The organism is Myxococcaceae bacterium JPH2 (assembly GCA_016458225.1).
GTDB lineage: Bacteria > Myxococcota > Myxococcia > Myxococcales > Myxococcaceae > Citreicoccus.
In genome coordinates, this window is the sequence record JAEMGR010000022.1 from 1 (window position 1) to 105,494 (window position 105,494).

Consider the following 105,494-nt stretch of genomic DNA (forward strand, 5'->3'; position numbering starts at 1 on the left):
GGGGGCTCCGTGAGGACCTGCTCTCCGTGACGGTGGACGGCGCGAGCGTGCCGTACCAAGGGCGGCGCTATCACTGGGCTCCGCCCCGTGAGACGGACTTCCTGCGCTTGGAGCCGGGCGAGCAGGTGTCGAACGCCGTGGATGTCGGCGCGGTCTATGACCTGTCCCGCTCGGGCCGCTACCGCCTGCGCTACCAGGCCCAGGCCGCCATGTCCGCGGAGGTCGCGGCCCTTCGCTCCGAGGACCTGGAGGTGGACATCGCGGGACGTCCCTTCGTGCCGCCCTGGCGTGAGGCTCCTGGCATCGTCTCCTCTCAGGCGCTCACCACCAGCCGCTGCGTGGAGCCGACGCATCCCGCGGCCACGCTCAACGCGGCGTTCTCCGCGGCGCGCGACATGGCGGCGGACAGCGTTCAGTACTTCACGGCCTTCATTCCCCCCTCGCGCTACACGACCTGGTTCGGAACCAGCACGTCCGCTCGGATCGCGACGGTGAAGAGCCACTTCGTGGCCATCTCGAATGCCTTGGCGACGCAGTCCGTGGTCATCGACTGCAGTTGCACCGACCCGGACACTTATAGCTACGTCTATCCGGACAACCCGTATCGCATCTTCGTGTGCGGCCTCTTCTGGTCCGCGCCGACGACTGGCACGGATTCCAAGGGGGGATTGCTCATCCACGAGATGAGCCACTTCACCATCCTCGGAGGGACCGACGATTGGGCATTCGGACAGGCCGCATGCAAGGCCTTGGCGGCGTCCAACCCCGCCAAGGCCATCGACAACGCGGACTGCCACGAGTACTTCGCGGAGGCCCGCTCTCAGTAGCGCCGCGCGGTGATGGGCGCGCTCACGGGTCGAATCGGAACGTGGTCTCGGTGATGGAGGCCCGCGTTCCGAAGCGCTGACAGAACGCGGTCAGCGCCGCATAGGGCGCCGTGGACAGGACACTGCGGAACTCCAGATGCATCACCAGACAGTAGAGCGAGACCTCCAGGAAGCTCAGGTCTCGCTCGGGTGGCAGCGCGGCGAGCGCCGCGGGCGTGTGCTCCTCCAGCCACGCCATCATGTTGAGCAGGGATTGGCGCTGCTTGGCGGGATGGGTTCCGCCCTCGGTCGCGCCTCCGGCCTTGGCCATCACCAGCGACACCTCGGTGGACATGGCCTGGAGGACCAGCTCCTGCGCGTTGGCGAGCACGGGCTCAGAGAGGTCCTCGGGCCAGACCACGCGCGGCGGCGTGCTCGCGCGGCGGCACAACTCACGGCAGATGTTGAGCGCGCCAAACCAGGTGCCGTGCGAAGTCTTCAGCGTGGGGATGCGCAGGGCGGGATTGCCGCCGTAGTCATTCACGTCCGAGGACATCAGGTCTCGCACCACATGGAGGGTGTGCGCGGTGCGTGTCTCCGCGGCGAAGATGCGAACGATGCGCGTGAAGTGGGAGCTGGAGCGGCCCATGAGGGTGGGCACCGCGGTGTCCGGGGATTGGAGCGTCATGGCGTGTCGGTCCTGAGGTTCAGCGAGCGGAAGGGCGGGGAGGGGGCAGACACTCGCCGGTGGTGTAGGGCCGCGTGCGGACGCACCAGGCCGGGCGGCCTTCGTCGGTCCATGAGACCTCGATGTCCGCGGCGTCGCCATCGGGCAGGGCTCCCGGCCAGTCCTCCACCCGCTGGAGTCCCCGGGCCTCGCTCCAGTGGTACAGCCCCACCGGGGCCCCTGGCTTCGCGCTGGCCAGCACGAGCGCGAGCGTGTGCTGGGGGCCGCAGGAGAGCTTCGCCACGTTGCGCTCGCCCGCGTAGACGATGGTGGAGCGCAGGGCCTCGCCGTGCTCCAGCCAGTAGAACTCCAGCTCGGAGTTCGAGTCCTCGGTGAGGGGGGTACGGAGCAGGAACGCGGTCTCGTCGCACCAGGGCTCCATCCAGCGGCGGCCGGGCAGGGACTGCGCGGCGCCCGTGCGCGTGTCCACGAGGAGCAGCTCCCCGGTCCGCTTCTGCACGCGCACGCGCTCGGCGCGAGGGCTGGCGGAAATCTCGCGGATGCCCGTGATGCGCGCGGAGCCCGCGACCAACGTTCCGTCCTCGCCGCAGGAGGTGTTCTCCCAGTCAGCCCAGTCGCATGTGCGCTGAGAGAGATAGGTCGCGGGACCGACGACGATGGTTCGTTGGGATTCGTGGCGGCGGCATCCTCCCACCGCGAGGACTCCGCACGACGCGAGGGCCACGAGCCTCAAGGACGAACGCCATCGCTCGGTGAGATGCATGCGCGGCAGTCTAGGGGGGAGGCGGCGTGAAAGTCAGGGCCGGGTCATCTCGACCCGCGTCCAGGCCCGGGCTCATCGCATGGGCGAGACACGAAGCGTGGCGCGGGTGCGGCGTGCCCGAGGCGTCTCGCCGGTCTCTCGGCGGAAGACGCGGCGGAAGGCCGCAGGGTCCGCGTAGCCGACCTGGGCCGCGACGTCGTCCACCGCGCGCTGCGTGGTCTCCAGCAGGTGCACTGCCTGGGCGATGCGCAGGCGCTGCGCGAAGTGCTGGGGCGTGGTGCCCAGCGCGGAGCTGATCCTCCGCGCGAGCGTGCGCGGAGACGTGGCCGTGGCCCGCGCCATGTCGTGGACCGTCACCTGTCGCGCCAGGTTGGACGTGACGAAGGACTCGAGCTGGCGCACCACCGGGTCCGCGCTGCGCAGGTGCTCCAGCACCATGTAATGCGACTGCGACGCGCGCTCGTCCAGGACGAGGTATCGGGCCACCATGTGCGCGAGCGAGGGGCTCACCCGTCGAGCCAGGAGCGCGAGCAGGAGGTCGGAGTGCGCGAACGCCGAGCCCGCGGTGTGCACGCCGCCGGACTCGACCACCATGCGGTCCGTGCGCAGCGTCACGTGAGGGAAGCGCTGGGTGAACGTGGAGCCCAGCCACCACGTCGTCGTCGCCTGCTGTCCATCGAGCACGCCCGCGGCGCCCAGGACGAAGGTCGCCGAGCAGGACGCCGCGACGCGCACCCCTTTCGCCGCGGCGCGCGCGACGGACTCGACTCCGCGCACGATGTCGGGCCGCTCCAGCGCGGCGGTGATGGCCCGTGGGGTCGCCATCCCCAAGCCCGGCAGCACGAGCACGTCATCCGAGTCCAGCGTGCGCGGACCGAGCGCGCCATCCACCTCCAGCACTCGCTTCGTCGCCGTTCGGACCGGCTTGCCATCCACGGACACCAGCCGATGCCGGGGCGCCTGTCGGCCCTTGGGCAAGGCCACGAGCCCCGCGCGGGTGATGCGCGCCGCGGCGTCGAGGATGTCGAGCGCGACGCCCACCGGACCATCGGCGACGCCGTCGAAGACGAGCTGCGTGAGGGTTCCGCCCATGTGGCAAGAATAGACCGAACAATGGCATTCCCGCCACTTGGCCAGATTGCGCCGTATGGCCACCATGGCGTGCATGACCGACGCGATGCGAGATGATCCACTCGATGACTTCGAGCGCCGTTCCATCACCCTGGAGGGCGCGACCCGGAATGTCTACGTCATGGGGACCGGGCCCGCGGTGATTGTCATGGCCGAGATGCCCGGCATCAGCCCCCATGTCGCGCGCTTCAGCCGCTGGGTGCGGGACGCGGGCTTCACCGTGTACATGCCGTCACTCTTCGGAAAGGACGGGGCCTATCCCCAGGCGGAGGAGGGCCTGGCGGTGATGCAGCGCGCCTGTGTCAGCGCCGAGTTCCGCGCCCTCGCGTCGAACGTGTCGAGCCCGGTGACGAAGTGGCTCCGCGCGCTCGCGGCCCACGCGCATGCGGAGTGCGGCGGGCCGGGCGTGGGGGCCATCGGGATGTGCTTCACCGGCAACTTCGCGCTCACCATGATGCTCGATGCCTCGATGCTCGCCCCAGTGTTGTGTCAGCCCGCGCTGCCGATGAATGACCCGGGCGCGCTGGAGATTTCGCCCGAGGACCTGGCGACGGTGCGCTCGCGGCTCGAGCGCGAGAACCTGACGGTCCTCGGCTATCGCTTCGCGGGAGATCGCTTCTGCACGGCGCAGCGGTTCGCGGCGTACTCCGAGGCGCTCGGTGAGCGCTTCGTCGCGCGAGTGCTCCCGGATGAGGCCGCCCATCCCGAGCCGCCGCCCTTCTTCGCGCGGGTCGTGAAGAGTCCCCACAGCGTCGTCACCGCTCACCTGGTGGATGCGGCCGGTCAGCCCACCGTCGCCGCGCGGGATGAAATCCTCGCGTTCTTCGCCTCTCGGCTGAATCCCTGAGCGCCCGTCACCCATCGGCGCTGCGCGAGCCCCCAACGGATTCCCAGGCGCCTGCTCAAGCCGCCTGCCCGGAGCCCGTTGCGGGGCACCTGATGACTACCTTCAGGAGCGGGTTGAGCCCGTACGGTCCTTGAGCGCTGGGCGCGAGCGCCGTCTGGGTAAGAAGGGGGCGCGGATGCGTGGGCGACACCTGGGGTCTTCCCTGCTGGGGGCCGTCGCGGTGCTGGTCCTGGGGGCGGGATGCGGTGGCCCGTCGTCGGGTCAGCGAAGGGAAGAGCAAGAGGTGGCCGCGATGTACACGCTGCCGGAGCCACTGGGTGAGCACGAGGGAACGTGGCTGGCCTGGCCTCACTCCTTCGAGTTCGGGGTGGACTATCGCGATGGGCTCGACCCGAGCTGGGTGGCCATGACGCGCGCCTTGGTGACCAGCGAGAACGTCCATGTGCTCGCCCATGACGCGGGGGAGGTCCGTCGCATCCAGTCGCTCCTGACCGCCCAGGGGGTGCCGCTCGAGCGGGTCGATTTCACGACCCATGGTTTCGAGGATGTGTGGATCCGGGACTTCGGCCCCATCTATGTGCGTGACGCCGCGGGCAAGCCCACCATCGAGGGCTGGGGCTTCAACGGCTGGGGCGAGAAGCAGCCCTTCGCGCGCAGCGCCGAGGTGCCGAAGGCGATTGCCGAGAAGCAGGCGTTGCCCTACGTCGACTTGCAGCGCGACATCGTGAATGAGGGCGGGGCCGTCGAGGTTGACGCGCACGGAACCCTCATGGCGACCCGGAGCTCGACGCTGAATGCGAACCGCAACCCGGGAATGACCCAGGAGCAGATGGAGGGCTTCTTCCGGAAGTACCTCGGCGTGACGCGCTTCATCTGGCTGGATGGCGTCGCGGGGCTCGACATCACGGACATGCACATCGACGGGTTCGCCGTCTTCGCTCGCGACAACACCCTCGTCACGATGAGCGATGACGACCTCGCGGAGTGGGGCGTGCCAGACCAGGACATCGACACCCTTCATGCCGCGACGAGCGCCTCGGGCCAGCCGTACACGCTCGTGACGCTGCCCCTCACCGCGAAGGACGTGACGACCACGTGGGGAAAGCAGCTCGGGTACAAAGGGTCCTACGTGAACTACTACGTGGCCAACTCGGTGGTGTTGGTGCCGAACTACGCGGACGCCAATGACGGTGTCGCCAATGCCATCATCCAGAAGCTGTTCCCGGACAAGAAGGTCGTCGGCATCGACGTGCGAAACCTCTATGCCGAGGGCGGCATGGTGCATTGCGTGACGCAGCCTCAGCCTCGGTAGCGCTTCGCGCGTTCAACCGACGCTGAGCGGTGTGCCTTGTCTCGGTCGGTGTAGGCTGGCGGGCTGGCACGGGCCGAAGGTGGCTCGGGTCCATCTCCCCAGCAGTTCATCCGAGTCGAGGCATCCGTGACGACCGAGCAGGTGCGCAAGGCACGCCAGAAGTTGGTCCTGGACCACTTTCGTGACGAGGTGAGGCAGAACTGGGACGACGTCCTGTCCACCTTTCCGCATCCCCACTACGAGCTGGTCGCGACCCTGACCGTCCATGACGGGCATGAGAAGGTTCGGGACTACTACCGCGCCACCCGCGTGGCGTTCCCGGATCAGCACCACGAAATCATCGCGCTCCGGCACAGCGACGACGCGGTCATCGTGGAGTTCTGGCTGATGGGTACGCACCTGGGCCCGCTGGGCGCCATCCCTCCCACCGGCAGCACGTTCCGGGTGCGGATGACCGCGTACTTCATCTTCGACGCGGCGGAGACCCTGGTCTGCGAGCGCGTCTATTTCGACTCGCTCAGCATGCTCAAGCAGCTCGTGGGGGGACTCGACATGAAGAACCCCAAGAACTGGGTCCTCGCGGCCCGGTGCCTCAAGGGGCTCTTGTCCATGTCTGGCGAAGGCCCCGCCGAGTCGCTGCTGCGAACGAGCCCGCCCACGTTCGAGGACTGAGCGGGGGCGCGGCGACAGGCGGGGCGCTCGTCACTTGGGATACGACTCCGACGCGGCCTCCTTGCGCGCGCGCTCCGTATCCGCTCGCTGCTTTCGTTCATGGTCCCACCGCGCGCGGTCGTCGATGTCCTGCTGCTGCTGCGCGGGAAACTCCGTGATGATCAGCGGAGCGAGCTGCTCGAGCGTCTGCTTGAGCTGCGGGAACGACACCTCGTCCTTCACCACGAGGACCTTCCACGGGTCCGACGTGCTGCTGCGTTTCAGGTCGAACGCGATGTGGCCCGAGGGCCGCATCTCGGGCGGGACGCGGACGTAGACCGACCTGCGTGTCGTGTCGAACCCGCAGGGAGTGACTGTCACGCTCGTGTAGGAATACTGGCTGTGGCGTCGGCTGTGCGGCCCATACTCGAGCTCACACGCATTCAACGGCCGGAGCTGCTCCTGGAACGACGCCAGCTCCGCCAGGTCTCCCACGTTCGTGGTGCGCAAGAAGCCCATCGGCGAGAGCCCGATCGCCAGGCCGAGGGTGATTGCCCCGGTCGCGCTGATGACTCCGAAGCCAATCAGGGCGCGCAGGAGCCCGGAGACGCGGGGCGGGGGAGGAGTCGGTGATGACATGGTGCGCCGACCCTAGTGGAGCTGCTCCCACCCGAACAATCCGCTCGTTTTCGAGGGTGGGTGAATTCCAGTTTTATATGGTAATTTTGACTTAGTGGACTTTTCTTGTTTTCTGTTCTAAGGATTCGAGAGTCCACTTTGGCGATCCCGCGCCGAAGGGACTGGATCCGCTTCAGGACAAGAGGAAGACACGCATGTTCAAGAGAGCAGCGGTGCTCGCGGTGAGCTGTGGTGCGCTTTTGGCCGGTTGTGGCACGGACGTGGCGCAGGAGAACCAGGAGATTGTTGCGAACCTGGCCAAGGCTGGCTTCCCGTCGGACGACATCACGGTGGTGGATGGCGCGGTCTACGTGGGTGGTGACGCGCATGTGACGCTCGAGGCGTCTCGCGAGATGCTGCAGGCCGGCACGGACAGCCAGGAGCAGTATCGGACCACCAACCTGGTGAGCAGCTCCAAGACGAAGATCTGCGTCAACCCCACGACCGCGTTCGCGAACATCGGTCTGTTCAGCACCGGCCTCAATCAAGCCATCAGCAAGTACAACGCGCTGGGGCTCACGTTCCAGTTGGCGCGCGGCCCCACCACGGGTTGCAGCGCGAACATCACGGCCCAGACCACGACGGGCGTGGGCGGCTCCTCCGGCTTCCCGTCCGGTGGCAACCCCTACGGCGCCATCAACATCGGCACCGGCCTGACGAGCTACAGCCAGGGCGTGAGCACGCACGTCATCATGCACGAGATTGGCCACACCATCGGCTTCCGCCACTCGGACTACTACAACCGCGCCATCAGCTGTGGCGGCACGGCGACCAACGAGGGCACCGCGGGCGTGGGCGCCGTCCTCATCAATGGCACGCCGGCCACCGCCACGGTGGGCGGCTCGGTGATGAACTCCTGCTTCCGGAGCAGCGAGACGGGGAATTGGACCGGCACGGACGTCACCGCGCTGACCACCCTGTACTGAGTCATGGTTGCCTGGCCCCCCAGTTCCCTGTTGGCACTGAGGGGGCCTCTCCTCGTGGGCGTCGCGTGTCTGGGCATCCTGGCCTGTGGTCACGCGGAGCCCGAGGAGCCCGCCGTCTGTTCGGAGGAGCCGCGCGCCGAAGTGAGCAGTCAATGGCAGTGCGGCCCCACCCTCGACTTCACGCCCGTCAATCATTACGAGGGCGAGTTCGCGGACGTGGTGCAGGAGCGCGAGGACGCGGTCGTCTTGATTGATGGCCGCTGTACCGGGACGCTCATCGCCGCCGAGGCGGGTCCCGTGGTGTTGACCGCGGGGCACTGCGCGGGGCTCGGAGACACGACGTTTCTGGTCTTCAACTTCGAGGATGACCCCGACGGCGACGCGTTGATGACGAATGGAACCGTCATCGAGCAATCGTCCGAGCCGGACTACGCGCTCATCCTGCCGGACACGCTGCCCGCGGCCATTCCGACTCCCCTGACGACGCGCATCACCGAAGCGCTGGCCATCATCCAGCACCCGCGCGGCATGAAGAAGGTCATCGCCGAGGGCCGATTCCTCGGCGCGTGTCATCGCCAGCTCTATTACGGGGACCTGGACACGTTGGTCGGCAGCTCGGGCGCGAGCGTCCTCAACCGGCAGGGGTATGTGCTGGGCGTCCACACCGACGGCGACTGCGACGAGAAGGGCCATGGCTCCAATCGGGGCTGGAGCGCGGAGTCCATCGTCGAGGCCTCGCCCTACCTCGTGCCCGGCGACCTCGCCGATCGCTGACGTCTCCCTGGCTTCATGATGAATCAGGCAACACATGCATTTGGTTGAATCGCGGTGAAATTGACTTTCAAGTCAACGCCTGGATAGCGTGCGCGCGCCCCCCTTGCTGGAGGAGTGCATGTCCACGTTGCGAGCCTTTGCCGCATGTGTCGCTGTGTCGTTGTGGGCCCTGGCCACCCCCGCCTCGGCCGCCTCGTCCTTCCGAACCCTGTCTGTCACCACCCGGGATGGCGTGGCGTTGCAAGGAAATGTCTTCACGCCGGACACGGCGGGACTGCATCCGGTCATCCTGTTCGTGACGAGTTGGGCGGTGCCCAACCTGGAGTACCTGGCGCAGGCGCAGCAGCTCGCGGACGCGGGCTACGTGGTGGCGTCGTATACGCCGCGCGGTTTCTACACGTCCGGTGGCTCCATCGACACGGCGGGCCCCAAAGACATCGCTGACTTGTCGGAGGTCATTGACTGGGTGGTCGCCAACACGCCCGCGGATGCTACGCGCATCGGCGCGGCGGGCGTCTCGTATGGCGCGGGGCTGACCTTGATTGGCTCCGCGTTCGACTCGCGCATCCGCGCCGTGGCCGCGCTGAGCGCTTGGACGGACCTCACGTATTCGCTGTTCGCGAACCAGACGCGCCATCTGCAGAGCGCCGGGTTGTTGTGGCTGTCGGCGGAGCTGACGGGACGGCCCTCGGCGGAGATGCGCCAGGTGCTGACGGACTTCTTCGCCAACGAGAACCTGGATGGAGTCGTCGCGTATGCCCAGGTGCGTGGCGCCGCGACCTATCTGCCGCGCATCAATGCCAACCGTCCCGCCATCCTCATCGAGAATGCGTACGGCGACAGCTTCTTCGCGCCGAACCAGCTCGGTGACTTCTTCACCCAGCTCACCGGCCCGAAGCGGCTGGAGCTGCGCCCGGGGGACCACGCCATCCCCGAGCTGACCGGCATCCTGGGGCTGCCCAATGACGCGTGGCTGAGCCTGCGCCGCTGGTTCGACCAGTACCTGCGCGGCGTGAACACGGGCATCGCCACGGAGGCGCCCGTGCAGCTTCTGGTGCGCGGGCAGGGCACGTACGAGGGCTCCGCGTCGTGGAGCGCCATCGCGTCCAGTGCCGCGCGCTATCACCTGAGCGAGGTCCACTGGTGGAACCGCGAGGGAGACTTGCAGTCGGGGGCGCAGACGGGCTGGAGCGCGACCATCGTGGGCGGCGGTGACACCGTGGCCAACGGCGGCGTGGTGCTGCTGACCAACGGCGCCGAGGCCCTCACGGGCGAGCCGCCCAGCGCGTGGATTCCCGCGGTGGACCGCACGAGCGCGGGCGTGTGGCAGTCGGATTGGCTGTCGAGCGCACGCCGGGTTCGCGGCGCGGCCCACCTGCACCTGACCGTGACGCCGGGTCGCTCCGGGCAGACGACGGTGGTGGCCTATCTCTACGACACGAACTGGGCGGGCACCGGCAGCCTCGTCACGCACGTGGCCGTCACGCTGCGCAACGTGGTGGCGGGCCAGCCGTACACCGTGGACGCGGACTTCCCGGCCACGGCTTATGACGTGCCGAGCGGGGACCGGCTGTCGCTCGTCCTCGACACGGTGGATCCGCTCTACGCGGACAAGGCGCCGGCGCTCACCTCGGTGAAGTTCTCGTCGCCCGCGGGCAATCCGTCCTACGTGTCCGTGCCGCTGAAGTAGCGCGCGGTCTCAAGCGTGGGTGACCCTGCGGATGAAGGCGAGCATCTGGTCGCACGTCGTCCGCAGGTCCATCCGCTCCTCCGCCATGCGCCGGGCCGCTTGCCCCATCTCGCGCAGCGTGTCCGGCTGGGCCACCAGCGCGTCCAATGCGCTGGCGAGCGCGGCGTAGTCACCCACGGGCACGAGCCGTCCGTCCACGCCATCGCGCACCAGCTCGCCCACGCCTCCCGTGGACGTGGTGACGACGGCGAGGCCCGCGGCCTTCGCCTCGGCGATGGCCCAGGAGGACATGTCCGCCAGGGTCGGGAGCACGAAGAGGTCCGCGGCCTGGGCCAGCTCGATGAGTTCCGGTGAGTTCGGCCGCACGCCCACGTGAAGGTGAACGCCAGGGGGCGCTGCGAGGTCCGAGGATGTCACCAGGTCCAGGCGCCACCCGCGTTGACGCGTCTCTCGGGCCCAGCGCAAGAGCAGCTGCCCGCCCTTGCGTCCCAGGTCTCCTCCCACGAAGAGCAGCCGCACCACGCCGTCGCGAGGCTTGCGCTCCGGCGCGGGTTTCCACAGCGTGGTGTCGACGCTGGGCCAGAGGACATGGACGCGCGTGTCGGGCACGCCGTACTCCTCCACCAGCGAGCGCTTGGTGAACGAGGAGAACGACAGCATGCCCTTGGCCACGGAGTAGGTGCGGCGGTGCAGCGCGTTCTTCGCCACCCCCAGCCATCCGCCGTGCTGGGAGCGCATCCCGTAGTACCGGAGGTAGTCCTCCAGGCCGCTCGGCGTGGCGTCCGTGGAGATGACACTTGGCACCCGGCTCATGAAGTCATGGGCCAGGTGCGCCATCCGCTGCGTGTGGACGACGGCGGCCCACACGGGCTCCTCCGCCTCGGTCCGGCGGAGCGCCGCGCGGGCGCGCAGTCCACCTCTCAACGACAGACGGGAGCGCACGAGGGGCAAGTGCTCCCACACGTCATCGGCGTGCTCGTCGATGGGCAGCCACACCGGGGTGATGTCGGTGCGTTCCGCCAAGGCGCGCTGGAGGTTCTGGAGGAAGACCGCGTTGCCAAGCGTCGTCTCAATGGCGAACACGATGCGCGGGGGCGATGTCGTCATCTGTCCGAGCCCTCCCTGGGTGGCATGGCGTGATGAGGGCCCGCGGGGGCGCGGGCGGCGAGCGGAACGGTGGCCACGGGGCGCGGTGACACCGGGGTGGCCGTATGGCTGGTACCGCGCGTGTGCGACAGGGGTGAGGGCGCGGTGGGACGAAGATAGGGATGCTTCGTCCGGTCCGCCGCCGAGGGCCTCAAGGACCCAGCGCGCGGAACGTGCGGCGCTGTCCTGGGCACGACGCTCCTGCCTTCAGGGATGAAGGGGCGCGCTGCATCCACCGGTGGACATCGACCTGTCTTCGAGGCCCTGCTGGTTACGCCTTCTTCTCACAGCGCAGGGCGACCGCGTGGGGATTGTCCAGATAGTCCTGCCAGAAGGCCTGTCCCCGCGCGCGCACTCCGGCGGGCGAGCACTCGGGGCGCGTCCAGGTGATGGCGTGGAAGCCCGCCTCGCGCAGCACCTGCTCGTGCGTCGCGCGGCTCCAATAGGAGAAGTGGATGGTGAAGGGCGTCTTCGTGTGCAGCACCGCGCTGATGGGGTGCCCGTCCCGAGGCTCCAGCGGGAAGTCCAGCATCGTGATGCCAAAGCGCGTGCTGTTGGGCCCCCGCGCGCTGAACTCGGGGTTGAAGGCATACGTGACGAAGCTGCCCCCGGGCTTCAGGTGGGCATGGATGTTCCGGCACATGCGCAACATGTGCTCGGGCGAGTTCGCGTAGTGCAAGAGATAGACAGCCGTCACGCGGTCGAAGTGGCCCAGGGGCGCCATGTCCGCCACATCGGCCACGTGGTACGCGATGCCGGCGTGCTCGGCCTCCTCGACGCGCCTGGCGCCGCGAATCATCTCCTCCGAGATGTCCACGCCCACCACCCGCTGTGCCCCGCGCGCCTTGAGTTGCCGCGTGTAGAGTCCATCGCCACACGCGAGGTCGAGGACATCCAGGCCCTTCACGGAGCCGAGCGCGTTGAAGAAGGTATGGCCTTCGAGGACATCCGAGCGCACCGGCAAGACATCCCAGTCCGCGACCTTCTCCCCAATCTGGTCATATTGCGCCGACATCTCTCACGCCCCTTCCAGGTGAGGCCGGGCGCGCGCTCGCGTGCGTCGCGCGTCAGGCGAAGGCGGAAGGCATACCGCACTCATTTGCGAGAGGCGTGTCCGATGCTCGGGCAGAGGTGTCTCGGCAGGTGTCGCTCGCGACCGCCCACGGGAGCAGGAGCGCCCGGGTTGCGCAGGCCGGCCTTGGGTGACGCGGCGGAGCGCCTCGTTCGAGCGCCCTCCGCCGCGTGCGGTGCCGCTCAGTACCTCTTCAAGTCATGGCCCGCGGTGGGGCGCCAATCAGAGTCCGCCGGGGCGGTGCGCGTGTCGGTGACCTTCACGGCGTAGACGCCCGGAGTCACGTTGATGGAGGTCCGCGCAGACCCTCGAGCTGATGCTCGTCAAGAGCGCGCCCAGCGTGCGGGTGGCGTCGTCATACGCATAGACGTCGAGGCGCAGCCTGGCGCCATTGCGGAGGTTGTAGGCCTCCACCGTCATGGGCATGTTGATGTTCGTGGCCCCCAGCACCCAGTCCACGTCACCGGCCCGGTGGAACGTGTGGCTGAGCTGCGGCGTGCCCACGTACGACGAAGCGGGGTGTGTGGGGTGTCGCTCTCGTAGGCGTCAGGCGGCGCCAGCATCCCAGGGCAGCGCAAGCTCGGTCATCCAGGAGGTGCCGCTGGAGGTCCCCACGCGCAGATAGGTCTCGCGCAGGGGGAGGGCGGGGACGCGCTCCTTCGCGTGGAGATGGGAAAACAGTCGCGCCCAGGAGGGCCCCACGGACTCGGGTGGCCCCGTGTGGACGAGCGTCGCGGCCTGGACCTCGGGCAGCTCCTCGACGTGGACTCCTGCTGGCGTGGCCCCAGGGACCAGGGGGACGCACCACGACAGGTCCGCGTCGTCCTCGCGGTACTCCGCTTCGTGGAGGAGGCAGAACGGCGCGCCCGCCACGTGGGGTCCGCACGCCGCGAACAGCCGAGGGAAGACCACCGAGGCATCCGAGTAGCGCCCTCGGGAGCGGTGCACCGCGACGCGGACGGCGGGGAGCCAGCGCTCGTCGAGCGGTGGGGGAGCCCGCAGGTAGGCCTCCGCCTGGGCTTGATGTCGCATCAGGGCGTCGAGCGCGAGCACGGAGCGCTGCGCGCTGGCTGCTTCCTCGGCGAGGCGGGCTCGGATGCGCGCCAGTTGCTGCGCGAACGGGGCGCCCTGGTCCAGCTCGGTGAGCACCCCGCGAATCTCTTCCAGCGACAGCTGCAGGTCGCGGAGCGCGCGCAGGGTGTGGGCCACGGAGATGTCTTGCTCGGTGTAGTAGCGATAACCCGAGGCGGGGTCCACGCGCGAGGGCTCGAGCAGTCCCTTCTCTTGATAGAGCCGCAGGGCCTTCACGCTCAGGCCGGTGATGCGCGACACCTCGCCAATGGCATACAGCAGTCGACTCACTGTCTCGTCTCCGCGAGGAAGTCTCGCACCGTGGTGGCGAAGGCCTCGGGTTGTTCCTCGAAAGGAAAGTGTCCGCTGCCTGGCAGCTCCACGAGCCGTGCGTGGGGCAGGGCTTCTACCATGCGTGCGGTGGCGGAGCGCGGCTGGAGGTCCTTGGCGCCGTGGATGACGAGCGTGGGGGCTCGGACCCGGCGCAGCCAGGTGCTCCAGTCGTGGTGGCGTCCCAGGCTCAGGTAGAGGCCCAGGGAGAGGAATCCGCCCGCAGCGCCGGAGTCGGGGAGCTGCGCCTCGGGACGCTCGCGATGCACGGCCTGCGCATACAGCGGTCCGAAGTTCGCGAAGTGTTGGGCGAGGTGGGGCTCGTCATCCTTCAGGCGCGCGGGGAACTCGAAGGTGTGGCGCAGCCATTCCGCCAGGGATTGCTGGCCTGTTGGATCCAACCGCGCTTGGACCTGGGTGAAGAGGTCGTCCTCTCCAACGGGCATCGTCACCAGGGGCGCGGGCGCCACCAGGACCAGGGCCTCCACATGCTCTGGCCACTCCGCGGCATAGAGCGCGGCCACCAGCGCGCCGAAGGAGTGGCCCACCAGGGTGAGGCGCTCCTTTCCGAGCAGGCGTCGGATGCGCTCCAGGTCCGCGAGCTGCGCGGCGAGACCCAGGCGCGCCTCCACCGCTTGCATGCGCTGCCAGGTGCCACCGGTCGGTGCCTCGAGGAAAGGACGGGTGGAGTCGCCGCAGCCGCGCTGCGCATAGAAGTGCCAGCGCAGGGCGCTGTCCGGCCGCGTCGCCGCGCGCCAGGGCTTCGCGGGAGGCAGCCCCGGGCCGCCATGCACGACGATGACGTCTCGGCCCTCGCCCACGACTTCGTGATGGAGCCGCACGTCCGAGGTCACCTGCCAGAAGGGTGCATCCGCCTGTTGCCCTGGGGGCACGTCGAGCGATTCGCCCCGCGCGGCCAGGGTCTGCTCCACCGTGCCGGGTTCGAACATCGCGCGTCCCATCCACCACCAGCCGAGGCCCGCTGCGATGAGTGCCAGCAGCGTGAGGGCTCCCAGGACCGCGGCCATGCGCTTTCTCCACGTCGTGTTTCGGGATGACATGGGCGGACGTTGGCGGTCTCCCCCAGGGAGAGAGTCAAGCGGGGCGGCGCGCGGCGGCGCGCGCGCTGGCCCGATTGCTCGGGGGCGCCGAGGCGCCAGCGGGCTCGGGTCCGACCTCGAGGGTTGCTCGCGAGAGGTCAGGTCCTGGGACCTTGCGCGAGGTGGGGGCTGTTCTTATGTTCAGTCTCATGCCTGGGCTCAGCTCGATTCAGCTCGATGCGGCGCACGAGATCCTGGTGGGCGCGTTGCCGCGCGAGCTGGTGCCGGACGTCGCGGGATTCGAAGCCCTGTGGGCGCTGCATCCCGCCGAGTTCCATGAGATCAAGATTCATGGTCGGCAGGTGCGCACGCCGCGGTGGCAGCAGGCGTACGGCGCGGACTACCACTACACGGGGCGAGTCAACCGGGCGTTGCCCTTGGTTCCGCCGATGGATGCGTGGCTGGCGTGGGCGCGAGAGGGCTTCGACGCGCGCCTCAATGGGCTCCTCTTGAACTGGTACGACGGCACGGTGGGCCACTACATCGGCAAACACCGAGACAGCGACGTCAACCGCATCGACGGGACGCCCATCGTGACGCTCTCGTTCGGGGAGCAGCGCTCGTTTCGGATGCGGCCGTGGCGGGGCGAGGGCTTCATCGACATCCCCGCGGTGCACGGCGGCGTCATCGTGGTGCCGTGGTCGACGAACCGCGCCTTCACGCACGAGGTCCCGCCGTCCGCGCAGGCTCGCGGTCGGCGGGTCTCGGTGACGCTGCGCGCGTTCAGCGCCTGAGTCCGGGTTGCTCCCCGCGTGGGCTATGGCGCGGGAGTCTTCGCGCTGGCCGCGGGCGGTGCGAAGGAAGGCACGGCGAAGCTGGGCAGCGGCAACGTCACTTCGTGCGGGAGACCGGCCGTCTTGCCCGTCTTGAGGAACTCATAGACCGCGCTCTTCGCGGCAGGCTCGTTCCGGAGCAGATAGAACGTGCCGTCGTGGCCACCGCGGTGGACGAGGATGGCGTGGCCATTGGGGAAGTACGGCAGCAGGCCGAGGGTGTTGTCGATGGGCGTCGAGGTGTCCCAGTCCCCGTGCACGAACACGACAGGAATTGAGTTGGGGACAGGCTTTCGCACCGCGTCTCCCACGTCGCGGGTGGGCCAGTCGGGCGCCGAGGCGATGTTCGCCTCGAAGTTCCAGGTCCCCAGCATCTCGATGGCGGAGTCGGTGCGCAGCAGGTGCTCACGCTCGGCGGTGACCCCGAGGCTGCTGTCCACCAATGGGCCGATGAGCTTGGTTTTTCCGGCCACGCGTCCGGCGATGACCTCGCGCGCCCAGTCCTCATAGTGCCCGTGGTAGAGCGAGAGGATGAAGGCCGGCCATTGCTCGGCCTCCTGGGTGTGTGAGTCGAGCGAGAGCTGGAGGTCCTCGGCGCCCAGGACGACGGTCTGGGTCTGTCCCGCGTCGTCGCGGACCTGGACGCGCACGGGGCCCGAGGCGAAGCGGCGGTGTAGCACGCGCACGGCCTCCATCATCCCGCCCTTGGGCAGATACGGGGCGAGGCCGGGGTCGCGGTCGGCATCGAAGGCGATGCGCTGGAGTGACGCGAAGACGTGCGAAGGCATGTCGTAGCCATTGTTCAGCGGCTCCACGCCCGACAGCACCGCGCGCGCGACAATCTCCGGGTGCAGCCGCATCACGGCGAGGCTCCACTGCGACCCGAAGCTGCCACCGAACAGGCTGATCTTCGGATAGCCGAGTGCGCGTCGCACGGCGTCCACGTCGGCGACGAACTCGGTGATGTCGTAGCCGGACAGGTCCTTCCCTGGGTTCTCCGCGACGGCCCGCTTGGCCAGGGCGCGCATGGCCTCGGCCTCGGCTTGAGCGGAGGCGGGACGGTCCAGGGGCATGGCGTCGTTGGGGGACTCGAGCATCTCGCCCCGTCGGGTGAAGCCGCGCTGCTCGACGACGACCAGGTCACCCACGGCACCGAAGGTCAGCCAGGAGCGCAGTCGGCCCTTTCCGGCCGCGTCATTGTCGATGAGCGAGCCGAGGACGCTCAGGCCCGGACCGCCCGGGAGCCAGAACACCGGCGGCGCGCCGGTGGGCCGAGGCGCTTTGAGGCGAGCGAATCCCACGCCGATGAGGCGGCTCTCCGGCTTCTGCCGGTTCTCGGGCACGTAGAGGGTGCCCAGCTCATAGGCCACGCGGGTTCCAGGTTCGAGTTCGACGGTGCCGCGCTCGATGACCACGTCCCCTGGTTTGTGCTGGGCCCAGCTTCGCGCAGGCGCCGCGAGCAGGAGACACCCCAAGGCACACCACGACCACGACCACGACGACATCAACGAGCGCACGCGCATAGGTTGGATCAGTCCCGGAGATGGCACATCGCTTCATGCTGCCGGCGGCAGAAATCGCCAGCTCCGAGATTATTCCGAACCCACCGGGTCCATGCGAGCGGAGAGCGGCGCCCGCGAACTGGGCCCGATGGATCCACGCGCGCAGGCTGCGTGTCCGAAGGGGCTCATCGGTGATTGGGCAGGTGTTGCGGTTGGGTGTCGTGATTCGTTTGAGGGAGAGTCGTTGCGGGAGGGATGTCCGTGCGCTTGCTCATGACCTCGCGCCGCCAGCGCTTCTGCGACACGGCACGGGTCAGAGCAACTGGCGCGCGCGTGTGCCCAGGGTGCTCATCTGGATGAGGGGCATGTGCGCGCTGCCGCCGTGCTCGTTTCCCTGGTTCCACTGGACCTCTCCGGAGGCCGCCGCGAAGGCCACGAGCACGTCGTTGTAGGCCACGATGACCTGGCCGCCCTCTACGAGCATGGCGCCTCCCGCGAACACCGGCGTGGGGCTGCCCTCCACGCGCTGGGCCCACCTCAGTCGTCCGCTCGAGGCGTCGAGCGCGTACACCTCGACGAAGGCTCGCTTCTTCCAGCTTCCCTCCGAGGCACCCGCGAGCACGAACACTCCGTCGTCGTGCACCTCGGCAAGCGTCGGGCGAGGACGAACACCGGGGACGGATTGGCTTGGCACGGTGAACGTCCACTGGCGGGTGCCATCGGTGCGGTCGTGGGCCACGACCAAGCCATTGAACGCCGTGATGAGCAGAGGACTCGCGGGTGAGGGTGCGTGCATGGTCCCGCGAGTGAACTCTTCCGGCGCCTGGAATGGAAGCTCGCGCAAGGAAGAGTGCACAGGGGCTCTCGCGACGTGCGAGGGCCCCGGTGGTCGCCGTGGATGCGGCGCCCTGCTTCACGGGAGCGCGCTACGGGCCCTGGTCCGGAGCGAACATCGGACGCACTTCCGATTCACCCGCGAAGCCCGGCCAGTGCTTGCGGTGCAGCTCCATGAACTCGACCGAGATTCGGACGGCCTCTTCCTTGGTCTTGCACTCGAGGATGGCCCAGCCGCCGATGATCTCCTTGCTCTCGGTGAAGGGGCCGTCGGTCACGGTCAGCTGGCCGTCGGAGAGCCGAATGCGCAGCCCCTCCTTGCTCGGCAGAAGACCGCCCGTGTCCACGAGGGTCCCGTCCTGGACCGACTTGGCGATGAATTGGCCCATCGCCTCCATCAGGGCGGGGGGCGGGGTGACGTTGTTCAACTCGGCGCTGCGGATGAAGGTCAGAAAACGCATGGGGCTCCTTGGGTTCTGCCCAGGCAACGAATGAGGCCATCGCGGATCGACACGCCATTTAATTTTTCTTTCGCGGCACCCGAGTCACTCCCGCAGTGCTGGTGCTTCAAGGGGGTGGCGCCACGTCCGCACTCCTGGTCCGTTCGACCTCGGCGACAATTTCCCGGCCTGGAGGAACGCCGAGGCGGGGCCGCGGGCGGATGGAGCCATGGGAGCGGAGTTGGTACCTTGGCCGTCCCCCCGCGCAACGCGCCTCCCTCCTGACACTGTTCCCGCAGGAGTCACATGATGGAGCCCCGTCGCTGTTCCGCGTTCATTCGCCTGCGTCGTCCTCTGTCCGTTGCCTGGGCACTGGCCGCCACGCTCGTCGGCTGTGGTGCCCCCGAGTCCTCCGAGGCTCCCGAGCCCCAGGCGCCGTCTCAAACCCAATCCGTCCAGACCGCGTATGACGAGTACTACCGGGTGGCGCTCGCCCCCGGAAACGTCACGGGCGACTTGGAACTCAGTCGAGGCACGGTCCACGTGCCCGCGCTCCAGGAAGTCACCCACGAGCCGCTGTGGGGCCGGGACGGCACGCAGCTTCGCTACACCTGTGGCGTCACCTTCATCTCGCCGACACGCGCCATCACGGCGGCTCACTGCGTGGACGAGAAGGACATCCTCGATCCGGTGAACCAGGAGGTCGAGGTTCGCATGTACCGGCCAATGAAGGAGTCCTCGGTGAACTGGCAGAACACCGCCACCAGCCTGAAGGGCACCTTCCCGTATTACACCCGCACGCCGCTCGGCTCGGGCTACCGCACGCGTTCCTACCAGTGCAAGGTGATTGCCAAATGCGGGCAGTACGGCACGTACAACTGTCCTGAGGGCATAGGTCTCGCGGACATCGCGCTGCTGTCCTGCCCGCAGCGGCCGGGCTGTCAGTTCGGCACCGTCTCGGTGGCCGCCGATGAGACCGTGGGCGCTTCGGTCGCCATGGCCTGGGCTCACGAGGTCTATGCCATCCCGTCCGACCCGACCACGGACCTCTGGCAGCACTACACGCAATATCAATCCCAGACAGAGAACTATCACTACTACGGCGCCAGCCAGTTGCTCCCGCTGGCTTCCAAGCGCTGGGCCACGATTCCTCCCGTCGAGCACAAGGTCCTCAGTGAGATGTCCACCTTCCAGGATATTCGCTACACGGACCTGCACGGCTGCCATGGCACCTCGGGCTCTGGCATTGCCCAGTTCACGCCCTTCTGGGGGACGCATTCGCTTCTGGGCCCCGCGGCGCAATTCCATTCCTCGGTGGGACAGTCTTATGACTATCCCATCCTGTGCGAGGACCCCATCGGGGGCCGCTTCGCGCCGGGACACCCAGGGATCGGCTTCACCCGAGCGGTCTACACGAAGCAGCTCTCCACTGTGGGGCGTACCAGCCAGGATACCTGTCTGAGCATCGTCTCGCCCGCTCCCTTCAACCCGTTCCGCTTCTGGCTCGACCTGGATCGCTGGCTCGTGCGCAGCACCGGTCGCTGGCCGCCCCTCCCGTCGCCCTGGCCGTGTCTGTCCTGCCCGACGTGGGACCGCCTGCGCTTTCCGAACGAGCCGGTGCTGGAGCTCTTCGCGGGAGAGACCCTCAGCCTGCCGCCCATCGCGCTCACGGCGGGGGCGAGCTATCGCCTCTCCATGCGGGTGCGGACCGAGGAGTTCACCCTGGCGGGCGCGAAAGCGGAGTCGGCTGTCGCGCTTCCGGCTCCGGCCAGCATCTCGGTGTCGCTGGGCGGGCAGGTGCTCGTGTCGAAGGTGAGTCCGGTCCGCACGGGGCAGGAGTCCGCGGGGCTCGTCGTCACCCGATTCGTCGCTCAGAGCGGCTCGGCCTTGCCCTTGCGAATCACCGCGGGGTTCGGGACCTACAACGTCTCCGAGCTGGTGCTCATCCCGGACCTGGTCCCCAATGACTTCGAGCTGGATCCGCGGCGCGCGGGAATAGGAATCCTCGAGCCCGGCGCGGGCAACCCTGTCCCGGCGACGTGGACGGAAGGCCGTGACTCGGACTTCGCGGCGCTCATCACCGCGGGACAGCGCCTCGTCGCGACCCGATTGGCCCTCCTCCCGGCGCGCCCGGTCACCGTCCAGTTCGATACCTCGCGCGACGCCCAGGGACTCTCCTGCGGGCTCATCTTCGCGAACGGAGTCGAGACGGTCCGCTCCTGCAGCACCCTCAACCAGCACGTCGCCGCCTCACTCCCGATGAGCCCCGGTCAGCAGCCCATCGCCTTCTTCATCGGGCTGCCCGCGGGCCAGGAGGAACTCGCCGTGGACAACCTTCTGGTCCTCTCGCAGTAGGCGACGTGCCTGTTTGTTTCGGCGGACGAAAATGAAGAAGCCCCTGCTCCAGGATGAGAGCAGGGGCTTCTGAATGACGAACGGGTGCGAGCGCGCACTCAGTCGATGGGCATGAAGACCTTGAAGCCCGTGCGACCGTTGTTGGTGGTGTTGCGCTCGATGAAGTCGCTGGCGGAAGAGTGGCCGTCGCCCAGCGTGACCGCCGTGTGGCCGTAGATGCTGCCCAGGCGCGAGGACGTGCTCTCCCACGTGAGGATGAGGCCCGGCGTCTTCAGCGCCTCTTCCAGCGACATGTTGACCTGCTTGAACTTGTTGCGCGGCAGGTTGTTGTCAATCTGGTTGCCATTGCCCGACACGCTGATGCCCAGCGCGTTGCGGAGCGAGCGGCTCACGCCCGTGGCGCACAGGCCCTGGCTGTTGTAGCCACCCATGCCCATCGCGGTCGAGCGCGCCGCATCCGCCAGCCGGCGCATCGAAGCGCTCGCGTTGCTGGGGCCCGCGGCCGTCGGGCCACCCACGTCCTGACCCCCGCCCGTCGGGCGCGCGCCATGGCCCTTCCCAGGCTTGCTCCCGCCCGCGTCGAACGTGTCCCGGCTCGAATGCCCGACGCGCAGCGTGGCGCCGGCATAGATGAGATCGGGGTTCTTGATGTTGTTGTCGCGGGCCAGCTTCGCCACGGTGGTGCCGAAGCGGGCAGCCAGGCCAGAGAGGGTATCGCCAGGGCGGATGCGGTAGTTTGACATGGTAGCTCCTGCCCCAATTCTCGGGCCTTCCTATTTTGTGTTGCGCATTCCTTCCAAGTTTCTAGGAATGTTTGCAGAACTGTAAGAATTCACTCTCAGGGAAATGGAGTGGCGCAATGCGTGGAGTCCTGACGCAATGCGTGACAACGCCGCGCGTCAGGGGGAGCGCGGAGGTGCCCAGAGCGCGCTGTGGGGCTCGGGCGCGTGGGGGGATTCCTCGGCGGTGTAGAAGTAGGCCGCGACCGCGGCGCGTCCCCGTCCCTCGGGGCATTCCAGGGGCGAGGGGTGGCCGTGCCAGTAGTCATCGCCGTGGGCCATCACGACCAGGCGATCGAGCAGCGGGGCAATCCGTGTCTCGCAGCGCGACAGGTCCGCGCTCCACAGCTCCAGGTCTCCGCCCCAGGCGGCCTCCCATCCCGGGTTCAAGTAGTACAGGACGGTGAGGCGCCGCGTGAGCGCGCGGAAGCGGTCCCGGTTGAAGTCGGCGTGCAGGGCGAGGTGGCCGCCCCTCAGCGTGAGGTGCAGCCCGGCCCCGCGGAAGTGGGGATCCGCGATGAGGCCTTGAACGCCGGTGAGCGTCTCGAGGAAGTCGATGAACGACATGCTGGAGAACTCGGACAGCAGGTGTCGGAGCGGTCCGGGCACGTCCTCGAAGGCCTTGCGCTGAAGCTGTCCCAGGCGCGCCGCCTGCTCGACATGGTCGCGGCGCTTCCAACTCGCCTCGGTCGCGCCGGGGAAGCGCTCGGCCAGCTCGGAGGCGAGGGACGGGCCCAGGAAGCCATCGATGACGACGTGAGGGTAGGGCTTCGCCGGGCCGTACCGGTCGCGATGCGCGAGCGCGAGGGCACGGAGGGCCGTGCGGCTGAAAAAGAAGCTGGGGCCCCGCAGCGGGCCTTCTTCAAGAGTCGCGGCGCTCACCCTTCCTCCTCCGAGGCTGCCGGTTGCGGACGGCGACATAGCACCAGTCCGTCACGCGGGGCGCGCGGGCTGGACCTGGAGCCTGCTGTCGCCTGCTTGCCCGCCATGACGCCTCGTGAGTCGAGAGGGGAGGGCATCGTGAGCCGGAGGTCTCGGGCGCGAACGGTGACGGCCTTCGTGCAACTCAAAGTCCTTTGGCAGACATCCGGAGAGGGCGCTCAGCTTCCTCGGCACGCACCCACCTCCGTGACGCTGGCATCGGCCCGCTGTTAGAAGCCCCGGGTATGCGAATCGCTGTCTCCGGCACGCATCGCGTGGGGAAGAGCACCCTCGTCGATGAGCTGTCCGAACTTCTTCCCACCTACGTCACGGTGGAGGAGCCGTATGCCCAGATGGAAGAAGAGGGCTACGTGTTCGCGTTGCCGCCGACCGTCGAGGACTTCGAGGCGCAGCTCTCGCGCTCCTTGAGCGACCTCTCGGAGGCCGGACACGACGTGGTGTTCGATCGGTGTCCGGTGGACTTCCTCGGCTACCTGCTGGCCCATGAAGACGCCGATGCATTCGAGCTGGAGTCGTGGCTCCCTCGCGTGCGCGAGGCCCTCCAGGCGATTGACCTGGTCGTGCTGGTGGGCATCGAGGACCCGGATCGGATCCGCTTGCCTTCCTCGGAGAAGGCGATGCGCCGAGCCGTGGACGAGAAGATGCGGGAGCTTCTCCTCGATGACCCTGACGCGCTCGGCGTGGAGGTGCTCGAAGTGGAGGGCTCTCCGATGGCGCGCGCGAAGCAGGTGCTCGCGCACCTCGAGAGGGCGCGCGCGCTCAAAGCCCCTTCCACCACCAGGCGTTGATGGGGCTGCATTCGAGCAGCTCCTCCGAGGGCCGTGAGTCGTAGGCGAGCGGCGTGGCGAGCGCCTGGGTCCGCTGCACGAGTTCCCGAAGTCGCGCGGCCCGCGGCTCGGCCTCCAGCGCTTCCACGGTGATCCGCCCGCGCGCGACGACGTCCTCCGGGGCGTACAGGTCCTTCCCCGTGAAGGGGTTCTTGCCCACGTGCTCGCCCTTGCGAATCAGGCGGGTGTGCGTGTCCGCGAACAAGGTGGAGGGCCCCAGGCCAAACAGCATCGCGATGAGTTCGAGGTCCCCCTCGGCCTCGGCGGCTCGCATCACCTCGTGCACGACGTCGATGAGGGGGAGTGGCACGGGCGGCTCGGCATCCGGGCCCGTCAGCTTCCCGGCCTCCACCATGCGGCGCCACAGCGAGCTGCCCGCGTCGCAGTAGAGGTGGGGCGGCTCGATGTAGCCCGCCACGGCGCTGCGTTCGTCATCGCCCTCGTCCGTGTCGTCCCTGGGGTTGTCGTGGAGGAAGGTGAACTCGCGGAGGTCGCGGAGGTACGGGCCTCGGGCCGCGTGGTCGGGGTGCTCGTCCACGTCGAACCGATACGTGAAGCGGCGCGCCAGCAGGATGTCCATCACCCGGAAGTGGGTGAACGAGCAGTCGAACTCCCCTTGGAGCTTGAGGAGGCGGGCGAACTGGCTGCGCGGGCTGAGGTCACCCGTGGGCGCGCGGCGGTCGAGCACGCGCACCGCCCCTTCAATCATGTCCTCGATTTCATGCATCGACATGGCGCGCAGCCTAGCCGAGGGGTGTCACGACGACGCGACCAACTCTTCTCCAATGGCGCGCAGATGCGCCAGCAGGCCGCGCGTCTCCTTCTCGGTGGTGCGGTGATTGACCAGACAGGCTCGGAGCGCGGTGCGGCCCTTCAGCTTCGTCCCCGTCATGAAGAAGACCCCGCGTCGCTCACACTCCTCCAAGATGCGGTCGTTCAGGAAATCCACGGCCTCGTCACCGAGGGCGGGGCCCTGGGCGGGAACGAACCGGAAGCACGTGATGGAGAGGGTGACGGGCGCCAGCAGCTCGAAGTCCCGCGCCTGGGCAATCTCCTCGCCGAGCTGGCGCATGAGCCGCACGTTCCCTTCGATGACCGACTGGAGCGCGCGACTGCCGTAGACCTGGAGCTGCATCCAGACCTTCAGCGCCCGGAAGCTGCGCGACAACTGGAACGTGTGCCCCATCCAGTCCCAGCGCTCGGCGCTGTCGCTGCGGGCCTTCAGGTAAGGCGTGTCATAGCCAAACGCGTGGCGGAGGCTCTTCCAATCCCTCACCAGCGCACAGCCCGCCTCGAATGGAACCTGGAGCCACTTGTGCGGGTCCAAGGCGATGGAGTCCGCGCGTTGCATCCCGCGAAACAGGTCGCGCGTGAGGTCCACCGAGGCCGCGGCGGCCCCATAGGCACCATCGACATGGAACCAGAGCCCGTGTCGCGCGGCCACGTCCGCCAGGGCGTCCAGGTCATCCACGCTCCCGGTGTTCACCGTCCCTGCGTTCCCCACGATGCAGAACGGTCGCAGGCCCGCGCGCTGGTCCTCCAGAATCTGTTGCTCCAGCTTCGCCACGTCGACCCGGAAGCGCGCGTCGACGGGAATCTTCCGCAGGTAGCGACTCCCAATGCCGAGCATCTCCACGGACTTCATCACGCAGGAGTGAGTCTCCGCGGAGGCGTAGAGGCTCAAGGGGCGCTCGGAGCGACAGCCTTCCTCTCGCGACTCGGGCGCCTGGACGTCCCGGGCGACGCGGAGGCAGTACAGGTTCGCCTCGCTGCCGCCGCTCACCAGCGCGCCGCCCGCGTCCGCGCGATAGCCGATGAACTCCGACAGCCAGCGGATGACCACGCGCTCCAGCTCGGCGCCGGCCGAGGCGAGGTGCCACTTCGCGGAGTTGACGTTCAGCGCCGCGCCGAGCAGTTCGGCGAGGATTCCTACCTGCGTTCCTCCTGACATCACGTACGCGAAGAACTTCGGGCTGATGTTGAGGGTGGAGTGCTCGAAGATGAAGGGGATGTCTCGGGAGAGGACCTCCTCCGGGGGGCGCCCCGTCGTCGGCAGCGGCCCGGCGAACCGGTCCGCGATTCGGGCGGGTGGGCTCGCGTGGGTGATGCGCCGCGTCTCCAGTCCGTCATAGAGCGCGAGCACCTGCTCGCTGGCTTGCGTCAGGAGCTGGCGAAAGCGAGGAAGGTCGAGGTCGAGCGTCACGGTGCCTCCTGTGGGGCTGAGTCGAGCCTCCAAGGTAGAGGCATCCCATCAATGGATACAGATGCAGAATCATGAATCTCATGGGGTACAGTTGCGTGCCCATGGGACTCAAGAAGTACGAGCGGCTGGCCGCCGAACTCGAGCGGCAGATCTCCCGCAACCTGGTGAAGCCCGGGGAGCGGCTGAGTTCCGTGCGGGAGCTGAGTCGCACCAAGCGGGTGGGGCTGAACACGGTGGTCCACGCGCTCTCGCTCCTGGAGGAACGGGGGCTCATCGTGTCGAGGCCGCAGTCTGGCTTCTACGTGCTGGGGCCTCGGGTGCCCTCCGGCGTCAAGCCGCCCACCGCGCGCCTGACGCTCCCCAAGGAGGTGCAAGTCTCCGAGCTGGTCTCCACCGTCTTCGAGTCGGTGGGGCATCGCGAGGTGCTCCCGCTCGGCGCGGCCTGTCTCGACGAGGCGCTGTATCCCTGCGCGGCCATCAATCGGCTGGTGCGTGAGGTGGTCCGCGAGCAGCCGGACCTGGTGGGGCGCTACGCGCTGCCTCCCGGGGACTTCGAGTACCGCCGGCAGATCTCCCGCCGGCTGGAGAAGTTCGGCACCTTCGTGGCGCCCGATGAGCTGGTCGCCACGGGCGGCGCGATGGATGCGCTGTCGCTGGCGCTCCGGGTGACGTGCTCACCAGGCGACACGGTGCTCATCGCCTCACCGCAATACTTCGGAATCCTCCAGGCCCTTCAAGGACTGCGGCTCAAGGTCGTGGAGCTTCCCGCGCATCCCATCGAGGACATCCGCTTGGAGCAGGTGGAGGAGGCGCTGCGGCGCTCCCCCATCGCCGCGGGAATCTTCACCCCGAACTTCAGCAATCCCTTGGGCACGCTGATGGGTGACGAGAAGAAGGCCGCGCTCGTCGAGTTGTTCGCGCGGCATGAGGTCCCTCTCATCGAGGACGACATCTACGCGGAGCTGTCGTACCAGGGACTCCAGCCGCGGCCGTTGAAGGCGTTCGACACGCGGGGCGCGGTCCTGACCTGCGCCTCGTTCGCCAAGACGGTCTCTCCGGGGCTCAAGGTGGGGTGGCTCGCGCCGGGGCGCTACCTGGAGAAGGTCAAGGCGCTCCAGCTCGCGTCCACGATGGGGGGCGGGCCCCTGGGGCAGCAGGTGATGGCCCGCTACCTGGCCTCGAAGGACTACGAGCGACACCTCCGAGAGCTGCGCTTGCACTGCTCGGTGCAGGTGGAGCGCTTCTCGCGGCACGTCCTGGCCCACTTCCCCGAAGGCACGCGGACCTCTCAACCCAAGGGCGGCTTCGTGCTGTGGGTGGAGCTGCCTCGCGGCGTGGACTCGGTGGAGCTGTACCGCCGCGCCTTGGAGGGTGGCATCTCCATCTCACCTGGGACGATGTTCTCGACCCGGGACCTCTATCGTCACTTCATTCGCCTCAACTGCGGCAATGTCTGGAGCGAGCCGCTCGAGCAGGGACTGCTCCGACTGGCGCGGCTCGCGACCCAGCTCCACAAGGCCAGCGCCCGATAGCGGCGCGACTGGGCGTCATGGACCCATTGGGTCCAGGGGGAAGCCCAGGGGACTGGTTTTCGTGTCTGGCATTGCCTCGCTATAGGGCGGGGCGCGGTCCCAACCCTGGAGGAGATGCCATGCATTGTTGGAAGGCAGTCGTGTCCCTGGTCGCGGTCGTCTCGGTTACCGCGTGCGGGGGAGTGGAAGCGGAGCGTGGTCTGGGGACACAGACGGCCGCGCTGACGGCGGGGACGTCCCAGGGGTGCACCTTCACCGCGGCGGTCGTGGCGCGGTCCGGCCCATTCCCTTACATCTACGACGTCAAGGTCACCCGTGAAGCGAGCGACACCTGTCCCTGGGCCGCGAGCACCGCGGTGGTGGGGTATGGCACGGGGGCGGTCCCGACCGCGTGGTTGGTGGCCAACGACCTGGGCGTGGCTGTGAGCTACACGTTCCGGACGGGCGGCCCGTCGCCGCAGCAAGTCGGGCTCAAGAGCCTGGCGCCGGACACCCTGGCTGTCGTCCGGTCCACGGTGCTGACCACCAACTCGCTGGGTACATTCATCTACTCGGGGAACCTGGCCATCGCGCCGGATGGGACGACGCTGACCGTGAGCGGCACCAAGAACGCTCCGCTCTATGGGGAGACGGGCTCGGGCAACAACTACGTGGCCACCTTCCCGGACTTCTTCACCAGCGAGACCGCTCCGTCCATCGTCGCGTTCTGACGGTGTGGGGCCGCTGCTCCCGTGTCTTCGCGGGAGCAGCGGTTCGCGCTCGCGGCCTGGGAGGGCGTGCGCGGACCGGACTCAGTTCGCGCTGCCGGCGGGCACGTCTTGGGTCGGCAGCGCCGCCGCTTCGGGCGCGAAGGGGGGCAGGTGAGGCAGTGCCTCGGTGGCGGTCAGCTCGACGGTGGTGGACCTCAACCAGCCGATGACGCGGAGGCCTTCCGTGCCTCCCGCGGGGCAGGTCTGCGGATCGCTGAACAGGTAGACGTTCGCGGAGTCCTCAGCCGCGTCGCGGACGTCCACGGTCGAGTTCCCCGAGTACACCAGCTGCCCCTGGCTGTTGTACGCCTTCACGTAGACGAGGTGCTGCTGGGCCACGGGCATCCCGATGAGCGCCCCGTCGATGGCGCTGCTCCCGACGGTCATGGCCTTGGGCGGAATCCTGAGGACGGGGCCCTCCAGGGATGCTGTCGCGCTTGCGACTCCGCACGGGTCCTTCTCCAGCGAGACATGCACTTTGATGGCATTCGTGAAGACGCCCTGGGGCTGCGGCTGGGGGTTCTCCTCCTTGTCACAGGCTCCGAGCAACACACAGCTCGTGCTCAGCACGACACTCCACGCGACTCGCCTCATGTGTCCTCCTGCTCGAACAGCAGATGTCTTGGCATCCGGGTGCGTGCGGGGCCTGGGAGGTCGAACCTCGGCCCCGCACTCCGGGTAGTAGCTGGTGGATGGCCAGACGTCGAGCCCGGAACTCCTTGAGCGGCGCGAAGGAGCGCCACGGGTGCGACGCACCGCTGGAAATGGACGGTGTGTCCATTGGACACTAAGGTGAGCCCATGAGCGATTCCTCCCCTGTGTGTCTTTTCCGCCGGGAGTACGAGCCTGCGGCCCTGCTCGCGGCGCACCCGCCGGTGCTGCGCCATCCCCACAAGCAGCTCGTGTTCGACATGGCGTGCCCGCCCGGCGCGGTCCACGCGGGGCGCATCGTGCTCACCCGCTGGCAGGCCGCGCCCTTGCCTGAGGTCGTGGGACTTGCCCGGACAGCCGTCCTCGCGGTGCCCGGGACGTATGACCATGGCGAGGACGATGCGGGGGTGTGGCATGTGAACTTCGCTGACCCTCGGCTCTTCGTGGCCTATGGCTCGGGGCTGCTCGCGCAGGATGAACTCCAGGCCGCGGAGCATCCGGTGCTCGGGGCACTGCGCGAGGCGCTGCTCGCGGAAGGACACCCGGCGCTGACCGAGGTGGCTGGCGCGTCGACGCCCGTCCTGGTCCAAGGCGCGGAGCGCAGGTGCTCCATCCAGACGCAGCCGGACCTCGCGGCGGGGCGGCCCCTGGGCCTCTACGGCAATCGCTTCGCGGCGGCGTCGTCCCAGGTCGTCCGTGGCGCGGTGCGCGTGCTGCATCCGCCGACCCGAAGCAACCTCATCGCCATCGCCGCGCCGGTTGGCGGACACGGTCCCTACTTCCGCCGACAGCTCGAGCAGATCCTCACCACGGCATTCACGGGCTTCGCCGCCGCCGTCACGGAGTCCCGGCGCCAGTGGCCCGGTGTGGCGGTGGAGGTCCGCACCGGCTTCTGGGGATGTGGTGCGTTCGGTGGCAACCGCCACGCGATGACCTTGCTCCAGCTCCTCGCGGCGCGGCTCGCGGGGGTGGACCGCGTGCGGTTCTACACCTTCGACGACGCGGGACAGGCCGCGTTCCAGGCTGGCGCGGAGGACCTGGAGTCGGTCCTCTCCGCGGGGACACGAGGCGAGCCGCTCGCGGAGCTTGTCGAGCGGATCGCGGACCTGGACTACGCGTGGGGCGTGAGCGACGGAAACTGAGCCCAGTGGGTCACGTGCGCCGGGAGCGACGCACGTGAACCGCGAGCTCTAGGCGCGGCGCTTGCGAGCCCGCAGCGCGCCGAGCACCGCCAGGCCCATCATCGCCAGGGTCGACGGGTCTCCTCCCGCGGCGGCGCAGCCTCCGCTCTTCTCACCCGGGGAGTCAGGCGGGGGCGCGGGAGGCGGAGGGGTCGCCGGCTTCACGATGGTCCAAGTGGCCGTGGCCGGAGAGGGATCCACATTGCCCGCGCGGTCTCGGGCACGGACGCTGAGGCGGTTCGGTCCTACCGACAGGTTCTCGAAGGTGACGTGGGCCTCGCAGGCCACGTAGGCGCCCGAGTTGAGGCTGCACTCGAACGTCGCGCCCACCTCGGAAGTGAAGTCGAACGTGGCGCGCGTGTCCTGCGTGTCGCCCGATGGGCCCGAGGCGATGGCCGTGTCCGGCGCCGTGCTGTCGACCGTGAAGTGGACCCCCGCGGACTGGGGACCTTCGTGGCCCACGTTGTTGGTGGCGGTCGCCGCCAGCGTGTGCGCGCCTTCTGTCAGCGGCGCGGTGAGGGGCAGTTGCCAGTGCCCCGCCGAGTCCGCGGACACCGTCCCCACGGACACCCCATCGAGCAGGACGGTGATGGTGCTGTTCGGCTCGGCCGTGCCCGTGGCATCGGGTGTGGTGTCCTGCGTCACCGAGCCCTCGGCGGGGCCAGTCACCACCGGCGCGGCGGGGACGAGGGTGTTCACCGTGAAGCCGCGCGAGTTGGACGCGGGGCTGGTGTTGCCCACGGCATCCGTGGCGGTGGCCCGCACGGTGTGCTGACCGTTCGGCAGGGACTGCGTGGGCGTGAAGCTCCAGTTGCCGCTCGCGTCCGCCACGACGCTGCCAACCGATTCGCCATCCACGAGGACGATGACCGTGCTGACGGGCTCGGCCGTCCCGGCGTAGGTCGGCGTGGCGACGCCGAGGAGGGCGCCGTCAGCCGGCGTCGTCATCACGGGGGCTGTCGGCGGCGTGCTGTCCACGGTGAAGGCGAGGAGCGCGGAGTCCGGGCCGACGTTGCCCGCGGCATCCGTGGCGGAGGCCCTCACCGCGTGCGAGCCGTCCGCCAGGGCCGAGGGTTGCTCGAAGGTCCACGTGCCGCTCGGGGTCGCGGGGGGGGTGCCCACCTTCACGCCATCCACGAAGACCGTGATGGTGCTGCGCGCCTCGGCTGTTCCGCTGAAGGTCGGCCGAGCGTCGCGGAGCTTCGCCCCGTGCGCGGGAGCGGTCACCTCGGGCGCGGCGGGGGCCAGCGTGTCCACGTTGAACGTGCGCGCGGTGGAGTCGGCGCTGCTGTTGCCCAGGTCGTCCGAGGCCGAGGCGCTCATCGTGTGAACGCCCTCCGAGAGGGCCGAGGGCTGCGTGAAGCTCCACGTGCCGCTCGCGTTCGCGGGAGTGGTGCCCACCGCCACGTGGTCCACGCGGACGGTGACGGTGGCGTTGGGCTCGGTCGTGCCGGAGTAGGTCGGCGTCGAGTCCTGAGTCACGAGGCCGTCTGCGGGTGATGTCACCACCGGGTCCGGCGGGGGCGTGGTGTCCACCGTGAGCGTGACGGTGGAGGACGGGGCGCTGACGTTGCTCGCGGCATCGGTGGCCGTGGCCTTCACCGAGTGCGTGCCATCCGGCAACGGCGAGGACTGACTGAAGGTCCAGTGGCCGCTCGCGTTCACGGGGGTGCTCCCCACCACCCCGTTGTCCACGAGGACGGTGACGGTGCTGTCGGGCTCGGCCGTTCCGCTGTAGGTCGGCATCGCGTCCCGAGTGCGCAGGCCGGTGGCTGGCGACGTCACCACCGGGGCCGGCGGGGACGTGGTGTCCACGGTGAAGGTCACGGTGCTGCTTCGCAGACTCTGCACGGCCTGCGAGGTGTTGACCGCAATGGCCTGCACGGTGTGGCTTCCGTCCGCCAGGGACATCGTTGGTGTGGCGGTCCAGGTCGTGTTGCTCGCGGTGACTCGCGCCGCCTCCTGTCCATCCACGAAGACGACGATCACCGTGCCGGCGGGAGCTGCGAAGGGGAGGGTGCCCGCGAGCACGGGGTGGTTGTCCTGCGTGCGCGTCCCGGGGCCCGGGGTCGTCACCGCCGGCACAGGCATCTCGGCGGGGAAGAAGCTGCTGGAGATGAGGGTGAGGCTCCCCGAGCCGCCCGTCTGGGCTCCGTAGGCCGTGCCTCCCGGCGCGGTGCTGTCTTGCTGCACGCCCGCGCTCCCGCCGCTCACCGAGGTGGCCTGGGGCTGACAGGTTCCAGACCCGCGTTGCAACAGGATGCGGCCGCCGCCACCACCGCCACCCGGTCCGACCGCGGAACCTTGGTTCGCACGGCCACCGGGGCCGCCCGAGGCCACGAAGTTCCCGCAGCTCGCGGGCGTCGTCGCGACGCGCACGTAGATGCTGCCGCCGCTGCCGCCACCGCTGGCGGCGTCCTGGTTCGCGGAGTTGCCGCCCGATGCTCCGGCGGAAACGATGGAGCCGCTCCCCGTCATGGCGTTGGCTCGGACGAAGACGATTCCACCTCCCGCGCCGCCACTGACCACGGTGGCGCCCGTCGACGTGACATGGCCCGCGCCGCCGCCGCCGCCCATCACCAGGTGATCGAGGGGGTTGTAGGTCAGGGCCGCGCCTCCCTGGCCACCCATCGCGCGGTTGCCATCCATGACCCATGAGGAGTTGCCACCCTGGCCGCCCGTCCCCGCGTTGCCGCCGCCTCCGCCTCCGGCCGCCAGGCACACGCCGCCACCGCCCGCGTTCGCCACGCGGCCCCGCCCGGTCTGCGTGGTCCCGAAGCGCGTCGAGGCAATGCCCTCGCCCTTCTGGGCGCCCGACGCGCCGGCCTCGTCCAGGCCCGTGCAGCCGAGTGCTCCCGTGAGGTCATCGCGTGACACGCCGCCTCGGAAACCCTTCCCCGACACGTTGATGCTGGGGGAGGCGTTGAGCGCCACCTCCCCGGTGGCCATCAAGGCCACCACGCCGCCCGTGCTCCCGTTCCAGGCCGGCGCGACGAGGACCCCCAGGGTGTTGATGGTGATGGCCGTGTATTCGCGCACGCGGATGACCTGGGTGACGCTGCTCGCGTAGCTGTTCACCAGGGGCACATCGAGCGCCATCACGTTGCCCGTGACACCCGTCAGTCGGGCCAGCTCCCATCGGCCCACCGGATCCGCGTCGAGGTTGACGGGACTGGGCCCTCCCGAAGGGGGCTCGGGCACGACGCCCGTCATCTGCATCACCAACACCAGGTCGCCCACCGCGAAGCCGGAGAGGGTGGTCACCTGGAGGCTGGTATCTCCCGGGGCGGCGGGGGCCGTCAGCGCGCTGTAGGCGTTGATGACGCTGCTCTGCGTGACGGTCAGGGCGCCGTCCTTGCCCGTCCCCAACCCGTAGGTGTCGGGTCCGGCGAGCGCGGATGTGGCGCAGAGGGTGGCCGCGAGCAGCGCGGCCTTCAAGAGAGGCCAAGGGCGTTGAGTCATGGTGTCGGTGTCCCGGTGTGCTCGGCGGACCTTCAGCAGGGAAAGCATTCGCTCCCAGAGGCGCGAGGCCCGTGGGCGTGGGGTGAATCCAGCAAGGGGGACGCTCGGACCGCGCAACGCGGGAGAGGCGGTCCGTCAGCGTAGGCCCGCATTCAAGCCGTTGCCGCTCGGGCGGACAAGCCGCAGGCCCGCGGTTGGATCCATGTCTGGGATTGCAGTGAATCGCGGAACTCGAACAAGTCGCTGCGCTGCTCGCGGGCCGCGAGTCGATGGGTGATTCAGTACCCCACGTGGAGGCGACCGGGAGGCAGGGCCGCTCGCAGCCGGTTCACTTCGGGCTCGGGGATGCGCTTGAGTCCGAGCTTGAACTGCTCGAGGTGCGCGAGCCGCGCGAGGTTCCCCGGCAGCGCGAGCAGGTGTCCCTGGAGGAAGCCGGCGTGGGTCAGCGCGGGCAGCCGCGCCATTCCGGAGACGAGCGCCTCGACCTGATTCATCGGCATCGTATCGAAGCGCCACCACCACAGCTTCTTGAGTCGCGGGAGCTGGAGCAGGACCTTGGGGAAGCCCTCCAGGGCCGTCGCGTCGAGGAACAGCTCCTCCAGCATGGGCAGAGTGCCCAGGACGTCCGGGAGCTGTCGCAGCGCGACGCAATAGCGCAGGCTCAGCGTGCGCAGCTCGGAGAGCTGCCCCAGGGATTCGGGCAGCGTCGTCAGGGGCAGGGACTCCAGGCTGAGCGAGCGCAGGGACTTCAGCTCACCGATGCGCGGCGACAGCACCGCGATGTCATTCGAGTCGAGCGTGAGGTGCTCCAGCCAGGTGAAGGAGAAGACCTCCTCGGGGATGGTGGTCAGCCTCTTCAACGCGAGGCCGAGTCGCGGAACGTGCTCGCCGCGAGCCGCCTTTTCCCGCACGGCGGCCACGGCCTTCCCCGCGGGCCCGAGTCGGGTGTCCTCCAGGAGTGGCTCTCCTCGCCGCAGTCGCGTGAACAGCCCATCCCAGTCGAGCTGCGAGGAGGTGACGCCATCCTCGTCCTCCTCCTCCGCCTGCCATGCGCCTGGGAGGAGCGCTTCGTGCGGATGGAGTCGCTGGCGCGGTTGGCCCGTGTCGGTCAGGTATCCGCCCACGAGGACCTCCACGTCGAGCGCGCCATGCACCTGGAAGAAGTGGCCGTTCTCCACGACGGTGTGCACCGACAGCCCGCCGCCCACGCGACAGGTGCCATCCCCGGACGAGCGCGCGACGAGCACCTGCTGGACGCGCATGTCTCCGGTGACGACCATCGTGGCGAAGGTCGCGACGCGCTCTGCCTCCAAGGTTCCCAGCACCACCAGCAGGGTGTTGTCTGCCGCGTGGCTGTCCTCCATCAGGCCCTTCACGCGGACGTCGCCGGCCACGACGAGTGGCAGCGGTCCGATGACGAGCGAGTCCGTCTCCAGGTCTCCCTCATGGAAGAGGACGCCGTTCGCGGTGGCCGAGCGCCATTCCGTGGCCAGGCGTTCTCGCCACTCGGGCCGCGTGGCTGCTTCCACGCGAGGCCAGAGTTCCTGCTCGGAGACCACGCGTGCGCCGTGGAGTGGGGTTCCAGTCATCGGGGGCATCATGGTCCGAGGGACTCCTGTCGCGTTGGCTTCGTCATGGGATCCACGTCCGAGGAAAGGTCGCCACTGGAGTCGCGGACTGTTCCATGTCCTGCTCGCTGGAAAAAGGTGGCCCTCCTGGCGATGGCGCGTGTCGTGACGCGGTGGCCCGCGGCATTCCGATTGACGGGTACCCGACGAATGCCCTTCATCGCGGCTCGGACGCACCCTGAGGTCGGGATGCCGAGGCACTCGGGGCGCGGGGTCGCGTAAGGTGGCGGACACCATGGTTTCCCTCCGGCCTCTCGCGCTCTCCTTCCTCGTCGTGGTCGGCCTCGTGGCTGCGTGCGGCGGTGATTCTCCTCCTCCCCCGAAAGAGAACCCCGATGGCTCCGCTTCGCTCGTGTGCAGCGATGCGGGCACCACGGCCTGTGGTGACGTCTGTGTGGCCACCGCGAGCGACCCCGCCCACTGTGGAGGTTGCAACAAGGCGTGCGCGACGGGCGAGCTGTGCACGCAGGGCGTCTGCAGTGCCGCCTGTTCGACGAGTGAGACGCGGTGTGGCAGCGCCTGCGTGAACACCACGAGCGACTCCGCGAACTGCGGTGGGTGCGGTGTGGCGTGCTCGACGGGGCAGTCCTGTGTGAGCGGGAGCTGTGCCGTGGTCTGCGTGATTGGCGGCCAGCGGATTGCCGCGGGGACGGTGAACTCGGCGAACGCCTGTGAGCAGTGCCAGCCCACGATGTCCGCGACCGCATGGACCTCGCGCGCGGATGGAACGCAGTGCGGCTCGGGGCAGGTCTGCTCCGTGGGCGCGTGCGCCTCGGGATGCTTCATTGGCAACACGTTCTTCGTGGCGGGGACTCCGAATCCCGCGAACGCGTGCGAGGCCTGCGCTCCGGCGACGTCGACGACCGCGTGGACGGCGCGCTCCGGCATCCCACTGCTGGTCGGTGGCAGCGACGTCGTGGCCCAGGGCTGGACGACCATCGCGCAGTCGCCGAGCTCGCTCACGTATGGCACGGACTATGTCCGCCTCGAGACCTCGACACCCAGCAATTCTCGGTCGGGTGGGCAGCTGCTCCTCGTGCGGTCGAAGGCCTTCGACCCGGCCAGGCCCTACGCGATTCGCGTGACAATGCAGGTCGAGTCGGTGAACAAGCACAACAGCCTCGACAGCGCGGCGGCCATCCTGGTGGGCTTCACGCCCACGGTTGGCAACCCCACGGAACGCTCGCAGATGGTCTACCTGGACAGCTCGGCGATTGGCTGGGCGGATGACACTCAGGCGGCGGCGTTCCCCGTGACGGATGGCCTGTTCCACGTCTACGAACTCTCGGTGGATGCCGCGAAGGTGGCGACGGTGAGCGTCGACGGCATCGCGAAGCTCACGCGCAACAACTTCACGGCGAACGGCACCCTCGCCATCGGGGATCAGACCAACGACGGGGGCTTCGATGCCGCGACGCGGGTCAAGTCGGTCGAGCTGCGCTGTCAGTGAGCCGGGGCGCTTGGCGCGGAGGTCGGCGAGGAGCCGCGGTCGCTTGGAAGGTCGCGATCTGCTGGTCCTCCGCGTCGACCTCGCGGACTTCGTAGGGGGCCAGCTTCCGCCCGCGAGACAGCTCGCGGGCTTGTGCCTCCACGGGCCCATCGTTCGCGCCCGTCAGGTACGAGATGTTGGCCTGGCTGCCCATCTGGGCGTGCCAGGCTGAGGCGAGAGCCGCGGATGACGCCCGTCAGGCCGCCGTGCGGGCGTCGGAGCCGCAGGCCACCGTGCTAGCGTCCGAGCATGGTCTCGCTCATCGTCGTGTTCGCCATCCTCGGCGCGCTGCTCATCGGAGGAATCGTGGTGTTGCTGCGGGCCACCGTGGGCGCGGATATGCGTCGCGAGAAGGTGCTCACGCAGGGCGAGGCCGCGACGGCTCACATCCTCGGATGGGAGCGGACCGGGTTCAGCCACGGGCACCACGACATCCTCCGCTTCTCGATCCGCATCCACTTTCCCGAGGGTGGACCTGTGATCGAGACCACGGCGAAGCGCCTCATCCGTCCCATGGATGCGCCGCTCTTCCAGAAGGGAATGGAGCGTCCGGTGCGCGTCCTGCGTGAGGGCGAGCGCCTCCAGGTGGAGTTCGAGTAGGCGCCCGGTGCCTGTCGGGCGCTCCGCTTGCGCGTGCAGCTAGCGAGTCTGCGCCGCGCGCCCGCGGCCCCGGCCATTGCGTCCCTCGGAGGGGGCGCCTTCGGCCTTCTCTCCGACGTAGGCCGCGAGGTGCTGGCCCGTGAGCGTGGACCGCGCGGCAACGAGGGCCGCGGGTGTCCCTTCAAACACAATCTTCCCGCCGTCATGACCCGCGCCGGGCCCCAGGTCGATGATCCAATCGGCGTGCGCCATGACCGCCTGATGGTGCTCGATGACGATGACCGACTTGCCCGAGTCCACCAGGCGATCCAACAGCCCGAGCAACTGCGCGACGTCCGCCAGATGCAGGCCCGTGGTGGGCTCGTCCAGCACGTAGATGCCGCCGTCCTCGCCCATGTGCGTCGCGAGCTTCAGCCGCTGCCGCTCGCCTCCGGACAAGGTGGTGAGGGGCTGGCCGAGCCGTACGTAGCCGAGCCCGACGTCCGCCATGCGCTGGAGAATCGCCTGCGCGACCGGAAGCTCCGCCTTCTTGCTGCCGAAGAACTGGAGCGCCTCGTCGACGGCCAGGTCGAGCACCTCGGCGATGTTGAGCCCACCCAGCCGATAGTTCAGCACCGAGGCTTGGAACCGGCGGCCCGCGCACTCCTCGCAGACCGTGGTCACCGTGGCCATCATCGCCAGGTCCGTGTAGATGACCCCGGCGCCGTTGCACGTCGGGCAGGCCCCCTCGGAGTTGGCGCTGAACAGCGCGGGCTTCACGCCGTTGGCCTTCGCGAACGCCTTGCGGATGGGCTCCAGCAGGTCCGTGTACGTCGCCGGGTTGCTTCGCCGCGAGCCGCGAATCGCGCTCTGGTCGATCGACACCACGCCCTCGCGACCCGACACCGAGCCGTGAATCAACGAGCTCTTTCCCGACCCGGCCACGCCCGTCACCACCACGAGCACGCCGAGCGGAATGTCCACGTCGACCTTCTTCACGTTGTGCGAGGTGGCCCCCCGCACCTTCAGCTTCCCGGACGGCGTGCGCACCGATGGCTTCACCGCGGCGCGGTCATCCAGGTGCCGACCCGTGAGCGTGCCGCTGGCCCGCAGTCCCGCGACGGTGCCCTCGAACACCACCTGCCCACCCGCCGTGCCCGCGCCCGGCCCGATGTCGACGACGTGGTCCGCGATGGCGATGACCTCGGGCTTGTGCTCGACGACCAGCACCGTGTTGCCCTTGTCGCGCAGCCGCAGCAGCACGTTGTTCATGCGCTGGATGTCGTGCGGGTGCAGGCCCACCGTCGGCTCGTCGAAGACATACGTGACGTCGGTGAGGGCCGAGCCGAGGTGACGAATCATCTGCGTGCGCTGCGCTTCTCCGCCCGACAGCGTCCCGGCTGGACGGTCGAGGCTGAGGTAGCCCAGTCCAATCTCCACGAACGAGTCGAGCGTCCGCTGGAGCGTCGCGAGCAGCGGCGCGACGGTGGGGGCGTCCAGGCCGCGCAGCCAGTCGGCCAGGTCGCTGATCTGCATCGCGCACGCCTCGGCGATGTTGATGCCCTTGAGCTTGCAGGCCCGGGCGGCCTCGTTGAGCCGGGTGCCCTTGCAATCGGGACAGGCGGAGTAGGTGACCGCGCGCTCGACGAAGGCCCGGATGTGCGGCTGCATCGCCTCCCTGTCCTTGGACAGGAAGGACTTCTGGATGCGCGGAACCAACCCTTCATAGGTCAGGTTCATGCGCTCGACCTTCACCTTCGTCGGCTCGCGATAGAGGAAGTCGTGCCGCTCCTTCTGCGTGTACTTCCGGATCGGCTTGTTCGGATCCAGGAACCCCGACTCCGAGAAGATGCGGACGTGCCAGCCATCGGCGGTGTACCCCGGAATGGTGATGGCGCCCTCGGCGAGCGACTTCGACTCGTCGAAGAGCTGGGACAGGTCGATGTCCGTCGCCGAGCCCGTGCCCTCGCAGCGCGGGCACATGCCTCCGTTGACCGAGAACGAGCGCTGCTCGGTCTCCGTCTTCCCGTCGCCCTTCTCGACGGAGATCTGCCCGGCCCCCGAGACGGACGGGACATTGAAGGACAGGGCGTTGGACGAGCCGACGCGCGGCTTGCCGAGCCGACTGAAGAGCACCCGGAGCATCGCGTTGGCGTCCGTCGCGGTGCCCACCGTCGAGCGGACGTTGGCGCCCATGCGCTCCTGGTCGACGATGATGGCGGTCGTCAGCCCGTCGAGTACGTCGACCTCGGGCCGCGCCAGCGTCGGCATGAAGCCCTGGACGAAGGTGCTGTAGGTCTCGTTGATGAGCCGCTGTGACTCGGCCGCGATGGTGCCGAACACGAGCGAGGACTTGCCCGAGCCCGAGACGCCGGTGAACACCGTCAGCCGCCGCTTGGGCAGCTCGAGGCTCACGTCCTTCAGGTTGTTCTCCCGCGCGCCTCGGACGCGAATCATGTCGTGACGGTCCGCGAGATGCGGGGGAGGGGTGTGCTTGGGCTCGGTCATGGCGTGGGCACCAATGGCGGGAGAGGAGGGGGACTGCGGCGGCACCTTTAGCCCGGCCGGGCGGCTTCCGGGCGATGAAGGCGACGCCCCTTCGAGGCGGCCCCCGGCCCTTCAAGGGCCAGGGTGGCGAGTTCGATATATGCCTTGACGGGTATATGCCTCGTGACGTATCTATTGGGCATGGATTCCTCATTCGCGATCATCGCGGAGCCGAACCGCCGGGCCATCCTCAGTCTGCTGGCCGCGTCGGAGCACTCTGTCGGTGAACTCGAGACGCAGCTCCGGATGCCTCAGACCTCGGTGTCGAAGCACCTGCGGGTGCTGCGAGAGGCGGGCTTCGTGGAGTCCCGAGTGGAGGCGCAGCGGCGCGTCTACCGGATCCGCCCTGAGCCGCTGATGGAGGTCGATGCCTGGCTCGCCCCCTTCCGGCGGTTCTGGAACGACCACCTCGATGCACTCGAGCGCCACCTGGACCGGATGGGGCAGACCCCTACGAAAGGAAAGAACCGATGATGCAGCGCGAGAAGTACGTGCCTGGGCGCGCGGCTGGCGCCAAGGTCCAGAAGACGGGTGACACGTGGACGCTGGTCCTCGTTCGTGACCTCCGTCACCCCCCGGCGAAGGTCTGGGAGGCGCTGACCGAGCCCGAGCACCTGTCCGAGTGGGCGCCGTTCGATGCGAACCGGAGCATGGCGGCGGTGGGGCCGGTGATGCTCACGGCCGTTGGGGCGCCGACCCCGCAGGTCTCGGAGACGACGGTGAAGCGGGCCGAGGCGCCGCGGCTCCTCGAGTTCACCTGGGGAGGCGGAGACCTCCGCTGGGAGCTGGAGCCGCACGCCAGCGGTACGCGCCTGACGCTCTGGCACAACATCAACCGCGGCTTCATCACCTGGGGCGCGGCGGGCTGGCACATCTGCTTCGACGTGCTGGAGCACTTCCTCGCGGGCGAGGCGATTGGACGCATCGTCGGAGGCGAGGCGATGAAGTTCGACGGCTGGCAGCGGCTGATTGGCGAGTACGCGGAGCAGTTCGGCGTGCAGGCCCCTGGTTCTTCCTCCAACACTTCAAAGCGCTGACGCGCGGAGCACAAACACTCATGGACTCGACCCTTCAGAACCCGGCCCTCGTCGCCGCGAAGACCTCCTCCAAGGCCATGACCGCGCTCTACTGGAGCGTCACCGTCCTCTTCTGCTTGCAGATGGGCTTCACCGCCTACGCGCAGTTGACGCTGCCGCAGGTGTCGGAGGCGTTCACCCACCTCGGCTTTCCCAACTACTTCCGGCTGGAGCTGTCGTGGGCCAAGTTGGTGGGCGTGGTGGTGATGCTCGCCCCCGTGCCGGCGCGGCTCAAGGAGTGGGTGTACGCGGGCTTCGCCTTCAACCTCGTCTCCGCGGTCCTCGCGCACGTCGCGGTGGGGGATGGCGTGTCGGCGTGGGGCTGGGCGGCGGCCACCGGCGTGCTCTGGGCGCTGTCGTACTTCGCGTGGCGTCGCCTGCAGGCCGCGTCCTCGCGGGCCTGACCTCACGCCAAATCTGTCTGGAGAAAGACAGGGCTTGTGCCCTGTCTGTTGTTCGAGCAGTGGTATCGCCGAAGGCAGCCTCAATCCGTCATGGAGTTGGATGTGACCAAGAACAAGCCCCTCCCGCCGGCCGCCGTGTCCGCCCTGATTGATGAGAAGGTTCAGGAGCTCGGAGGGTGGCGCGCCAAGGTCTTCGCGCGGGTGCGCGAGCTCATCCACGAGGCGGACCCCGAGGTCGTCGAGGAGCTGAAGTGGATGGGAACGCCGGTCTGGTCCCACGACGGCATTCTCTGCACGGGCGAGACGTACAAGAGCGTCGTCAAGCTGACCTTCCTCAAGGGCGCGGCGTTGAGCGACCCCGCCGGGGTGTTCAACTCCGGCCTCGAGGGAAACGCTCGGCGGGTCATCGATATCCACGAGGGTGACACGCTCAACGAGAAGGCTTTCAAGGACCTCATCCGCGCGGCGGTGGTCCACAACCTCATGGGCAAGAGCGAGCCGAAGCCGAAGCGACCGGCGCGCAAGCGGACCCCGTAGCGCGGCGCCCCGAAGGGCTCACGCCCGCGCGAAGGTGCCCAGACACGGCTGGCAGCGCTCCGCGGACGGCGGGTTGCGAGCGCCGAAGGGCGCACGTGCCGTGTCGCCGCGGGGTCACCCGAGTCGCATGGACAGCTCGACGTCTTCCGCGAAGGGAATGGACAGGTAGCCCGCGGTGGAGGAGCGCACGCGCGCCAGGTACTCGGGGCTGTCGTCGGCGTTGTCCGCGACGATGAGCGCGCCCGACCGGAGCTGCTTCTCCACTCGGGCCAGGATGTCGGGGTAGAGCGCCTTGGCGCCATCGAGCAGGAGCAGGTCGATGCTCGCTGGCAGGTCGACGCTCAGCGTTCGCAGCGCGTCTCCCTCGCGAATCTCCACCAGGTCACCGAGGCCCGCGGCCTCGAGGTTCGCGCGCGCCCGAGCCACCTTGGAGGGCTCGAACTCGCTGGTGATGAGCTGGCCGCCGCCGTTGTCTCGCAGCGCCGCGGCGAGGTGCAGCGTCGAGATTCCAAACGAAGTCCCGAACTCGACGATGGTCCGGGCGCGTGTGCTGCGCGCCAGCATGTAGAGCAGGTGGCCCGTCTCCCGCGAGACGGGGAGCGCGTAGTCCTTCAGATTCCCATACAGATGGAGGTACTCGGTCTTGCTGCGCATCAGGCGCAGCCGCTCCTCGGGGGAGAGGGCGGCAAGCGAGGGATTCGCCATGGGCGAGGCCGCGTCGGCCTCCGTGAACAGGCGATGAAGCAAGGGGGCGACAGGGGAAGTGGTCAGCGTGGTCATGTCTGCATCCGTATCAAAGAGAGGCGCCTATGATGCGACCTGCTCTTCGCGTTCCCTATTCGCATTGCCCTCCGCGCCCATGACCGCTCGCCGAAGCCCGCAGATTTCCTCGCGAAAGAAGCCCAAACAGGCCCGCTCGGCGGACCTCGTCGCCACGATTCTGGAGGCCGCGGCTCAGGTTTTGGCGAAAGAGGGAGCGCAAGGCTTCACCACGGCGCAGGTGGCCGAGCGCGCCGGGGTCAGCATTGGCTCGCTGTATCAGTATTTCCCAAACAAGGCGGCCATCCTCTATCGCCTCCAGAGTGATGAGTGGCGTCAGACGACTCGTCTGTTGAGTGACATCCTCGCGGACGTCCAGCGACCGCCCATGGAACGGTTGCGCGTCCTGGTCCATGCGTTCCTGCGCTCGGAATGTGAAGAGGCCACCATGCGCGGCGCGCTCGATGAAGCGGCCCCGCGCTACCAGGAGGCACCTGAGTCGCAGGAGGTGAGGGCCACCCTGGATGACGCGGTCGAGGCCTTCCTGTGCGAAGTGCTCCCGGTTTCTTCCGAGCCGACGCGCGCGCTGACGGGAGACCTGCTCACGACGACGCTCAGCACCGTGGGGAAGCGATTCTCGGAGAGCCCTCGGACTCCCGAGGAACTCTCCGCCTATGCGGACGCCATGGCCGACATGTTCTGCTCCTACCTGCAAGGCTTGTCTCGCGCGTGAGCTTCGGCGCGAAGTCATCCCCTCCCAGGTGAAGCCTTGCGCCGCTGTTCGTGGCGGCATGAGGCGTGGAACCTGGAGGCGCGCAAGGCCGGATGAGCCCTGGCCCGTCGTCGCTCACGGACGGGTGTTCGGTGTCGCGGCGCCCCAGCCATCCAGGAGCCAATCGCGCACGGCGAGGAAGCGCGCCGTGGGGGCAGCGGTGCGGCGCCAGGCCACCCAGAGGGTGCCCCAGGGGCGACGCGGGGAGCGCCGGCTCACCTCGGGCGTGAGGGCCACGATGCGGCCCTCGCGCAGCGCGGGGCCCACGAGATAGTCGGGCAGCACCGTCATGCCCACGCCGGCCTCGGTCAGCGCCAGCATCTCGTCGAGGTTGGCGATTCGGCAGACCACCTGGGTGGGCAGCGGTTCCTTGGGTCCGAGGGAGGCATGCCACCAGGGCGCGAGCATCGCGAGGTCCGCGTCGAACGCGATGAAGCGGTGCATTCCAAAGTCCCGCGCGCTTCGCGGGGTCCCCCAGCGCTTCAAGTAGGCGGGCGAGGCCACCGCGACGAAGCGCTCCTGCGCCACGGGGCGGACCTCCAGCCCAGGGGCTTCGGGAAGGAGCCCGACGATGCCCAGGTCCAGCTCGCCGTCCAGCAGGCGACGGGCCACGCGGCTCGGGACGTCGAAGCGGACCTCGAGCCGCAGCTCCGGATGTTTCGCGAGCAGTGCCGGCAGCCGAGGCCTCAGCCAGTGACGGAAGAACGGCCAGGGCCCGCCGAGCGACACCTCGCCGCGGACCGTGCGCTGGGCCTCGGAGGCTTCCTCCAGGGCGGCGTCCAGGAAGGGCAGGTGCTCGCCCAGTCGGGCGACGAGCGCGGTGCCCGCGGGCGTGAGGCGCGCGCGGCGTCCCACGCGCTCGAACAGGGCCACGCCCACTTGCTGCTCCAGCGCCTTGAGCTGCTGCCCCACGGCGGAGGCGGTGATGCCCAGTCGGGAGGCGGCGGCCGCCTGGGTGCCCGCCCGGCTCACTTCCCACAGCGTCCAGAGGGCCTCGCGATTGCCAAGCATCGCTTGAGTTTATGCGAAGACCCTCTCGGTATTCTTGTGGCTCGTCGGGGCGTACTACTCCCTCATGACATCGCCCCTTCGAGGGGCAGGAGACGCCGCGCCATGGGTGCCATGACCACCATGAAGGTTCTGTTGATCGTCACCAGCCATTCGCAGTTCGGAAGCACCGGCGAGCGCACGGGCTTCTGGCTCGAGGAACTGGCCGCGCCGTACGAGCAGTTCGCGCAGGCGGGAGCGCAAGTGGACATCGCGTCGCCGCAGGGAGGCGCGGCCCCGGTGGATCCGCGCAGCGAGAAGGAGCCCACGGAGGCGACGCGGGCCTTCCGAGCCGACGCGCAGGCGACGAAGAAGCTGGCCCACACGCTCACGCTCTCGGAGGTGAAGGACACCTACGACGCGTACTTCGTGGTGGGCGGGCACGGCGTGATGTGGGACCTGTCGAAGCATGCGCCGCTGCACACGCTGCTCTCCACGGGCTACGCCCGGGGCGCGGTGGTGGCGGCGGTCTGCCACGGGCCGGCGGCGCTGGTGGGCGTGAAGGGCCCGGATGGTAAGCCGTTGGTAGCGGGCAAGCGCGTGGCGGCCTTCAGCAACGCGGAGGAGAAGGCCGCGAAGTTCGACGCCATCGTCCCGTTCCCGCTGGAGACCCGGCTGCGCGAGCTGGGCGCGAAGTACGAGTCGGGTCCCTTGTGGCAGAGCTTCGTGGTGCGAGACGCCCGACTCGTCACGGGACAGAACCCCGCCTCCTCCGCCGAGACGGCGCGGGAGGTCCTCAAGGTCCTGCGCGAGAAGTAGCCCGCGCCCCCCAGGCGTGCCGAAGCGAAGGTGGCTTCGACACGCCCGGGCGGTACCGCTGTCTCGCTAAACCGCGAGGCTCAGTACATCTTCAGGTCGTACTTCGCGGTCGGAGTCCAATCGCTCCCCGCGGGCAGTCCGCGCAGGTCCGTCACCTTGATGGCATAGACACTGTTTGCCTGGGCGTTGGCGGTGACGCGGTACATCTGGCACGCGGGGATGGACGAGCTGCAGACGCGATTCTGCGTGCTGCCCAGCAGCGCCCCCAAGGTGCGCGTGGCGTAGTTGTACGCATAGATGTCGACCTTCATCAGCGCGCCGTTGCGCAGGTTGTAGGTGTCCACGGTCAGCACCTGGGTGGCGGGAACGAACACGATGACCCAGTCGATATCGCCCTGCCGGTGGAACGAGTGGTTGAGCTGGGGAGAGCCCGGGTAGGACGAGGCCGTGGTGTGCGTGTTGTCGTTCTCGTAGGCATCCGCCGGGGCCAGCAAGCAGTTCGCGGGCGGGCTGAAGCCGCTGTCGACACAGGCCCCGCTCACGCAATTGCAGCCGGTAATGCAGTCCGCTCCCGTGCTGCACGCGCGGACAGGCGCCCCGTTGCAGTACTCCTCGGAGGGCGGCGGGCCGAAGGCATCCGGTACGCAATACCCAGCCTCGCAAATACAGGCGGAGCGACACCCCAGGTCGTTCGCACAGGCTCGGGTCGCGAGCGGGGCCTCTTGGGTCGCCAGCTCCGTGGACGCCAGCCCTTCGTCCTGCGCCACATTGCCGCAACCAGCGACGGCCAGCAGCAGCGCCGCCATGCTCCAGTGCATCTTCATCTCAAGACATCCTCTGGGAGAGCTTCGATGAGCGCCTCATTGCGCCCAGTGGAGAGCCTTTCACCCGCAGCGATGGTGCATGGGCATCCAAGGACTGGCAAAGAAATGCAGTCGAGGCGTGGCTTTGTGGTGCGAGTGAACGCCCTTCCGCTTCGTCACGACGGCCAGCGGAGGCGCACCTGCGTCCCATGGGGCGCGAGCGACTGAATGGACAGGCTCCAGTGGAAGCGGCGCGCCAGCCGTTCCACGAGCGACAATCCGATGCCGAAGCCGGCGCGTTCGGGCTCGACTTGACCGAAGCCCACGCCTGTATCGGAAATGCTCCAGCCCTCGGATGCGATGTGGATGACGATGCGCCCCTGGCGGGTATAGGCGAGCGCGTTCTTGATGAGGTTGCCCATCATCACGCGAGCGACGGACGCCGGCAGTGGCACGATGACCGCGTCCTGCACCTGGAGGATGACCGTCACGTCCTCATGCGTGAGGTGTCTGCCATACAGCGCGACCCGCTCCCGGGAGACTCCCACCAGGTCGCACGACTCGTCCGTGCCACCTGTGCGGGCAAGCCAGAGGATGCCCTTCGTCAACAGGCCCATGTGCTGCACGGCCTGACGCAGGCGCTCGAAGGTCTCCGGGTCCTGGAGCCCGAGGGGAAGGCCGCGAATCCTCCCATTGCGCTGCTCCTGCATGGCCTGACGCGTCGCAAGGAAGACTGGCTGTCGGCCAAGGGGCCCACCTATGGTGGCGCGTTGAAGGACGTGCTGCTGCGGGCTGGTTATCGGGTCTGCCTCCTGGATGCACGTCTTCACGGAGCGCAAGCGAGACCCGACGCCCGGCCAGGCGCGCTCGCCAAACAAGCCCAGCAGGGCGAGCCCGCGAGGTACCTCGCGATCATTGCCGACACCGTCCGGGATTCGCGCGCGGTGCTCAACGCCGCGCTCGCGAAGGGCCGGCCGCCTCGGGTGCTGGTGGTGGGCTACGGCATGGGGGCGCAGGTGGGGCTCCTGCTGGCGGCGCGGGAGCCGCGCATCACGCACCTTGTCACGATGGTCCCTCCAGACATCGACCTCTCGATGGAAGAGATTGCGCCCTCGCGACACATGTCGAAGGTTCATCAGGACTGGTTGCTCGTGACCGCGAACCAGGACGACTTCGCTCCCACCCAGAGCAGTCGCTCGCTGTTCGAGGCCGCCCCCTCCCGCCGCAAGCGCCACCAGACCTTCGAGAGCGGGCACGTGTTGCCCCGCGAGTATCTGGACGCGGTGCAGCGTTGGCTTTCGGGGGGTAGTCGTACCGGCCTCTCCCCACGAGGTCGTGCCTGGAGGACAGACGCGTCACGGTGTCTTGGGTTCGCTCCGAGTGTGCAATGTCTTTGGGCCATGCCTGACTACATCGCGATTCCTGGCCAGTACTCCGGGGACATGTGGCACGTCGTGGCGGCCTGCCTCGTTCGCCGCAGGCTCATCATCGTGGTGACCATCATGGGCTCCGATGATGAGAAGAAGGCTCCTGCCATCCTCAAGTTCTTCCGCGACATCGGGCTGGGCTCGCGCATGCAAGTCATGCGGGGGCGCGCGCATGCGACCCAGGTGGAGTTCAACGGGCAGGTGGTCGATATCGCCGCGCTGCCCGGCAAGAAGCTCATGTGGCAGCACATGGCCTTTGTTCAGGAGGAGGTGGAGGGCGCGGTGCATCCGCTGTATCGCTGCACCTCCATGGTGATGCATGCGATGGAGGAAGTGATTGGCCGGACTCGCGTCATCGAGACGCTGAGAGCGGGCTTCACCGCGAACCTCCCGATATCGACGTGCGAGTACATCGCCAGCTACGTGTGCGAGATCCTGGCGCACAACGCGGGACGCAAGCTCCTGTTCGTACTGGGGCGCGTTGCCAAGTACAACACCGAGCACGACCTCACCGCGGAGCGGTTGCGGGCGATCGCCTCCGGGGCGCGAAGGACGGATTTCAGCCTCGTCCTCATTGGCGACGCGAAGAAGCTCCAACCCATCGTGGAAGAGGCTCAGGTCAGCATTCGGGGGCACCTGGACCTCCAGGACTGGACGTCGCTGACGGGCTCCCCCGAGGTGGATGAGCGGGCGCGTGCCTACTTCTGGCGCTGCATGGCGGAGTTGGCCCCCAACTTCGATGTGCAGTTCAAGTTCGTGGGGGGGCGCAGTGGGTCCACGGACCTGCCTGCCTTCATGGGGGTGGACGTGTTGTGTTGGGACATCTGCGATGTCTTCAATCCCGAGTACCTGCGCCTCTTGCTCACCGCGCCGCTGTTGTTGCGCCTGACCCATATCAGTGTCGCCACGTACCGAGGCAGCCCCATGACCATTGGCCCGGAGGGAGACATCAGTCTCGCTGCGGCGGTGAGCGCCTTCTTGGCCGGGACTTATGCCGAGCCTCGGCTGGTGTTTCAGGCATCCAGGTCGCTTCTGAAAGAAGAGGCGTCCGCCAAGAAGGTGGCGGACGCGCTGACGCCCATGGAAGCGGCGAAGGCCGTCTTGCTGCGCAGGTTGGAGCAGACCGCCTCCACTGTCTTCATCCTGCCCTATGACCTCCAGGATGACTCCGGGCAGCACTTCCCCTCGGTGCGCCCGACGAGCAGCACCCCTCTGGCCTTCAATGCCCTCAACCATGCCTTGCGGCCCTATTACACCCAGCAGAACGTGAACCTCCCCGACCTGGGCGCGCTCTTCTCTTTCCGGAACCAGGGCCGGCGCTTTGGTCATGAGGGCTGCTCCGTCCTGACCCGGTTGCCCAGTTGCAGCCCGACGCAGATCGTCAACCTGCTCGTCTTCCAATCCAAGATGAAGAAGCCGAAGGGGAAGTCCTTGGCGTCGGGTTCGGCGCTGGATGACGGAGGGCCGCCGGATGGACTGTCGCTCGGCTCCGGGCCTCGCGGCGGGTCGCGCTCATCGAGCAGCGCGTCCGGCCTGGGCCGCTCTGGCTCGGCCTCCAGCTCCAGTTCCAGCGCCAGTGGGGCCGGGTTCCTGCCTGTGATGCCATACCGAGCGGGTGATGTGGTTCGCGTGAGATATTCGATGGACTACGACGTCGTGGGCGAGGTGGTTGGAATTGAAGGGCACCTCGTGGGCGTGCGGGTCGACCATTGCTATCGACCAGGCACGGCCGACGAGTACGCGTCGGACCACACCCGAATCGTGCTCCACACGGTGATGCGCTGGCGGGCAGACCAGATCGACCGACACGAAGGCTGAGCTGGACGCGTCTTCTGGGTTCACGCCTCCGCTATCAAGGGGGCGGAGCGCGTCTCGCCGCCGCCGCGGCGATGCTCGCGGCGGTAGACCCCGGGCGTGCTTCCTTCCCACCGCTTGAAGGCGCGATTGAACGACGCCTCGCTCTGATAGCCGATGGTCTCCGCGAGTTCGCTCAGCGGAAGCTCGGTCTCACGAAGGAGCTGGGCGGCCTGGGTCATTCGCCAGCGCGCGAGGTACTCCAACGGCGGCATCCCCACGAGCTCGGTGAAGCGGGCGGCGAAGCCAGAGCGAGAGAGCGCGACCCCCGAGGCGAGGCTCTCGACGGTCCAGGGCGTGGCCGGCTGCTCGTGGATGAGCGCGAGCGCCTTGGAGATGTGCGGATCCGCGAGCGCGCACAGCCCATTCTCTCCGCACTGCCCCGAGGCGATGTGCACCCGCAGGGCTTGCACGAGCAGGATGTCCGCGAGCCGGCTCATGATGACGGTCGCCCCCGGCGTGGCCGCGGCGCTCTCGGCGATGAGCAGTTGCGCGGTCGATGCGAGGGAGGGCGCCACGGTGGGGTCATCCGCGGCGATGTGGACGAGCCGAGGCAGTCGCTCGAACAGCAGCGGCCGAGGCGTGGCTCCGACTCGGAACGAGCCCGCGACCAGCGTGGTGCGCGCGCCGTCTCCGCCGAGTTGGATGGCCCCCACGCCCCGGACGGGTTGGCACTCTCCCTTTCCCAGCAGGTGCAGAGGGCTGCCTTCGGCATCGCGAATCGTGTGCCCGCCGCCGTGAGGGAGCAGGGCGAGGTCGCCGGCCGAGAGGGTGATTGCCTCCTTGACACCCTCGACTTCCAGCCGGGCGGTCCCTCGCGCGACCAGGACCATGTGGGCGACGGGGTTCGCGCAGAACTGGATGCCCCAGGGCGCGCGCAGCTCGAACCGGCCATACAGGACCGTCGACAGGCGCATCGAGTCCAGCACGTCCGCGAGGACATCCGCGCCCTGCGCGTCCAGCGGGTTTGGACTCCCTGCAAATTCTTTTGGACTGGGTGACATGGCGCGTCCATAGCGGCGTTGGCATTTCCTCGCCATGCCAAACACCACGCAGCTCTTGTCTCCGTTTCGCCTCGGTCGCCTCGAATTGAAGAACCGGATGGTGATGGCGCCCATGACGCGGGCCCGGGCGCTCGTCGACGGCAATGTGCCCAATCCCCTCGCGGCCTCGTACTACGTGCAGCGCGCCTCCGCGGGGCTCCTCGTCACCGAGGGCACCCAGGTCAGCCCGCAGGGCGTGGGGTACATCCGAACGCCCGGCATGCACACGGCCGCCCAGGTGGCGGGCTGGAGGCGCGTCACCGATGCCGTCCATGCGGCGGGCGGCGTCATCTTCGCGCAGCTCTGGCACGTCGGGCGTGTCTCGCATCCCGACTTCCATGGTGGGCAGTTGCCCGTGGCTCCCTCCGCGATTGGCTATGAAGGGGAGGCCTTCACGTTCGAAGGCAAGAAGCGCGTCGTGGTGCCGCGCGCGCTCGAGACGGAGGAGCTGCCCGGCGTGGTCGCGCAGTTCCGGCACGCGGCCGAGAACGCGCTGGCGGCGGGCTTCGATGGCGTCGAGCTGCATGGCAGCAATGGCTACCTGTTGGATCAATTCCTCCGCGACGGCTCCAACCAGCGCACGGATGCGTACGGCGGCAGCATCGAGAACCGGGCTCGCTTCCCGCTGGAGGTGACGCGCGCGGTGGTGGATGTCTGGGGGGCGGAGCGCGTGGGGTACCGGCTCGCGCCGCAGTCCTTCCCCTACGCGGGTGTATCGGATTCCACGCCCGCCGAGACGTTCACCCATATGGCGCGGGAGCTGGGCCGATTGGGACTCGGATATTTGCACGTGACGGAGATGGTCTCGGGCAAGGATGCCCCGAGCCCAGAGCAGCGCATCTCTCCGTTGATGCGCAAGGCCTTCCACGGCGCATACATCGTCAATGGCGGCTACGACGCCCAGGCCGGCGAGGCCGCGCTCGCGCGCGATGAGGCGGACCTCGTGGCGTATGGCGTGCCGTTCCTCGCCAATCCAGACCTGCCCGCGCGCTTCCGGGATGCAGCGCCGCTCAACACGCCGGATGCCGCCACGTTCTTCACGGGCGAGGAGAAAGGCTACACGGACTACGCGGCGCTGCGCTGAGCACGTGCCTGCCGTTCGTGCTGGAAACGGCAGGCCCGCTCGAAGCACGAGGCGAGACGTCTACTTCGCCTCGTTCAGGAACTCGTGGATCATGGCCGCGGTCAGCTCGGGCACGCGGCTCCCGGCCTTGTTGTCCCCGCTCTCGGCCGCCCTCATGTACCCGCCGTGGATCGCGCCCGGGAAGAGCGCGAGCTGGGCATGGGGGAAGACACGCAGCATCTCGACGGCGTGCTCGGGGCGAATCACGTCCCCGTCCGCCGAGAGCACCAGGACGGGGGCGGAGATGGCCCGGAGCGCGCCCTCATCCAGGTCCTTGAACGACATCATCATCGCGACCGTCTTGTGGAACTGCGACAGGAGTCCCGCCTCGCCCTGGGGCGAGACACGGAGGTACGCGTCGCGCAGGGCCTGGGGCATGACGTCGACGGTGGCGGTCGGGAAGCCTTCCCACATGTACGAATAGCACCCGTCATGCTTGAAGAACGTCGACGCGAGGATGAGCGAGTGCACCAACGGACGGTGTCGCAGCGCGAGCTGCATGGCGATGACCCCGCCCGTGCTGAAGCCCAGGATGTCCGCGTCCTGGACGTGGAGCTGCTGGAGCAGGGCCGCCGTGTCGTCGGCCATCTGCTCGAACGACAGCGGGCGGTCCACGTCCGCCGTGTGGCCGTGGGCTTGCTGCTCGACGGCGATGATCCGATGGTCCTGGGCCAGCATGGGAATCAGCCGTCCAAAGGACGTGTCGATGGTCGAGCCGCCGCCGTGCAGGAGCACCAACGGCCGGCCGGACGCGGGGCCATGGACCTCGTAGTACATGTTGAGCCCATGGACCTGCGCATAGGCCCCGGGGGACGTGCGGACGTGTCCTTCGGCGGAGGCGCAGCCCGTCGTCACCAGGGCGAGGAGGAGGGCGGAGAACAGCGGTGCCGCGAGGTTCGGTTTCATGCCCGAGAAACGGGCGAGGCCGCGTGAAGGATACGGGGCCTCGCGCTTTTTCATCGCCCCGTCACGTCACCTCGTCCGGCAGCTCGCAGCGTGCGGTGGGCCCGCAGGACTTCATGCTGAAGTAGCCATTGATGCGGAACGGCACGTCCAGCTCGCGGCACACCTCGGTGAGGATCTCCGGGGTGTAGAAGTAGTTGCGCAGGTGTGACACGAGCCCGCTCTCGTCGAACACGAGGCGCGTGACGGCGCGCACCGCCTCGCCGTCGTCGTGGGCGTACCAGGAGAGCAGGATGGGCTCGCCGCGATGGAGGCGGACCTCGCCGCGCGGGAGGGTGGGGTGGGCGCCGTGCCGGTAGCGCAGCTCGACGCCGCACAGGGCCGAGAGCTCCGCGAGCAGCTTGCTGCCGAACAGCATGCCCGGGAGCACGCGTTGCCGGCCGACCTCGCGGCCGTATCCCGTGGAGGCGCCGACGACCTCGACGGTGGCGGTCTCCAGGAGCATGGCGGCGAGCCGGTCGATGTCTCGCGCATTGAAAGCCTCGCAGAAGGCATCGAGCCGACGGGCCGTCATCGGGGGGCCCTCGCTCGGCTCGGGCGCTTGGACGAGCTTGCCGCGCCCGCGATGGAGCGCCGCCTTGATGGCGCCCACCGTGGTGGACAGGGCCTCCGCGGTCTCCTCCAGGCTCAGGTCGAAGGCGTCCTTGAGCACCACGGCCGCGCGCTCCTGCGGTGACAGCTGGGAGAGCAATGTCCCCATGGCCTCGCGGGGAGCGCGTGGCTCCGGCGCCTCGGAGAACTCGGACACGGCGCCCGGAGACTCGCGCCTGCGTCGCTGCTGATCGATCCACAGGTTCGAGGCGACGCGGAACAACCAGGCGCGCGGGTTGGGCGGCGAATCGATGATGCACCCCAAGGTGGCGAACGCGCGCGCCATGGCGTCCTGGACCAGGTCCTCCGCGTCCCACGGCGTCCGCGTGAGGTGGCGGCAGTACCGGTACAGCTCGGGACGCAAGGGCTCATAGACGTCCAGGAAGCGGTGCCAGGAGCTGGCGATCGCCTGAGGCAGCGGCGGGGTGGAGTCGGTCATGTCGGGAGACGCAGAGGGCCGGAGAAAGGATACGGCCCTCGCGTCAGACACGGACGATTTTCGGGCCGTGCTGCGCTGGGGCGCCCGCGGCTACTGCTCCGCGAGCATCCCCTTCGGCGCGGTGCCCTTCAGGAAGGGCTCGATGAAGGCAAGCAGCAGGTCGGGCTGCGCGATGATGGCGGCGTGCGACGTGGCCGGAAGCACGGCGAGGCGCGAGGAAGGCAGGGGCTTGCCCATGTCTCCCGCGCCACCACCCCCCAGGAGCCGGAGCATCGCCACGGAGTGCTCCAGGGTCGAGATGTCCGCGTCGCCCGTGATGATGAGCACCGGGGTCTTCATCGCCTTGACTTGCTCGCCCCACGCCATGGGCTCTCTCTCGAGGGCAATCATCTTTCGGACCAGCTCCGGGAAGCCCTCCGGGTTGGCCGCGAGCTTTCGATATTCCTTCGCGATGGGCATCTCCAGGAACATCTCCACCTTCATCTGCGAGAGGAAAGCCCTGAACTCGGGCTGCGTGCCCTCGATGTCGTAGGCGGCTGACGCGACGGCCAGCTTGTTCACCTTCTCCGGGTGGCGAATGGCGAGCTGCAACGCCGCGATGGCTCCCATCGAGTATCCGAACACGTCTGCCTGCTGAAGCCCCACCGCGCTGATGAAGGCCGCCACGTCGTCCGCCAGGTTGGGAAAGGTGAGGGGCCGGTCGATGTCCGTGGTGCGGCCATGTCCCTGGAACTCGAGCGCGTAGACCTGATGTGTCTTGGCGAGCTTGGAGATGATGGCGCCCATCTGCGGGATGTTCATATAGGCGCCGTGCAGGACGACCAGCGGGTCACCCTTGCCGGAGACCTCGTAGTACATCTGCATGCCGTTCACGTTGACGCGCGCGCCCTTGGGTTTGGATTGGGCGCTGGCCGGGGCCGGAGCGACGAGCAGCAACAGCACGACGGCGAGAAGCGTGCGGAACATGGAGTTTCCCTTCCTGGACCTTCGTCCGTTCGTCATCGAAGGAGAGGCGTCCTTCGCGCCGACGACGTATGGCGCGACGGAGGCGCGACACCTCCGTCGTTCAGCACGCCCGGCCCATTTTCGCGAGGCGCCCGGAGGCGGGAGTGTTCACTCCAACCCACTGGAATCACAGGGGGTTTTAGAAAATCGCAGGACCGTGTCGATCTGCTCCCCAAATCTTCGTTGCCTGATGGAAGGGCAGGAAATCTCCTGCCTCCGAACAAGGAGACGAACATGCGCGTGATGGTCATTGTGAAGGCGAGCCCGAACTCCGAGAAGGGCATCATGCCCAAGGAAGAGATGCTCGCGGCCATGGGCAAGTACAACGAGGAGCTGGTGAAGGCCGGCATCATGCTCGCCGGCGAAGGACTGCACCCCAGCAGCCGGGCCAAGCGGGTGGCCTTCGCGGATGGGAAGAAGCCGAAGGTCATCGATGGGCCCTTCTCCGAGACGAAGGAGCTGATCGCCGGCTACTGGATGTGGCAGGTGCGGTCCATGGAGGAGGCGGTGGAGTGGGCGCGCCGCTGCCCGAACCCGATGCCGGGAGAGGAGGGCATGCTGGAGCTTCGCCCGGTCTTCGAGGCGGAGGACTTCGGCAAGGAGTTCACCCCCGAGCTGCGCGCTCAGGAGGAGCGCCTGCGCGCGGAGCTGGAGCGCCAGCAGCAGTCCAAGTAGCGCCCAGCCCTCGGCCTCGGTGGCGGAACGCGTCCCCTCCTGTCGCTGGAGGGGCGCGCCGCGCCGCTCAGTGCGCCGCTTCGGAGGCGCCGTACATCGATTCAATCAGCGCCGCGTGCTTCTGCACGACCGCGTGGCGCTTGACCTTCAGTGATGCCGTCAGCTCGCCGCCATCCACCGTGAACGGTCCGGGAGACACACGGAACGTCTTGATGCGCTCGAAGGACGCGAGGCTCGCGTTGGTCTCCGCGACCAGGCCCTCCAGGACGGTGGTGACTCGTGGGTGCGAGGGATCCGCGGGGAACCCCTCGCGGCGCGCCACCGTGGCGAGGATCTCCGTGTCGAGCGCGAACAGGGCCGTGCAGTAATTGCGACCCTCGCCAATCACGACGGCCTCCTGGACGATGGGGTGTTGCTTGAGCTGCGCCTCAATCTTCAGCGGCGCGATGTATTTGCCGCCGCTCGTCTTGAGCAGCTCCTTCTTCCGGCCGGTAATCCGGACGAACCCCTCCGCGTCGATGGAGCCCAGGTCTCCGGTGCGGAACCAGCCGTCCGCATCGAAGGCGTCCGCCGTGGCCTCCGGACGATTCAAGTAGCCTCGGGAGATATTGGGCCCGCGCGCCAGGAGTTCCCCATCGGGGGCCACCTTCAGTTCGCAGTGCTTGAAGGGTCTCCCCACGGTCCCGGGATGGACGTTGTCCTTGCGATTGACCGTCAAGCCCGGACATGTCTCCGTCAGTCCATACGCCTCCAGGATGTTCAGCCCCAGCGCGAGGAAGAACATCTGGACATCGACGCGAAGCGCCGCGGCTCCCGAGAGCAGGACCGAGGCATGGTCCAACCCCAGCCGTGCGCGCAGCTTCGACAGCACGAGGCGGTCCGCCAGGGCGCGCTGGGCCTCCAGCCAGATGGGCACCGAGCTGCCCGCGGCCCTGCGAGTCGCGACCTGCCGGCCCACGCCCAGGGCCCAGTCCATCAGCCATCGGCGCGGCCCGTGCTCGTTCTCGATGGCGCTCGCTACCTTCGCCATCATCTTCTCGAAGACGCGCGGAGCCGCCGGGAAGAAGCCCGGGCGCCCGGCGACGAGGTCCGCCGCCAGCGTGGGCACCGACGACATGACCAGCGGCGCGCCGAAGAACGGACCCGCGAACTCCACCATGCGCCCGAAGGAGTGCGCGGCCGGGAGGAAGAGGAACAGGCCGTGCTCAATCACGGTGTCATCCATGAGCCCCGCTTCGGCGACGTCTTCGAGCATCGCCAGCATGTTGTCATGGGTTTGAATCACCGCCTTCGGTGCGCCCGTCGTTCCGGACGTGTACGTGAAGGTCGCGACGTGCTCGCGCCGAAGCAGGGACACCCTTCGACGCAGCTCCTGCTCCAAGGCGGCACGCTGGGAGCGACCTCGGGCCTCGAGTGTCTCCAGGCTTTCCCAATCATCCGCGGGAGCAAGCCCGGCGGGGTGGATGACCACCACCTTGGCTCGGACCTTGAGTTCGCCTGACGAGTACTGCCGCGCGTGGAACGTGAAACCCTGTCGAAAGGCTCGCACTTTCTCGAGCTGGCTTGCGTCATCGACGACGATGAGCTGCGCCGCGGTGTCCACGTGCATGTAGCCCACTTCTTCCGGCAGCAGGCTCGCGTAGACGGGGACCGTCTTGAGGCCCGCGCACAGGGCCGCGAAGTCGACGAGACACGACTCCATCGTGGTGTTGCCGACGATGGAGATGCACGCGCCATCCTCGAGCGCTCCGGCGCTCAACAACCCCGCCGAGATGGCTTCGAGGCGCGGAGACGCCTCTGACCAGGGGACGTCGACATAGGTATCGCCCCGGCGCACCCGGAATGCGACGCGCTGCGGCGAAGCGCGCGCCCGGTCGAGAATCATCTGGGGGAGGGACGGGTGTGCATGGGCCACGAGGCCTCCGCTGTGGGAACGAGGTGTCATCGGTAGGGATGGGGGCAGGGAGCGGCAGGGTTCAACGCATCAGGCTAAGTGCGGAGCTACCGCCCTGCTTGTATGATTCTGCACATGCAGAGCCACTTGCTCCTGGGGGGCGGAAGGGCGTTGTACGTCGGCCGCTTCGATGTGCTGCCCAGGCATCGCTTCGCCGCCAACGCGGTGCTCGTGGGGCTCGATGACGCGTTCGCGCTCGTGGACGACGATGGCCACGTCGAGCAGCACGAGGCCGCTTTCGTCCGGGGCTGGCAGTGGCATGCGCTCGACTTTCAGGGAGGCCGCGCCGCCGTGTTGTTCCTGGAGCCTGGCGCGGGAATCAGCGGTCGCATCGGCGCAGGCGTGTTGCGCGAAGCGGTCGAGGCCGCCCTGGCCGCGCGAAGGCCCGAACCCTGGACCGAACTCCTCCGGAACGCGCTCGGGCTCGGGCCGTGCCCGCTGGCGGTCGACACCCGCATCGCGCGGGTCGCCGAGTTTCTCGCCACCCCCGACGACGCGCCCGCGGATGCGGTGACGCTGGCGCAGCGGGTGGGGGCCTCCCTGTCACTCGTCGAGCACCGATTCCGAGAGCAGTTCGGCGTTCCGATCGGCGCATTCCGAGCATGGCACCGGATGCAACTGGCCGCGGCGCTCGCACTCCGCGGCCAAAGCCTGACGGAGGTCGCGCACGCCGCGGGCTTCTACGACTCGGCCCATTTCTCGCGGCTGTTTCGAGGGATGTTCGGCTTGTCCCCCTCGAAGGTCTTCACCCATGGCCTCACGGGTGCTGTCTTCGAGTCGCGTGACGCCGAGGCGCGTCGCTGGTGCTCCTCATCGTGAAGACACTCTCGGGAATGTCTCCGCTGTAGGCGTTGGGAAAGTCACGCACGGAGACGTGCTGGCTGTCGTTTCCGGAAACCATGCGGAGCAGCAGGTGGGTGCCGGCCTGGAGGTACAAGGTCAAGGGGGCCTTGTTCGGCCTGTCGACGGTCCAGGCATCCGCCAGTTGGCCCAGCACCGAGTCACACCCGGCATGGCGCGCATTCCCATCAATCAACACGGCGCGAGGCAGGAACAACTCACGGAACGACGACAGCTCATCCGGTAGCAGGGCCTCGCTCAAGGAATCGCCGAGAGGGCCCGCCTTCTTCCAGTAGGCCATCTTCCGCTTGAGGCTCTGTCCACGCGCGACATCACCGACCTCCGACATCCAGAGCTTGTACCCCAGCTCTTTTTCGGGCCAGGGATTGAAGAGACCGTCGATTCGGCAGACATCGCGCGCGTAGTCGAACCAGCAGTAGCCGGAGGTGATCTGGTCGTCTCGCAGCATGGGCGACCAGTAGGAGACATATGCGCTGCTCCATTGAACTGGCAGGAGCGGCGGAGGGGGACGAGTTCGCATGACAGGGCCCTGTCTCTCCAGGTGACGGTTCTCGGCTAGTTCATCCTTCCCAGCCGATACCAGACGTTCTGCTTCTGCTGAAGCTGTTGCAGTTCGTCGTAGGGGACCGAATCGAAATACAGCTTCTCCGCCATGTCCGGCGGATAGAGGCTGGGAAACTTCTTGTGCATGTAGCGAGCGTATTGGGTTCGCAAGAAGAAGATGACGCTGGGATTGCTCAGCACCTCGTAGTTCGCGATGGACATGTCCTGCATGGCATCCGCCTGCGCTTTGCGCTGGCGGGTGAACTCCGGGAGCGTGGCGTCAAGGTCATGGTCGTGCTTGTCCAGCAGGGTGGAGAAGGCATCGGCATCTTCCAGCGCCATGTTCATGCCTTGGCCCAGGAAGGGCGCGGTGGCGTGCGCCGCGTCGCCAATCAGCAAGGCGTTCCCACGATAATGAAAGGTGCTGGAGCGGACGTTGACGAGGTCGTTGCTGGGCAGTGTCATGAACTGCTCCAGCATCTCCTGTCGGCGGAGAGGCGGCAGGCCGCCGAAGTAGTGGTTGAAGAAGGCGCGCATCGTGTCTCGATCTTGCGTCGCCAGGCTCAGGTCCCCCATGTACGGCAGGCAGATGGCGATGCTGATGCTGCCATCGGGAATGGTCGCCGCGCGACCGGCGAAGAGCCCCTTGGAGTCCATGCCGAAGAAGTACAGCAAGTCCTTTCGGAAGCCGAGGTCCGCGGCATTGGACAGGACCAGCGTCTTGTAGCCGTGGCGGAAGAAGGTCTGCTTGAACTCGAAGCGCCGCAGGCTGCTCTGCATGGACTGGCGCACCGCCGAGTGCGCGCCATCCGCGCCGATGATCAAATCCCCTTGAAGGTGCAAAAACGCGCCCGTGCTCTCTTGGACGACGACGGACTTCTTCTCCAGGTCAACGCTCAGGCATTTGCACTCGAAGTGGTACTTCACGCCGTGACGGGTGGCGTGCTTGTTCAGCAGCTTCTGAAACGCCTGGCGATTCAGGGACAGCGGGGAGAGTCCCTCGCGCGGGGTGAGCTCGCGAATCTTGTACTTGCCGCCCACGGAGAAGGCCATGCCCGCGATGGGCTCGCCGCACCGCTGGAGTTCGTGTGGGTCGATTCCAGCCTTCAGGACGGCCTTGATTCCCCTGACGTTCATGCTCACGCCGATGGCGCGCGAGTTGTTCTTCTCCAGAGCAGAGACGGTGTTCTGCAGGGGGTCTCTTCTCTTCTCGACGACACGAACGTCGTACCCACGTCGCGCGAGATTGATGGCGGCCAGGCTCCCCGCCAGTCCGCCGCCCACAATGATGGCTTTGTGCATTCAGGCCTCTCTTGAAAGTTTCCCCTGGGCCAGGTCGGTCAGTTGCCGATGGAAGAACTCCAGGGTTTCGATGGGGGCGACGCCGACGAGGTCCGCGCCAAGGTCGTGGGCCCGTCGCGCCAACGTCAGGCATTTCTGAGCCAGCATCTGGCATCCCACGGCGTAGTCGCTGCTGACCGGGTCATGGGCTGGTTCGGGAACCGGGGGGCCGGCATTGCGTCCAGGCAGGCCGGACGGAGTGTTCATCAAGGCGATCGACAAAGGGCGGAGCAGGCCCGTCATGATGTCGATGGAGGCATTCATCAGACGAGAGCGGCGCAGGCTGCCCAGCGGCCTCTGCGCGAAGTGGTGCGTCATCAGTGAGAACATCAACTCATGACACCCTTGATAGAGGGACATCAGCGCCCGGGCGCCCTCGTGCGTGACCTGGACACCCTCCTCACGGGGCTCCAGGGTGGGATTCCTCAACGCTGGCACGGCCGGCTCGAACGGCCTCTCCAGGGCGCTGAATCGGGAGGCCATGCGACGCAGTCGCTGGAAATGCGAGGACTCGTAATGGGGTGAATCGACCGCGACTCCCTCGCCCTGCGCGGTGACATAATCAATGGAGAAGAGCGCGCTGTCCCGGTCGAAAACCTCCAGCTGATATCCCGGGAATCGTTGGTTGGTCAGCTCATTCAAGAAGAGGTGGTGCTCTCCGCCGCGCTTGCCGGGGCGGGGGTCGAACAGGTCAGGCAACTCACGAAGCCCCTGGCGAATCGAGGCGTAGAGGTCCGCGATGGACTTTCCAGGTGCGGGGATATGCCCTGGCCATTCGAAGCGAACGAACTTGGCGAGCACGTGCGCGGAGAAGGGCTCGAAGGAGAGCTCCGTATCCAGGCCAAAATGGAGCCTCGCCTGAGTCCCCACCATGGGAAGGCCCGCATGGAAGGGCTCGCCCAGGGCGGTCAACACATTGTTGATCACCAGATAATGAATCATCTCTTCGTGGGCGATCTCCAGCAGCGTGCCGCGCATGCCACTGTTGAGCCGCCTGTCCTCGGAACCACAGACCAGCTCCAGCTCGGCCAGCTGCCAACGGCCTGCCTGAACCTGCTGGAGCCCCTGTTGGTAGTTGGGCAGGGAGTAGGCGGCGTACAGATACTGAAACAGCAGGGACAGCTCGAGATCGATCGCTCGTTTCAGTTCCTCGACCAGGTGTGCCTTGCTGCCGATCGGCTGCGCTCCGCGAGGCTCAGGACGCAGCGTCCTGGAGGCGCCTTCGATGTTCGTCAGATACTTCAGGAACAGCTTGGACTTGGGGAGGGAGAGCTCCCGGGTGCTCGGCATGTAGTAGCTCTTGTCCCGGTTGAGCGGATCGCACATCTGCCACATCAGTCGGGAGTACGTTTCGCAGCGGCAGCGATCCGCCAGGCTAAACACCTTGTCCGACATGAAGGGGTAGATCAGCTCGTAATAGCTCATGACGTGCTGATACAAGAATGCATAGTCCACCTGCTCGGTCGGGACCTCATCCAGGTTCCAGTCATCGGGCAATACCCTGACGCCAATGAACTGGCTGTCTTGGTCCGCTCTCAGCGCAACGCGGGTCGCTCCCGGACGTCGGCCCGTGAGGGTGAGTTGCGCATAACCCGTCTGTTGGGGCGAAGGCGTCAGGTGCGCGGCCAGGATGTCGGGGTCTTCAGCCTGCACCACAAGCGCGGCGTGTGAAGCCAGCTCCCCGCGAAAGCGGCATTGCACGGTGATGGTCTCGGGGAAGACCTGGCCCTTTTGTGGATGAGGGGCCTCGAGAAACAGCTGGTTGCTGTCCGACTGCACCACCCAATCGGCTTCCTTCCACTGGGCATGTGCGCCTGTCAGGTGGAGAGAGCCGGCGGCGGAGTCCAGCCGAGGCACGTCGAAGACCCCATGATGGCGCCAATAGTCGAGGTAGAGCTTCTCCGGGATGCTGGCAATCAGCGCGCCGGACTGGCTGCGCAGTGACAGGTCCCCCAGTGGCAACTTTTCGCCCAGGCCATGCGTGGGATGTCTATCTGAGACGGGCTGGGCGCTCCGGGTGGTGAAGGGAACAGCGGTCGGCATGTTGAGCGACACCCGGTCCGACTGCACCGTCACCACGACCGGTCCCAAGCCAGGCTGGTGTGGCAACAGGAGACGTCCTGTCGGATGGGTTTCCAGCTCGTGCCGGTACCAGAGGCCCAGGATGCCCGTCAGGTCATAGAAGACGGGGGAATCCGGCCCCCGCGGCGTCGACATGTTGAACAAGGCGTACTGGACCGTCAGTCCCTGCACCTCCTCGTCTTCCAGCGCGTGCCGCACGGTCCGCAGGCTGGGGGGGAGGGCGTCGTGAGGAGGGAGTAGGAACTGGGTGTCCTGTTTCGAGACGGAGAATTGAAACAGCCGCGAGCGGGCGAACTCTTCGGAGAGAAAATGGTGGCTGCGCTCGACGACATGCCCTGTCCCCACCCAGCGCGCGGAGTGGGCACGCGGAATGCTCGCGGTGAGCAGGGCCGGAGTGTGCGGTGTGGCGTGCGGGTCGCTCAAGGCCAGTTGGCCGGCGTAGATCACGGTGGTGTCGGCTCGGCTGGGATGGTTGTCCACCCACCTGGCGCGATTGAACGTCGTGCGAAGGTATTCGTTGTAGTGCCCCCAGAGGGCCAGTTGCGCCCCCACCAGGCTGTCGCCCGTGTCGATGTCTCCTTCGCGGAGCTGGACCCCCGTGATCCGGACGTTCTCCCAGGAGAAATGATTGTTGCCACCGAAGTTGTATCCGGCGGCCTCGCTGAAGATCCCTCCGGAGTCCGGCTTCCCCTCTGCGTCGAACCTGGGAGCCAGTTGTTTCAGATGCGCATGAAATTCAGACGGCGGGCGGCGAAGATCAAACGGAGCGCCCTCCATGAAGACGGTATTGGTGGCGATGTCGAGCTGGCCATGTGTATTCCGATTCGCGGTTGGAACATTGGCGCGAGCCAGACCTCGAAAGTAGAGCCGAGGGAAATGGAGGATGCTCATGGCGTTCGACCCGGAATGGCGTGAGGGCGCTGTTACAGTCGATTCTCGGAGGCGCGGGTGAGCTGGTCCTGCAGCAACTGAATGGCCTGATGTGCGCTGATCAGCCCACCTTCCATCCAGCCGCCATGCGGCGTGTAGGCATCTGAGCAGGCAATGACGCCATTGCGATGGAGGAGGGCGGCCGGCTGCTCGGCCTTGGATTCAAGACAGAACTCCACCCCATGTGGCCAGTACTTGTGAAAATGGTCCTTGAAGGGAGGTAGGGGTTTGCCTCCGAGGGGGAGCGCCTGCTCCAGGCAGGCGCGCACCCTGCTCAAATAGATGTCCTCACCTTGCTCCAGGCAGTTCCGCCAATAGTTCGCGTTCTCGCCGTCGGTGTAGAACTGTACGTACTTCTCGCCTTTGAAATATATCTTCCTGAGGGGATTGTTGACGATGAGGACCTTGTCGGTCACATGACAGTCCTTCCACCAGGCGCTGTTGAATGTCAGAAATCCCTTGAACAAGGGCAGGGAGCCATATCGGTGAGGGCTCCAGTGGGCGGGAAAGCCGACGTTGAGCTGTGTCATGGCGGAAGGTGGAATGGCCAGGATGAGGTGGCGCGCGCGATGGAGTCGCGTGGTGCCCTGATGCCTGAAGGCGAGAGCGTGGCCGTCTCCCGTTCGCGAAACGGAGAGCAATCGGTGTCCCATCCGAAACTCGACCCGGCCCGCATGTGCCTCGAGCTGAAGACGCGTCAGCAGTTGGCCGTAGCCATCCGTTGCATATCGCCATTGATTGAAGGCATCGCCAATCAGCCCCTGGGTTTCCGGATGCATCCTGATGATGCTGAAGGCCATGGACGCGGAGACCATTGGCAGGAGGAGGGCGTCATACCCCATGGCCTTGATGATTCTCTTCGCCTCGGCCTCTCCCTGATAGTGGCTGACGAAATCCAGGAAGGAGTCATGGGGGTGGTCTCCCACCATGGAGAGCAACCCGAGGAGGGTGGTTCTCAGTCTTCTTTGCGTGTTGTCTTGATAGAGGGCCTGGGTGAATGGGTAGGTCTCATGCGGATGTTGAAAGGAGTGCATGAGCGCCTGGATGCGTGGATGGAGCTGTGGCGAGTAGCGAGCCGCGCCCAGTTCGGTGATTTCCCCGCTATCGAGTCTCTTTGACAGGATGCGGCCCCCCACGTGGGCATTCAAATCAAACACTCGGATGCGGAGAGTGTTGCTGGGTGGGGTATTTGCGAGTTGGGTTGCGCAGGTCAATCCTCCGATTCCGGCGCCAACAATGCAGATATCCGAATGAGGCATCGCAAATTCCTGAACAGAAGAGGGCCCGCTGGGGTGGACCTTCTTCGTTCTGCGCGGATCCCCGCTCGGCCCGTGGAGGCCCGCTGACGAGGATTTGAATGAAGGCGTGTCGTGTGTGCCAGATGTTGAACGCCACGGCGTTGGCGGGCTCACGCCGCTTGCTTCATGAAGGAGTCGGCTGATGTCTCAGGAGACGCCCGCGGCTTTGCCGCGCCGGCGGCTCTGCGTCGATAGGTGCAGCCTCATCTGAGGCCTCTTTCGCTCAGGGACAGGGTTCAGATGCCCACGGGAATGTTTCGCCACAGGCGAAGCACGTGGAACCCTGTCAAAAGAGACCCCGACGTGGCATCGGGCCAGCGTCGCACCGAGATGCTCTCGTCTCCACAGGAGTCGCTGCGAACTGTCAGAAGGTGTCCAGGCCCCAGCGCATTCCGCGGACCGCGGCGGCCGAACGGGAGCTGACGCGGGGGCAGTGCACCGGCGCCTCTCGTGATTCGGGCGGGGCCGGTATGCCCCGCCCGTCACCGAGTCGCCAGGTGCGGACGCCCACCGCCTGCATCAAGTCTCGAATCCCAGCCCGTGCGCCGGTCTGGGCTTTGTATCGCTGCTGGACACGCGTGGAACGGGCGAGGACCTCAATGTCCTGCGTGCTCGTGGCCACTGCCGTGCGCGTGCGGCGCCGCGGCGGGCTCGGACTCCCCCGGGGTACCCGAGTCCGCCCCAGTGCCCTTGGCGGGGGGCTTGCCGAACTTCACCAGCTGCGCATGCACCTGGTCGTTGCTCATCTTCATGCCGTGCACGACGACGCGCTCGCCAGCCTTGAGGTCGGCGGCGGTTGCCGTCGCGCCGCTCTTCTCGTAGCGCGTGCTCGGGTCCGTCATCACCTCTTGCTGCTTCTTGTCGCTCGTCTCCAGCACGAGCGCGTTCTGCTTCACTTCCTTCACCGTGCCCATGACGTGGACTCCGTCCTTGCCGTGGGCGAGGCCCGCGGCCGGAGTCATCAGGGCGAGGGCCATCAGGGTGAAGCCCGTCAGGCGGGCCCGAATGGAGGGGGTTTTCATGGCATTGCGCTCCGTGTGTGCGTGAGGACTACGGTCCTTCGAGAAACTGGTCTTCGAGTCGCTGCTCCTGGCGCTCATGTTGCGACTGAGGCATGCCGGCCTCGATTTCGCCCAGCTCCTCGGGGCTGAGGCCGCGCAATCTGCGGATGAGCCCGACGAGGGCCCAGCTGTCGTGGTTGCCATTCCCGTCGTGGGGTTGGCCCCAGGCCGGCATGCCCGTCAGCCGGACGCCGTTCTGGATGATCCAATACAGCTCGCCGTCGCTCAGCGCCTGCGTCATCGTGTCGCGCATGTCCGGCGCGCGTGGGTAGAGCCCCTGTCCAATGGGGGTCTGTCCACTGCCATTCGCCGCATGGCAGATGGCGCAGTGGTCTCCCCAATGCGCGCGAGCCTCGGAGCGCGCCTGCGCAGAGAGGGGCTCCAGCGGGTTCTTCAGCGCCCGTCCTTCCTCGGGGATGCTGAAGCCCCGCGCCGCGCGGGCCACCGTCGCTTCGAGCGCGGAGGGCTCCGCTCGGGCCGAGAAGCCACGGCGCACCAGGGCCATCCCATACACCCCGCCCCCCAAGCCCAGGACGAGTGCCAGGGCTCCCAGGACAGCGAGGCCGCCCATCACATTCCGGCGCAAGCTCACGATGGATACTCCTCTTCGGTTCGATGACGCGGCAGATGCTTCGCGCTGCGCTGCCTCTCAAGGACTCAGCAGGGCATCCCCAGGCGCGCTCACCCCGATGGGCACGAGCGAGTCGCCCGGATGCGCCTGGGGCGCCTCGGGAGTGGCCGGGCCCGGCACGACCTCATGGCGCTTCCACAGGAAGTAGACCGCCGGGTAGACGAGCAGCTCCAGCAGGAAGCTGGTCAGCAGTCCTCCGAGCATCGGCGCCGCGATGCGCTTCATCACGTCCGCGCCCGTGCCGGTGGACCACATGATGGGGAGCAGGCCGAGCATCGCCGCGAGGACGGTCATCGCCTTGGGGCGCACGCGCTTCACGGCCCCGTGGATGATGGCCTCCACCAGGTCTCCCTCGGTGCGCAGCCTCCCGCGCTGCTTCGCCTCGTCATGAGAGAGGTCGAGGAAGAGCAACATGAAGGCGCCCGTCTCCGCGTCCAGGCCCATGAGCGCAATCATGCCCACCCACACCGCGATGGAGACGTTGTAGTCGAGCGCCCAGAGGAGCCACACCGCGCCGATGGCGGAGAAGGGCACCGCGAGCATCACGAGGCCCGCTTTGAAGGCCGACTTCGTGTTCATGTACAGGAGCCCGAAGATGAGCACGAGCGTGAGCGGGATGACGACCTGGAGCCGCTCTCGGACGCGCAGCATGTTCTCGTACTGCCCGCTCCACGCCATGGAGTAGCCCGTGGGCACCTGCACGCTCGCGGCCACCGCCACCTTGGCGCGCTCCACGAAGCCGCCCACGTCGTACTTCGACGTGTCGAAGTCCACGTAGACGTAGCCCGTGAGCATGCCGTTCTCGTTGCGAATCATGGACGGGCCATGGGCGAGCACCACGTCCGCGATGGCCTCCATGGGGATCTGGCCTTGTCCACCGGGCAGTGGCAGCAGCACGCGCTTCAGGGCCTGGAGGTCCTCGCGGTAGTCGCGGGCGTAGCGCACGTTGATGCCGTAGCGCTCACGGCCCTCCACGGTGGTGGACTGGTTGTCGCCGCCCACCGCCGTCATCACCATCATGTTCGCGTCGTCCACGCTCAGGCCGTAGCGGGCCAGTTCGTCGCGCTTGAGGACGAAGTCGAGGAAGTAGCCGCCCGCGACGCGCTCGGCGAACGCGCTGCGGGTGCCCTCCACCTTGGACACCGCGGCTTCCGTCTCGCGGGCAAACCGCTCCACGGTGGTGAGGTCGGCGCCCATGATCTTGATGCCCACGGGCGTGCGGATGCCGGTGCTCAGCATGTCCAGCCGGCCCTTGATGGGCATGGTCCACGCGTTGGAGATGCCCGGCAGTTGGAGCGCGGCGTTCATCTCCGACTCGAGCTGCGCCTGGGTGATGCGGTCCCTCCAGAAGGGGCGCAGCAGTCCCTTCATCCAGGAGGGCGCCCAGCCGCTGTACCAACGGGGGACCTCGCGCCACTCGGACTCCGGGCGCAGCAGCACCGTGGTCTCCATCATGGTGAACGGCGCGGGGTCCGTGGACGTGTTGGCGCGGCCCGCCTTGCCGAAGACGCGCTCCACCTCGGGGAACTTCATCAGCAGCTTGTCCTGGACCTGCAGCACCCGCTGCGCCTCGGTGACGGACATGCCGGGCTCCACCGCCGAGGGCATGTAGAGCAGGGTGCCCTCGTTGAGCGGGGGCATGAACTCGCTGCCCAGGTGCAGGTACACGGGGACAGTGGTCGCCACCAACAGCGCGCTGACCGCGAGCGTGGCCTTGGCGTGGCGCACCACGAAGCGGCAAGGCCTGTCATAGAGCCGGTGCATCAGCCGGCTGATGGGGTGCCGCTCCTCCGAGTAGTACTTGCCCACCAGCGCCTGCGTGGCGGCCCACGCGAGGAACTTCGGACGGAAGCGGTAGGGCTCCACGCGGGCGAAGAGCATCCGCATGGCGGGGTCGAGCGTAATCGCCAGCAGCGCGGCGATGGCCATGGCCAGGTTCTTCGAATACGCCAGCGGGCGGAAGAGCCGGCCCTCCTGGTCCACCAGCGTGAAGATGGGCATGAAGGCCACGGCGATGACGAGCAGGCTGAAGAAGACGCCCGGCCCCACTTCCAGCAGCGCTTCCAGACGCACCTGATGGAAGTCGCCCGTCTTCCCGTCCTTCATCCAGTGGTGGATTTTGTTGTACGCGTTCTCCACCTCGACGATGGCGCCGTCCACGAGCACGCCGATGGAGATGGCGATGCCGGCCAGCGACATGAGGTTGGCGTTCAGCCCCATCAGGTACATGGGGATGAAGGCCAGGGCCACCGACACCGGGATGGTGACGATGGGCACGATGGCGGACGGGATGTGCCACAGGAAGATGAGGATGATGAGGGAGACGATGAGGATCTCCTCCACCAGCTTGAAGGACACCGTGTCCACGGCGCGCTCGATGAGGTCCGAGCGGTCGTAGGTGGTGATGACCTCCACGCCCTCCGGCAGAGAGGGCTTGAGTTCGGCGAGCCTGGCTTCGACGCGCTCGATGACGTTGAGGGCGTTCTCTCCCTGGCGCATCACCACGATGCCGCCCACCGCGTCTCCCTCGCCGTCCAGGTCGGCCACGCCTCGGCGCAGCTCGGGGCCCAGCGTCACGCTGGCCACGTCCTTGATGGAGACCGTGGTGCCGCCCGAGGACTTGAGGACGAGCCGCTCGAGGTCCTCGACCTTCTTCACATAGCCACGACCGCGAACCATGTACTCGCGTCCGGCCAGCTCCACGAGCCGCCCGCCCACGTCGTTGTTGCCTTGGCGGACCGCGCGCACCACCGCGTCCAATGACAGTCCATAGCTGGCGAGCGCGTTGGGATTGACCATCACCTGGTACTGGCGCACCTGCCCGCCCACGGTGGCCACTTCCGAGACTCCGGGCACGCTCTGGAGTTGGTAGCGCAGGAACCAGTCTTGATAGGAGCGCAGCTCGTCCAGCCGGTGCTTGCCGCTCTTGTCCACGAGCGCGTACTGGAACACCCAGCCCACGCTGCTGGCGTCCGGGCCCAGCTCCACCTTCACGTCCGAGGGAAGCTGCGGCGTTATCTTCGACAGGTATTCGAGCACCCGCGTGCGGGCCCAATACATGTCCGTGCCGTCCTCGAAGATGACGTACACGTAGCTGAAGCCGAAGTCGCTGAAGCCACGCACCGCCTTCACCTTGGGCGCGCCCAAGAGCGCGGTGGTGATGGGGTAGGTGACCTGGTCCTCGATGATGTCGGGACTGCGGTCCCACCGGCCGTAGACGATGACCTGCGTGTCGGACAGGTCCGGCAGCGCGTCGAGCGGCATGTTCCGCATCGTCCACCACGCGCCGAAGAGCGCCACCACGGTGGCCGCGATGACCAGGTACTTGTTCTCCGCGGAGAAGCGGATGATGGCTCGAATCATGGCTCAGAGGTCTCCGTGGCTGGAGGCCGTGTGGGGCGCGCTCGCTGGCGGGGGCGAGGGCGGAGGCGTCGCCGCGGTGTTCGCGGCAGAGGCCGCCAGCGCGGTCAAGGACGCACGCAGGCGCGACTCGGAGTCGATGAGGAAGTTGGCGCCGGTGACGACCGAGTCACCCGCCTTCAATCCCGAGGTGACCTCGATGTTCGTGCCATCCGACTCACCCAGTCGGACCTCGCGCGGCTGGAAGCGCCCGTCGCCGAGCGCCACGAAGACGACCTGGGTGGTGCCCGTGGGGACCACCGCGTCCGAGGGAATCTTCAGCGCCTCGCGCGGGGTGCCTCGGAGCACCACCTCGCCGAACATCTCGGGGCGCAGGTCGCCGTCGGGGTTGGGGAACTCCAGACGGACCTTGACCGTGCGCGTGGCCGGGTCGAGCACCGGCGCCAGGAAGGCCACCTTCCCCGCGAACACCCGGTTGGGGAAGGCCTTGAGCTGCAGCGTGGCGGGCATGCCCACCTTCACGTGGCGCAGCTCATTCTCATACACATCCGCGAGCACCCAGACGCGCGACAGGTCGACAATCTCATAGGGTGTGGCACCCAGCTCCAGCCTCGCGCCCTCCACGATGTCCTTCCGCGTGATGACTCCGGAGATGGGCGACACGAGGGTGAGCGTGCGAGTGGATTCTCCCGACTTCGCGAGCCGCTCCAGCGCGGCCTGGGGCACATCCCAGAGCTGGAGCTTGCGCCGCGCCGCGCTCACCAGTGCTTCGCCGTCCGTCGCCATGCCGCCGGCCTGGCTCAAGGCCTCGCGGGTGCGCAGCGCCAGGAGGTACTCCTCTTGGGCCGCGAGCAGCTCCGGGCTGTACACGGAGAAGAGGGGCTCGCCCTGGCGCACGGCCTTGCCCGTGAAGTCCGCATACACGCGCTCGACGAAGGCGGGCACCTTCATGTTGACGCGGCGCACGCGCGTCTCGTCCTGGGCCACGCGGCCATTGGTCCGCCACGTTCCTCCCACCCTGCCCTCGGTCACCGGGGCGGTGCGCAAGCCGATGAGCTGCTGGCGCGAAGGGTCGATGGTGACGGAGGAGAGGCCGTCCACGGTGGATCCACCCGAGTCGCCCGGCGAAGTGGGTGTGGGCGTCATCGCCACCAGGTCCATGCCGCAGATGGGGCACTTGCCCGGATGCTCTTGCACGATGCTCGGGTGCATCGCGCACGTGTATTGGGGGGCCGCTGGCTTGGCGTCGTTCGTAGGGACGGTGGAGGTGGAGGCCGTCGCGTGGGCGTCGTGCGCCGCATCCCCATGGGACAGCAGGTGCGCGGCGCCACCGCCGAGGACCGCGCTGACCAGCGCCGTCGAGGCGAGCGCGACCGCTCCGAAGCGGCGGCGGGAGGAGGCCGGAGAGGGAGGTGTGGGAGTCACGGGAGACATTCGGACCTCGGAGCTACATTCCGGACATGGAAGAAGAGGAGGACGGCGCGGCACCGGGGGCACCGCTCGACGCCGCGGCGCCGCCAGCAGCGGCCGCCGGAGCACTGCCCGCGCCGGGCATCCCGCCTGACCCCACCGCGCCTGCGGCGATGGAGGCGACGGGCTCCAGGCTCACTTCGGTCTGGGCGATGGCGATGCGCTGGGCTTCGATGAGCGTGCGCAGGAAGTCTTCTTCGTCGCGGAGGATGCCGCTGTTGGCCTCCAACACCGACGCGAAGGAGGCACGCCCGACGCGGTACTGCGTCAGGGTGCTCTCGGCGGTCGCGGCCGACTGCATCAAGAGTCCATTCCGGTAGAGCGTCACCGTCTCGCGCAGTGCGGTCATCGCGGTGTGGCGCTCCCGCACCCGAAGCCGAAGCACCTGCTCCACGGTCTCCGTCGCACGGGTGGTGGCCTCTGCCTGGGCGCGGCTCTCCGCCACCGCGCGGTTCTGTTTGCTTCCGGCGAAGACGGGCAGGGTGATGCCGACATTGGCCTGCCACATCGGAGGGAAGTCTCCGCCGCGAGGCATGACGCCGGCGCTCACCGTGAAGTCGGGCAGCTTCTCCCGTCGCGCCAGCGCCACCTGCTTCTGTGCCTGCGCAATCGACGTGCGCCCGCCCGCCAGCTCGGGGCTGCGCGCCAGCGCGTCCTTCTCCGCGGAGGTGACGTCGCCCAGCTCCGGGACGCCGAGGTCTCGCACGCGCGTGGTGGTGGGCAGGGCGTCCTCGAGGGGCCGGCCGCTCAACCGATTCAAGGTCTCCACGCGGGTGCGCTCTTCGGCCGTCAAGGCCACGCGGCGCTGACGGATCCGATTGAGTTCGAGCTGCGCGCGAAGGAGGTCGGACTGCGCGCCGTCACCCGTTTCATACCGGATGCGGGCCAGGTCGGCGGATTGCTTCCAGAGCGCGTCGAGTCGGTCCAGCAGCCCGAGCCGCTCGCGCGTCATCAGCAGGTCCAGGTAGGTCCGGCGCACTTCGGCTTCGATGGTGAGCCGCGTGCGCGAGACCTGCGCCGACACGACCGCGGCCCCGAGTCGTGCGACCTCGGTCCGCAGCGCGCGCTTGCCAGGGAAGGGCACGCCCTGAGAGGCCATGATGCTGTAGTAGCTGCCCTCCATCTTGCCAATCATCAGCTCGCCAAACCCGTCGTTCTGGATGCCCAACTGGAGCACCGGATCCGGCAGCGCTCCCGCCTGGGGAATGCGCTCCTGGGCTGCTTGGGCTTGGGCCTCGACCTGTCGCAGCTCCGGGCGCGCTTCGAGCGCCTCCGTGAGGAGTTGCGCGAGCGTCGCGTCCGTCGACACCGTGGGCACCGCAATCGTCTGCGTGGCCGGCGTGCCTGCGTGGTCCTGGGCCAGCGCCGCCATCGGCGAGAGCAGCGCCAGCAGGAGGGCCACGCGCCTCATGGCGTCGGGTCTCCGCGTAGGGAGGGGAACGGGCTGGAGCATGGGGGCACGTCAGAGAGGGATTGCGGAGCCTGGAGGGGAATCAGAGCGACAGAGCGCGTAGCGCGACGCCATCCCAACCGTGGCGAGGCCTCACGCGAGGCCCACGCCACCGTGCGGCGGAATCACTGGATGGTGACGAGCCCGCTGATGTGATCCATCGCGCAGGCGTAGCGCAGCGTGCCCGACTCGCTCGGGGTGAACTCCACCGTCACCGGTGTGTCCAAGGGGAGCGGCTGGTTGATGCCCAGGTCGGCCACGACAATCTCCGTGGCGCACGTCTTGTCTGTCTTGCGCGTGACGACGAGGCGCACCGGCTGCCCCGCCTTCACCTTCACGTTCGCGGGCTCGAAGCCCTTGGGCGTCACCGTGAGTTCCACCGTGTGCACGCCGCTCTTGCTGGTGGGGGCCGAGGTGGCGGGCTTCTTGGTCGGGGCCGTGGTGCCATGCGCGGAATGCGCGCCGTGCTCGCCCTGGCTCGCGGGGGCGCTCGGCGCGGCGTGCTCCTCACAGGCGAGCGCGGGGGCCGCGACAATCAGGGGCAGGGCGGCCAGGACTCCCATCAGGTGTGTCTTCATCGGCGGGTGCTCCCAGGGTGGGGATGCCCTTGCGACGGCCGGCATCCAGTGCGTGCCGGTCGCTAGAGCACGCCGCGTGCCGAGGCCCGAACGTGCCTGTTCCCGCGAGGTTGCGGGAACGCGGCGCGTGCCAGGAGTGCCCGAACCGGTTTCGGTGTAACCGGCTCAATCACAGGCGGAACGTGTGGCGGCCTCGGCTCCAGGCGCCGCGCGAGGACTTCTCCTCGGGCCCCGAGGGGTGGGGCAGGCGGGAGCCCCGGGCCGCTCCTCGGGGTGCCGCTCCGAGGGCGCGCACGGACTCACTCACCACCGAGTCCGTGTACGCCAGCGCCTCGCCATCGAGGCCCTCGATGGCGAGGGGCCCCATGGGCTCTTCCTCGTCACGGGCATGCCCGCGAACGGCGGCCCGAACCCCGTGGATACAGACACCCTGATGCGCAACATCGTGTTGAGGAATCAGTTGCTCCTTGGGACGGTGAACGCGAGCCGGAGTGCCTACGAGCTGGCGCTCCGTGAACTCGGGCAGGCGATGTTCCTGTTCCCGCGGAGCGTGCGCACCCTCATCACGGATCGGGTCTCCATCCAGGAAGCGCCCGCGATCATCACGGGACACGGTGGCATCCAGCAGGTCATCGAGCTGGCGTCGGGGGGGACGACCTGCGTGAGCGCGCTGGGGTGGCACGGTTGCGTGTCCCCGCATCACATCCCAACTTCCAGCCATGTCCTCCCCCCTCGAGCACTACGGCCTCATCGGCGACCTGACGACCGTGGCATTGGTCTCCCGGAGCGGCTCCATCGACTGGATGTGCTTGCCGCGCATTGACTCCGGTGCCTGCTTCGCCAGGCTGCTCGGCACCAACGCACACGGCTACTGGAGCGTCCGGCCCGCGGTGGCGGTCCGGTCCGTCCGGCAACGCTACCGGCCGGAGACGCTGGTGCTGGAGACCGAGGTCACCTGTGATGGCGGCCGGGCGCGCATCATCGACTTCATGCCTCCGGGGGAGGTTGAGCACGACATCATCCGCATCATCGAGGGACTCGAAGGCGAGGTCCCGATGCATGCGGACCTTCGGGTGCGCTTCGCCTACGGCAAGCTGACGCCGTGGATCCGGTGCAACGGCCGCCGCGCCACCCTGACCTCGGGGCCGGACGCGCTCGTCTACCTCAGCCCCGTCCCGCTCGAACCGGACTGGGAGTCGGCTCGGCTGGAGGCGGACTTCGTCGTTCGCGCGGGCGAACGTCTTCCCTGCTCGCTGACGTACTTCGAGTCGCACAAGCCCGCGCCGGAGCACGAGGTGGATGCGGAGCGAGACCTGGCGCGGACCGAGCAGTTCTGGCGCGAATGGGCGAGCCGGTGTCGATACGCGGGCCCTCATCGCGACGCCGTGGTGCGCTCGCTCATCACCTTGAAGGCGCTCACCTTTGAGCCGACTGGTGGCATCGTCGCGGCACCGACCACGTCGCTCCCCGAAGAGCTCGGCGGCGTGCGGAACTGGGACTATCGCTACTGCTGGCTTCGCGATGCGTCGCTCACGCTCGAGGCGCTGATGCGCGGCGGGTACCTGGACGAGGCGAGGGCCTGGCGCGAATGGTTGCTGCGCGCCGTGGCGGGTGCTCCGGCCGAGGCGCAAATCATGTACGGCGTCGCGGGAGAGCACCGCCTCACCGAGGTCAAGCTGCCCTGGCTGCCTGGCTACGAGGAGTCCCAGCCGGTGCGCATCGGGAATGCCGCGTACGATCAATTCCAGCTCGACGTCTATGGCGAGACGCTGAATGCCATGTACGAGGCGCGCATCTACGGAGTGCCGGAGGAGGGCTCTCTCCCCTGGGACACGCTGAAGGTGGTGGTCGACTTCGTGGAGAAGAGCTGGCAGCGCCCCGACGAGGGCATCTGGGAGATTCGCAGCCAGAGCCATCTGCACTTCACGCACTCGAAGCTGATGGCGTGGGTGGCGGTGGACCGAGGCGTGCGGTTCGTCGAGCAGTTCGGCGCCAACGCGCCGGAGCCGGTGAAGAAGTGTCTGTATCGCTGGCGCGCGCTGCGTGAGGAGATCCGCGCCGACATCCTGGCGCGTGGCTACAGCGAGCGCGTGGGTGCCTTCACGCAGTCCTATGGCTCGGACGCGCTCGACGCGAGCGTGCTTTTGATTCCGCACATGGGCTTCCTGCCCGCGGATGACCCGCGGATGCTGGGCACCGTCGCCGCCATCGAGAAGGGCCTCACCCAGGATGGCTTCGTGGAGCGCTACTCGACCGGGACGGGCGTGGATGGTCTGGCAGGTGATGAGGCCACGTTCCTCATCTGCAGCTTCTGGCTCGTCGACAACTACATCATGGCGGGCCGCCTCGATGAGGCCGAGGCCTTGTTCCAGCGCCTCGTCGCCATCCGGAACGACCTTGGGCTGCTCGCCGAGGAATACCACCCCGGGCTGCGGCGCCAGTTGGGCAACTTCCCACAGGCGTTCTCGCATGTCGGGCTCATCAACAGCGCCGTGTTGCTCGAGGCCAAGCGGGCAGGTCGCGACGTGTCGTTCGCCGCGATGGCCGCTGCGAGCCTGCACTGAGATGTCTGGGTTGTAGGTCAGGCAGACATTCCACCGGGGCGGGATTAGAGTCCGGTGAATGCGCCACGCACCTGACCGCCTTCGCTCGTTCATCTCGTCCGCAGGCGCCGTGGGGTGGCTCCGCTTGGGGGTGTTGTGTTTGGGCATGGCCGCCTCCTCGGTGCACGCGGAGGAGCCCAAGTCCACGGGCGTGCAGCTCGAGCTTGAGCCCATCACCGCGGCGCCGCCGGGGACCGAGAGCACCTGGGCCACGGAGGTTCACCTGCACCTGGAGCCGTCCGCGGGTGGGTTTCTGGGCACGGAAGGGCCGGGCTCGCGGATGGGGTGGGGACTCGCGCTGAAGGCAGACTTCCCCCTGTTCACCACGCGAATGCTGATGGTGGGCAAGATGGTGATGTGGCTGCTGAGCCTGGGCGCCATCGGCTCGGACGCGTGGCTGGAGCACACCCCCGTGTCCATCCAGGTGGAGGTCTTCAGCCACCGGTTCTCGGATACCTCCTTGTTGAACAAGGGATGGGTCTGGGGCGGAGGGTTGGGCGCGCGTGCCCACTTGTACGAGAGCCCTCCCGGGGACAACCTCCTGCGGAACGTCTGGTGTGACCTCAATGCACAGCTCAGCTCTCGCGGCTTCGGACTGGACAGCGCCGTGGGCCTCCAGTTGTCGTTGGGCGAAGTGGTGTCGATGGGGCCGTTCATCAAGTTCGCGCGCGTGGGCGGCGTGAACGCGCTCTTCGGCGGCCTCTCGTTGGACCTGGGCGCGCCTGCTGTCCCCGCTGCCACTCCGACGAAGGAGTGACACTGCGGGAGGCCTCGTGCCCGCTCTGTCGGGCTGCACCGCATGCCTTCTCGGCGTTGATGCCTTGCGCCTCGCTCGAGGCTACGCTGGCGTTTCCTGGGCCGGATTGATGGCGGTGCAGTGTGCTTCAGCGAATGGCGTTGTTGCTGGTGGTGGTCGCGGCGTGCGGCGGGAAGCGAGTCCCCACGGGGCCGGGTTCTCCTCCGGATGTGCTCGATGACGGCTGGGCCGTGGCGTCCTTCGAGGACGCGGCCATCCCGCGTTCCTGGTTCGATGCGTTGGAGCACGATGTGTCGGAGGGCACGGTGGCGGAGCCGGACTCCGTGCTGGTCGCTCGGGACGGCAAGCTCCTCTACGAGCGCTACTGGAATGGCTTCAAACGGGAGGACGCGCACGACCTGCGGTCCGCCACCAAGAGCGTCACGTCCTTGCTGGTGGGCATGGCGCATGAGCGCGGCCTGCTCCCGGACCTGGACGCTCCCGTGCTGCCGCTCCTCGCTCACCTCGCCCCCATCCAGAACGTCGATGCGCGCAAGGAGCGCATCACCTTGAGGCACCTGCTCCAGATGCGCTCCGGCCTCTCCTGTGACGACTGGGATGCGAAGTCCCCCGGGAACGAGGAGAAGATGTACGACACCCGAGACTGGGTGCGCTTCATCGTCGACGTGCCCATGCGCGACGAGCCGGGCACCGTGACGCGCTACTGCACGGGCGGCGCGGTGTTGCTGGGCGCGGTCCTCGAACACGTCAGCGGTCGGTCCATCTCGGACCTCTCGCGCGAGTGGTTGTTCGAGCCGATGGCGGTTCAGGACTTCACCTGGCAGCCCGCGGGCCGAACGGGCACGGATACGGGGGGCCACCTGCGGCTGCGTCCACGCGACTTCCTCAAGCTGGGGCAAGTCGTCGTCGAGGGTGGAACCTGGCGAGGACAACGCCTCGTCTCCGAAGCCTGGGTGTCCGAGTCCACCAAGGCGCTCGGCCCGCTGGGCGACGCGAACCATGGCCTCCTGTGGTGGAGCACGCGCTTCGTCATCCAGGGCAGTCCCGTGGATGTGGCCTTCGCGCGAGGCAATGGCGGCCAGTACGTCCTGGTCGCGCCCTCGCTGAAGCTCACCGCGGCCTTCACCGCCAGCCATTACAACGACGCGGGCTCCGCGCTGCCGCTGGAGTTGTTCGGCCGGTATGTGCTGCCCGCGGCGCTGGGCTTCGAGCGGCCCGTCACCCATGACTGAGCCGCCATCCTTTCCTCGAGTTGTAAAATCTTGAAATACGAGAAGTGCGTGTGGCCGGGGAAATTCCTCGCGAGTCCAGTTTCTGCTGTATCGCCGGATTTCATCGGCGTCACTGGAAAGAGGAGTGCGCACATGGCTCGCAAGCTGTTGGCATCCCTGGCTGCGGTAGGGCTCATTGGATGTGGTGGCTCAAGTCCGTCGCCGGTTACCTCGTCGCGCGAGGTGGATCCCGCTCAGGAGGGCGCGACTGCCGTGACGCAGGCCCAGCAAAGCCTGCGGTCGCAGACGGACAGCACGGAAGAGCTGGTGGCGCGCTCGGTCATCGTCGATGACACCGGCTCGCAGCACGTGCGCTTCGACAAGCGTTACAAGGGCCTGCGCGTCCTGGGTGGAGACGTCGTGGCCCACCACGGCGCGGATGGGCTGCTGCGAGAAGTCTCCGGCAACGCACGGAGTCTCAAGGGGCTGGCGGTGAAGCCGCTGTTTGATGCTCCGGGCGCGGTCGTCCTCGCGGAGAAGGCCTTCACGGGCCAGCGAGTGGGCGCGGGCAGCGCCGAGCTTGTCGTGGATGCGCGAGAAGGCACGGGAGCACTCGCCTACGAGGCCGTCCTGGAAGGGTTCCAGGCGGATGGGACGCCCATCGAGCTGCACGTCCTGGTGGATGCGCAGACGGGAGCCCTTCGCGGGAGCTGGGACGCGGTCCACACGACCGCCGCGTCTGGGACTGGCAAGTCCCTCTACCTGGGCTCGGTGGGTATCAGCACCAACTCCGTGGCGAGCGGCTTCGAGATGCGCGACGTGACGCGCGGCAATGGCTTCTACACCCTCAACCTGAACAACAAGACGAACGGTGGCTCTGTCTTCACCGACGCTGACAATGTCTGGGGGAATGGCACCACGTCCGACGCCGCGTCGGCCGCGGTGGATGCCCACGTCGGCCAGCAGCTCACGTACGACTACTACTCCACGGTGCATGGCCGGAACGGCATCGATGGCGCGGGCAACACCGGCTACAGCCGGGTGCACTACAGCCGCCGCTACAACAATGCCTTCTGGTCCGACAGCTGCTTCTGCATGACGTACGGCGATGGGGATGGCAGCACCTTCACCCCGCTGACGGCACTCGACGTCGCGGGGCATGAGATGACGCACGGCGTGACGAGCCGCACCGCCAACCTCACCTACTCGGGTGAGTCCGGCGGCCTCAACGAGGCGACCAGCGACATCTTCGGCACGCTGGTGGAGTTCTACGCCAACAACCCGGCGGACCCGGGCGACTACCTCATTGGCGAGGAAATCTTCACCCCGTCCACCGCTGGGGACGCGCTGCGCTACATGTACAAGCCGTCGATTGACGGGCGCTCCGCGGATTGCTGGTCCAGCAGCGTGGGCTCGCTCGACGTGCACTACTCCAGCGGCGTGGCCAACCACTTCTTCTACCTGTTGGCGGAAGGCTCCAATGGGAACCCGGCGAGCCCCACCTGCAATGGCTCGACGGTGGCTGGCATTGGCCGGGATGCCGCGGGGAAGATCTGGTACCGCGCGCTCACCGTCTACATGACGTCGTCGACGAACTACGCGGGCGCTCGGGTCGCCACGCTCAAGGCGGCGACGGACCTCTATGGCGCGAGCAGCACCCAGTACAGCGCCGTGGCCGCGGCCTGGTCGGCAGTCAGCGTGAACTAGGCGCCTCGACACATTCAAGAGTGGACGACACGCCATCCCGGCTCACGCTGGGGTGGCGTGTTTGTCGTTCAATGCCCTGGCTCCGGAGCGTCGTGCGTCCTGCACGGGGGGCTCGCACGCGGTGCGGGCTACGCAGGTGCTCCCTCGGCTGGTGAAGGCGGGCCAGCAGGAGGAACTCGTCCAGGTGCTGCTCGCGCAGCACGCGGCCGGACGCAAGCTGACCGAGGCCTTCCTGGCCACCGCGGCCGAGCGTGACGCGCTCACGCAGTCGGCCCCGCGAGCCCAGGTCGCGCGGCAGCTCACCCGGTTCACCCGCATGTACCAGGCGCACGCCGCGCGCGAGGACACCGTGCTCTTTCCCGCCTTCCACTCCCTCTTCGCGGCGAAGCAGGTCGACGAACTCGGCGAGCGCTTCGAGGAAGAGGAGCATCGGCTCCTGGGGAGCCAGGGCTTCGAGCGCGCGCTCAGGGAGGTGGCTCGGCTCGAGCGAACCCTGGGGATTCATGACCTGTCCCAGTTCACTCCGCAGTGAGCGGTGCCCTCACGCCGGGGGGAGGTGCTTGTCGTGCGTGAAGGGCCTGCGCCGCCTCGAGTGATTGCGCGACGTGAATCGCGGCGAGGCGCCTGGATGGGCCTGGGCCGGGGCGCTCGCGGGAGGACTGCCTTTCGGCGGCCTTGTCGTTGGGCTGTCGCGTGGTGGGACGCGCCCTCTCGCGTGGAGGCCGTTCGCTCCATCCCCGAGGAAGAGCGCTGCCCACCGCAAGCCGCGTGTGCCTGGCGGACTGCGCCAGCGTCGCGCGCCATGCTTAACGCAAAGGCATGGATGGAACCGAGGAGGGGCGGGAGCGATACGCGGACTGCGGGGTGACGGCCGAGCAAGCCATTCGCGGCCTGCTCCTTGGACGGTACCTCCGCATTGCCTCGGGGGCCGCGGAGCCAGGGCCGCGGGTCCGAGTCAGCGTGGCGCACGGCGACGCGCTGCCGGATTCCCACGACGATGGCAGCCTCGGCGTCTCCGTGGCCATCGTCGGGCGCGCGGTGGGCGTGGCGCTTCACTTCTCTGCGGGCCCGCTGTCCGCGCCCCCGCCCCCGCCATGAGCCCGTTGCCCCCGAGTGGGCGTCCTTGCCCGCGAGCGATCGGTGGGCGGCGCGCGTCGGTTCTCTCGACGCGACGACACCAGAAGGCCGCGCGAGTCCACGCGGCGGTGCCAGGGGCCTGACATGCGGCTTCCCATTCCTCGTCAACGCCTGCCGACCTCCTGGGATGAGTCCCAAGGCCTTGCCTCTTGGGACGTCGTGGAGCGGCGCTCCCGTTACGGGCGCAATGACGTGCTGGTGCGCTCGCGCCACTCCTTCCTCCAGACGCTGCGCGAGGCGGCGACGGATCCGATGCTCTGGTTCCTGGTGGGAATGAGCGTGCTCTACCTCATCCTCGGTCGGCTCTCGGAGGGATGGGTCCTGCTCGGGGCCATCGTCCCGCTGCTCGGGATGGATGCCTTCCTGCATCACCGGACGCAGGCCTCCACGGAGGGACTGCAAAGCCGGTTGGCGGCACGGGCCTTCGTGCTGCGAGACGGGCAGGAAGTCGAGGTGCCCGCCGAGGAGGTGGTGGTGGGGGACCTCGTCCGCGTGGAGGCCGGCGCGTACTTCCCCGCGGACGGTCTGGTGGTTCGTGGCGAGGGCCTCCAGGCCGAGGAGTCCTCTCTGACCGGGGAGTCCCTGCCGGCGGGCAAGCGGCCCCTCCGACACCTGCCACCGGGCGATGAGCCGTCGGTGGATGGGCGGCACTGGGGGCTGGCGGGAACGCGCGTGCTGACCGGTACCGCGTGGGTGCGAGTCCTCTTCACGGGGGCCGAAACGCTCTACGGGAGCATCGTGCGCTCGGTGTCCCGAGGTGAGCAGGCCCGCACGCCGCTCCAGCACGCCGTGGCGCATCTGGTCGCGGTCTTGGTGGTGGTGGCCGCGGGACTGTGCGGGGTGCTCGCCTTCGTTCGCTGGCGGCAAGGCTTTGGATGGACGGACGCGCTGCTGAGTGCCGCCACGCTGGGGGTGGCCGCGCTGCCCGAGGAGTTTCCCCTGGCGCTCACCTTCTTCCTGGGCGCGGGAGTCTACCGGCTGGCCCGCAGGCAGGCCCTGGTCCAGCGGGCTGTCTCGGTGGAGAACATCGGAAGAGTCACGTGCATCTGCTCGGACAAGACGGGCACCTTGACGGAGGGGCGCCTGAGCGTGGCCCACGTGCTTCCCGCTCCGGGCACCTCCAGGGATGTCCTGCTGCGCGCCGCGGCCCTGGCGTCGCGCGAAGAAGGGAGGGATCCGCTCGATGCCGCGCTGCTCGCCGAAGTCGAGCGCGCCGCGATCCCCGTCCCCAGGGGGCGGGCTGTCGCGACCTTCCCCTTCACCGAGGAGCGCCAGCGCGAGACGGCCGTGGTGAAAGAAGGGCAAGAGGAACTGCTCATCGTCGTGAAAGGGGCGCCCGAGCGAATCCTGGTCCAGTGTGTGCTCGAAACCGAAGTCCGCGAGGCATGGCGTCGGCGGGTGTCGGAGCTTGCCCACGAGGGCCGCAAGGTCATCGCGTGCGCGAGCCAGACCCTGGGCCTTGCGTCCTGGCGCGGCGGCGAGCCGGAGCAGGGATTCGACTTCCTGGGGCTTGTGGCCTGCGAGGACCCGGTGCGCGGCGGGGTGGAGGAGGCGGTTCGCGAATGCAGGGACGCGGGCCTGCGCACGGTGATGGTGACGGGAGACCATCCGGAGACGGCGTTGACGGTGGCGCGGCGCTTGGGGCTTGGCGGCGAGCGGCCCGTCGTCCTCACGGGCGACGAGTTGGAGGCCCGACTGCACGACTCGAGCGCGCCGCTGGCGGTGGATGTCGTGGCCCGCGCGCTACCGATTCAGAAGTATGCGCTGGTGCGGGCCTTGCGCCGGGATGGCGAGGTGGTCGCGGCCACGGGAGATGGGGTGAATGACATCCCGGCGCTCCAGGCCGCGGACGTGGGCATCGCCATGGGAGAGCGGGGGACACGCGGCGCGCGGGAGGCGGCCTGCATTGTCTTGCTCGATGACGACTTCGGCACGCTGGTGCGAGCCATTGCGGAGGGTCGGCAGCTCTTCCTCAATCTCCAGCGCTGCTTCATGTATTTGCTGCTCATCCACATCCCGCTCGTCTTCACCGCGGCGCTGCTTCCCCTGGCGGGGTATCCTTTGCTGTATCTGCCCATCCACATCGTGTGGTTGGAGCTCATCATCCACCCCACGGCGATGCTGGCCTTCCAGCAGGCGGCGCATCCGGGGCGGCTGGGGCCCCCGCGTGTTCAAGGCGGCGCGCGTGTCTTCTCCGCGGGAATCTGGGCCCTCATCACGTGTGTGGGCGGGCTGGTGTCGGTGGGGCTGGTCTGGGGATATGTCCAGAGCCTGGGCGACGGTCGCGATGTGGCCCATGGACGCGCGGTGGCGCTCGCGACCCTCACGCTCGCGAGCGCCTGCTTCGCGGCGGTCCTTACCGGGTGGCGTACCCGCTCCGCCCGGTGGATTTGCGGCCTGTCCCTGGGGATATCCGTCCTGCTCATTCAACTGCGCCCCCTGGCCACCGTGTTGGGGCTGCACCCGCTGCATGGGGATGATTGGGCGCGTGTGCTTCTTGTCGTGATGGTTGCCCTGGTGCCGCTGCTCCTTGCTCGGCGTCGTGTGGCCCTCATCGGTCATGCCTGAGGGCACCGCCTCCGCCGTGCTGGCCGCGCACCCGTAGCTCAGTCTTGCTCGGGCGCAGCGGGCTGGAGTCCGTTCGCGTGAGCCCCAGGACCCGGGGCTCTGCGCGGCGCGTGCTACTTCGCGCCAGCGGGCGCGACATCGCCAGCGCGCTCGGCGAAGGGACGGGCGTCACGCACGAGGGAGAGCAGCACCTTGCCGGGCTCCTCGGCCATCACCTCGTGCGCTGACTGCTCGAACCAGATGAGCCGCTTCGACGGAGCCTTGACGCCCGCGAACCATTCAGCGGCAACCGTCGCCGAGACATTGCGGTCGTGGCGGCCCAGCAACAGGAGCAGCGGAGTCTTCAGCCGCTTCACGCGCGACAGGTCCGCCGTCAGGATGGCGGGAAGGAGCTTCTCGACCGAGAGCTCTTCCGCCTTCCACATCTGGCGGAGATCCTCATCGGTGTACTCGGGCGACAGCGCCGACGCCGCACCCTCGAAGCTCGCATCGAGACGCCGGTAGGCGGCGCCCCCGAAGAAGTTGAGCCATCGCCGCTGGAGCCCGATGTCCTTCATCGGGATGGGCTCCTTGCTCACGCCATAGGGCGCGATCGCGTTGAGGTCGCGGATCGCCTCTTCGTTCTTCGTCGCGCGCGCCTGCTCCATCGACCAGGCCCAGCCGCGCCGTTCGCTCTCCGCCGCGTCAACGGCCTGTCCGACGCCGATATAGGCGTGGAGCCATTCGGGGTGCTTCTCCGCGAGGGTGAGTCCGAGGATGCTTCCCCAGCTGTGGCCCAGGACGAAGATCTTCTGCTTGCCGAAGGTCGTGCGTGCCCATTGGGCGACTTCCTCGGCATCGGCGTGCATCCGCTCGAGGGTGATGGTGGGGGTGACCGTGGCGGGATCATTCGCGACATACGTCTTGCCCGCGCCGCGCTGGTCCCACTGGACGACCGTGAAGAACTCATCCCAGCCATGCGTGACGTACCAGCTCGTCGGCATCGCGACCCAGCCGGGGCCACCATGCAGGACGAGCAGCACGGGGTTGCGCAGATCTCGACTGCGGACCGAGACCCATTGGTCGATGCCTCCAATGCGAATCTTCTCGGTGCGCTCCGTCCCCTCGGGCGCCACGACCTTGCGCAGGTCCGCGATGATCTTGACTGCTTCGGCTCGGTCATGAGGGCCTGGCGCCTCCTCCGCCTGAACCTGCATGCCCAGGAGGAGCAGCGCCGCCACCGGTAACCACGATGCTCTTCTCACCCTGACCCCTCGTCCCAATCCGTCCGGGTTCAACGTATCCGTTCCAGCGACAAACAGGCGCTGGCTATACTCCCTACGCTGGAAGCGATTCAGCGATTGCAGTCATCCGGGGCTCCGGCTCCGGGACATGCGGCGCGGGGAGGATGTGATGCGAAGGTCTGCCGTGCTGCTCGGGCTCCTGGGGGGCGTCGGGTGCGCCTCTGTCACACGAGGACTCGACACCCAGCTCAACCCAGAGACGGGACAGTACGAGACGCCCTCGCACGAGGTCATCTATCCGGTCCCTGTCGACGACGCGCTGATGACAGTCCGGTACATCCTGGAGAAGAACCACTCCTCCGTGATGGAGAAGGAGGGGGGACTGGCGATGTTCTCCTCCTTCATTCCGGATGTCGTCCCTCCCGAGCGCTACTACATCCAGGGGGAGCGGCTCGGGGCTCGGCAGTCTCTCGTTCGGGTCTTTCGAATCCGCTACAGCCAGCTGGGGAGCTACGGCGCTCAGGCCGAGGACAGTCTCCGCCTGCAGGTCTCCATGCCGGGCGCCTTCGCCAACATCCCCGGGCTCGAGGGCTACAGTCCGGCGCACGGCTACCGCGACCTGGTCATCGAGCAGAAGCTCCTGGAGCGATTGGAGATGGCTCCCGCGCTGGAGGTGGTGGGCGGCAATCCGCCCGTCCCCATTCGCTCGGTGGTGATGGAGAGCGGGGGCGAGGAGGGGAAGGCGACCGCCGCGGGTCCCGAGTGTGGTGCTCCCATGGAGGGAGCCTCGTCCCTCTTCGCCGCGGGAGGCGTCCTGATGGTGGCGGATCCCCTGGGCACGCAGGAGGTTCCGTCCGCGGCGCTGCGGATGGTGTGCGAGGCCACCGCCAAGGACCTGCCGGTGACGCTGGCGCTGTCCATTCCCATCTCCGAGCAGCCGCTCCTGGAGCGCTACCTCGCCAGTAACGGCGAGGCCGCGGCCATGCAGGAGCTGCTCTCGTGGAGCGCGTTCTGGCGCCGGACGTTCCAGGACGGGCGCAGCAGCCGCGCCATGCTGTGGCTCCTCGAGCAGGCCCGTCGCTTGCGCGTCTCGGGGAAGGACATCGCCGTGGCCGCCATCGACACCGATGCGGCCAAGGGCAATGCGCGCGAGGAGCAGCTGGCCCAGCACCTGTTGGACGCCCGAGCGAAGCGTCCCCAGGCATGGACGCTGGTCCTCACGGGCAGCGTCCATGCGCGCACCACGGCGGTGAGCTGGGATGGCGACCTGGAGCCCATGGGCGCTCGCGTGGCCAAGGCCGTGTCCTCGGTGCGAGTCCTGGACGTGGGCTTCCAGCGCGGCACCCAGTTCACCTGTCGCTACAGCGATTGGGCCGAGGAGGTGGAGTGCAACGTCTTCGGCATCAGCCCGGGGCTCGAATCGCGGCAGTCCTCCCAGCAGGCCGTTGGACTGAAGCTCTCCACGCCCCAGGAGGCTCACGGCTTCGATGGTCGACTGTACCTCGGACCCTTGACCGCTTCGCCTCCCGCGCTCCATGCACCGCGGCAGGCCAGCGCCGTCAAGCCCGTGCCCGCCGCGGAGTGAAGCGCCGCCCTCAGGCCTCTCCCGCGAAATGGGGGTCGCGCTCGTTCGTGTCGGTCCCGGACCAGTGCATCCGCGTGGAAGAGAACCCGCATGAGGCGAGGGTGGTCGTGCGTTCGAGTCGCGATGGGGCTGGTGCTGGTGCTCGGGGTCGTCTCCCCGGCCGTGGCCGCGAGCAAGAAGGAGTCGATGGATCAGCTCGCCTCCAAGTACCAGGTCTTCCGCCAGTTCAATGGCGTGGTGCTGGTCGCGGACGAGAAGGGCATCCTCCTCAAGAAGGCCTACGGATTCGCGAACTTCGAATGGCGGATTCCCGCCACCCCGGACACGAAGTCCCGCCTCGCCTCCCTCACCAAGCAGTTCACGTCCATGGTCATCATGCAGCTGGTGGCCGAGGGCAAGCTGCGCCTGGAGTATCGGCAGGACACGGGCTCGCGCGTCACGCTCACCCAGCTGTTGAACCACACCTCGGGCATCCCCAGCTTCACCAGCCACCCGGACTTCGGGGCGAAGTGGTCCCGCATCCCAGCTCCACCGCCGAACTCATCAAGCAGTTGGCCAGCGGTGACCTGGAGTTCGAGCCCGGGACGAAGTACGCCTACAACAACTCGGGCTACTACCTGCTGGGCGCCATCATCGAGCGCGTGACAGGCAAGCCCTACGCGCAGGTCATCCAAGAGCGAATCTTCGACCCGGTGGGGATGAAGAACTCGGGCTACGACGTGTCTGCGACGGTGCTGCCCAGGCGCGCGAGCGGCTACGTGTACACGCCCGACGGCATCATCAACGCGCCCTACATCGACATGGGATTGCCCTTCGCCGCGGGCGGGCTCTCCTCGACGGTGGAGGACATGTCCCTGTGGGAGCGGGCGCTGCATGGGGACACCTTGCTCCCGCCAGTGCTGACGCGGTGGGCACCTACCGCACCCTCCAGGCCCAGAAGCCGGATGAGTACACGTTCAACTCGAGGGAGCTGAATGGGCTTGGTTATCAGCTCCTGAAGGGCGGCCGGGTCGTGGATGCGATTGCGCTCTTCCAGCTCAACGTGGAGATGTACCCGGAGGAGGGAAACGTCCACGACAGCCTCGGTGAGGCGTACCCGGTGCACGGTGACAAGGCGCTCGCCGCCGAGGGCTATCGCCGTGCGCTGGAGTTGGACCCGAAGAACGCGGGTGCCGCTCGGATCCTCAAGGACCTCGAGCCGCCCGCGACGCAGGGGCCCTGAGGGGCTCCCTCGGGCTTGGAATATTCGTGAGCTGCTTGGGTTCCGGGGCCGGCCGAGGACACATCCCGGTGTCCGGCATCGGAGCCACTCCATGAAGCTGTCCTTGCTGTTGCTCACCTGCCTCGTCGCAGCGCCTTCGTTGGCCCAGCAGAGCCCCCCGGACACCCGCGCCGCGAAGCAACAAGTCCAGGCCGTGGTGAATGACTTCCGGGACGCCATCATCCAGAAGGACACGAAGAAGTTCCTCGGCCTGTTCCTCCGCGAGGACGTCATCTGGCAGTCCGTGCACTCGGACGAGTTGCTGCAGAAGCTCCGTCAGAAGAACCCCAACGCGAACAAGGTGGGCATCAACCCGAAGCAGAACCCCAGGTCGTTCATCGAGGACATCGCGGCGGAGTCCAAGCGCTCCGAGGAGAAGTTCACCCACGTCCGCATCGACACGGACGGCACCATCGCCTCGGTCTCCTTCGAGTTCACCTTCAACCTGGACGACCGCGTCGTGAATCGCGGCCAGGAGAGCTGGCACCTGGTGAACACCGGCAACGGCTGGAAGATTGTCTCGGTCATCTGGTCCAACAACTAGGCGCACACGCTTCGTTGCACAGGACTTGTCCAAGTCCGAAGGCGTCCCCAGCCTATGCGGCATGGTTTGCAGGCTCGTATCCATGCCAGCGATTCGCGGGGCCCGTGCGGAACTGGGGATGAGCAGGCGGTTCCTGTTCTCCCCCGAGCACTCTCTTGCCCGGCGTGACGACCCCGAGACGTTCCCACGGCATGCCGGGGACGCTCTGCCACGGGTCGTTCTCTAGACGCCGGCCATGGTCTTCCGCCCCCGTCCGAGGGGCGCGCTGACGAGTCGGAGGGGCGCTCCAGCCCCTCGCCGAGAGCAGGCTCACGAACGCACGTAAAGGATTGCCCTTCATGTTCCAGATTCCCCTCTCCGAGGCGGGCTTCAACTCAGGTCATGTCCACGAATGGCGGCTCGGCCCTCCGCTCAACACGCTCGACATCCTGTCGGGGGGAGACAGGCCCGCCTCCTACAACCAGGAGAAACACTTCTCGGCCGCGGTGGCCGCCCGGAAGGAGCACGTCTCGGAGGACTACTGGATTGGTCTGTCGTTCAGGATTCCGGGGCCGCTCAACCTGCCCGCGTTGGAGGCCGCGCTCCTCCGGTTCGTGAAGCGGCACGAGGTGCTGCGCTGCGGGTTCGAGCAGCTCATCGCGGGCGACCTGCGCTGTGACGTCATGACGCCCGAAGAGGTCCGGCTGGTGCACACGGACGTGGGGGCCTTCGCGTCGGGCGAGCAGGTCACCGACCACATCCGCACCACCTTCAATCGGGACATCGACACGCTGTCGTGGCCCTTGTTCGTGATGGGCGTGGTGGTCGAGGAGTCACAGTCCACCGTCTACATGGGGTTCGACCACATCCTGTGTGACGGCCTCTCCCTCGTGATCACGGTCGATGAGGTGGAGCGGGACTATGCCGCCTTGTCGATGGGCCAGCGACCGGAGTTCGAGGTGGCGGGCAGCTACCTGGACTTCGGGGATGTGCAGCGCCGTCGCTATTCAAAGCTCACCGCGGACAGCCCCGAGCTGGACTACTGGCGGTCCTTCATCGAGGAGGCGGGGAACCTGTTTCCGCGCATCCCGTTGGACCTGGGCCTGGACTCCGGCCGCATGTATCCGGCGCGCAATGTCACCGTCCGACTGCTCGACGATACGAGCGCCCTGGCGCTCGAACGCATCTGCCGGCAGCACGACACGAAGCTGTTCATGGGCCTGCTGGCGGTCGTCGGCATGGCGCTCCGAGACATCTCGGGTTGTCAGACGTACCACGGGTTCCTTCCGATCAGCGAACGTCAGGACCCCCGTTGGCACAAGTCGATCGGCTGGTTCGTCAACACCCTGGCGATCACGTTTCCTATCGCAGACGGGATGACGTTCCCAGAGGTTGCCGCGGGCGTGCAGTCTGGCTTCAAGCAGCTCATCCGCAATGTCGACGTGCCCTTCGTGAAGGTCTGGGAGCTCCTGGCGCCGCAGTACTACCACCTGCGGACCTGGCCATTCCCGGTCAACTTCTTCTCGTTCCTCGACTACCGGAAGCTGGCGGGGGCTGAGCACTTCGATGTCTGGCAATCGAAGACCATCCCGGCGTCATCGCATTCCAACACCGGGAACATGTGGTTCTTGCGCAATGCGCATGGACTCTTCCTCAACTCCATCTTCTGCGACGTGCCCAAGAGCATCGAGGCCTTCACCCGCTACCGCGCCGCCATTTCCTCCACGCTCGATGGGCTCATCCAGGGCTCCACCCGGGAGGGCGTCGTGCCCAGGGAGAGCGGTCAGCCGACGGCAGCGGTCTGACCCGGGGGAATCGCGAGGCCATCGCTGACCTCTCGCTGTGCCCTGGAGGTGCGGCTCACTTGCGGCCGCATGTCTGGGGCATGGCCGAAAACGTCGGGACAACGTCCTTGTCGCGCAGGGCGTGTCCACCTATCCCTCCAGCTTGGGTGCTCACGGCTCGTGTGTTTCATCGAGCCGCGACCGCCAACGCGCCGGAAGCATGTCCGGCACTGGAGACAGGTGATGGTCGAGACGCTCTGGCAGGACCTCCGCTACGGGGCGCGCATCCTCGTGCGCAGCCCGGGCTTCACTGGCGCGCGCCCTGCTCGTAGGAGACCGGGATGCCTTCACCCAGCACTTCGCCATGGCCCGTCTTGAATACGAAGCGCAGACGGAGACGCGAGCCCGCTCCTTCGCCACCCCCGTGACGTCGTTCGCGCCACACCGCTTTCTTTGGTTGGAGGGATTGGGGCTCCTGCGCCTGGCGGAGCGGGTAGGGCTTCAGCTCATGGATACGGAGTACCGCTATTGCCCACGGCTCTCCCGGGTCCCGATGAAGGCTCGGTACCTGGGAGATTGGGCCATCCCTGTTCAGCGCACTCACCCCTGAGTCATTTCCTCCGTCCCGCTGGCCACGGAGCGGTCCGCGCGCGCGGATTCGCGCATCGCAATCCCGTGCGAGTGAGCCACGAAGCTGAACCCACGCGCTCACGGCGCGGTGGGCCTCGCCCCGAGCGAGGTACACCCCGGGTGCGAAGCATCCAGGCGCTTCAGCTGGGCTCGTCCGGCCTATAGTCGCGCGCCTCAGTGGTTTGTTTCGACGCCCCTACCCAGGTCCACGCCTTGCGCATCTGCCTCGTATCCAAAGAGCTCTCGCCATTCTTCGGGGGCGGCATCGGCACCTACGTCACCCTCATGAGTCGGGCCTTCGCGGACGCGGGGCATGAGGTCCATGTCCTCACGGCGGCACTCCCAGGGCTCGAACGGGCGCCTGAGCTGCTCCCCGGTGTGCACGTCCACACCGTCGCGGAGCTGGAGCCCGGGTATGCGGGCGCCTTTCCCTTTCCGCCGCTGCGGCACGCCATGGCGGCGTACACCTTGTTGCAGACGCTGCACGCGCGGCACCCCTTCGACCTCATCGAGTTCCCCGAGTACGAGGGCGAGGGGTACTTCGCCTTGCGAGCCCGGCGGACGTTGGGCCAGTTCGCCACCGCGGTGCTCGCGGTTCGTCTCCACACTCCCACGCACGAAGTCCAGCGCTTCAACCGCGTCACCACGCTGGACATGGATGCCGCCCAGCAGGAGTTCATGGAGGACTGCTCCGTTCGGGATGCGGACCTCCTGCTGTCTCCCACCCAGTCGCTCCTCGACCTGGTGCGGGCTCGGCTGGGCCTTGGGGACAAAGGCGTGGTGGTGCCTTATCCGTTCCCCACGAGATCCTTCGCGCAGGCAACTCCACGCCCACGAGCCACTCCTCCGCGCGTGCTGTACTTCGGACGGCTCGAATACCGGAAGGGCGTGCAGCACCTCATCGAGGCGATGCAGACGCTCTTCGCGCGAGGGCTCCAGGCTGAAGTCCAGCTCGTGGGAGGAGACACACGAACAGGGCCGTTCGGACGCTCGATGCGCGAGTGGTTGGAGCGCCGCATCGCGCCCGAATGGAAGCATCGCTTCCTCTTTGAACCTCCACGCCCGCGCGCCGAACTCGCATCCGCCATCGCGGAGGCGACGGTGTGCTGCTTCCCCTCGCTCTGGGAGAACTTCCCCAACGTATGCCTGGAGGCCATGAGCGCCGGATGCCTGGTGGTGGGCAGCGACGCCGGCGGCATGGCGGAGGTCATCGAGGATGGCCGCAGTGGCCTCTTGTTCAGGTCAGGGGATTCGGCGCACCTGGCGGAGGTCCTGGAGCGGGCGCTGACCACGCCCTCGCTGCAGCAGGCCGTGCGCGACACCGCGCCCGCGCGAATCGCTGATTACTGCCAGCCTGCTCGCATCGTGCAGCAGGTGGAAGCCGCCGTCGCGGCGCATCCTCCGCGCCTCCCCGTGCTTCGCACGACGCCCAAGGCCAGGCAGGACGCGCCGCGCGTCTCCTTCCTGGTGCCCTATTTCAACATGGGGCAATACCTGCCGGAGACGTTGCGCTCCATCCGCGCGCAGACCTTCACGGACTACGAGATCATCCTCGTGGATGATGGCTCCACGGACCCGCGGAGCCGCGCGCTGTTGGAGACGCTGGACGCACCCGACCTGCGCATCATCTCGAAGCGGAATGGAGGGCTCAGCTCCGCTCGGAACGCAGGGCTGCGCGAGGCGCGCGGACACTACGTCCTTCCCTTGGACCCGGATGACCTCATCCAGCCTACCTTCCTGGAGAAGGCCGTCGCTGTCATGGAGGGCTCGCGAGACTTCGCCTTCGTGACGTCACTGGTCTCCTACTTCATCGACGACCCGACTCGAGTCGTGGGCGGCTGGGTGCCCTGGGGCGTCGAGCGGGATGCCCTCTGGGTGTTCAACGTGGCCTCCACCTGCACCGCGCTGATGGAGCGAAGGCACGTGGAGGAGGTTGGCGGTTACGACGAGTGGCTCACGGCCTATGAAGACTGGGATGTCTTCTGTTCGCTCGCTGAGCGCGGGCTCTCGGGCACGGTCATTCCGGAGCCCCTCTTCCAGTACCGGTTGCGCCCGGACTCGATGACGCGCACGACGCTCGTGAATGACCGCTACGCGGTGATGGCGTACCTGTACCAGAAGCATCCTTCGCTGGCCCTTCATCCCGCGCGCTCCCTGCGCATCCTCCAGGGCGAGGCGCACAAGCAGCAGCAGTTGGCGGCTCGCGCCACAACGCCCGCCAAGCCGCTGCTGCACCAGGTCGCGGACCGCGTGAACGAGGCCCTCAAGCAGCGACTGGAGCCCATCCACCCAGCGCTGCGGCGAACCGCGAAGTGGCTCCTGCGGTCGGCGCCCGAGGACTCTCGTCCCCTGCGCTACCAGCTCATGGAGAAGGTCAAGCGCCTCAAGCCGCCCCGCGAATAGGGCAGGGCGCGCATCATCCACCTCCCCGTCGCGTGACGGCGGGAGTCAGTCCCGTCACCCGCCGGAAGACGGTGGTGAAGTGGCTCTGCGAGCTGAAGCCAACCTCGAGCGCGATATCTCCCAGCGAGCGCGAGGTGCGGCGCAGCAGCTCCCGTGCGCGCTCCACCCGTCGTTGCTGCACGTAGGCGTGAGGCGTCATCGCCATGGACTGCCGGAACGCTCGGGTGAAATAGAAGACGCTCAAGCCCGAGTGGCGAGCCAGCTCCTCCACGCGGATGCTCCGCGCCAGATGGGCCTCGATGAAGAGCTGCACCCGATGCAGCGCGGCGGCGGAGAGCCCTCCACGGCGCCGAGCGGCCCCGGAGCCTCCGGGCGCATGGAGGAGTCTGGCGACCCGGGCGGCGTGCCGGTCCTGGACGCCACGCACCGTGCTCATGAGCCCCGCGATGGCCTTCAGGTCCGCATCCGCCAGCGACGCCATCGCGCGGAACCCCTCCTCGCGCAGCGGGCCCCAGATGGTCTCAATCCATTCCCGAGCGTGCTCGGTCAGCACGAGCCGCTTGCCACTCCCCGCGACCTCCCGTCGAACGTAGCCCGCGAGTTCGAGCCGCTGCACGTCGGTGCCCCGAGGCACCGCGCTCAAGGGCGTGGGGCCTCCGAAGTGAACCTGCGCCAGGAGCGCCAGCTCCGCGCGGCCCAGTGCGAGCACCTCGCCCACGGCCGCGTCGAAGGCCGCTGAGGCGTCCTGGAAGCGCGCGATGTCGGTGCCTATCTGTGCGAGGAGGGCATGGCGGGAGTGCATGACAAACACCGCAGGAAGGAGAAAAACAGCACAAGGGCTCGAAAGACGCTCACTCGCCCGGGACGCATCCTGCCCGGATGATGAACATGAAGCTGTCGGCCGTGGAACTCATCTTGTGGCTTCTCGTGCTCAACCTCGGCATCTCGTTTGGAGCGGGGCTCTATGAGCATCGCATCGTGGTCCCCAGGTGGCTCGACGCCGAGGGGGCGCACTGGTTCGCGGAGGCAGCGAGGCGCGACAACGTGGGGCTGCGCTTCTGGGCCTTCGTCAGCACAGGCCCTTTGACGTTGCTCACCGTGGCGAGCTTCGCCCTCGCATTTCAATCCACGGGACCGCTACGCGTCTGGTGGCTCGCGGCCGCCTCGATGGTGCTCGTGGACCGACTCCTCACCTTCTCGTACTTCATCCCCACGATGATGCGGCTGATGCAAGCCTCCGATTCCTCCGACGCCGTGGCGACCGCGATGCTGTGGAGCCGACTGAACCACCTGCGCCATGTCCTGGTCGCCGTTGCATGGCTCTGTTCGCTCCAGGCCCTGACGTGGATGAGAGCGAGCAAGCTCGGCCAATCTTCCTGAGAGAAGCCGGGCCCTGTGGCTCGGGGCCGCCGCCCGTGGAGAGAACAGGCGCCCATCGGCTCGTCGCTCGTGTATATGCCTCCGCGCCTTTCTCCTCTGGAAACGACATGAGCGCGCTGCCTCCCTGTCCGAAGTGCAACTCCGCCTACACGTACGAAGACGGCAGTCTCTACGTCTGCCCGGAGTGCGCGCATGAGTGGTCGACAGCCGCCGCCGTCGAGGTTGGAGAAGAGAAGCGCGAGGTGCGGGACGCCTACGGCAACCTGTTGCAAGACGGCGACAGCGTCACCGTCATCAAGGACTTGAAGGTCAAGGGCTCGTCGACAGTGGTCAAGGTCGGCACCAAGGTCCGAAACATCCGCCTCGTCGACGGTGACCACGACATCGACTGCAAGATCGACGGCATCGGTGCGATGGGGCTCAAGTCGGAGTTCGTGAAGAAGGCGTAGGGCGCCGAGCCCTCTTCTTGGCGAACTCCGCGTCGCGAGCCTACGGCCCGGCCGTGTATGTCGTCGTCAACGTGGCGCCCGAATACGCCGAGTTCGCGCGGAGGCCGACGAAGTACTTGCCCGCGGAGGGCGCGGTCATCGTGCAGCTCTCGCTGTTGCCTCGGATGTCCGGACGACACTGGTAGGTCGTCGTCGTCGGGGCCGACCCGAAGTTGACGTAGAGGTCCGCGTCACCCGTGCCGCCGCTGAGCGCGAACGTGACCACCGATTGGCCCGAAGCGACGTCGACCGTCCAGTAGTTGAAGTGGCCGGCGATGCTGTCCGCGATATTGACGATCGGGTTCCAGGGTGGAGGGGGAGGGGGCGGAGGGTTCACCGGAATGGGCCAGCGCCAAGGCCAGGGCCAGGGTGGGCACAGGGGCGGATCGTCGTACGTGCCGGTCAGGTTGACATTCGAGTACGCCGCATACCCGTAGAGGCCGACGTAATACGTGCCTTCACGTGGCTGCGTGACCGTGCAGGTCTCGTCGTTGCCACTGACGTTTGAGCGGACGTCGTAGGTCGTCGTCGCCGGCGGCGAGCCGAACTTGACGTAGAGGTCCGCGTCCCCCGTGCCGCCGCTGGCCTTGAACGTCACCTTCGCCTTGCCAGCGGGGACATAGAGACTCCAGCGCTGCAGGGTGCTCGCACCCCCCGAGAGCCCTGTCATCGACAGCCAGGGGTCCGGCAGCGGCCTCAATGCCGGTCCCTGCGCAAGGATCGCGGCACGTGTCGACTCGTCAACATCAAGCCTCGCTTGCGCTGCCTCCTGTGGCGCCGCGATGCCGTCAGGAGTCCCGCCGGCCTGGAGCCGACTCTCCAGGGCCGTCTGCGTCTCGGGAGTTGGGTCAATGCAGCCCAATGCCAAAACGCTGCAGACTGTGAGTGTGCGCGCTCTTCTCAGCATGGTTCCCCTCCTGCTCTGATTTGGACCCGGATGACGCTCTCATGCGCGGCAAGAACCACAACCGCATGGAGGTCAGCGCGGCATCATGCGGCAACAGCTCCATTCCTGACCAGAGGGTGTCTGCCAATCCCTTATGCTCAGGGGCCCAGTTGGCCCAATCCGTAGCGCTCCTTGCCGCGCAAGAGTCGATAACGCGTGGTCATTCATCGACACCGACTGAAGCGGCCAGGACCGGTCAACGCTCTCCGAGCGGACCGGTGGATGGGCCCCAGGGCCTGGCAATCGAAGTCCGTGTCCTACGGTGCAATGGGGCGCGAAGCTCCCATGCCCCGTTTCCGCGCTCGGGATGGCCCGAACAGATAGGCGGTCACGAGTTCGAGCGCCTCCGCCGCGATGTCATCCACCGAAAGTCCGTCGTGCGGTTCGAGCACCGCGCGATGGGTCAGCGCCTCGATGACCGTCTGCACGATGAACGCGGCCATCTGGGGCGTGCGCCCGTTCAGCACCGCGCGATGGGCCTCGAAGAACTCCACGAACTTCTCCATCAGGATGTCGCCCGTGTGCGGACCGCTCTTGATGCGCCGACGGGGCACTTCTTCCTTGAAGACCTTGTGGAGCTTGGGGTTGACGCGATGTGCTTCGAGCGCAGCCTGGATGACGGCCTGGAGCGTCTGGCGCGGGTCGGCGTCGTCATGCACGAAGGCCCCGTTGATGCACGTGAGCACCTCCCGCGAGTGCTGCTCGCCGAGCGCGACGACGATGGCCTCCTTGTTCGGAAAGTACTGATAGAGGGAGCCGACGCTGATTCCCGCCATCTTCGCGATGGCGATCGTGGTCGCTCTCTCGTACCCATGCTTGGTCAGAACACGAATGGCGGCATCGAGAATCGAGGCCACCATGGCCTTCGAGCGATCCTGTCGCGGCTCCTTCCTCGGGGCGAACTTCGTTCGTGAGTGGCTCGTGCGGGGCATGGTCCTGAACGCGAATTGAAAATACGAATAAGAATTCGCATAGTCATCGCCATGAATTCAAGTCGTACCCAGGGCCGCGAGACGAACTACGATGTGATCATCGCGGGTGCAGGTCCGGTGGGGTTGTTCCTCGCATGTGAGCTGCGGCTCGCGAAGCTCGACGTGCTCGTGCTCGAACAGGCGGCCGATCCGAGCTCCCTCTTGAAGAAAATGCCCTTCGGACTCCGGGGGCTCTGGGGCCCGAGCATCGAGGCCCTCTATCGGCGCGGACTGTTGGACGCGTTCGCAGGGCCGCCGGTCGAGCGGGGCGGCAATCGCTTCAAGCTTCGCCGCTCCATCGCGGACACGAGCGGCCCCGCGGGTCACTTCGCGAGCATCGAGTTCGACTTCGCCCACATCGACTCGTCGCGCTGGCCGTACCGAATCCCAGGACCCGCGGACATGCAACTGGGCAGCGAAATGGGGCACATCGAGCACGTCTTCTCCGAGCGGGCTCGTGCGCTGGGGGTCGAGATCCATTTCGGACAGGGGGGCAGCGGGTTCGCGCAGTCGGAAACGGAGGTCGTCGTTCAGGCAGGCGAGCAGCGATATGTGGCGCGCTATCTCGTCGGCTGTGACGGCGGTCGCAGCACGGTTCGCAAGCACGGCGGCTTCGAGTTCGTCGGCACCGAGCCTGAGTTCACGGGCTATTCGGTTCACGTCGACCTCGCCGATCCGGCGGCGCTCCCGCTGGGCGCGCACATCACCGAGGCCGGCAGGTATCAGCAGTGGCAGCCGGGGTTCGTCGCTGCGTTCGACTTCGACGGCGGTGCGTTCCATCGCACCCAGCCGATCTCGATCGAACACATCCAGGCGATGCTGCGGCGCGTGTCGGGGAAGGACGTGACTGTCACCGCGCTTCACGTGGCGACGACGTGGACCGATCGCTCGATGCAGGCAACCACCTACCGCAAGGGGCGGGTGCTGCTCGCGGGCGACGCCGCGCACATTCACTCGCCGCTCGGTGGACAAGGGCTGAACCTCGGAATGGGCGATGCGATGAACCTCGGCTGGAAGCTCGCGGCAACGATTCGCGGCGACGGGCCGGCGGACTTGCTCGACAGTTATACGGCCGAGCGGCACCCCGTCGGCGAGCGCATCTTGGATTGGACCCGGGCACAGGTCGCGCTGATGCGGCCGAAGTCGAGTGCCCTCCAGGCCATCGTCCGGGACCTGATGAAGACCCGCGACGGCGCGACCTACTTCGCGGAGCGGCTCTGGGGGCTCTCGCTTCGATATGACCTCGGTGAAGCGCATCCGTTGGTGGGCCGGAGCTGCCCGGACTTTGAACTCGACGACGGCACGCGGCTCGGCGCGCTGTTGCGGGATGGCCAGGGAGTGCTGCTGGACTTCGACAGGCAGCTCGAGGGTCTCGAGGGCCGCTGGGGCGAGCGCGTGCAGTACGTGGCACGCAGCGCGAAGGCGCGCCTCGGAGTCTCCGCGGTGCTCGTGCGCCCAGATGGATTCGTCGCGTGGGCGGGTGACACGACGGCGACGCCCGAAGAGGTGACGCGTGCTGCCGCACGCTGGTTTGGCAATCCGGGCTGACGCGTGCGCGAGTACGATCTGATCGCGGATTGGTATGCCTCTCACCGCACCGGCGACCTGGGCGTCCCGGAAGTGACCGCGCTCGCGGCATCGCTTCCGACTGGAGCCTCGGTGCTCGACATCGGCTGCGGCACGGGCTTACCGCTGACGCGGGTGCTGTTGGAGCTGGGTTGCCAGGTGACGGGCGTGGATAGCTCTCGTGAGCTGGTGGCGCGATTTCAAGCGAACTTCCCCCACGTGCCAGTGCTGTGTGCCCCCATCCAGTCATGTGTGCTGCAGGAGCGGTCGTTCGACGCTGCGGTCGCGTGGGGCGTCTTGTTCCACCTGAGCCACGAAGAACAGGAGCAGGCGATCGCCCAGGTTGCGAGGGCATTGAAGTCTGGCGCCGCGTTCCTCTTCACGTCAGGCGACACCCACGGCTCCATCGATGGCGCTCCGATGAATGGCGTGCCGTTCCGCTATCACTCGTACAGCATCGATGGGTACCGCGACCTGCTGCGCGCGTACGGGCTCACGCTGGACGCGACGCACGCGGACTCAGGCGCGAACCGCTACTTCCTGTCGCGCAAGACCAGGTAGGAGGTACTGCGGACGTGCTTCAATGCCGCTTGTCGTCGCCGAACTGGACAATCAGCGCGCTCTTCTCACGGTCCTCTGGCGGGTAGATCACATCCACGACCGTGCCGGGAACCAGGAGGTGGAGAAGCTCCGGCTTGTACAGGAACCGGTGCTGAGACAGGAGCCAGTCTTCGCCCTGTCCCTCTTCGTGCACCAGGAACGTCACGTGAGTCCTGGGCATCATGCCACGGGAACCTGGCTCGCCTGTTCTGACTTCGCGCAACGTGGCCTTCACGCGCCGGCCATGGGTGAGAATGCGCTGGTAGGCCTCACGTTGCCGCTTGTCCCTGGCGATGATCCACCACGCGTATGCCCCAGTGGACACCGCCGAGATCGACCACACCCACAGCGTTTTCTCCCAACTCACGGCTGCCCCTCTCCTCAGAATCCGCCTGGGACCTTCCCATCCACACTCTCTGTCTTGCCAGGACAAACGAAGGTCACTGTGACGTGTCATGCCGGACTGGCAGGGCCGGGGCGGGGGGAGACCCGCCGGTCAATGGAACGCCGTTCCAGGTCTGTCAAGATGGGGCCATGGGAACGGCGAAGCGCGGGTCGGAGCGACGTGAGGATGCGCTCTCACGCGCGCGGATCATCGAAGCGGCGGTCGAGTTGCTCGATGACGAGGGCGAGAGCGGATTGACCTTCCGTGCGCTTGCCACGCGGCTTGCTACGGGGGCAGGAGCCATCTACTGGCACATCGCGAACAAGAACGAGCTACTCGCCCACGCGTATCCATTCGTCCGGAAGCTCGCGACCCACCTGCCCAAGCACGACGACCTCGCCGAATTCCTCGCCGGCATCGAGCCCATCCTGACTGGAATTGAGGCGTCGCGGTAACACATTGTCGGCATGGCCTCAACCTCACGTGTCCACGTCGCGTTCAGGCCATGCCAGGAGGGGACGGGTTCAAACTGGGGCGCGTTGAATTCCCACAAGCGATACGACACCTGCAGATGGTGCCACGTCGGCAGATCACGTCACTTCGCGTCCGCCACCGGGTGAGTCATCCATTCCCGTCCATCCCCGCTCGACGCGAGCACGTGACTGCCCGCCAACCAGAGGCGCCCCTGGCTTGTGCACAGCCGCCCAACCGCGGACAGGCTCCCCACGGAGTCCATCAGCGGAATAGGGCAGCGCTCGAATCCGGATGTGTCCACGCGGTACACCTGCTCCGAGTCCGCCACGTAGAAACAGTCCCCCCACTGCTCGGCCGTGTGGATGGGGCCTACCCTCGCGAGGACACGACAGCCTTCCGCCGTTACGGCGATGACGTCCCCACGTGTCGTGCCCGCGATGGCCTCGCCCGAGGGGAAGCAGCGGAGGAACGATACCTCGCCGCGGAGGGACGGCTGGAGGTCTCTCCAGCGCCCCTCGGCATGCATCCAGAGTCCTTGGCCTCCGGCGAAGAGGACCCGTGTCCCGTCCACACCGGAGAAGCTGTCGAGCGCGAGGACGCGACCTGGGACCTGTCCCAATGACTGCGCCCAGGTCATGCATCCCTCGCCGCGAAAAAGTAGCCCCACCTCGGTGGGCGCATCGAGTTCGTACGATCGGCTCCCCGCGAACACGACGTCCTCACCGCTGAAGCATGCGCGAGTGCCGACGAGACCTGCGGGGACGCCCCTGTACTCGAGTGCCTCCCAGGCGCCTCCCTCGCTCGCGCGAATGGCTGCGAAGAATGCCGAGCCTCCATAGGAGAGCAGCGCTCCCAGGCGATTCTCTCCCAGGCGGCACAAGGTCTCCGCGGTGCCGGAGCCCGGGAGTCCCTCCAGCGTCCAGGTTCCCGCCGTGCACACGGCGACGTGCCGAAAGCCGTCAATCTCGAAGCGGACATCGTCGGGGTCGAAGTCGGGGTCGACGAGGGAGGTGAACGCCTCGGCGTCGTAAGTCTCGCGCCAGCTCTCGACAGGGCCCGGTCCTCCTCCGTGGTCATGGTCGGGATGGGGATGGCTGACGAGCAGCGCCATATTGCGCGCATCCACGATGCATCCACTGTGCACGACACCCCGAAACGCGTTCTCCACGGCGGTCGCCTCCCTGATTGCGATGACCCGGCCGTGCCGAATTAGCCCAGCCCCACCCGCGTCGCCAGCACTAGCAGTTCCTGCGCACCGGGCCGGTTCGGGCTCGTGTCGAAGACCACCTCTCCGCCCGGGCTCCTTGATTGCGCGACTCTGACCGAGGAATCCGCGCGTATGGCACTGGCACTGTCGAAGCCTCCAGGGTCCTACTCGTCGCCCGCGTGCGCCGAGCCAACAGATTCATCGGAGATGAGAGTGGCGGGCACACGGGGCTTCAGGGGAGAGTCGCTCATGGGTTCCTCGCGAGTCGCCGGCCCGACAGCTCGACCCCGAACCTTACTCGAGATGGCCGGGTCTGGGGGATGGGTCGCACTGGGTACAGTCTCATTCGGCCCGGTGCGCGAGTTCCCTTCGACGGAATCTGACTTCGTGCGCGCGGACGGGATCAACGTCGAGATGGGATGTGGGCATTGTCGGCGCCGACAGCAGGCTTGCGTGACGGTGTTTGATTGGCGTTCTGCTGGAATTCGGGTGTCTGTGAAGAGATGTGGCGAGCGGGATTTAATCCCGGCGCGAGAGTGGATTTGACGCCGAGTGCTGGGTGATTCAATCATTGTCAAACTCCAGGGGGCCCGAATGGGACGACCGCCGATCTCGCGAAAGTATCTCTACGTTGTTCTAGGGAGTCTCTTCACCTTGGGCGCGGCATGTGGGCCGCCTTCGAGCGAGGAAGAGGGCCTGCCCTCGACCTCGGTGCCCATGGATGCAAGCGCTCCGGGCACGGTCATGATGTCGCTCTTGCCCGCGTTGGACACCGCGTACCAGACGGTGCTGTATGACGACGCCGTCGCGTCGGGTTGGAGCACCGATTACAGCTGGGGCAGCATCTCGCAGGGGGCTACGACGAGCACGAAGGTCTACGGTGCTTCGTCCCTGCAGGTCACCTCTGCCGCAGATAGCGCCCTTGCCCTGGGAGCGAATGGCCAGTCGTTCTCGACAGGTGCCTACTCGGCTGTGAGCTTCGCCATCCACCCCGGGACAGCAAGCCTCGCGGCGATCAAGAGCCTCAAGCTCATCGTGAGCCAAGAGGGGGGCGATGGAAACGCGGGCGTCGCGATCGGCACCTACGCCAGCCCGAGCTTTGACTCCTTGGGGGCGGATGAGTGGACGCGTGTCACCATCCCGATGAGCGCGCTCAAGGGTTCGCTGACCACGTTCAACAAGCTCACCCTCATGGCCGTGACGGCGGTCAGCTACGGCATCGATGGCATCGCCATCGAGATTCCGCGACTGCCCGCGCTCGACCCGTCGTCGATGACGGTCCTGTATGACGATGCGGTCGCGTCCGGTTGGAGCACTGCCTACAGCTGGGGTGGGACCACGCTGGTCTCCGATACGGCGAGCCGAGCCTACGGGACGGCGTCCATGAAGGTGACGGCGCCAGCCAACAGCGCCCTGGCCTTGGGTGGGTTCGGCTCTAGCGTTCCGACTGCCAACACCGCCGCCGTGAGCTTCGCCATCAATCCGAGCGCGTCAAACCTCGCCGCCATCCAGGCCCTCAAGGTCATCGTGAGCCAAGAGGGGAGCGACGGGAACGCGGGTGTCGCCATTGGCGCTTACGCGAATCCGAGCTTCGGTTCGCTGTCGCCCGGGCAATGGACGCGCATCAGAATCCCGATGAGCGCGCTCAAGGGGGCGCTGACGACGTTCAACAAGATTTCGGTTCAGAGCGCCTCCGCGGTGGTCTACGGGGTCGATGGGATCGCGGTAGAGAATGGGACCATCCCTCCGCCGAGTGGTGCGGGAAAGATCTATCCCACAGGCGTGGCCTATCGCGGCATCAACCGCGCCGGGATGGAGTACGGCAGCGACTGGGGTGGGTGGACAGGCCAGACCTACTACGAGGTTCCGTCGTCGACGCAGATCGCCGCGGAGCTTGCGTATTACAAGGGCAAGGGCTTCAACCTGATTCGTTTGCCAATCGCGTGGGAGCGCATCCAGCACACCCTCAATGGTCCGCTGGATACGGCCTACTCGAACGGCATGATGAACTACATCAACCTGGCGACGGCTCAGGGGTTCTCCATCGTGTTGGATCTGCATAACTACAATCGTTATGCGACGGGCGCGTTTGACGGCGCTGGGAACCAGACCGGGAACTACGTCCAGCACGTCATTGGAGACGGTACGCTGACCGCGAACCATCTCGCCGATGTCTGGACGAAGCTCGCGAATCTGGTGAAGACGAATCCCAAGGTCATCCTGAACCTCATGAATGAGCCGCATGATCTCCCGATGACCTCGACGACGTGGTTCTCTGGAATCCAGACGGTCATGAATGCCGTGCGCGCGACTGGGTCGACACAGTTGATTCTGGTTCCCAACTCGCGTGCGTCGGACGTGGGGCACTGGAGCACCTGGGCTCCGGGCGGAGGTCCGGTCGACTCGGTCGCGGCCCTCGCCATCACGGACAGCGCCAACAACTACGCCTTCGACATGCACTCGTATTATCCAGAAGGCTATGGCAGCAACGATGAGTCCTCGTACGGAGCCCAGCTCACGGTGGTGACCAACTGGGCAAGAGCCAACGGCAAGAAGTTGTTCTTGTCCGAGATGGGGATCCAGAACCAGGCGTCTTTCGCGCAGAGCCAGATCACGAACGCACTCACGTTCATGAACAACAACCGTGACGTGTGGATCGGCTGGTCTCCGTGGGACCTGACCAATTGGCAGCTCACCACCAACAACCACACGGCGGACTACACGTCCAACGGCATCACCCCCGTCAACTGGTACGCCGCGTACTTGACCGCGAACTTCCTCGCGTTGTGAGCGCGTGACATCGAGACGGTGGGGCCTGCGAAAGGCCTCGCCGTCTCGATGTCGCGCTCGAACACCGTCGGGCTGTCGCTGGCCATCACGCATCGCGGGCACCTCGTGTTTGCCAAGGGGTATGGATTGGCCGCGCGCACCAGCAAGACGCCCGTCAACACCTCCCACCGCTTTCGTCTCGCCAGCGTGTCCAAGTCGCTGACTTCCATCGGCGTCATACAGTTGATTGCGAGCGGCCGTATTCAGCTGACGGACCGAGTCTTCGGCCAGGGCGGATTGCTGGGGGAGACTTTCGGCGCGCAGAGCACCTCCAAGGACAGCCGTGTCCTGGACATCACCATCCAGAATCTGCTCGAGCACACCGCGGGCGGCTGGGACAACGACAGCTCCGACGGCACGGGCGAGCCGATGTCCGTGAATGCGCAACTGACGCACGGGCAGCTGATCCAACGGGTGTCGCAGCATCTGCCGCTAGAGTTCGCACCTGGGACGACGTTCCAGTATTCAAACTTTGGCTACAGCGTGCTCGGTCGCATCATCGAGCGGGTCACGGGGATGACCTATGAAGACTCCATGCGCGACCACGTATTCGCTCCCAGCGAAGCCACCAGCTTCGCGGTGGGGGAGATACCCCGAGTGCGCGTCTGCCAAACGAGGTCGCCTACTACCAGCTTGGAGCGGGAGCCCACAATCCATACAACATTCCACTGTATCGCATTGATTCGCATGGCGGCTGGGGCGCCACCCCCATTGATTTGCTCCGCGTCGCCGTGCGAGCGGATGGGTTCTCCACCGTCCCGGACCTGCTGAGCGCAAGCTCCCTCGCCACGATGACCACCCGCACGACGGCGCTCGACGCTTCGGGCAATCCGGTCATGTATGCCAAGGGCTGGGTGGTGACCGATTCCCACGCTTGGTGGCACAACGGCTACGTCCAGGGCACGCATGCCCTGTTGATGCGGACGCATGACAGCGATGGGTCCAGTCGCTCCAAGGAATTCATCTGGTCTGCCGTGATCAACTCCAACAACAGTCCCCATTCGAATATGCCCAACATCGACTTGGACCGACTCATGTGGACCCTGGTGAACGGCATCAGCGCCTGGCCTGAGCACGACCTGTTCTAACGGTATCGCGCCGGATCGTCGTTTCGCCTGTAGGGCGTCTCCGCGCGGGGCCCTTCTCCTAGCTTATTGTCGCGGAGGTATTCCTCTATGACTCCGCGCCGATGTTCCCGCTGGCGGATGGCTCACCCGGACGGCACTCGATGGCTCGCCTGTGGCGCTGGACCTTCGACCTGGACGGGCCCTCGGATATCATCCAGGAAGTGCGGGTCGACCATCTCGACGGCGAGTTCCCGCGCATCAACGAGCGGTGCACCGGCCCTCCCCATCGTCATGGATGGTACGACGCCGACACCGCCGAGGCCGTCGGCGAGCCTCTGCGGCTCAACGCCATCGTCCACCGGGATGGCAGGACGGGCCACCGCTCCCTCTTCGAACTGCCGAGAGGGGACCTCACCTTTGAGCCCGTCTTCCTGCCCCGCTCACCCACGGCCCCCGAGGGCGACGGCTGGCTGACGGCGGTGGTCTGGCGGGCGAGTGAGAACCACAGTGACCTCCTGGTGTTCGACGCCCAGGATGTGGCCCAAGGGCTCATCGCGGCGGCCGCCGTGCCTCGGCGTGTGCCGGCCTCCATCGAAGCCGGGTTCCTGACTGACGCCCACTTGACCGTGATTCGCGTCGGACTTGAGCGTGGTCGAAGACCTCCAGGCCCCGCTTGACCGCACCGCTCCTACCGATTGCTCGTTTCTCGTCGGAGGTGCTTTCCGGGCGGCAGCGGTTTGTCGTGTGGCGCACCGCCATGGAAAACCTGTACTCGGTTTCGTCGATTCCAGAGGAGACACAGGAGCACTTCCGCGGTGACGCCACCAGCATCCACTTCGGTTCGCTGCTCCTGGCCGCTCAGCACGTGGATGCTCTGGCGTGTGCGCGAACGCCCGCCAAGGTTCGCTGAGACTCGCTCGACCACTTCATCGTGGGGATTGAGGACTCAGGCCCCGACGGGAGCGCGGGGCCGCGAGTCCTGGTGCAGGAACTGGGGCATCCCCTGTCGCTGCCAGCCGTGCCGCTGATGGGCACCTGCATCATCCTGCCCAGGGACGTCATGACGCGGCTCCTGCCGGACGCGGATTCCCAGCATGGCCGGTGGATTGTCGGTGGGATGGCGCGGCTCTTCTCGGAGCATGTGCGCTCCCTGCTTTGCTCCGTGCCCGAGTTGACCATTCATGATGCGCCGCAGTTCGCGCGGGCAACACAACAGATGGTCGCCGCCTGCCTGGCGACCATGCACGACTCGCTGGCCGCGGCCCGGCCGCAGCTCCATGCCGCCCTCGCGACGCAAGCGCGTCGGTACATAGAGAAGAACTTGATGGCCCCAGACCTCTCCGCGCAGCGACTCGGTGCGGCCCTGGGCCTGTCTCGGTCCGTGCTGTACCAGTTGTTCGAGTCAGCCCACGGGGTGGCGAGGTCCATCCAAGGGCGCCGGCTCGAACGGACTCACGCAGTGCTCTGCGACCCAACGGAGCACCGCCGCATCGCGGACATCGCCGACGAACACGGCCTTCCGAACGAAGCGCACTTCAGTCGTGCCTTTCGCAGGAGATTCGGGTGCTCCGCCAAGGACGTACGCGGCGCGAGGGTAGGGCGGCTGCTCCAGGGAAGTGCCCGGGTCCCCACTCCATGCGCGGGCTCAGCACACCTGGGCTTCGCAGGATGGGTGAAGCAGCTCCGCGCCTCGTAGGAGGTGGTGTTCCTGGGGCGCCCAAGGAAGTGGAACGGGATGCGCGCCGATGGCGAGCCTCAGATTCAGGATGCAGGATCATTGACATCGGAAGCGGCGGTGGTACAAGCCGCCCCCTCGACGGAAAGCCCGCGCACTGGCGCGGAACGAGCTTTCCTGAAGTGGGCTGAACAGCGAAATACGGCGGTCAACGAAGTCG

General features: G+C 67.4%; 90 protein-coding genes and 4 pseudogenes. 49 read left to right on the forward strand and 45 right to left on the reverse strand.

Annotated elements, in window-relative coordinates; translation table 11 throughout:
* The first annotated feature begins 101 nt into the window (after positions 1–101).
* The gene (locus tag JGU66_27230; GenBank protein ID MBJ6764480.1) at positions 102–827 is read left to right on the forward strand and encodes a peptidase M35; all 726 of its coding nucleotides are present in this window, start codon (positions 102–104) and stop codon (positions 825–827) included.
* A gap of 22 nt (positions 828–849) precedes the next feature.
* Here JGU66_27230 and JGU66_27235 read toward each other — a convergent pair whose 3' ends face one another.
* From JGU66_27235 to JGU66_27245, 3 genes are all read right to left on the reverse strand, one after another.
* The gene (locus tag JGU66_27235; GenBank protein ID MBJ6764481.1) at positions 850–1,494 is read right to left on the reverse strand and encodes a glutathione S-transferase domain-containing protein; all 645 of its coding nucleotides are present in this window, start codon (positions 1,492–1,494) and stop codon (positions 850–852) included.
* A 19-nt stretch (positions 1,495–1,513) separates the two neighbouring features.
* Positions 1,514–2,227, reverse strand: a complete 714-nt coding sequence (locus tag JGU66_27240) for a hypothetical protein (protein ID MBJ6764482.1) — start codon at positions 2,225–2,227, stop codon at positions 1,514–1,516.
* A gap of 102 nt (positions 2,228–2,329) precedes the next feature.
* Entirely contained in the window at positions 2,330–3,349 is a 1,020-nt protein-coding gene (locus tag JGU66_27245; protein ID MBJ6764483.1) for a helix-turn-helix domain-containing protein, read from the reverse strand.
* Between the two features lie 64 nt (positions 3,350–3,413).
* Between JGU66_27245 and JGU66_27250 the strand changes: the two genes are divergently transcribed.
* The 3 genes from JGU66_27250 to JGU66_27260 all read left to right on the forward strand — a co-directional run bounded on the left by JGU66_27250 (position 3,414) and on the right by JGU66_27260 (position 6,219).
* Positions 3,414–4,235: a dienelactone hydrolase family protein gene (locus JGU66_27250; GenBank protein MBJ6764484.1), complete on the forward strand. Its 822-nt coding sequence runs from the start codon at positions 3,414–3,416 to the stop codon at positions 4,233–4,235.
* A 175-nt stretch (positions 4,236–4,410) separates the two neighbouring features.
* A complete protein-coding gene (locus JGU66_27255; GenBank protein ID MBJ6764485.1) occupies positions 4,411–5,547 on the forward strand; it encodes an agmatine deiminase family protein in 1,137 nt (378 codons plus the stop codon).
* 126 nt (positions 5,548–5,673) lie between these two features.
* Positions 5,674–6,219 (forward strand): ester cyclase, encoded by a 546-nt coding sequence (locus JGU66_27260; protein ID MBJ6764486.1) that lies wholly within the window; start codon positions 5,674–5,676, stop codon positions 6,217–6,219.
* Positions 6,220–6,249: 30 nt separating this feature from the next.
* On the opposite strand, the gene JGU66_27265 is transcribed toward JGU66_27260, so the two are convergent.
* Entirely contained in the window at positions 6,250–6,837 is a 588-nt protein-coding gene (locus JGU66_27265; GenBank protein ID MBJ6764487.1) for a hypothetical protein, read from the reverse strand.
* A 194-nt stretch (positions 6,838–7,031) separates the two neighbouring features.
* Here JGU66_27265 and JGU66_27270 point away from each other — a divergent pair, with 194 nt between their 5' ends.
* From JGU66_27270 to JGU66_27280, 3 genes are all read left to right on the forward strand, one after another.
* Complete coding sequence (locus JGU66_27270) at positions 7,032–7,802, forward strand: protease (protein MBJ6764488.1); 771 nt, start codon at positions 7,032–7,034, stop codon at positions 7,800–7,802.
* A gap of 3 nt (positions 7,803–7,805) precedes the next feature.
* Complete coding sequence (locus tag JGU66_27275) at positions 7,806–8,576, forward strand: trypsin-like peptidase domain-containing protein (GenBank protein ID MBJ6764489.1); 771 nt, start codon at positions 7,806–7,808, stop codon at positions 8,574–8,576.
* Between the two features lie 118 nt (positions 8,577–8,694).
* The gene (locus JGU66_27280) at positions 8,695–10,266 is read left to right on the forward strand and encodes a prolyl oligopeptidase family serine peptidase (protein ID MBJ6764490.1); all 1,572 of its coding nucleotides are present in this window, start codon (positions 8,695–8,697) and stop codon (positions 10,264–10,266) included.
* A 9-nt stretch (positions 10,267–10,275) separates the two neighbouring features.
* On the opposite strand, the gene JGU66_27285 is transcribed toward JGU66_27280, so the two are convergent.
* The 5 genes from JGU66_27285 to JGU66_27305 all read right to left on the reverse strand — a co-directional run bounded on the left by JGU66_27285 (position 10,276) and on the right by JGU66_27305 (position 14,913).
* Positions 10,276–11,373: a glycosyltransferase family 4 protein gene (locus JGU66_27285; GenBank protein MBJ6764491.1), complete on the reverse strand. Its 1,098-nt coding sequence runs from the start codon at positions 11,371–11,373 to the stop codon at positions 10,276–10,278.
* 310 nt (positions 11,374–11,683) lie between these two features.
* Complete coding sequence (locus JGU66_27290) at positions 11,684–12,427, reverse strand: class I SAM-dependent methyltransferase (protein MBJ6764492.1); 744 nt, start codon at positions 12,425–12,427, stop codon at positions 11,684–11,686.
* Positions 12,428–12,706: 279 nt separating this feature from the next.
* Positions 12,707–12,988, reverse strand: a complete 282-nt coding sequence (locus JGU66_27295; protein MBJ6764493.1) for a hypothetical protein — start codon at positions 12,986–12,988, stop codon at positions 12,707–12,709.
* 42 nt (positions 12,989–13,030) lie between these two features.
* Positions 13,031–13,846 (reverse strand): MerR family transcriptional regulator, encoded by an 816-nt coding sequence (locus JGU66_27300; protein ID MBJ6764494.1) that lies wholly within the window; start codon positions 13,844–13,846, stop codon positions 13,031–13,033.
* Complete coding sequence (locus JGU66_27305; protein ID MBJ6764495.1) at positions 13,843–14,913, reverse strand: alpha/beta hydrolase; 1,071 nt, start codon at positions 14,911–14,913, stop codon at positions 13,843–13,845. The genes JGU66_27300 and JGU66_27305 overlap by 4 nt, the downstream gene beginning before the upstream one ends.
* Positions 14,914–15,134: 221 nt before the next feature.
* On the opposite strand from JGU66_27305, the gene JGU66_27310 reads away from it, so the two are divergent.
* Positions 15,135–15,719, forward strand: coding sequence for an alpha-ketoglutarate-dependent dioxygenase AlkB (locus JGU66_27310; GenBank protein MBJ6764496.1), 585 nt, complete (start codon positions 15,135–15,137; stop codon positions 15,717–15,719).
* A 23-nt stretch (positions 15,720–15,742) separates the two neighbouring features.
* Here JGU66_27310 and JGU66_27315 read toward each other — a convergent pair whose 3' ends face one another.
* From JGU66_27315 to JGU66_27325, 3 genes are all read right to left on the reverse strand, one after another.
* Entirely contained in the window at positions 15,743–17,263 is a 1,521-nt protein-coding gene (locus JGU66_27315) for an alpha/beta fold hydrolase (GenBank protein ID MBJ6764497.1), read from the reverse strand.
* 310 nt (positions 17,264–17,573) lie between these two features.
* Positions 17,574–18,056 carry a PQQ-binding-like beta-propeller repeat protein gene (locus JGU66_27320; GenBank protein MBJ6764498.1) on the reverse strand — a complete coding sequence of 161 codons (483 nt, stop codon included), beginning with the start codon at positions 18,054–18,056 and terminating at the stop codon, positions 17,574–17,576.
* A 130-nt stretch (positions 18,057–18,186) separates the two neighbouring features.
* Positions 18,187–18,555 (reverse strand): hypothetical protein, encoded by a 369-nt coding sequence (locus JGU66_27325; GenBank protein MBJ6764499.1) that lies wholly within the window; start codon positions 18,553–18,555, stop codon positions 18,187–18,189.
* 285 nt (positions 18,556–18,840) lie between these two features.
* On the opposite strand from JGU66_27325, the gene JGU66_27330 reads away from it, so the two are divergent.
* Positions 18,841–20,889 carry a hypothetical protein gene (locus JGU66_27330; GenBank protein ID MBJ6764500.1) on the forward strand — a complete coding sequence of 683 codons (2,049 nt, stop codon included), beginning with the start codon at positions 18,841–18,843 and terminating at the stop codon, positions 20,887–20,889.
* A gap of 98 nt (positions 20,890–20,987) precedes the next feature.
* On the opposite strand, the gene JGU66_27335 is transcribed toward JGU66_27330, so the two are convergent.
* A complete protein-coding gene (locus JGU66_27335; GenBank protein ID MBJ6764501.1) occupies positions 20,988–21,632 on the reverse strand; it encodes a LysM peptidoglycan-binding domain-containing protein in 645 nt (214 codons plus the stop codon).
* Positions 21,633–21,788: 156 nt separating this feature from the next.
* Positions 21,789–22,550, reverse strand: coding sequence for a 2OG-Fe(II) oxygenase (locus JGU66_27340; GenBank protein MBJ6764502.1), 762 nt, complete (start codon positions 22,548–22,550; stop codon positions 21,789–21,791).
* Between the two features lie 284 nt (positions 22,551–22,834).
* Between JGU66_27340 and JGU66_27345 the strand changes: the two genes are divergently transcribed.
* A complete protein-coding gene (locus JGU66_27345; GenBank protein MBJ6764503.1) occupies positions 22,835–23,398 on the forward strand; it encodes an AAA family ATPase in 564 nt (187 codons plus the stop codon).
* On the opposite strand, the gene JGU66_27350 is transcribed toward JGU66_27345, so the two are convergent.
* Complete coding sequence (locus JGU66_27350; GenBank protein MBJ6764504.1) at positions 23,370–24,170, reverse strand: hypothetical protein; 801 nt, start codon at positions 24,168–24,170, stop codon at positions 23,370–23,372. The two genes, JGU66_27345 and JGU66_27350, sit on opposite strands and share 29 nt — an antisense overlap.
* 24 nt (positions 24,171–24,194) lie before the next feature.
* Positions 24,195–25,640: a hypothetical protein gene (locus tag JGU66_27355; protein ID MBJ6764505.1), complete on the reverse strand. Its 1,446-nt coding sequence runs from the start codon at positions 25,638–25,640 to the stop codon at positions 24,195–24,197.
* An 80-nt stretch (positions 25,641–25,720) separates the two neighbouring features.
* On the opposite strand from JGU66_27355, the gene JGU66_27360 reads away from it, so the two are divergent.
* Together JGU66_27360 and JGU66_27365 are read left to right on the forward strand one after the other, a co-directional pair.
* Positions 25,721–27,172, forward strand: a complete 1,452-nt coding sequence (locus tag JGU66_27360) for a PLP-dependent aminotransferase family protein (protein ID MBJ6764506.1) — start codon at positions 25,721–25,723, stop codon at positions 27,170–27,172.
* A gap of 119 nt (positions 27,173–27,291) precedes the next feature.
* Positions 27,292–27,882, forward strand: a complete 591-nt coding sequence (locus JGU66_27365; protein ID MBJ6764507.1) for a hypothetical protein — start codon at positions 27,292–27,294, stop codon at positions 27,880–27,882.
* Positions 27,883–27,963: 81 nt separating this feature from the next.
* Here the strand turns inward: JGU66_27365 and JGU66_27370 are convergent, their stop codons facing one another.
* Positions 27,964–28,515, reverse strand: a complete 552-nt coding sequence (locus JGU66_27370) for a hypothetical protein (GenBank protein MBJ6764508.1) — start codon at positions 28,513–28,515, stop codon at positions 27,964–27,966.
* A gap of 206 nt (positions 28,516–28,721) precedes the next feature.
* On the opposite strand from JGU66_27370, the gene JGU66_27375 reads away from it, so the two are divergent.
* Positions 28,722–29,714: a hypothetical protein gene (locus tag JGU66_27375; GenBank protein ID MBJ6764509.1), complete on the forward strand. Its 993-nt coding sequence runs from the start codon at positions 28,722–28,724 to the stop codon at positions 29,712–29,714.
* A gap of 48 nt (positions 29,715–29,762) precedes the next feature.
* On the opposite strand, the gene JGU66_27380 is transcribed toward JGU66_27375, so the two are convergent.
* Together JGU66_27380 and JGU66_27385 are read right to left on the reverse strand one after the other, a co-directional pair.
* Positions 29,763–33,215 carry an adhesin gene (locus JGU66_27380; protein ID MBJ6764510.1) on the reverse strand — a complete coding sequence of 1,151 codons (3,453 nt, stop codon included), beginning with the start codon at positions 33,213–33,215 and terminating at the stop codon, positions 29,763–29,765.
* A 278-nt stretch (positions 33,216–33,493) separates the two neighbouring features.
* On the reverse strand, positions 33,494–34,804 hold the full coding sequence (locus JGU66_27385; GenBank protein MBJ6764511.1) for a leucine-rich repeat domain-containing protein: 1,311 nt from the start codon (positions 34,802–34,804) through the stop codon (positions 33,494–33,496).
* A gap of 274 nt (positions 34,805–35,078) precedes the next feature.
* On the opposite strand from JGU66_27385, the gene JGU66_27390 reads away from it, so the two are divergent.
* Positions 35,079–36,293 (forward strand): hypothetical protein, encoded by a 1,215-nt coding sequence (locus JGU66_27390; protein ID MBJ6764512.1) that lies wholly within the window; start codon positions 35,079–35,081, stop codon positions 36,291–36,293.
* Between the two features lie 288 nt (positions 36,294–36,581).
* Positions 36,582–36,932: a hypothetical protein gene (locus tag JGU66_27395; GenBank protein MBJ6764513.1), complete on the forward strand. Its 351-nt coding sequence runs from the start codon at positions 36,582–36,584 to the stop codon at positions 36,930–36,932.
* Between the two features lie 39 nt (positions 36,933–36,971).
* On the opposite strand, the gene JGU66_27400 is transcribed toward JGU66_27395, so the two are convergent.
* Positions 36,972–39,419, reverse strand: coding sequence for an excinuclease ABC subunit UvrA (locus tag JGU66_27400; protein ID MBJ6764514.1), 2,448 nt, complete (start codon positions 39,417–39,419; stop codon positions 36,972–36,974).
* A 180-nt stretch (positions 39,420–39,599) separates the two neighbouring features.
* On the opposite strand from JGU66_27400, the gene JGU66_27405 reads away from it, so the two are divergent.
* The 4 genes from JGU66_27405 to JGU66_27420 all read left to right on the forward strand — a co-directional run bounded on the left by JGU66_27405 (position 39,600) and on the right by JGU66_27420 (position 41,475).
* The gene (locus JGU66_27405; GenBank protein ID MBJ6764515.1) at positions 39,600–39,932 is read left to right on the forward strand and encodes a helix-turn-helix transcriptional regulator; all 333 of its coding nucleotides are present in this window, start codon (positions 39,600–39,602) and stop codon (positions 39,930–39,932) included.
* Positions 39,932–40,495, forward strand: coding sequence for an SRPBCC family protein (locus JGU66_27410; protein MBJ6764516.1), 564 nt, complete (start codon positions 39,932–39,934; stop codon positions 40,493–40,495). The genes JGU66_27405 and JGU66_27410 overlap by 1 nt, the downstream gene beginning before the upstream one ends.
* A 20-nt stretch (positions 40,496–40,515) precedes the next feature.
* Positions 40,516–40,938: a DoxX family protein gene (locus JGU66_27415; GenBank protein MBJ6764517.1), complete on the forward strand. Its 423-nt coding sequence runs from the start codon at positions 40,516–40,518 to the stop codon at positions 40,936–40,938.
* Positions 40,939–41,028: 90 nt separating this feature from the next.
* Positions 41,029–41,475 (forward strand): DUF1801 domain-containing protein, encoded by a 447-nt coding sequence (locus JGU66_27420; protein MBJ6764518.1) that lies wholly within the window; start codon positions 41,029–41,031, stop codon positions 41,473–41,475.
* Between the two features lie 114 nt (positions 41,476–41,589).
* Here the strand turns inward: JGU66_27420 and JGU66_27425 are convergent, their stop codons facing one another.
* Complete coding sequence (locus JGU66_27425; protein ID MBJ6764519.1) at positions 41,590–42,255, reverse strand: O-methyltransferase; 666 nt, start codon at positions 42,253–42,255, stop codon at positions 41,590–41,592.
* A 79-nt stretch (positions 42,256–42,334) separates the two neighbouring features.
* Between JGU66_27425 and JGU66_27430 the strand changes: the two genes are divergently transcribed.
* Positions 42,335–42,967 (forward strand): TetR family transcriptional regulator, encoded by a 633-nt coding sequence (locus JGU66_27430; GenBank protein MBJ6764520.1) that lies wholly within the window; start codon positions 42,335–42,337, stop codon positions 42,965–42,967.
* A gap of 114 nt (positions 42,968–43,081) precedes the next feature.
* On the opposite strand, the gene JGU66_27435 is transcribed toward JGU66_27430, so the two are convergent.
* On the reverse strand, positions 43,082–44,017 hold the full coding sequence (locus tag JGU66_27435; GenBank protein MBJ6764521.1) for a LysR family transcriptional regulator: 936 nt from the start codon (positions 44,015–44,017) through the stop codon (positions 43,082–43,084).
* 102 nt (positions 44,018–44,119) lie between these two features.
* Here JGU66_27435 and JGU66_27440 point away from each other — a divergent pair, with 102 nt between their 5' ends.
* A complete protein-coding gene (locus JGU66_27440) occupies positions 44,120–44,812 on the forward strand; it encodes a type 1 glutamine amidotransferase domain-containing protein (GenBank protein MBJ6764522.1) in 693 nt (230 codons plus the stop codon).
* A gap of 80 nt (positions 44,813–44,892) precedes the next feature.
* On the opposite strand, the gene JGU66_27445 is transcribed toward JGU66_27440, so the two are convergent.
* Together JGU66_27445 and JGU66_27450 are read right to left on the reverse strand one after the other, a co-directional pair.
* The gene (locus tag JGU66_27445) at positions 44,893–45,636 is read right to left on the reverse strand and encodes a hypothetical protein (GenBank protein ID MBJ6764523.1); all 744 of its coding nucleotides are present in this window, start codon (positions 45,634–45,636) and stop codon (positions 44,893–44,895) included.
* A gap of 155 nt (positions 45,637–45,791) precedes the next feature.
* Positions 45,792–46,232, reverse strand: coding sequence for a HAMP domain-containing histidine kinase (locus JGU66_27450; protein ID MBJ6764524.1), 441 nt, complete (start codon positions 46,230–46,232; stop codon positions 45,792–45,794).
* On the opposite strand from JGU66_27450, the pseudogene JGU66_27455 reads away from it, so the two are divergent.
* A pseudogene (locus JGU66_27455) lies at positions 46,113–46,913 on the forward strand (alpha/beta fold hydrolase). The gene JGU66_27450 and the pseudogene JGU66_27455 sit on opposite strands and share 120 nt — an antisense overlap.
* A 1,967-nt stretch (positions 46,914–48,880) precedes the next feature.
* Here the strand turns inward: JGU66_27455 and JGU66_27460 are convergent.
* A complete protein-coding gene (locus tag JGU66_27460) occupies positions 48,881–49,900 on the reverse strand; it encodes an AraC family transcriptional regulator (GenBank protein MBJ6764525.1) in 1,020 nt (339 codons plus the stop codon).
* A 34-nt stretch (positions 49,901–49,934) separates the two neighbouring features.
* On the opposite strand from JGU66_27460, the gene JGU66_27465 reads away from it, so the two are divergent.
* The gene (locus JGU66_27465) at positions 49,935–51,023 is read left to right on the forward strand and encodes an alkene reductase (protein ID MBJ6764526.1); all 1,089 of its coding nucleotides are present in this window, start codon (positions 49,935–49,937) and stop codon (positions 51,021–51,023) included.
* Positions 51,024–51,083: 60 nt separating this feature from the next.
* Here JGU66_27465 and JGU66_27470 read toward each other — a convergent pair whose 3' ends face one another.
* From JGU66_27470 to JGU66_27480, 3 genes are all read right to left on the reverse strand, one after another.
* Positions 51,084–51,968, reverse strand: a complete 885-nt coding sequence (locus JGU66_27470) for an alpha/beta fold hydrolase (protein ID MBJ6764527.1) — start codon at positions 51,966–51,968, stop codon at positions 51,084–51,086.
* 61 nt (positions 51,969–52,029) lie between these two features.
* Complete coding sequence (locus JGU66_27475; protein ID MBJ6764528.1) at positions 52,030–53,055, reverse strand: RNA polymerase sigma factor; 1,026 nt, start codon at positions 53,053–53,055, stop codon at positions 52,030–52,032.
* 90 nt (positions 53,056–53,145) lie between these two features.
* A complete protein-coding gene (locus JGU66_27480; protein ID MBJ6764529.1) occupies positions 53,146–54,021 on the reverse strand; it encodes an alpha/beta hydrolase in 876 nt (291 codons plus the stop codon).
* A gap of 273 nt (positions 54,022–54,294) precedes the next feature.
* On the opposite strand from JGU66_27480, the gene JGU66_27485 reads away from it, so the two are divergent.
* A complete protein-coding gene (locus JGU66_27485; GenBank protein ID MBJ6764530.1) occupies positions 54,295–54,735 on the forward strand; it encodes a YciI family protein in 441 nt (146 codons plus the stop codon).
* 67 nt (positions 54,736–54,802) lie between these two features.
* On the opposite strand, the gene JGU66_27490 is transcribed toward JGU66_27485, so the two are convergent.
* Complete coding sequence (locus JGU66_27490) at positions 54,803–56,680, reverse strand: long-chain fatty acid--CoA ligase (GenBank protein ID MBJ6764531.1); 1,878 nt, start codon at positions 56,678–56,680, stop codon at positions 54,803–54,805.
* A 72-nt stretch (positions 56,681–56,752) separates the two neighbouring features.
* Here JGU66_27490 and JGU66_27495 point away from each other — a divergent pair, with 72 nt between their 5' ends.
* On the forward strand, positions 56,753–57,508 hold the full coding sequence (locus JGU66_27495) for a helix-turn-helix transcriptional regulator (protein MBJ6764532.1): 756 nt from the start codon (positions 56,753–56,755) through the stop codon (positions 57,506–57,508).
* On the opposite strand, the gene vioE is transcribed toward JGU66_27495, so the two are convergent.
* From vioE to JGU66_27545, 10 genes and pseudogenes are all read right to left on the reverse strand, one after another.
* Positions 57,447–58,070: a violacein biosynthesis enzyme VioE gene (vioE, locus tag JGU66_27500; GenBank protein ID MBJ6764533.1), complete on the reverse strand. Its 624-nt coding sequence runs from the start codon at positions 58,068–58,070 to the stop codon at positions 57,447–57,449. The genes JGU66_27495 and vioE overlap by 62 nt on opposite strands.
* 35 nt (positions 58,071–58,105) lie before the next feature.
* Positions 58,106–59,395, reverse strand: coding sequence for an FAD-dependent monooxygenase (locus tag JGU66_27505; GenBank protein ID MBJ6764534.1), 1,290 nt, complete (start codon positions 59,393–59,395; stop codon positions 58,106–58,108).
* The gene (gene vioB, locus JGU66_27510) at positions 59,396–62,407 is read right to left on the reverse strand and encodes an iminophenyl-pyruvate dimer synthase VioB (GenBank protein MBJ6764535.1); all 3,012 of its coding nucleotides are present in this window, start codon (positions 62,405–62,407) and stop codon (positions 59,396–59,398) included. It abuts the gene before it with no gap.
* Positions 62,408–62,439: 32 nt separating this feature from the next.
* A complete protein-coding gene (locus tag JGU66_27515; protein MBJ6764536.1) occupies positions 62,440–63,705 on the reverse strand; it encodes an FAD-dependent oxidoreductase in 1,266 nt (421 codons plus the stop codon).
* Positions 63,706–64,340: 635 nt separating this feature from the next.
* On the reverse strand, positions 64,341–64,766 hold the full coding sequence (locus JGU66_27520; GenBank protein MBJ6764537.1) for a hypothetical protein: 426 nt from the start codon (positions 64,764–64,766) through the stop codon (positions 64,341–64,343).
* A gap of 28 nt (positions 64,767–64,794) precedes the next feature.
* Positions 64,795–65,397 carry a c-type cytochrome gene (locus JGU66_27525; protein MBJ6764538.1) on the reverse strand — a complete coding sequence of 201 codons (603 nt, stop codon included), beginning with the start codon at positions 65,395–65,397 and terminating at the stop codon, positions 64,795–64,797.
* 138 nt (positions 65,398–65,535) lie between these two features.
* Positions 65,536–68,799: pseudogene (locus JGU66_27530) on the reverse strand (efflux RND transporter permease subunit).
* 3 nt (positions 68,800–68,802) lie between these two features.
* Complete coding sequence (locus JGU66_27535; protein MBJ6764539.1) at positions 68,803–70,230, reverse strand: efflux RND transporter periplasmic adaptor subunit; 1,428 nt, start codon at positions 70,228–70,230, stop codon at positions 68,803–68,805.
* Positions 70,231–70,243: 13 nt separating this feature from the next.
* The gene (locus JGU66_27540; GenBank protein MBJ6764540.1) at positions 70,244–71,677 is read right to left on the reverse strand and encodes a TolC family protein; all 1,434 of its coding nucleotides are present in this window, start codon (positions 71,675–71,677) and stop codon (positions 70,244–70,246) included.
* A 164-nt stretch (positions 71,678–71,841) separates the two neighbouring features.
* Entirely contained in the window at positions 71,842–72,294 is a 453-nt protein-coding gene (locus JGU66_27545; protein ID MBJ6764541.1) for a cupredoxin domain-containing protein, read from the reverse strand.
* A gap of 184 nt (positions 72,295–72,478) precedes the next feature.
* Here JGU66_27545 and JGU66_27550 point away from each other — a divergent pair, with 184 nt between their 5' ends.
* From JGU66_27550 to JGU66_27585, 8 genes are all read left to right on the forward strand, one after another.
* Positions 72,479–73,117 carry a hypothetical protein gene (locus JGU66_27550; protein ID MBJ6764542.1) on the forward strand — a complete coding sequence of 213 codons (639 nt, stop codon included), beginning with the start codon at positions 72,479–72,481 and terminating at the stop codon, positions 73,115–73,117.
* Complete coding sequence (locus JGU66_27555) at positions 73,014–74,858, forward strand: glycoside hydrolase family 15 protein (GenBank protein MBJ6764543.1); 1,845 nt, start codon at positions 73,014–73,016, stop codon at positions 74,856–74,858. Before JGU66_27550 ends, JGU66_27555 begins: the two co-directional genes overlap by 104 nt.
* Before the next feature lie 145 nt (positions 74,859–75,003).
* A complete protein-coding gene (locus JGU66_27560) occupies positions 75,004–75,654 on the forward strand; it encodes a hypothetical protein (protein ID MBJ6764544.1) in 651 nt (216 codons plus the stop codon).
* 134 nt (positions 75,655–75,788) lie between these two features.
* The gene (locus tag JGU66_27565; GenBank protein MBJ6764545.1) at positions 75,789–76,886 is read left to right on the forward strand and encodes a serine hydrolase; all 1,098 of its coding nucleotides are present in this window, start codon (positions 75,789–75,791) and stop codon (positions 76,884–76,886) included.
* Positions 76,887–77,018: 132 nt separating this feature from the next.
* The gene (locus tag JGU66_27570; protein ID MBJ6764546.1) at positions 77,019–78,572 is read left to right on the forward strand and encodes a M4 family metallopeptidase; all 1,554 of its coding nucleotides are present in this window, start codon (positions 77,019–77,021) and stop codon (positions 78,570–78,572) included.
* 61 nt (positions 78,573–78,633) lie between these two features.
* Positions 78,634–79,104 carry a hemerythrin domain-containing protein gene (locus JGU66_27575; GenBank protein ID MBJ6764547.1) on the forward strand — a complete coding sequence of 157 codons (471 nt, stop codon included), beginning with the start codon at positions 78,634–78,636 and terminating at the stop codon, positions 79,102–79,104.
* A gap of 287 nt (positions 79,105–79,391) precedes the next feature.
* Complete coding sequence (locus JGU66_27580; protein ID MBJ6764548.1) at positions 79,392–79,670, forward strand: hypothetical protein; 279 nt, start codon at positions 79,392–79,394, stop codon at positions 79,668–79,670.
* Between the two features lie 123 nt (positions 79,671–79,793).
* On the forward strand, positions 79,794–82,277 hold the full coding sequence (locus tag JGU66_27585; protein MBJ6764549.1) for a cation-transporting P-type ATPase: 2,484 nt from the start codon (positions 79,794–79,796) through the stop codon (positions 82,275–82,277).
* A 113-nt stretch (positions 82,278–82,390) separates the two neighbouring features.
* On the opposite strand, the gene JGU66_27590 is transcribed toward JGU66_27585, so the two are convergent.
* Positions 82,391–83,473: an alpha/beta hydrolase gene (locus JGU66_27590; protein MBJ6764550.1), complete on the reverse strand. Its 1,083-nt coding sequence runs from the start codon at positions 83,471–83,473 to the stop codon at positions 82,391–82,393.
* Between the two features lie 196 nt (positions 83,474–83,669).
* Here JGU66_27590 and JGU66_27595 point away from each other — a divergent pair, with 196 nt between their 5' ends.
* From JGU66_27595 to JGU66_27620, 6 genes and pseudogenes are all read left to right on the forward strand, one after another.
* On the forward strand, positions 83,670–85,085 hold the full coding sequence (locus JGU66_27595; GenBank protein ID MBJ6764551.1) for a hypothetical protein: 1,416 nt from the start codon (positions 83,670–83,672) through the stop codon (positions 85,083–85,085).
* Positions 85,086–85,175: 90 nt separating this feature from the next.
* Positions 85,176–86,307: pseudogene (locus JGU66_27600) on the forward strand (serine hydrolase).
* 91 nt (positions 86,308–86,398) lie between these two features.
* Positions 86,399–86,890, forward strand: coding sequence for a nuclear transport factor 2 family protein (locus tag JGU66_27605; GenBank protein MBJ6764552.1), 492 nt, complete (start codon positions 86,399–86,401; stop codon positions 86,888–86,890).
* Positions 86,891–87,228: 338 nt separating this feature from the next.
* Positions 87,229–88,674, forward strand: a complete 1,446-nt coding sequence (locus JGU66_27610; protein ID MBJ6764553.1) for a hypothetical protein — start codon at positions 87,229–87,231, stop codon at positions 88,672–88,674.
* Between the two features lie 343 nt (positions 88,675–89,017).
* The gene (locus JGU66_27615) at positions 89,018–89,263 is read left to right on the forward strand and encodes a hypothetical protein (GenBank protein ID MBJ6764554.1); all 246 of its coding nucleotides are present in this window, start codon (positions 89,018–89,020) and stop codon (positions 89,261–89,263) included.
* A 233-nt stretch (positions 89,264–89,496) separates the two neighbouring features.
* Positions 89,497–91,686: a glycosyltransferase gene (locus JGU66_27620; GenBank protein ID MBJ6764555.1), complete on the forward strand. Its 2,190-nt coding sequence runs from the start codon at positions 89,497–89,499 to the stop codon at positions 91,684–91,686.
* A 13-nt stretch (positions 91,687–91,699) separates the two neighbouring features.
* Here JGU66_27620 and JGU66_27625 read toward each other — a convergent pair whose 3' ends face one another.
* Positions 91,700–92,488: a helix-turn-helix transcriptional regulator gene (locus JGU66_27625; protein ID MBJ6764556.1), complete on the reverse strand. Its 789-nt coding sequence runs from the start codon at positions 92,486–92,488 to the stop codon at positions 91,700–91,702.
* A gap of 77 nt (positions 92,489–92,565) precedes the next feature.
* Between JGU66_27625 and JGU66_27630 the strand changes: the two genes are divergently transcribed.
* Together JGU66_27630 and JGU66_27635 are read left to right on the forward strand one after the other, a co-directional pair.
* On the forward strand, positions 92,566–93,066 hold the full coding sequence (locus tag JGU66_27630) for a DUF1772 domain-containing protein (GenBank protein MBJ6764557.1): 501 nt from the start codon (positions 92,566–92,568) through the stop codon (positions 93,064–93,066).
* 107 nt (positions 93,067–93,173) lie between these two features.
* A complete protein-coding gene (locus JGU66_27635; GenBank protein MBJ6764558.1) occupies positions 93,174–93,515 on the forward strand; it encodes an alkylphosphonate utilization protein in 342 nt (113 codons plus the stop codon).
* Positions 93,516–93,555: 40 nt separating this feature from the next.
* Here JGU66_27635 and JGU66_27640 read toward each other — a convergent pair whose 3' ends face one another.
* Together JGU66_27640 and JGU66_27645 are read right to left on the reverse strand one after the other, a co-directional pair.
* Entirely contained in the window at positions 93,556–94,461 is a 906-nt protein-coding gene (locus JGU66_27640) for a PPC domain-containing protein (protein MBJ6764559.1), read from the reverse strand.
* A 296-nt stretch (positions 94,462–94,757) separates the two neighbouring features.
* Positions 94,758–95,360: a TetR/AcrR family transcriptional regulator gene (locus tag JGU66_27645; protein ID MBJ6764560.1), complete on the reverse strand. Its 603-nt coding sequence runs from the start codon at positions 95,358–95,360 to the stop codon at positions 94,758–94,760.
* A 123-nt stretch (positions 95,361–95,483) separates the two neighbouring features.
* On the opposite strand from JGU66_27645, the gene JGU66_27650 reads away from it, so the two are divergent.
* Positions 95,484–97,019, forward strand: a complete 1,536-nt coding sequence (locus JGU66_27650; GenBank protein ID MBJ6764561.1) for an FAD-dependent monooxygenase — start codon at positions 95,484–95,486, stop codon at positions 97,017–97,019.
* A gap of 3 nt (positions 97,020–97,022) precedes the next feature.
* A complete protein-coding gene (locus tag JGU66_27655; GenBank protein ID MBJ6764562.1) occupies positions 97,023–97,598 on the forward strand; it encodes a class I SAM-dependent methyltransferase in 576 nt (191 codons plus the stop codon).
* Positions 97,599–97,617: 19 nt separating this feature from the next.
* Here JGU66_27655 and JGU66_27660 read toward each other — a convergent pair whose 3' ends face one another.
* Complete coding sequence (locus tag JGU66_27660) at positions 97,618–98,004, reverse strand: hypothetical protein (GenBank protein MBJ6764563.1); 387 nt, start codon at positions 98,002–98,004, stop codon at positions 97,618–97,620.
* A gap of 167 nt (positions 98,005–98,171) precedes the next feature.
* Here JGU66_27660 and JGU66_27665 point away from each other — a divergent pair, with 167 nt between their 5' ends.
* Positions 98,172–98,477, forward strand: a complete 306-nt coding sequence (locus tag JGU66_27665; protein MBJ6764564.1) for a helix-turn-helix transcriptional regulator — start codon at positions 98,172–98,174, stop codon at positions 98,475–98,477.
* Positions 98,478–98,617: 140 nt separating this feature from the next.
* Here the strand turns inward: JGU66_27665 and JGU66_27670 are convergent, their stop codons facing one another.
* Positions 98,618–99,622, reverse strand: a complete 1,005-nt coding sequence (locus JGU66_27670; GenBank protein ID MBJ6764565.1) for a hypothetical protein — start codon at positions 99,620–99,622, stop codon at positions 98,618–98,620.
* A gap of 735 nt (positions 99,623–100,357) precedes the next feature.
* On the opposite strand from JGU66_27670, the gene JGU66_27675 reads away from it, so the two are divergent.
* The 5 genes and pseudogenes from JGU66_27675 (at position 100,358) to JGU66_27695 (ending at position 105,295) form a co-directional block, all read left to right on the forward strand.
* Positions 100,358–102,493, forward strand: coding sequence for a glycoside hydrolase family 5 protein (locus JGU66_27675; GenBank protein ID MBJ6764566.1), 2,136 nt, complete (start codon positions 100,358–100,360; stop codon positions 102,491–102,493).
* Between the two features lie 48 nt (positions 102,494–102,541).
* Positions 102,542–103,620: pseudogene (locus JGU66_27680) on the forward strand (beta-lactamase family protein).
* A gap of 140 nt (positions 103,621–103,760) precedes the next feature.
* The gene (locus tag JGU66_27685) at positions 103,761–104,276 is read left to right on the forward strand and encodes a carotenoid oxygenase family protein (protein MBJ6764567.1); all 516 of its coding nucleotides are present in this window, start codon (positions 103,761–103,763) and stop codon (positions 104,274–104,276) included.
* Between the two features lie 80 nt (positions 104,277–104,356).
* The gene (locus JGU66_27690) at positions 104,357–104,509 is read left to right on the forward strand and encodes a hypothetical protein (GenBank protein ID MBJ6764568.1); all 153 of its coding nucleotides are present in this window, start codon (positions 104,357–104,359) and stop codon (positions 104,507–104,509) included.
* Positions 104,510–104,581: 72 nt separating this feature from the next.
* Positions 104,582–105,295, forward strand: coding sequence for a helix-turn-helix domain-containing protein (locus tag JGU66_27695; protein MBJ6764569.1), 714 nt, complete (start codon positions 104,582–104,584; stop codon positions 105,293–105,295).
* Positions 105,296–105,494: the final 199 nt, after the last annotated feature.

Excerpts from the sequence above, each read along its gene's own strand:
- JGU66_27235 (MBJ6764481.1), bottom strand. The coding sequence starts at position 1,494 with ATGACGCTCCAATCCCCGGACACCGCGGTGCCCACCCTCATGGGCCGC.
- JGU66_27245 (MBJ6764483.1), bottom strand. The coding sequence starts at position 3,349 with ATGGGCGGAACCCTCACGCAGCTCGTCTTCGACGGCGTCGCCGATGGT.
- JGU66_27250 (MBJ6764484.1), top strand. The coding sequence starts at position 3,414 with ATGGCGTGCATGACCGACGCGATGCGAGATGATCCACTCGATGACTTC.
- JGU66_27255 (MBJ6764485.1), top strand. The coding sequence starts at position 4,411 with ATGCGTGGGCGACACCTGGGGTCTTCCCTGCTGGGGGCCGTCGCGGTG.
- JGU66_27265 (MBJ6764487.1), bottom strand. The coding sequence starts at position 6,837 with ATGTCATCACCGACTCCTCCCCCGCCCCGCGTCTCCGGGCTCCTGCGC.
- JGU66_27270 (MBJ6764488.1), top strand. The coding sequence starts at position 7,032 with ATGTTCAAGAGAGCAGCGGTGCTCGCGGTGAGCTGTGGTGCGCTTTTG.
- JGU66_27275 (MBJ6764489.1), top strand. The coding sequence starts at position 7,806 with ATGGTTGCCTGGCCCCCCAGTTCCCTGTTGGCACTGAGGGGGCCTCTC.
- JGU66_27280 (MBJ6764490.1), top strand. The coding sequence starts at position 8,695 with ATGTCCACGTTGCGAGCCTTTGCCGCATGTGTCGCTGTGTCGTTGTGG.
- JGU66_27285 (MBJ6764491.1), bottom strand. The coding sequence starts at position 11,373 with ATGACGACATCGCCCCCGCGCATCGTGTTCGCCATTGAGACGACGCTT.
- JGU66_27290 (MBJ6764492.1), bottom strand. The coding sequence starts at position 12,427 with ATGTCGGCGCAATATGACCAGATTGGGGAGAAGGTCGCGGACTGGGAT.
- JGU66_27305 (MBJ6764495.1), bottom strand. The coding sequence starts at position 14,913 with ATGGCCGCGGTCCTGGGAGCCCTCACGCTGCTGGCACTCATCGCAGCG.
- JGU66_27310 (MBJ6764496.1), top strand. The coding sequence starts at position 15,135 with ATGCCTGGGCTCAGCTCGATTCAGCTCGATGCGGCGCACGAGATCCTG.
- JGU66_27315 (MBJ6764497.1), bottom strand. The coding sequence starts at position 17,263 with ATGTCGTCGTGGTCGTGGTCGTGGTGTGCCTTGGGGTGTCTCCTGCTC.
- JGU66_27320 (MBJ6764498.1), bottom strand. The coding sequence starts at position 18,056 with ATGCACGCACCCTCACCCGCGAGTCCTCTGCTCATCACGGCGTTCAAT.
- JGU66_27325 (MBJ6764499.1), bottom strand. The coding sequence starts at position 18,555 with ATGCGTTTTCTGACCTTCATCCGCAGCGCCGAGTTGAACAACGTCACC.
- JGU66_27330 (MBJ6764500.1), top strand. The coding sequence starts at position 18,841 with ATGATGGAGCCCCGTCGCTGTTCCGCGTTCATTCGCCTGCGTCGTCCT.
- JGU66_27335 (MBJ6764501.1), bottom strand. The coding sequence starts at position 21,632 with ATGTCAAACTACCGCATCCGCCCTGGCGATACCCTCTCTGGCCTGGCT.
- JGU66_27345 (MBJ6764503.1), top strand. The coding sequence starts at position 22,835 with ATGCGAATCGCTGTCTCCGGCACGCATCGCGTGGGGAAGAGCACCCTC.
- JGU66_27350 (MBJ6764504.1), bottom strand. The coding sequence starts at position 24,170 with ATGTCGATGCATGAAATCGAGGACATGATTGAAGGGGCGGTGCGCGTG.
- JGU66_27360 (MBJ6764506.1), top strand. The coding sequence starts at position 25,721 with ATGGGGTACAGTTGCGTGCCCATGGGACTCAAGAAGTACGAGCGGCTG.
- JGU66_27365 (MBJ6764507.1), top strand. The coding sequence starts at position 27,292 with ATGCATTGTTGGAAGGCAGTCGTGTCCCTGGTCGCGGTCGTCTCGGTT.
- JGU66_27370 (MBJ6764508.1), bottom strand. The coding sequence starts at position 28,515 with ATGAGGCGAGTCGCGTGGAGTGTCGTGCTGAGCACGAGCTGTGTGTTG.
- JGU66_27375 (MBJ6764509.1), top strand. The coding sequence starts at position 28,722 with ATGAGCGATTCCTCCCCTGTGTGTCTTTTCCGCCGGGAGTACGAGCCT.
- JGU66_27380 (MBJ6764510.1), bottom strand. The coding sequence starts at position 33,215 with ATGACTCAACGCCCTTGGCCTCTCTTGAAGGCCGCGCTGCTCGCGGCC.
- JGU66_27385 (MBJ6764511.1), bottom strand. The coding sequence starts at position 34,804 with ATGACTGGAACCCCACTCCACGGCGCACGCGTGGTCTCCGAGCAGGAA.
- JGU66_27390 (MBJ6764512.1), top strand. The coding sequence starts at position 35,079 with ATGGTTTCCCTCCGGCCTCTCGCGCTCTCCTTCCTCGTCGTGGTCGGC.
- JGU66_27395 (MBJ6764513.1), top strand. The coding sequence starts at position 36,582 with ATGGTCTCGCTCATCGTCGTGTTCGCCATCCTCGGCGCGCTGCTCATC.
- JGU66_27400 (MBJ6764514.1), bottom strand. The coding sequence starts at position 39,419 with ATGACCGAGCCCAAGCACACCCCTCCCCCGCATCTCGCGGACCGTCAC.
- JGU66_27405 (MBJ6764515.1), top strand. The coding sequence starts at position 39,600 with ATGGATTCCTCATTCGCGATCATCGCGGAGCCGAACCGCCGGGCCATC.
- JGU66_27410 (MBJ6764516.1), top strand. The coding sequence starts at position 39,932 with ATGCAGCGCGAGAAGTACGTGCCTGGGCGCGCGGCTGGCGCCAAGGTC.
- JGU66_27415 (MBJ6764517.1), top strand. The coding sequence starts at position 40,516 with ATGGACTCGACCCTTCAGAACCCGGCCCTCGTCGCCGCGAAGACCTCC.
- JGU66_27420 (MBJ6764518.1), top strand. The coding sequence starts at position 41,029 with ATGGAGTTGGATGTGACCAAGAACAAGCCCCTCCCGCCGGCCGCCGTG.
- JGU66_27425 (MBJ6764519.1), bottom strand. The coding sequence starts at position 42,255 with ATGACCACGCTGACCACTTCCCCTGTCGCCCCCTTGCTTCATCGCCTG.
- JGU66_27430 (MBJ6764520.1), top strand. The coding sequence starts at position 42,335 with ATGACCGCTCGCCGAAGCCCGCAGATTTCCTCGCGAAAGAAGCCCAAA.
- JGU66_27435 (MBJ6764521.1), bottom strand. The coding sequence starts at position 44,017 with ATGCTTGGCAATCGCGAGGCCCTCTGGACGCTGTGGGAAGTGAGCCGG.
- JGU66_27440 (MBJ6764522.1), top strand. The coding sequence starts at position 44,120 with ATGGGTGCCATGACCACCATGAAGGTTCTGTTGATCGTCACCAGCCAT.
- JGU66_27445 (MBJ6764523.1), bottom strand. The coding sequence starts at position 45,636 with ATGAAGATGCACTGGAGCATGGCGGCGCTGCTGCTGGCCGTCGCTGGT.
- JGU66_27450 (MBJ6764524.1), bottom strand. The coding sequence starts at position 46,232 with ATGGGCCTGTTGACGAAGGGCATCCTCTGGCTTGCCCGCACAGGTGGC.
- JGU66_27460 (MBJ6764525.1), bottom strand. The coding sequence starts at position 49,900 with ATGTCACCCAGTCCAAAAGAATTTGCAGGGAGTCCAAACCCGCTGGAC.
- JGU66_27465 (MBJ6764526.1), top strand. The coding sequence starts at position 49,935 with ATGCCAAACACCACGCAGCTCTTGTCTCCGTTTCGCCTCGGTCGCCTC.
- JGU66_27470 (MBJ6764527.1), bottom strand. The coding sequence starts at position 51,968 with ATGAAACCGAACCTCGCGGCACCGCTGTTCTCCGCCCTCCTCCTCGCC.
- JGU66_27475 (MBJ6764528.1), bottom strand. The coding sequence starts at position 53,055 with ATGACCGACTCCACCCCGCCGCTGCCTCAGGCGATCGCCAGCTCCTGG.
- JGU66_27480 (MBJ6764529.1), bottom strand. The coding sequence starts at position 54,021 with ATGTTCCGCACGCTTCTCGCCGTCGTGCTGTTGCTGCTCGTCGCTCCG.
- JGU66_27485 (MBJ6764530.1), top strand. The coding sequence starts at position 54,295 with ATGCGCGTGATGGTCATTGTGAAGGCGAGCCCGAACTCCGAGAAGGGC.
- JGU66_27490 (MBJ6764531.1), bottom strand. The coding sequence starts at position 56,680 with ATGACACCTCGTTCCCACAGCGGAGGCCTCGTGGCCCATGCACACCCG.
- JGU66_27495 (MBJ6764532.1), top strand. The coding sequence starts at position 56,753 with ATGATTCTGCACATGCAGAGCCACTTGCTCCTGGGGGGCGGAAGGGCG.
- vioE (MBJ6764533.1), bottom strand. The coding sequence starts at position 58,070 with ATGCGAACTCGTCCCCCTCCGCCGCTCCTGCCAGTTCAATGGAGCAGC.
- JGU66_27505 (MBJ6764534.1), bottom strand. The coding sequence starts at position 59,395 with ATGCACAAAGCCATCATTGTGGGCGGCGGACTGGCGGGGAGCCTGGCC.
- vioB (MBJ6764535.1), bottom strand. The coding sequence starts at position 62,407 with ATGAGCATCCTCCATTTCCCTCGGCTCTACTTTCGAGGTCTGGCTCGC.
- JGU66_27515 (MBJ6764536.1), bottom strand. The coding sequence starts at position 63,705 with ATGCCTCATTCGGATATCTGCATTGTTGGCGCCGGAATCGGAGGATTG.
- JGU66_27520 (MBJ6764537.1), bottom strand. The coding sequence starts at position 64,766 with ATGAAAACCCCCTCCATTCGGGCCCGCCTGACGGGCTTCACCCTGATG.
- JGU66_27535 (MBJ6764539.1), bottom strand. The coding sequence starts at position 70,230 with ATGTCTCCCGTGACTCCCACACCTCCCTCTCCGGCCTCCTCCCGCCGC.
- JGU66_27540 (MBJ6764540.1), bottom strand. The coding sequence starts at position 71,677 with ATGAGGCGCGTGGCCCTCCTGCTGGCGCTGCTCTCGCCGATGGCGGCG.
- JGU66_27545 (MBJ6764541.1), bottom strand. The coding sequence starts at position 72,294 with ATGAAGACACACCTGATGGGAGTCCTGGCCGCCCTGCCCCTGATTGTC.
- JGU66_27555 (MBJ6764543.1), top strand. The coding sequence starts at position 73,014 with ATGTCCTCCCCCCTCGAGCACTACGGCCTCATCGGCGACCTGACGACC.
- JGU66_27560 (MBJ6764544.1), top strand. The coding sequence starts at position 75,004 with ATGGCCGCCTCCTCGGTGCACGCGGAGGAGCCCAAGTCCACGGGCGTG.
- JGU66_27565 (MBJ6764545.1), top strand. The coding sequence starts at position 75,789 with ATGGCGTTGTTGCTGGTGGTGGTCGCGGCGTGCGGCGGGAAGCGAGTC.
- JGU66_27570 (MBJ6764546.1), top strand. The coding sequence starts at position 77,019 with ATGGCTCGCAAGCTGTTGGCATCCCTGGCTGCGGTAGGGCTCATTGGA.
- JGU66_27580 (MBJ6764548.1), top strand. The coding sequence starts at position 79,392 with ATGGATGGAACCGAGGAGGGGCGGGAGCGATACGCGGACTGCGGGGTG.
- JGU66_27585 (MBJ6764549.1), top strand. The coding sequence starts at position 79,794 with ATGCGGCTTCCCATTCCTCGTCAACGCCTGCCGACCTCCTGGGATGAG.
- JGU66_27590 (MBJ6764550.1), bottom strand. The coding sequence starts at position 83,473 with ATGCAGGTTCAGGCGGAGGAGGCGCCAGGCCCTCATGACCGAGCCGAA.
- JGU66_27595 (MBJ6764551.1), top strand. The coding sequence starts at position 83,670 with ATGCGAAGGTCTGCCGTGCTGCTCGGGCTCCTGGGGGGCGTCGGGTGC.
- JGU66_27605 (MBJ6764552.1), top strand. The coding sequence starts at position 86,399 with ATGAAGCTGTCCTTGCTGTTGCTCACCTGCCTCGTCGCAGCGCCTTCG.
- JGU66_27610 (MBJ6764553.1), top strand. The coding sequence starts at position 87,229 with ATGTTCCAGATTCCCCTCTCCGAGGCGGGCTTCAACTCAGGTCATGTC.
- JGU66_27615 (MBJ6764554.1), top strand. The coding sequence starts at position 89,018 with ATGGCCCGTCTTGAATACGAAGCGCAGACGGAGACGCGAGCCCGCTCC.
- JGU66_27625 (MBJ6764556.1), bottom strand. The coding sequence starts at position 92,488 with ATGCACTCCCGCCATGCCCTCCTCGCACAGATAGGCACCGACATCGCG.
- JGU66_27630 (MBJ6764557.1), top strand. The coding sequence starts at position 92,566 with ATGATGAACATGAAGCTGTCGGCCGTGGAACTCATCTTGTGGCTTCTC.
- JGU66_27635 (MBJ6764558.1), top strand. The coding sequence starts at position 93,174 with ATGAGCGCGCTGCCTCCCTGTCCGAAGTGCAACTCCGCCTACACGTAC.
- JGU66_27640 (MBJ6764559.1), bottom strand. The coding sequence starts at position 94,461 with ATGCTGAGAAGAGCGCGCACACTCACAGTCTGCAGCGTTTTGGCATTG.
- JGU66_27645 (MBJ6764560.1), bottom strand. The coding sequence starts at position 95,360 with ATGGTGGCCTCGATTCTCGATGCCGCCATTCGTGTTCTGACCAAGCAT.
- JGU66_27650 (MBJ6764561.1), top strand. The coding sequence starts at position 95,484 with ATGAATTCAAGTCGTACCCAGGGCCGCGAGACGAACTACGATGTGATC.
- JGU66_27665 (MBJ6764564.1), top strand. The coding sequence starts at position 98,172 with ATGGGAACGGCGAAGCGCGGGTCGGAGCGACGTGAGGATGCGCTCTCA.
- JGU66_27685 (MBJ6764567.1), top strand. The coding sequence starts at position 103,761 with ATGGCTCGCCTGTGGCGCTGGACCTTCGACCTGGACGGGCCCTCGGAT.
- JGU66_27690 (MBJ6764568.1), top strand. The coding sequence starts at position 104,357 with ATGGAAAACCTGTACTCGGTTTCGTCGATTCCAGAGGAGACACAGGAG.